This window comes from Streptomyces sp. NPDC054794 (assembly GCF_053611585.1).
The window spans coordinates 226,580-338,140 of record NZ_JBSHAQ010000001.1 but is presented as its reverse complement, the minus strand read 5'-3'; the positions used below and the strand labels follow the sequence as shown (position 1 = coordinate 338,140).

The following is a 111,561-nucleotide window of genomic DNA, read 5'->3' as shown; positions in this document are numbered from 1 at the left end:
GGCGCGCAGTCGAGCAGGTTGGTGACGAACAGCGGGACGACCTTCTCGGGGAACTGGTGCGGGCCGTAGTTGTTGGAGCAGCGGGTGACGCGGACGTCCAGGCCATGGGTGCGGTGGTAGGCCAGGGCGAGCAGGTCGGAGGAGGCCTTGGACGCGGAGTACGGGGAGTTGGGGGACAGCGGGTGGGTCTCGGGCCAGGAGCCGGACTCGATGGAGCCGTAGACCTCGTCGGTGGAGATGTGCACGAACGGGCCGACGCCGTAGCGCAGGGCCGCGTCCAGCAGGGTCTGGGTGCCCACTACATTGGTGAGCACGAACTCGCTCGCCCCGTCGATCGAGCGGTCCACATGGGACTCGGCGGCGAAGTGCACGACCTGGTCGGCCTCGGCCATCAGCTTGTCGACCAGGGCGGCGTCACGGATGTCGCCGCGCACGAACCGGAGTCGGGGGTGGTCGACGGGCAGGTTGTCGAGGGTGCCGGCGTAGGTGAGCTTGTCGAGCACCGTGATCCGGGGCGCGTCCGGGGCGTCGTCGGCGAGCAGCGTGCGGACGTACGTGGAGCCGATGAACCCGGCGGCGCCGGTGACGAGGAGATTCATGAACGGATCTGCACCTTGCTGTGGTCTCCGAGAACGAGGCGGTGGGCACTGGGCACGCCGGCCGCCGGGGTCACCTCCACGTGCCGGCCGATCAGCGAGGACTCGATCCGGCCCACCCCGTCGATGGAGGAGTCCCGCAGCACGATGGAGAACTCCAGCTCGCTGTCCGAGATCCGGCAGTTCTCCGCGACCGAGGTGTAGGGGCCGACGTAGGAGTCGCTGATCACGGTCCCCGATCCGATGGCGACGGGGCCGACGATCCGCGAGTTCACGATCCGCGCGCCCTCCTCGACGACGATCCGGCCGACGGTCTCGGACCGGTCGTCCACCTCGCCGTCGATGCGCCGCTCCATGTTCTCCAGGACGGTCCGGTTGACCTCCAGCATGTCGCCGACGTTGCCGGTGTCCTTCCAGTAGCCCTCGATGACCGTGGAGCGCACGTCGGCCCGGGTGTCGATGAGGTGCTGGAGGGCGTGGGTGATCTCCAACTCGCCGCGCCAGGACGGCCTGATGGCGCGTACGGCCTCGTGGATCACGGGGGTGAAGAGGTAGACGCCGACCAGGGCGAGGTCGCTCTTGGGGTGCTCCGGCTTCTCCTCCAGGCCGATCACCTGCCCGGCAGGGTCGAGTTCGGCGACGCCGAAGGAGCGGGGGTCGGGGACGTGGGTGAGCAGGATCTGGGCGTCGGGGCGGCTGACGCGGAACGCGTCGACGAGGGAGTTGATCCCGCCGACGACGAAGTTGTCGCCGAGATACATCACGAAGTCGTCGTCCGCGAGGAAGTCCCGTGCGATCAGCACCGCGTGGGCGAGGCCGAGCGGCCGCTCCTGGGGTATGTAGGTGACCTCCAGGCCGAACTTCGAACCGTCCCCGACCGCCTCCTCGATCTCGGCGGCGGTCTCCCCGACGACCATCCCGACCTCGGTGATCCCCGCCGCGGCGATGGCTTCCAGCCCGTAGAAGAGCACCGGTTTGTTGGCCACCGGGACGAGCTGTTTCGCCGACGTGTGGGTGATCGGCCGCAGCCGGGTACCGGCACCGCCGGAGAGCACCAGAGCCTTCATCTGCCACACCCTAGTGGGGATGGTCCGGATCGGACCTCTGTTTGGCTGTCCGGATTCTTACGACAGTACGTCTTCGGTTCGTCGAGCGCCTTGCCGACCGGTGTCGCGGACCGGCGTCGCGGACCGGCGTCGCGGACCGGGCGGGGTGCGGGCGTGGCGCGGGCGGGTCGCCGTGGCGCCGGAGTACCGTCACCGGCGATGACGGAACATACGGAACTGTCGGAAATTTCGGAATCCGAGGAGATCGCCGAGCGGTACGCCGCCACCGCGCCCCGGCCCGGCCGGACGCTGCTGCGCTGGGCCTCGACGACCGACCACAAGGTGATCGGCCGCCTCTACATGGTCACCGCGTTCTGCTTCTTCCTGCTGGCCGGGCTGCTGGCCCTCGCGATGCGCGCCGAACTGGCCCGCCCGGGGCTGCAGCTCCTGAACGAGCAGGGCTACGACCAGTTCTTCACGATCCACGGCACGATCATGATGCTGCTGTTCGCGACCCCGATGTTCGCCGGCTTCGCGAACGCCGTCATGCCGCTGCAGATCGGCTCCCCGGACGTGGCCTTCCCCCGGCTGAACGCCCTGTCGTACTGGATGTACCTGTTCGGCGGGCTGATGGTGGTCTCGGGGTTCCTGGTGCCGGGCGGCGCGGCCGCCTTCGGCTGGTTCGCGTACGCGCCGCTGAACAGCGCCTACTTCTCCCCCGGCGCGGGCGGTGACCTGTGGGTGATGGGGCTGGTGGTGACAGGTGTGTCGACGACGCTGGGGGCCGTCAACTTCATCGCCACGATCATGTGCCTGCGCGCGCCGGGCCTGACCATGTTCCGGATGCCGATCTTCACCTGGAACGTGCTGTTCACCTCGATCCTGGTACTGCCCGCGTTCCCGGTGTTCACCGCGGCGCTGCTGGCGCTGGAGTCGGACCGCAAGTTCGGCTCGCACGTCTTCGACGCGGCGAACGGCGGGGCGCTGCTGTGGCAGCACCTGTTCTGGTTCTTCGGGCATCCGGAGGTCTACATCGTGGCGCTGCCGTTCTTCGGCATCGTCTCCGAGATCCTGCCGGTGTTCTCCCGCAAGCCGCTGTTCGGCTATCTGCCGATGATCGGTGCCACGATCGCGATCACCATGCTGTCTGCGGTGGTGTGGGCCCACCACATGTTCGCGACCGGAGCGGTGCTGCTGCCGTTCTTCTCGATCATGTCGTTCCTGATCGCCGTGCCCACCGGGATCAAGTTCTTCGCGTGGATCGGGACGATGTGGCACGGCTCGATCTCGTTCGAGACGCCGATGCTGTGGTCGCTCGGCTTCCTGGTGACGTTCCTGCTCGGCGGGCTCAGCGGGGTGATGATCGCCTCGCCGCCGCTCGACTTCCACCTCACCGACTCGTACTTCATCGTGGCGCACCTGCACTACGTGCTGTTCGGCACGGTGGTGTTCGCGATGTTCGCCGGCTTCTACTTCTGGTGGCCCAAGTTCACCGGGAAGATGCTCGACGAGCGGCTGGGTGTCCTGCACTTCTGGCTGCTGTTCCCCGCCTTCCAGCTCACGTTCTTCGTCCAGCACTGGCTCGGCGAGGAGGGCATGCCGCGCCGGTACGCGGACTACCTGCCGGCCGACGGGTTCACCCTGCTCAACACCCTCTCGTCGGTGGGGGCGTTCCTGCTCGGCGTGTCCACCCTGCCGTTCCTCTACAACGTCTGGCACACGAGCCGGCACGGCGAACGGGTCGGGATCGACGACCCGTGGGGCTACGGGCGCGGCCTGGAGTGGGCGACGTCCTGCCCGCCGCCCCGCCACAACTTCGTCGCCCTGCCCCGGGTGCGGTCGGAATCGCCCGCGTTCGACCTGCACCACCCCGACGTCGTCCGGCGGGCCGAGGCGGAGGAACTGCGGTGAAGGTCGAGGCCATGCTGTTCGGCGGTGTCGGGCTGTTCTTCGCGGGCGCCGCGGTCCTCTACGGGGTGTGGTCGCGCGATCCGACCGGGACGGCCGCGCTGATCGTCGCCTTCGGGATGGCCGCCGTCATCTCGTTCTTCTGCACGATGCAGTACGTGCGCAAGGGGCGCCGACCGCAGGACCTCGCGGGGGCCGAAGTGGCCGACGGCGCGGGGCCGTTGGAGTTCTTCCCGCCGGAGAGCGGCTGGCCGCTGGTCACCGCGCTCGGCTTCGCGGTCACCGCGACCGGGGTGGTGTTCGGTCTGTGGCTGTTCCTCATCGGTCTCGGCGTGCTGGCGCGCGGCGTCCTCGGGCTGGTCTTCCAGTACGCGGACCGCTGATCGGCCGGCGGGGCGCGCCGGGCCGGAACGTCTCGGGCGGGTGGTGGTCGGTGTCGTAGCCGCCCGTCAGGCTCTGCCGTACCTCCCCGGTCGGTACCCCCGTCACCAGGCGCTCCCGCTCCTTCTCCACCAGGGCCAGGCAGAGCCAGCGGGTGACCAGGAAGGCGAGGACCGGCCCCAGCACGAGACCGACGCGCAGCACCCAGGTCAGGGTGTTGACCGAGATCCGGAAGGTCTGGGCGATGACGTCGTTGGCGCCCGCGATCAGCAGGACGGCGTAGAACACGGTGCCGGCGACGCCGAGGCCGGTGCGCACCGGGCGCTCGCGGGGCCGGTCGCACAGGTGCCGCTCCCGGATCCACTCCCCCGTCAGACGCTGCTCCACGAACGGGTACGCGTACAGGACGGTGAACAGCAGTCCGGGCAGGACGACGGCCGGGAGCAGGACGTTCCACATGATCGTGTGGCCGGCGACGTTCGTCTCCCAGGGCGGTACGAGCCGCAGGGCGCCCTCCAGGAAGCCGACGTACCAGTCGGGCTGGGAGCCGGTGGACACATGGTCGGGGCGGTAGGGGCCGTAGACCCACACGGGGTTGATCTGGGCGACGGCGGACATCAGGAACAGCACGCCGAAGACGGTGAACTGCAGTCCGAGGGAGCCGGCGGTGAACTGCGGGAAGAGCGGTCGGCCGACGGCGTTGCGGTTGGTGCGGCCCGGCCCGCGCCAGTGGGTGTGCTTGAGGTGGAACACCAGGATCAGATGGACCGTCACCAGGGCGATCAGCGCACCCGGCAGCAGCAGGATGTGCAGGCTGTACAGCCGGGTGATGAAGTCGTGGCCGGGGAACTGGCCGCCGAAGGCGAACATCGCCACGTACGTCCCCACCACCGGGATCGACTGCATGATGCCCTCGGCGATCCTGAGGCCCGTGCCGGAGAGCAGGTCGTCGGGGAGCGAGTAGCCGGCGAAGCCCTCGGCGAGGGCGAGCACGAACAGGGTGAGGCCGACGGCCCAGTTCACCTCGCGGGGTCTGCGGAAGGCGCCGGTGAAGAAGATCCGGAGCATGTGCAGGCCGATCGCGGCGACGAAGACGAGCGCGGCCCAGTGGTGGGCCTGGCGCACCAGCAGGCCGCCGCGGACGTCGAAGCTGATGCGCAGGGTGGAGTCGAAGGCGGTGGACATGCGGACGCCGCGCAGCGGTTCGTAGGAGCCGTCGTAGACGACCTCGCGCATCTCGGGCTGGAAGAACAGGGTCAGCCACACCCCGGTCAGCACCAGCAGGATCAGGCTGTACAGCGCCAGCTCGCCCAGCAGGAACGACCAGTGGTCGGGGAACGCCTTGCGCAGCAGACCCCCGCCGTCCATGACCGGCAGCCGGGCGTCGAGGGCGTCGGCGAGCCGCTCGCCGCGCCGACCGGGGCCGCGGTCGGGCTGACTCACGTGTCCTCAGTGGCCGCCGCGGCCTTCTCCACCTCCGCCTCCAGCTCGGGCCGTGCCCGGCCCGTGTCCCTCGCGTACGCGCTCATCGCGGTCTGTACGTCACGGGCCAGTTCGCGCCAGGCGCGCAGGGCCGTCTCGTAGGTCTCCTTCTGGGCGCCGGTCAGCTGCGCCTCGGCCGGCGGACCGTAGGCGTCCCGCAGTTCCAGGACCTGCGCGTGGGCCGCATCGGCCGCGCGCTGCTTCGCGACGAGTTCTTCGAAGGTGAATGACACGGCAAGGACCCTAGGCGGGGCGCACGCCGCAACCGCTCGCGACCTGCCGTGCGCGGTCCGTACCCACACCCGTGTGGCGGGTCATTCCGCCAGCGCGAGATCCGCCCACACCTGCTTGCCGCCGCTGACCGGCAGCGTCCCCCACGCGGTCGACATGGCCTCGACCAGGAGGATGCCGCGGCCGCCGGTGGCCTCCCAGCCGATGCTGGTGGGCTTGACCGGGGAGCGGGGCGAGGCGTCGGTGACGGCGACCCGGAAGCGGTGGTTGACCAGGGTGAGGTCCATGCGGACCTGGCCGTCGGTGTGCACCAGGGCGTTGGTGACCAGCTCGGAGACGACGAGGAGCACGGCGTCCATCTCCTCGGGAGCCACCTCCCAGGCGCGCAGCGTGCGCCGGGTGAAGCGGCGGGCGTGCCGGACGGCCTCGGGCACCCGCCACACCGTCCAGCTCTCCCGCAGCGGCCGCGACTCCATGCCGTCGTAGCGCATCAGGAGCAGCGCGACGTCATCGCTGCGGTGGGCGTTGCCGAGCAGGGCGTCGGCGACCAGACCGAGGTGGGCGGGGTCGGCTTGGGCGAGGCCGTGGGCGAGCCGGTCCATGCCCTCGTCGATGTCGGCCTCGGCGGACTCCACCAGGCCGTCCGTGGTCAGCGCGAGGAGCGTGCCGGGCTGGAGCCGCAGCTGGGTCATCGGGAAGTCGGCCTGGGTGACCACGCCGAGCGGCGGTCCGCCCTCCGCCTCCACGACCGTGGTGCTGCCGTCCGTGTGCCGCAGGATCGGCGGCAGGTGTCCGGCGCGCACGCACCAGGCGGTGCCCTCCTCCATGTCGACGTCGACGTAGCAGCAGGTGGCGAAGAGGTCGCTCTCCATGTCCATGAGGAGCCGGTTGGCGTGCGAGACGACCACGTCCGGCGTGTGTCCCTCGGCGGCGTAGGCGCGCAGCGCGGTGCGCATCTGGCCCATCAGGGTGGCGGCGGCCGCGCTGTGGCCCTGGACGTCGCCGATGACCAGGGCGACGCGGTTCTCGGGCAGCGGGATGACGTCGTACCAGTCGCCGCCCAGCTCCAGGCCGGCGGTGGTGGGCAGATAGCGGGCGACGGCGACCGCGCCGGGCAGTTTGGGCAGGCGGCGCGGCAGCAGGGCGCGCTGGAGCATGCCGACGAGTTCGTGCTCGGCGTCGAAGGCGTGGGCGCGCATCAGGGCCTGGCCGGCGAGGCCGGCGGAGGCGGTGAGCAGGGCGCGTTCGTCGGCGCCGAACTCGTGCGGGCTGTCCCAGCCGATCAGGCAGGCGCCGGCCATGCGGCCGCCGGCGGGCAGCGGCAGGACGGCGAGACCGCCGGGGCCGACGTCGGCGAGCGCCGGCTCCAGGGGCGTGCCGGCGGGCCAGATCTGGGCGCGGCCCTCGCGCAGGGCCGAGGCGAGGGTGGGCATGGCGCGGACGGGCGCGTCGGGCCACTCGCTGCGCCACTCGCTGCGCCACAGTTCCGGCCAGACCTCGGGCTCGGGCGGGTCGAGGACGGTGACCACGAGGCGGTCGTTCTCCAGTTCCGCGAGCGCGATGCGGTCGGCCTGCAGCGGCTTGCGCAGGGCGCTGACGACGGCCTGGCCGACGTCCTTGACGGTGCCCGCGGTGGCCAGGGCGGCGGCCAGCCGCTGGACGCGGGCCACGTCGGTGACGTCGGAGCGCAGCGTGGAGGCGTCCGCCACGGTGCCGACGAGGAGCGCCGACCGGCCCTCGCCGCCGGGCACCATCCGTCCGCTCAGCCGCAGCCACTTCGGCGGTCCGGAGGGCTGCACGACACGGAATTCCAGCTCACGGTCGCCGATGGACACACGGTCGCCGATCGACATGTGGTCGGACTCGACGACGGACATCAGCGCGGGCAGGTCCTCGGGCACCGTCATGCCGAGCAGCGTCTCGACCCGGCCGTCGAACTCGTCCCGGCCGATCCCGAACAGCTCCAGGACCGCGTCGCCGACCTCGACCCGGCCGGTCTCCATGACCAGGCTGAAGGCGTCGGGCGGGAGCTCGCCGGTGGCGGCCCGGGACGGGACGGGCAGGGCGACGGCGTTCGCGATCAGGGCGAGACAGCGGCGGTCCTCCGCGTCGAAGCCGTCGGGGTTCTCGCTCACGGCGAGCAGGCAGCCCCCACCGCTGTCCGGGCACACCGGCAGGGCGGCCAGCTGGAAGTGCCGCACGGTTCTGCCCGCCTCCGAAGCGGCGGCCGGTCCCTCCGGGTCGAGCCACACCGGCCGCCGGGCACGGTGGGCCTCGGCGAGCGGGGACTGTCCCGCGACGGGATAGCCGTCGCGCAGCCCGTACAGCGTGCGCGGCAGCCCCGCCGATTCGGCCAGGCAGAGCACAGCGCCGTCGTCGCCCGGGAGGTAGACGCCGGCGAAGGCCGCCCCGGCCAGAACCAGTGCCTGCTCGATGACGCGGTGCAGCCGATCGGGCGCACGGGGGTCGGCCATGACCGTTTCCAGGGCGACCTCGGCACGCTCCCTCCTCGTTCCGCGTACCGCAGCGCCCTCTCTCACCACGTCCGCCATTACAGCGCTAATGAGCTGCTTGCGCAGCCCCTGTGACCGTTCCGTGGAGCTCTCGCGGCCACAACGCTCGAAAGGCGCCGAACAATTCTTTACTCATGCGTTCCGCACGGGGATCTCGTGACAGGCGTGACTGTCCGCGACCGCCGGCCCCCTGGAATGGTCGTTGGCGGGCCACGGAGGGGGAGGCGCATGGAGAAGCGGTACGAGGTGTACGCGCTGGCCGACGGACACTTCTACGACACGCCCGACCGGCTCTCGGCGGGCGGGCCGGATGCCGCGCCCCTGTTCGACACGGCGCGGCGTCCGGTGCCGGAGGGCTGGCACTCGGGGCGTACGGCCGACTGGCTGACGCTGACCCCGCTCGGCGAGGACGGCGCACCGCTGCCCTCGCCGGCCCAGGGCTGGAAGATCCACGCCTCGGCCGTCCGGGCGAACGCGGACCGGATCGCGGCGACCGTGTGGGACTACTGCGTGCCGCGGCGCATCCCGTTCAAGTTCGTGCCCGCACCGCATCTGCTGCACCTGCGCAACGCCAAGTACGCGCGGCGCGACACGAGCGGCAAGTTCGTCACCGTCTACCCGGCCGACGAGGAGCAACTGCACCAGGTGCTACTGGAATTGGGCGCGCTCCTGGAGGGCTTCGAGGGGCCGTACGTCCTGACCGACCTGCGCTGGCACGACGGCCCGCTCTACGTCCGCTACGGCGCCTTCGCCCGTGCCTACGTGGTCGACGAGCGCGGCTCGCTGGTGCCGGCGGTGCGCGACGGCTCGGGCACGCTCGTGCCGGACCGGCGGGCGCCGTCCTTCCAGGTCCCGGAGTGGGTGTCGCTGCCGTCGTTCCTCCGGCCGCACCTCGCGGCCCGCAACACCACGACGGTGGGCGACCTGCCGTACCGCATCGAGAAGGCGCTGCACTTCTCCAACGGCGGCGGGGTCTACCAGGGCACCGACACCCGTGACGGGCGCCGGGTGGTCCTCAAGGAGGCGCGGCCGCACGCGGGGCTGGCCGCCGACGGCGCGGACGCGGTGGCGCGGCTGGAGCGCGAGAAGGAGGCCCTGGAGCGGGTCGCCGGGACCGGTGTCGTGCCCGAGGTACGGGGCTGGTTCACGCTGGGCGAGCACCGCTTCCTGGTCATGGACTTCCTGGAAGGGCGCCCGCTCAACTCCTGCTTCGCCGAGCGCCACCCGCTGCTGACTCCGGACCCTGATCCGCGGGCCGTCGCCGACTACACGGCGTGGGCACTGCGCATCCACCGGGCCGTCGAACAGGCGGTCGAGGCGGTGCACGCGCGCGGGACGGTCTTCAACGACCTGCACGTCTTCAACATCATGGTCGCGCCCGACGACGAGTCGGTCTTCCTCATCGACTTCGAGGCGGCGGCCCCCGCCGAGGACAACGGCCGCCAGGTCGTCGCCCACCCCGGCTTCTTCGCGCCGCCGGACCGCCGGGGCGCGGACGTCGACCGCTACGCCCTGGCCTGTCTGCGGCTGGCCCTGTTCCTGCCCGTCACCACGCTCTTCGTGGTCGACCGCGGCAAGGCCGCCCATCTGGCGGACGTCATCGCCGAGCAGTTCCCGGACGTACCGCGCGCCTTCCTGGACGAGGCGGTCGCGGAGATCACCCGGAGCACCCCGGACGCGGCGGGGGCCGGGAACGGCGCGCCCCTGCCGCGTCCGGCCCCCGCCGTCCAGCCGGTGCCGCCCGGCGACTGGCCGCACAGCCGGGACTCGATGGTCAAGGCGATCCTCGCCTCGGCGACCCCGGAGCGCGACGACCGGCTCTTCCCCGGTGACATCGCGCAGTTCTCCGACGGCGGCGGACTCGGGCTCGCGCACGGCGCGGCCGGGGTGCTCTACGCGCTCGCGGAGGCCGGCGCCGGACGGTACGAGGAGGGCGAGCGCTGGCTCCTCGACCGCGCCGCCGCGCCGCCGCCCGGCACACCGCTCGGTCTGTACGACGGCCTCGCGGGCGTCGCCCACGTCCTGGACCGGCTCGGGCACCGGCAGCCGGCCCTGGACCTGGTCGACGGCATCCTGCGCGAGCGGTGGCGGAACCTGTCCTCCGACCTGCACGGCGGCCTGGCCGGCTTGGGCCTGGTCCTCGCCTCGCTGGCCCGCACGACCGGCGAGCCGGAGCTGCGCGAGCGGGCCGCCGAGGCCGCCGACATCCTCGTACGGCGCCTGACCGAGCCCCTGCCCGAGGCGCCCCGACGGCGGGCCGGGCTGATGCGCGGCGCTACCGGGCCCGCGCTGTTCCTGGTGCGGCAGTACGAGGAGACCGGTGAGCCCCGCCTGCTGGCGGCCACGGCCGAGGCGCTCCGGCGCGACCTGGAGCGCTGTGTGGTGCAGCGGTCGGGCGGCGGCCTGGAGGTGGACGAGGGCTGGCGGACCCTGCCGTACCTCGGCGACGGGAGCGTCGGGCTCGGCCTGGTCCTCGACGACTACCTCGCGCACGCGGCGGGCACGACCGACGCGGCCGGCACGGGCGACGCCGACGACACCACCGGCGAGTTCGAGCGGGCCCGCTCCGGGATCCTGATCGCCGCCACGTCACGCTTCTACGCGCAGCCCGGGCTGTTCCAGGGCCGCGCCGGAATGGTCCTGCACCTGAGCCGCACGACCGCGCCCGGCGCCGGCCGGGCCCGGCTCGACGAACAGATCGCGGGGCTCGGCTGGCTCGCCATGGCCTACCAGGGCCAACTGGCCTTCCCCGGGCACCAGATGATGCGCCTCTCCATGGACCTCGCCACCGGAACGGCAGGGTGTCTGCTCGCGCTCGCGGCGGCCCTCGACGGTGCCGGCACCGCGCACCTGCCGTTCCTGCCGCCCCACCGGCGGCCCTCACCACGCGGCTCCGCAACCTGACGGAGTCGTGACACAACCCCGTCCCCATACACCAAGGGAAGGAAACCCCAATGGCTCTTCTCGACCTGCAGATCATGGAGTCCGACGAGCACAACGACCACGGCGGCGCGAGCACGGTCAGCCTGCTCTCCTGCGTCTCCGCCGCGAGCGTCCTGCTCTGTCTCTGACCGGCACAGTGCGTTGACGGCTCCGGGCGGCCCTCTCCTCGCGGGAGGGGCGTCCGGAGCCTTCTCGCCCGATCCGACGCGAGGCCCGCCGCCGATGACGACCCGTGCCGACGACGACCCGACCCGCGCGCTGCTGCGCGCGGCCCTCCGGCACAGCGGGGCCCGCTGTGCCGCCCTGTGCGCGGTGAGTACGGCGGCCACCGCGGCCGGTCTGCTGCTGCCCGCCGCCCTCGGCCGCACCCTGGACCTCCTGCTCACGCACGCCCCGGCCGCGGGCCGCTGGGTGTGGTGCAGCGCCGGGCTGATGCTGCTGCTCGCCGTCCTCGACGCGTGCGCGAGCGTGCTGGCCGGCACGGTCGACGCGCGGGCCACCGCGTGGCTGCGGCGCACGGTCACCGGACACCTGCTGGCGCTGGGCCCCCGGGCCGCCGACCGGCTCGATACCGGGGATCTCGTGGCCCGCCTGGTCGGCAACGCGGCCCAGGCCGGGACGGCGCCCGGCGCCCTCGCCGCGCTGCTCGCCGCGCTCGCCGGGCCCCTCGGGGGCATGGTGGCGCTCTTCCTGATCGACCCGTGGCTGGCGGCCGTCTTCCTGGCCGGCGCCCCGGTCCTGGCCCTGCTGCTGCGCGCGTTCGCGCGGGACACGTCGGAGTGCGTGGCCCGCTACCAGCGGGTGCAGGGGCGGATCGCGGCGGGCCTCGCGGAGGCGGTCGGCGGCTTCCGTACGATCCGGGCGGCGGGCGCGGAGGACCGCGAGGCGGCGCGGATCCTGCGGCCGCTGCCGGAGCTGTCCCGGGCCGGACACCGCATGTGGCGGGTGCAGGGGCGAGCCGCGGCGCGGGCCGTCGCGGTGGCGCCGCTGCTGCACCTGGGCGTGGTCGCGGTGGCCGGGTTCCTGCTCACCCGGCACCGGCTGTCGGTGGGCGAGGTGCTCGCGGCCTCCCGCTACGCCGTCCTGGCGACCGGAGTGGGCGTCCTGGTCGGCCAGGTCTCCGCACTGACGCGGGCCGGGGCGGCCGCCCGCCGCCTGGGCGAGGTACGGGCGCTGCCCGTCCCGCGGCACGGTACGCGAGCGCTGCCGCCCGGCCCGGGGCGGCTGGAGCTGCGGGGCGTGACCGCGCGCCGGGGCGGGCGCACGGTCCTGGACGGCGTCGACCTGGTGGTCCCCGGCGGCACGACGCTCGCCGTGGTCGGCCGCTCGGGCACGGGCAAGTCCCTGCTGGCGGCCCTGGCGGGCCGGCTGACCGACCCGGACGCCGGAGAGGTCCTGCTGGACGGCGTACCGCTGCCCGACCTCACCCACGACGACCTGCGCGACGCCGTCGCCTACGCCTTCGAACGGCCCGCCCTGCTCGGCCCGACGATCGAGGACACGATCGCCTTCGGCCGGGTGCCGCCTTCCCCCGCCCAGGTCCGCGAGGCGGCCCGCGCCGCCCACGCCGACGCGTTCGTCCGCCGCCTGCCCGACGGCTACGCCACCCCGTGCGCCGAGGCCCCACGCTCCGGCGGCGAGTCCCAGCGCCTCGGCCTCGCCCGTGCCTTCGCCCACGGCGGCCGGCTCCTGATCCTCGACGACGCGCTGTCCAGCCTGGACACGGTCACCGAGCACCAGATCACCAGGGCCCTCCTCACCCACTCCCCCCACCCCACCCGCATCCTCATGGCCCACCGCACGGCGACGGCCTCCCGGGCCGACGCGGTCGCCTGGCTGGACGACGGCCGGGTCCGCGCGGTGGGGACCCACGCGGAGCTTTGGCAGGACGACGCGTACCGGGCGGTGTTCGGGGACGAACCCGCCGAGGACGACGACGACCGCGCCACTGACGAGGTGATCGCCGTCGAACGGCCGTCGCCCGAGGCACCGGCGGAAGGGGCGCGGCGGTGAGGGGCGGGAAGAGCCGGGCGGGCCGAGAAGGGCCGCAGCGGGCGGAGGAGACCGCCGAGGGCGACCGTGGTGACACGCCGATGCTGCGCCGTGGGCTGCGGTACGTGCGGGCGCGGTGGTGGGTGTTCGTCCGGCTCGCCGTCTGGTCGGTGCTGGAGGCGGGCCAGACGTTTCTCGTCGGGTACGCCCTGGCGCGGGCCCTCGACGCGGGGTTCCTGACCGGGGACGCGGGCGTCGGGCTGCGGTGGCTCGGGCTGGCCGCGGGCGCGGTGGTCATCGGGGCCTACGGGACCGGGCGGGTCTACGGGGTCGTCGCCGCGCTGGCCGAACCGCTGCGGGACCGGCTGGTGGAGCGAGTCGTGGCGCGCGGGGTGCGGGAGGCCGACGGCGGGGCGCTGTCCGGGCTCACCCAGCAGGTGGAGATCGCCCGGGACACCCTCGCCGGTCTCGTCATGGTGTCCCGCTCCTTCGTGTTCACCGCCGCCGGAGCCCTCGTGGGCCTGTTCTCGCTCGACCCACGGCTCCTGCTGGTCGTGGGACCCCCGCTGCTCGCCGGGGTGTGCCTGTTCGCGGTGACGCTGCGCCCCCTGGCCCGTCGGCAGGAAGCCTTCCTGGTCGCCGACGAGTCACTCGCCCAGGACCTGGGCGCCGTCTGCCCCGGGCTGCGGGACGTCACGGCGGCGGGCGCCGAGCAGTTGGTCGCCGCCGGCCTGGGCGACCGTATCGACGCGGAACGGGACGCCGCCCGCTCCCTGGCCCGCTGGGCGGTGGCCCGGGTGGCCTCGCTCGCCATCGGCGGCCAGCTGCCCGTCGTCCTGCTGCTGGCCACCGCTCCCTGGCTCCTCGGCCACGGCGTCACCCCGGGCGCCCTGGTCGGCGCCCTCGCCTATGTCACCCAGTCGCTCCTCCCGGCCCTGCAGAACCTGGTCCACGGCCTGGGCACGAGCGGCTCCCGCCTCACGGTGGTGCTGCGCCGCCTGCTCCCGGCGACCACGTCGACTCCGGCCCCGGCGCCGACCCCGGTCGAGAACATCCCTGCCCCGGCCCCCGCCCTCGCCCTCACCTCAGTCACCTTCGCCTACGGCCCCGCGAGCGCCCCCGTCCTCGACCGGCTCGACCTCACCGTCCCGGAGGGCGGTCACCTCGCCGTCGTGGGCCCGAGCGGGATCGGGAAGTCCACGCTCACCGCCCTGGTGGCCGGGCTGCTGCGGCCCCAGGAGGGTGCGATACGGGTCCGTGGGCATGCCGTGCCCGGGACCGGGGCCGCCGCGCAGCGGGTGCTCATCCCGCAGGAGGCGTACGTGTTCGGCGGCACCCTGGCCGAGAACCTCGCGTTCTTCCGGGACGGCCCCGTGCCGGAGCCCGAGCTGCTGGCGGCGGCCGAGGCCGTCGGGCTCACGTCGCTGCTGGAGGCGCTGGGCGGGCCCACGGCGCCGGTCGAGCCCACGGCGCTGTCCGCGGGCGAGCGGCAGCTGATCGCGCTGACCCGGGCCTATCTGTCGTACGCGCCGCTCGCCCTGCTCGACGAGGCGACCTGCCACCTGGACCCGGAGGCGGAGGCACGCGCCGAGCGGGCCTTCGCCGAGCGTGCGGGCGGCACCCTGGTCGTCGTCGCCCACCGGATCAGCTCGGCGCGCCGCGCGGACCGGGTGCTGGTGATGGACGGTCCGCGCACGGCGTACGGCACGCACGCGGAACTGGCGCGCTCCTGCGCGGTGTACCGGGACCTGGTCGGCAGCTGGACGCCCGCGCCGGACGGCGTGTCGTCACAGCCACCCTTCCCCCTGTGAGATACGGATCGCGTCGATCCGGTTGCGGGCCCCGGTCTTACGGGTGATCGCCGCCATGTAGTTGCGCACCGTCCCGTTGGACAGGTGCAGGCTCCCGGCGATCTCCGCGATGGACGCTCCCCCGGCCGCCAGGGACAGCACGCTCAGCTCGCGTCGCGTCAGCGGGATCTGCGCGGCCCTGAGGAAGCCGAAGCCCAGCGAGTCGTCGACGAATCGTTCCCCCTGGGCGACCCGCCGGATGGCGCGCACCAGCCGCTCCGGCGAGCTCTCCTTGTCGACATAGCCGAGGGCCCCCGCCTCGGCGGCGCGCTTGAGCAGGCCCGGTCTGTGGGAGTCGGCGAGCACGACCAGCCGCGGGGGCGTCGTGGCGGTGCCCGCCGGCCGTAAGTCGCCGAGCGGCGGAACCCCGTGCGTGTCCGAGCAGTCGAGGTCGGCGGCCAACACGTCGGCCCCCAAGGACCGCACCCGCCCCGACGCGCCCCGCCACGGCGTGTCGTACACCCCCAGATCGGGCTCGCGGCGGAGCCACTCCGCCAGCACCGACCGCACCAGACACGCGTCGTGCACCAGAAGTACCCGGATCACTGCCGCCCCTTCAGCTCGCCGTCCTTCGTTCCCGGTGTGAACGCGTGCCCCATTCTTGGCGTTCTCGGCGTTTCCCGGGCGCGGATAACCGGCCAATGGGGTGCGCGGGGGCGCACATGCGATGCGTGCATGCCGCTTCGCGCTTCGATTGCGGGGGCATGGACGCGGGCCTACGGGGTAAACGGGCGCGGACCGACGCGCGGAGGCCGGCGCCGGGTGCGGGCACGGAGCCCGGGTGCCGCGCCGCCGGGCCCGGCCCCCTCGCCGTGCGCCGCGCGCCGCCAGGAGGGAGCCTTGTCCCCTGGGGTGCGACGCGCGGGGCGCGGCGTGCCGCCGGGCGAGGAGGTGGTCGGCGTGTCCGACGGGCGAACGCCCGCGCAGGCGCCGGCGGCCGTGAGGTCGCAGGTCGGCCGTCCGCTGCTCTCCCTGTCGCTGGCCGCGATGATGGACGAGGTCCACGCCCACTCCGGGGCGGTCTACCTGCTGGCGGCCGACGAGCCGGTGCTGGAGATGGCGGTGATGGCGGGCCTGCCCCGGCAGTTCGCGGCGCCCTGGGAGCGGGTGGGGCTCAGCGCGGCGGTCCCGGTCGCGGAGGCGGTGCGTGGACGGCGGCTGGTCTGGGTGGGCGGCGAGGAGGAGATGGCCCGCCGCTATCCGCGCATCGCGATGGCCCTGCCCTATCCCTTCGCGCTGGCCGCGCTGCCCGTGGCCACCGAGACCAAGGCCTACGGCGCGATCTTCGTGACCTGGCCGGGTTCGCATCCGCAGGTGCTGTCCGACCGGGAGCGGGAGCACCTGACGGCGGCCTGTCACCGGCTCGCCGCGCGGCTGGAGCGGGCCGCTGAGGACAGCCACCCCGTCCGCGCCGAACCGGATCTGCTGGCGGCGACCGTGTCGGGCGTGGCGGGTTCCCTGGGGTCGGTCGAGGCGGCGCGGATGGTGGCCCGGCTGCCGTACGGACTGCTGTCGATGGATCTGCACGGCCGGATCGGGTTCGCCAATCCGGCGGCCGCCGAGATGCTCGGCCGGCCGACGAGCGATCTGCTCGGCACCCAGCTGTGGGCCTCGGTGCCGTGGCTGAACGACCCGATGTACGAGGACCGCTACCGGGCCGCGCTGATCAGCCAGCAGGTGACCTCGTTCGTGGCGCTGCGCCCGCCGGGCGACTGGCTGTCCTTCCGCATGTATCCGAGCCGGACGGGGCTGAGCGTGCGGATCAGCAGGGCCCGCTCGGTGGCCGAGATGGCGCGCGCCCCGCAGCGGTCCGCCGAGGGACCCGCGCGCCTGGTCACCATCACCCAGGTGCTGAACCTGGCCGGTTCGCTGACCGAGGCGGTCGGGGTGCAGGACGTGGTGCAGCTCGTCGCGGACGAGGTCTGCCCCGCCGTGGGCAGCCAGGCCGTGGTGGTGCTGGGCTCGCAGGCCGGCCGGCTGCACGTGCTGGGGCACCACGGGTATCCCGACCCGCATGTCGTCGAGCGGTTCGACGGGCTGCCGCTGGCCGAGCGCACCCCGGGGACGCACGTCCTGACCAGCGGGGTGCCGGCCTTCTTCGACTCGCAGACGCAGTTGGAGCGTCTGTATCCGGGCGGGCACGAGAATCCGGACGGGTTCGCGGCCTGGGCGTATCTGCCGCTGATCGCCTCCGGGCGGCCGGTGGGCACGTGTGTACTCGCCTATGCCCAGCCGCACGCCTTCGCGGCGGACGAGCGGGCCGTCCTGACGAGCCTGGCCGGACTGATCGCGCAGGCGCTGGACCGGGCCCGGCTCTACGACACCAAGAACCAGCTGGCGCACGGGCTGCAGGCGGCCCTGCTGCCGCACTCGCTGGCCCGGGTGCCCGGCATCGACGCGGCCGCGCGCTATCTGCCGGCCACGCAGGGCATGGAGATCGGCGGCGACTTCTACGACCTGGTGCCGACGCGGCCGCTCGCGGCGGCGGTGATCGGGGACGTCCAGGGGCACAACGTGACCGCGGCCGGGCTGATGGGGCAGATCCGTACCGGGGTACGGGCGTTCACGACCGGCGGCCAGGCGCCGGAGGAGGTCATGCACAGCACCAACCGGCTGCTCATCGACCTCGGTGCCGACCTGTTCGCGAGCTGTCTGTACCTGCGCCTGGACCCGGAGCGGGGGCGGGCCGTGATGGCCCGGGCGGGGCATCCGCCGCCGCTGTTGCGCCGGGCGGACGGGCGGGTGCGGGTGCTGGACCTGGCCGGCGGTCCGCTGCTGGGCATCGACGCGGCGGCGACGTATCCGACCACCGAGGTCGATCTGGCGCCCGGTTCGGTCCTCGTGCTCTACACCGACGGGCTGGTCGAGTCCCCCGGCGTCGACATCGAGGACGCCGTGGCGGATCTGGGCGAACTCGTCGCCTCCTCGGGAGACAGGCCGCTGGAGCGGCTGGCCGACGAGATCGTCCTGCACGGCGAGGCGGCGCGGGAGCGGGTGGACGACGTGGCGGTGCTGTTGCTGCGGGCCTGTCCGGAGGCCGGGAGGGACTGAGCCGGCGGGACCGCGTCGCACGACGACGCGGTCCGGCCCTCCCGCCGGAGGGCCGGACCGTCCACCGTCGGCCGGAACCGCGGGTGAGGCCGATCAGTGGTTCTCGGTCGCGGCCGAGCCGTCGTCCGTGCCGGTGCCGGCACCGGACTGGTCCGCGCCCGTGCCCGTGCCCGCGCCCGACTGATCCGCGCCCGCGCCCGACTGGTCGGCGCCGGTGCCCGACTGGTCCGCGCCGGTGCCCGTGCCGGACGGGTCCGCACCGGCACCGGACTGGTCGCCGGCGCCGGCACCCGCGGACGGGTCGGCCGTGCCGGACGCGTCGCCGCCGCCCACCGCGTCGCCGCCACCGACCGCGTCGCCGCCACCGGCCTGGTCACCGCCGCCGGCCTGGTCGCCACCGCCCGCCTGGTCACCGGCGCCGTTGCCGCCCGCGCCGAGCGTCGCGCCCGTCGCCTGCAGGGCCTTGGTGACCGGCTGGAAGAAGGTCTCACCGCCGCTGGTGCAGTCGCCGCTGCCGCCGGAGGTGAGGCCGAGCGCGTTGCCGTCCTGGGTGAACAGGGAGCCACCGCTGTCGCCCGCCTCGGCGCAGACGTTGGTCTGGATGAGACCGGTCACGGTGTCGACGCCGTTCGGGTCGGTCTCGCTCTGGAAGTTGACCGTGGCGTCGAGACCGGTGACCTGACCGTTGTGCAGACCGGTGGTGGAGCCCATCCGGAAGACGGTCTCGCCGACGGTGGCGTCCGCGGCCTGGTTGATCTGGACGGTCTGGCCGTTGCCGACGTTGACCTCGCTCGGCGCCTGGGTCGTGGCGTCGTTGTACTTCACAAGTGAGAAGTCGCCCTCGCCCGGGAACGTGGCCTGGTCCACGGTGGCGATCGGCTGCCCGTTCTGGGAGTCGGACCAGTCCTTGGCCGCGACACCGCAGTGACCGGCCGTCAGGAATGCCGGGCTGCCGTCCGACGCGGTGACGTTGAAGCCGAGGGAGCAGCGGACGTTGCCGCCCTGCACCTGCGAGAAGATGGCGTCGCCGCCGGAGACGAGGGGCTTGAACTTTCCGGAGGACTTCTTGACGGTCGCCATGCCGGACCCGAGGTCCTGCACGGCCGACTCCACCCGGTCCCATGTGGCGCCGGTGACGGTGCTGTCGGCGGTGACCTGGATCTTGTTCGTCCGGGGGTCGACGGCCCAGGAGGTACCCGGGACGGTCGCCTTGGACTTCAGGGTCTGCGCGGCGGCCTTGAGCTCGGCCGTGCTGTTCTCGACCTTGCGGACGGCCGCGCCCGCCTTCTTCGCCTGGACGATCAGGTTGTTGTCGCCGCCGACCACGTTCACGACGAGCTGCTGCTTGCCGGAGTCGTAGTAGGAGCCGGCGAAGGTGTCACCGAGCAGGCCCTGGAGCTTCGCGGCGAGGTCCGAGGCGTCCGTCGCCTTCAGGGTCTTGGGGGCGGCGGCGTTCGCTCCGCCGTCCTGGGACGCGTTGGCGTTGGGCAGCAGGATGGCCGCCGCTCCGAGCGCCGCGACACCGCCCGCGGCTATCGCGGCCTTGCGCTTCGGCATGCGCTTGTGACTCAAACTTCTCAGCCTCCTGGGACGGGGGGTCTGCCTCTGTCGGGCAGTCGGTCGGCGGCGCCTGGATGGCTGTAGGTACGGGCGGGTCGCGCGGTGCGTTCAATTCCGTTTGCCAATTGCCTTTGCGCAACGGGGAATCGGCCAAGTCGCGCGTGTCGGCGGGGGCGGCCGGGAACAATCGCCCATATGACGATGACCACCGCCGAAGCCGACAAGATCCTCTCCGCCAAGTTCGCCCCCTGGGTCCTCGAACTGAACCTGTCGGTCGAGGCCTTGGGCGAGCACCGTGCCGTCCTGCGTCTGCCCTGGTCGGACCGGCTCTCCCGGGAGGGCGGCGGGCTGTCGGGGCAGGCCCTGATGGCGGCGGCCGACACCGCGACCGTCATCGCCGTCTCGGCGGCGCGCGGCGGCTTCGTGCCGATGACGACGGTGCAGCAGTCGACGTCCTTCCAGCGCGCGGTGACCGGTTCGGATGTCTTGATCGAAGCGGTACTGACGAAGCTGGGCCGCAGGATGGCGTTCGCCGACATCGCGCTGACCGACGAGAGTTCGGGCGAACTCGCGGCACGGGCGAGCACGGTCTACGCCCTGCTGGGCTGACACGATCGGCGACCGGTCGGTGACCGTCCGTTCCGATCGGTGAGCGGAATCCCCGCTTCAGGGAATCTGCACATCGAATACCCAAGCAAGTCACCGGCTCCCGGGGATCTGCACAAGCGCGCGCCCCCCTCCGCGCCTTTGGCGCGGTGTGCCGGAATCGCCGCGGCGGGGGCAAGCGCCGGGATGCGGCGAAGCCGTGCGCCGTGTGAAGGAGTCGGCGACAAGCCGTGCGCGCGCCTGCACGGATGGGGCCCGCCGGGGCGTAAGTGCCCAGGTGAGGCGGGTGATTGATTGGATGCGTGAGCCGCCCGCGTGCTTTGATCCATCGCATCGCGGGGGCCGCGAAGGGCTCTCGGAAACGGGGGCCCGGCGCCCGCGGTCGCGGCCGTCCGTCTGTCATCGGAGGGGGCCGCTCTCCCCCTTGTGAATACCCCATATGAAGGGAAGTTCCATCATGAACTCCACCCCCCAGGTCGAGACCGTCGAGATCTCCGACGCGGAGCTGGACAACGTCTCCGGCGGCCTTTCCGTCAACGCCCTGAACACCGTCACCGGTGCCGTCAACGGCGTTGCCCCGGTTTCCGGCCTGTCCGACACGGCCATCGGCACGGTCGAGGGTGTCACCGGCCTGAACACCCAGCCGGTCACCAGCCTGGTCGCCGGTCTCTGATCGCACCGCGCTGCCCGAAGTCCCGGAGCCGCTCCACGGCTCCGGGGCTCTCGGATGCCCCGACACCCGTCGTGACGACGTCTCTCCTCAGGTGAGGGAAGTTCCGTGCAGTTCCGCCAACAGGCCCTCGCCAAGCTCCAGTCGCCGGAGGAGCTCGACCTTCCGGTGCGGCTCGCCCGCCCGCAGGGCTGGCTCGCGCTGTCCGTCAGCGTCGTCGTGATGGCGGCCGCCTCCGTGTGGGCGGTGACGGGTTCGGTCGCCTCCACCGTCGGCGCGCCGGCCATCCTCACGCACGGTCAGGGCAGCTACATCCTGCAGAGCCCCGTGGCCGGCCAGGTCACCGCCGTCCTCGCCCGGCAGGGCGAGCGGCTCCCCGCCGACGCGCCCGTCCTGAAGGTCCGTACGAGCCAGGGCGATTCGGTCGTCCGCACGGTCGCCGCGGGCCGCGTCACCGCGCTCGCCGCCACCATCGGCCAGATCATCCGGACCGGCGCCGACATCGCCGCGGTGGAGAAGGTCGCCCACGCCTCGGACCCGCTGTACGCGACGGTCTACGTCCCCGCCGAGAACGCTGCCGCCGTCCCCGCGCACGCCCGCGTCGACCTGACCGTCTCCTCGGTGTCCACCCAGGAGTACGGCGTGCTGCGCGGCCATGTGATCTCGGTCGACCGCACCGCGCAGTCCGCCCAGTCGATCGCCGCGTTCCTCGGGGACACCCAGCTGGGCGAGCAGTTCACCCGGAAGGGACGGCCGGTCGCCGTCCGGGTGCGGCTGGACAAGTCCTCGCACACGAAGAGCGGTTACCGCTGGTCGTCCGCGGACGGCCCGCCGTACCGGCTCGACTCCATGACCCTGGCCACGGGTTCGATCCGGCTGGCCGACCAGCACCCCGTCGATTGGCTGCTCCCGTGACCACCGCCCAGCAGTCGCGCGGCGGGCGCCGGCGCGCCGCCCCGCCCAGGCGCCCGGTCCCCAAGAGCCGTGCGAAGACCGTCCGCACGCCCACCACCCTCCAGATGGAGGCGGTGGAGTGCGGTGCCGCCTCGCTCGCCATGGTGCTCGGTCACCACGGCCGGCATGTCCCGCTGGAGGAGCTGCGGATCGCCTGCGGCGTCTCCCGCGACGGCTCGCGCGCCTCCAATCTGCTGAAGGCGGCGCGTAGTTACGGTCTGACCGCCAAGGGCATGCAGATGGACCTGGCCGCGCTCGCCGAGGTGACGGCACCGGCCGTCCTCTTCTGGGAGTTCAACCACTACGTCGTCTACGACGGCATGGGCCGCCGCTTCGGACGGCGCGGCGTCCACATCAACGACCCCGCCAAGGGCCGGCGTTTCGTGCCCATCGAGGAGTTCGACGGAAGCTTCACCGGTGTCGTCCTCGTGATGGAGCCGGGCGAGGGCTTCGAGCGGGGCGGGCGCAAGCCGGGCGTCCTCGGCGCGATGCCGGCCCGGCTGCGCGGCACCGCGGGCACGATGCCCGCCGCGGTGCTGGCCAGCCTGCTGCTGGTGGCGGTCGGCGCCGCGCTGCCCGCGCTGAGCCGGACGTACATCGACATGTTCCTCATCGGCGGCCGGACCTCGCTGCTGGGCGTGCTGTTCGGGTCGATGGCCACCTGTGTGCTGCTCACGCTGGTGCTGACCTGGCTCCAGCAGGCCAATCTGCTGCACGGCCGCATCATCTCCTCCACCCTGTCCAGCGCCCGTTTCCTGCGTCATCTGCTGCGGCTGCCGGTCACGTTCTTCGCCCAGCGCAGCCCGGCCGACCTGGTGCAGCGGCTCCAGTCCAACGACCAGGTCGCCGAGACCCTGGCCCGCGACCTGGCGGCGGCGGGCGTGGACGCGGTCGTCGTCGTGCTCTACGCGGTGCTCCTCTACACCTACGACCCGCAACTGACCTTCGTCGGCGTCGGCGTGGCGCTGCTGAACGTCCTGGCGATGCGGTTCGTCGTACGGCTGCGCGCGACCCGGACGGCGAAACTGCGCGCGGACACCGCCCGGCTCACCAACACCGCCTACACCGGCCTGCAGCTGATCGAGACGATGAAGGCGACCGGCGGCGAGGACGGCTACTTCCGCAAGTGGGCGGGCCAGCACGCCACCACGCTGGAGGAGCAGCAGCGGCTCGGCGTGCCGAGCGCCTGGCTGGGCGTGGTCGCGCCGACGCTCGCCACCCTCAACAGCGCGCTCATCCTGTGGATCGGCGGCATGCGGGCGGTGGAGGGGCACATCTCGGTCGGCCTCCTGGTCGCCTTCCAGGCGCTGGTCACCCGCTTCACCGCCCCGCTCACCCGGCTCAACGGCGTCGCGGGCCGCATCCAGGACTTCGCGGCCGACGTGGCCCGCCTCAAGGACGTCGAGAACTTCCAGGCGGACCCGCTCTACGCCCGCCCCGGCACGGGCGAGTCCACGCGCCGGCTGCACGGCCATGTCGAGCTGGAGAACATCAGCTTCGGCTACAGCCCCCTCGACAAACCCCTGCTCACCGGCTTCGACCTGACCGTCGGCCCCGGCCGGCAGGTGGCCCTGGTCGGCGGCTCGGGCAGCGGCAAGTCGACGGTCTCCCGGCTGATCTCGGGCCTGTACGCGCCCTGGGACGGCGTGATCCGTATCGACGGGCAGCGCCTGGAGGACATTCCGCGCGGCGCGCTCGCCTCCTCCGTCTCCTTCGTCGACCAGGACGTGTTCCTCTTCGAGGGCTCGGTCCGCGACAACGTGGCGCTGTGGGACCCCTCGATCCCCGACGACGCCGTGGTGGAAGCGCTCAGGGACGCGGCCCTGTACGACGTCGTCATGCGCCGCCCCGGCGGCATCCACAGCAGGGTCGAGCAGGACGGCCGGAACTTCTCCGGCGGGCAGCGCCAACGCCTGGAGATCGCCCGGGCGTTGGTGCGCCGACCGAGCATCCTGGTGCTCGACGAGGTGACCAGCGCGCTGGACGCCGAGACCGAGCTGGTCGTGATGGACAACCTGCGCCGGCGCGGCTGCGCCTGCGTGGTGATCGCCCACCGGCTGAGCACGGTCCGCGACAGCGACGAGATCGTCGTCCTCCAGCACGGCACGATCGTGGAACGCGGTCGGCACGACGAACTGGTGGCGCGCGGCGGAGCGTACGCCGCGCTGGTCAGGGAGCGGTGAGATGACGTCCGTGCACGAAGGCGACCTCGTCCTGGGCGCGCTCGGTTCGCTGGGCACACCGCTGGACTGCAGCGGTTTCAACCGCCTCGACCTGGAAGGCCCGCAGGTGCTGTGGCTGGTCGCGGCGGGCGCCCTGGACCTGTTCGCGGTGGACGCCGCCCAGCAGGGCCACTGGCACCACCTCGGCCGGCTGGAGGCGGGCTCGCTGCTGCTCGGCCCGGTCGCCGGCCCCCAGCACGCCCTGATCGCCCGCCCGCTCAGGGACTGCGTGGTGCACCGCATCGGACTGCGCGAGCTGTACCAGCCCGCGAACACGCAGACCTGGTCGTACGACGAGTACGGCAACCCCCAGTACGTGCCGCCGACGTCGAGCCCGCTGGAGTACGCCCTGGCGCTGGGCGTGGGCCGCGGCCTGTCCGTCCTCTTCCAGGCGCCGATGGCGACCGAACGCGCGGCGGACGACGGGGGCGCCCCCGCGCGAGTTCGTTCGAGCGTGGGGGAGGATGACGACGTGTTCTGGATGCAGGTGCCGCCGGGCAGCGTGCAGTACGGGTCGCTGTACGGCGCGGAGGCCGCTGCCGACCTGCTGATGGACCCGGCCGTGTGGCAGAGCATGGTGGACCAGCAGTACCGGCTGCTCACCACCCTCGACCGGTGGATCGAGCAGCTGGAGCGCACCCACGAGTCCCGGACCGCCGCCGGGATCAAGGCCGGTGAGGCGGTCCGCGCCCAGGCCGACCGGACGCTGCTCGCCTCGATCGGCCGGGCGTCGGCGAAGCGGACGACGGCCGCGGACGCCGACGCCACCCACGCGGCCTGCAAGCTGGTCGCCCAGGCCGCGGGGATCACCCTCGCCGAGCCCGCGCAGAGCGGCACCGAGAGCGACCGCCTGGACCCGGTCGAGCGGGTGGCCCTCGCCTCCCGGGTGCGCACCCGGGCCGTACGCCTGGACGGCCGCTGGTGGCGGGACGACGTCGGCCCGCTGGTGGGTCATCGGGCGCTGTCGGGGGCGCCGGTCGCGCTGCTGTGGCGGCGCGGCGGTTATGTGGCGGTGCATCCGTCGACCGGACGGGAGACGCCGGTCGAGAAGGCCAACGCGGAGGAGTTCGAGCCGCGCGCGGTGATGTTCTACCGCCCGCTGCCCGAGCGCCGCCTCGGCCCTCTGGGTCTGCTGCGGTTCAGCATGCGCGGCACACGCGGTGATCTGCTCGGTCTCGTGCTGGGCGGGCTGGTGACGGTGGGGATCGGGGCCCTGGTGCCGATCGCCACCGGGAAGGTGCTCGGCGAGTACGTCCCGCGGGCGCAGCAGGGCCTGATCGCGCAGGTCTGCCTGGCGGTGATGATCAGCGGTGTGGTGGCCGCCGCGTTCATGCTCCTGGAGAACCTGACGATCCTGCGACTGGAGGGCCGTATCGAGGCGACGCTCCAACCGGCCGTCTGGGACCGGCTGTTGCGGCTGCCCACCCAGTTCTTCACGCAGCGCTCCACCGGTGAACTGGCCAGCGCGGCGATGGGCATCAGCGCGATCCGGCGGCTGCTCGCGGGCGTCGGCCCGGTGGTCGCCCAGTCGGTGACCGTCGGCGCGATGAACCTGGGCCTGCTCTTCTGGTACAGCGTGCCGATGGCCCTGGCGGCGATCGGCATGCTCGTGGTGATCGGCGCCGTGTTCCTGGGCCTCGGGCTGTGGCAGGTGCGCGGGCAGCGGCGGCTCGTGGTGCTCGGCAACAAGCTGAACAACCAGGCGTTCCAGACACTGCGCGGCCTGCCGAAGCTGCGGGTGGCGGCGGCCGAGAACTATGCGTACGCCGCCTGGGCGGGCGAGTTCGCGCGCAGCCGTGAGCTCCAGCAGAAGGTGGGCCGCGTCAAGAACCTCACCACGGTGCTGGGCTCGGTGTATCTGCCGGTGTGCACGCTGCTGATGTTCATGCTGCTGGCGGGCCCGGCCCGGGGCGCGATGTCGGCGGCGGCGTTCCTCACTTTCAACACGTCGGTGACGATGCTGCTCACCTCGGTCACCCAGCTGACCGGCTCGTTCGTCTCGGCGGTGGCGGCGCTGCCGCTGTTCGAGGAAATCAGGCCGGTGCTGGAGGCGACGCCCGAGGTGCGCACCGCGAGCACCCGGCCCGGACCGCTGTCCGGTGCGATCGAGGCCCGGCGGCTGTCCTTCCGGTACGCCGACGACGGTCCGCTGGTCCTCGACGACGTGTCGTTCGCGGTGCGCCCGGGCGAGTTCGTGGCGATCGTCGGCCCGAGCGGCTGCGGCAAGTCGACCCTGCTCAGGCTGCTGATCGGCTTCGACAGGCCGGTCTCGGGGAGTGTGCTGTACGACGGACAGGACCTCGCGGCCCTCGACCGGTCGGCGGTGCGGCGCCAGTGCGGGGTCGTGCTCCAGCACGCTCAGCCGTTCACCGGGTCGATCCTGGACGTCATCTGCGGCACCGAGCCGTACACGCCCGAGGAGGCGATGGCGGCGGCCGAGATGGCGGGGCTCGCCGAGGACATCAAGCGGATGCCGATGGGACTGCACACGATCGTCTCGGGCGGCGGCGCGGTCTCCGGCGGGCAGCGCCAGCGTCTGATGATCGCCCAGGCCCTGATCCGCCGCCCGCGCATCCTGTTCTTCGACGAGGCGACCAGCGCCCTGGACAACGACACCCAGCGCACGGTCATCGAGAGCACCCGCAAGCTGAACGCCACGCGCATCGTGATCGCCCACCGGCTGTCGACGGTGCTGGACGCCGACCGTGTCATCGTCATGGAGGACGGCAAGGTCGCCCAGCAGGGCCCGCCCGCCGAACTCCTCGCCGACACCGGCGGCCGACTGCACGAACTGGTGCGACGGCAGCTGGCGTGACGGGTCAGTCGAGGCCGGGGACCGGTGCGCCGGAGGGCACCCCGGCCTCGACGTAGGCCTCGTACAACTCCTTCCAGGGCACACTCGCCCCGGCGTGCGGCCCCTCGACCTGCTCGCCGCGCGCCTTCGCGTCCAGGGCGGCCAGACACACGTCCCAGCCCGCGCCGTTGCGCGCGGCGGTGTCCTTTGCGCTCAGTACGTTGGTGAGGGTGAAGCGGGTGCGCCCGCCCTCGGCCTCCTCCAGGTCGAAGCGGAGTTCGTCGCCGCCCCATTCGAAGGACAGGTGGCGCGGCGGGTCCACGGCGAGCACGCGGCCGGTCGACTCCGGCATGTTCGGGTCGCCGCTGAACCGGATCGTGCCGCCGGGGCGCAGCTCCATCTCGGCGCGGGACGGGAACCACTGGACGAGTTCACCGGGGTCGGTGACGAAGTGCCAGACGCGGTCGAGCGGGTGGTCGTAGACGCGGCTGAAGCGGACGGCGGGGCGGCCGTCGTCCAGGGTCACAAAGGTGCCGGTCGGTTCGGCGGACATGGCGGATCAGTCCTTCGGGGTGAGGGATTCCCTGCGGTCGTCGCTGTCGTCCGACGTCTCGTCGAGCCGCCGGCCCAGTGCGTCCAGGCTGCTGTTCCAGAGCCTGCGGTAAGGGGCCAGCCACGCGTCGAGCGCGGCGATCGGCGCCGGGTCGAGGGCGTAGACACGGCGCTGGGCGTCCTGTCGTACGCGCACCAGACCCGCCTCCCGGAGCACCTTCAGGTGCTTGGAGGTGCCCGGCTGACTCAGGCCGCATGCCTCCACGATCTCCCCGACGGGCCGGGGCCGCTCCAGGAGCAGCGCGACGATGGCCCGCCGGTGGGGATCGGCGAGGGCGCTCCAGAGCGCGGCGTCGGACATGAGGCCCAATATGCCTCTGAGGTTATATGCCCGTCAAGGAATGCACCCCTTCCCTCGAAGCTCCAGGACGCCCACCCCAGCGAAACGTTGCCGTTTCGCTGGAGCTGCCCTACTCGCCATGTGTACGAAACAGTTTCGTTTACGGGCTGCTCCGTACGGACTGCCGTGCCCTCCCTCACCGAACGACTTCCCTGGAGTGGTTCCGATGCCCCAGAACACCCTGACCAAGGGCGACCGCCCGGTCGCCGCGGCAGCGCCGCCCGCCGCCTCCGCCAAGCGCTGGTGGATCCTCGCGGTCGTGGCCGTGGCCCAGCTGATGGTCGTCCTCGATGCCACGATCGTGAACATCGCCCTGCCCTCGGCCCAGGCCGACCTCGGCTTCTCCGACGGCAACCGGCAGTGGATCGTCACCGCGTACGCCCTGGCCTTCGCCTCCCTGCTGCTGCTCGGCGGACGCATGGCGGACCTGTTCGGCCGCAAGCCCGCCTTCCTCGTCGGCGTCGTCGGCTTCGCGGCCGCCTCCGCACTCGGCGGGGCCGCCACCGGCTTCGGCATGCTGGTCACCGCGCGCGCCCTGCAGGGTGCCTTCGGCGCGCTGCTCGCGCCCGCCGCGCTGTCACTGCTGAACACGACGTTCACCGACGCCCGCGAACGGGCGCGCGCCTTCAGCGTGTACGGCGCGATCGCCGGTGCCGGCGGTGCCGTCGGCCTGCTGCTGGGCGGCATCCTGACCGACGCCTTCGACTGGCGCTGGACGCTGTACGTCAACGTGGCCATCGCGGTCGTCGCCTTCGCCGGCGGCTGGACCCTGCTCGGCAACCACCGCGACGCCGCGAACTCCAAGCTGGACATGCCGGGCACGATCCTCGTCGCCACCGGACTCTTCGCCCTGGTGTACGGCTTCTCCAACGCCGAGACCCACGACTGGGGCTCCCCGCTGACCTGGGGCTTCCTGCTCGCGGGCGGGGTGCTGCTGACGGCCTTCGCCTGGTGGCAGACCAAGGCAGAGCACCCGCTGCTGCCGCTGCGCATCCTGCTCGACCGCGACCGCGCCGCCTCCTTCCTCGCGCTGCTGATCACCGGCGCGGGCATGTTCGGCGTGTTCCTCTTCCTCACCTACTACCTGCAGCTCAACCTCGGCTTCAGCCCGACGAGGACCGGCGTGGCGTTCCTGCCGTTGGTCGGCGCGCTGATGGTGACCGCCCAGGTCGGCACCACGGCCCTGCTGCCCCGGATCGGTCCGAAGACGGTCATCCCGCTGGGCTTCGCCGTCGCCACGGCCGGCATGGCCTGGCTGACCGGCATCGGCGTCGCGTCCTCCTACACGAGCGCGGTGCTGCCGCAGCTGGTCGTGATCGGCGTGGGCCTCGGTCTGGTCATGCCGCCCGCGATGCAGCTGGCCACCGGCGGGGTCGCGGCCGAGGACGCGGGCGTCGCCTCGGCGACCGTCAACGCCATGCAGCAGGTGGGCGGTTCGATCGGTACGGCGCTGCTGAACACGCTCGCCGCGAGCGCCGCGACGGACTACCTGGCCGGCCGTGACGCGACCAGCAAGCCGGTCCGGGCGCAGGCGACCATCGAGAGCTACACCACCGCCTTCTGGTGGTCGGCGGGCTTCTTCGCCGCGGGCGCGCTGATCACGTTCCTGCTCTACCGGCGCGGAGTTGTGAGCCAGGACCCGGCCGCGCCCGTGGTCCACATGTGACGACCGCGAGGGCTCCGCAGGTCCGCCGACCGGAGCCCACCGGTCCGAGGGGCCGCCGTCCACAGGGAGACGGCGGCCCCTCCTCGATGTCCACCGGTGGTGTTCGTATACGGCGGCCGCGCCGTGGTGCCGGGTCGGTGGCCGCGGCGTAGGCCCTGGGACAGAAAGAACTACCGCATCGTCAAGCGAACCGACGCAAGTTCACTCGGTCGAGTGAACCCGATCTTGTCTCGCGTGTCGCGGGGATGGCCGCGGGCCGGCCGGGGTAACTACCGGCATCGAACGCGCCCCGGGCGAGGTGGAGCAGACATGGCACCGGATGCCGAGGACCGCGGCCCCCGGCCGCCGGATGCCGGTGCGGCACGCATCGGGATCGGACCGCCGGTGGCGAACTCCTGTGCCCGCACCCGGGTGAGCGGGCCGTTCACCGTCGTCGTGGCCCTGGGCGAGGTCGACATCGCGACCGCCGGCCTGCTCAGTGAACATCTGGACGCGGCGACCGCGGAGCCTCGCCCGGATGTCCTGGTCGACCTCAGGGACGTGGACTTCCTCGACTGCTCCGGGCTGCGCGTGCTGTGCCGGGCCGAGGCCCGGGCCCGCGAGCGCGGCGGCCGACTGCGCCTGGTGGGCGACGGGGCGCCGCTGCTGCGGCTGCTGCGCGGCTCGGGGCTGCTGGATCGCTTTCCACCGCTCCCCGGGATGCCCGGGGAGCGGACGTGATACCGGGGATCGGCGGGCGGCCCCACTCCGCCCGGCCGATCCCCGGTTCGGGATCTACGGTCTCCGCGACAGGGCTCGCACTCCCCATTCTGCGGGCCTGTTCCGGCATGTCCGGAGACCGGGGATCCCGGTCCCTCAGAACGTGAAGACGCTGGTCCCGTAGGAGTTCTTCACGCACTCGTTGCCGAAGGTGTGCTCATAGGAGACGCGCTTGCCGCGCCAGACACCATCGACCGTGACGACGACGGGGTTGTACTCCCTGGTGCACGGCTTGTCGCTGCCGCTCGTCAGGGCGTCGAAGTCGCCGCCGGCTCCGCGCAGTTCGGCGCATGCCTCGACCGCGGCCGGATGGGTTCCGGAGGGGGTCGGGGCACAGTTCAGCGTGACGGCGCGCTCCGGTGTGGCAGTGACCGCACTGTCGCCGTGGCCCACGGTGAGCACCAGGGCCGAGGGGGCGTAGAGCGCGGACGGGGCGGCGCCCGGTGCGGCGCCGGCAGCCCCGGTCAGGGGTCCGCAGACGGCGACGGCCGTGAGGCCGAGGGTCGCTGCCCAGCGCGCGGTGTTCCGCATTGTGTGCATCCTTCCGCTCGAATAGACGGTGCCGCCCCCGACTCCGGTCCGGTGCCGGAGCGGCGAGCGCCACTCTGCCGACTCCGCCGCCGAAACTCACATCCCACCCATCGATTTCAGTAACCTTGCGTATTGAATCAGTGGCGTGAAGTTACGGAGTTCGAACGTTACAACCCCGAAACTGAGCGGCTCTTGATCGCCCAAAGCGGCCAAGTGGCTGGATTTCACTGCCTCGTTAATAGTCCTGAAACATTCCGGTTCTGCCCTCGGCAGACCTCTCCGGGACCCCTTGCGTTCACCTTCGACCGGAGTAATCGTGATTACATGATTACGACAGAACACCGGGAGAAGCTGCGCGGCTGGTTCGCCGGCCGACTGCCCGAGGACCTCTTCGAGGCGCTGGTCGAGGTGACCGCCGACCGCGAGGAGATCACCGTGATCGGCCGCATCCCCGCACCCCGGCTCGCCGAGGACGTCTCGGACGCCGAGCGGGACGCGGCCGTCCAGGGCCGGATCCAGGAGTTCCGGGAGCGCACCCGGAACGCCCGGATCGCCGTGGCCCGCGATGCCGAGCACCGGTTCGAACGCAAGGTGTCGTGGGGCGTGGAGTGCGCCGGGCAGCGCGCCCTGTTCACCCATGTCGCGGCACCCGTGATGACCCGGCTGCGGCAGCCCGAGCGCCAGGTGCTCGACACGCTCATCGCCGGCGGCGTCGCCCGCAGCCGCAGCGACGCCCTCGCCTGGTGCGTACGACTGGTCCAGCGCCACACCGACGACTGGCTCACCGAACTGCGCGAATCCCTCGAACACGTCCAGCGGGTACGGGCGCAGGGACCGGACGCCGAGGAGGTGACCGATTCGCCCACGGATTCCCCCACCGCCGACACCCAGGAAGGGTGAGACACCCTGGAATCCCCGGTGGACGTACCTGCGGCTACCCGCGAGTATCGTCGGCGCGGCGCATGCTCGACGACGAGAGGCGGGACGTACGGATGGCGAAGCACTGGGCGGACTTCCAGTACGAGATCTATCTGAACGGGATGGCGGGCACCGTGCCCCGGCTCCCCACCGACCTGACCCGGCTGGAGAAACTGGCCGAACACCGGCTCGGGCCCGGTCCGGTGGGTTATGTGGCGGGCAGCGCGGGCGACGGCAGCACCGCGCGCGCCAACCGGTCCGCCCTCGCCCGGCGCCGGATCGTGCCCCGCATGCTCAGGGACGTGCACGAACGCGACCTGTCCGTCGAGGTGCTGGGCCGCGCCCTGCCGGCGCCGCTGGGCCTGGCTCCGGTGGGCACCATTTCGATCATGCATCCGGACGCCGAGTCCGCCGTGGCCCGAGCCGCCGCCGCACAGGGCGTGCCGTACATCCTCTCCTCCGCCTCCAGCACGCCGATGGAGCAGGTGGCGGAGGCGATGGGGGACGCCGAGCGGTGGTTCCAGCTGTACTGGGGCAAGGACCGTGAGGTGACCCGGAGTTTCCTCGGCCGGGCGAAGGCGTCCGGGTACACGGTGCTGGTCGTCACGCTCGACACGCCGATCCTGGCCTGGCGGCCGCGCGACCTCGACCAGGCGTACCTGCCGTTCCTGCACGGGGTCGGCACCGCCAACTACTTCTCCGACCCAGCCTTCCGGGCGGGCCTGAGCAAACCGGTGCACGAGGATCCGAACGCGGCCGTACTGCACTTCCTCGGCCTGTTCGGGGACGCGAGCCACACCTGGCCGGATCTGGCGTTCCTGCGCGAGCACTGGGACGGGCCGATCGTCCTCAAGGGCGTGCTGCACCCGGACGACGCGCGACTGGCCGCCGACGCCGGGGTGGACGGCGTGGTCGTGTCCAACCACGGCGGCCGTCAGGTGGCCGGTTCGGTCGCCGCGGCCGACGCGCTGCCGCGGATCGCCGAAGCGGTCGGCGATCGGCTGACGGTGCTGTTCGACAGCGGGATCCGCACCGGCGACGACGTCTTCAAGGCCCTCGCCCTCGGCGCACGGGCGGTCCTGCTCGGCCGGCCGTACGTCTACGGGCTCGGCCTCGACGGACAGGCGGGCGTCGAGCACGTGATCCGCTGCCTGCTCGCGGAGTTCGACCTCACCCTCGCCCTGTCGGGGCACGCCGTCCCGGCCACGGTCGGCGCGGCCGACCTCGTCGAGGAGTCCTCATGACCGCGCCGAAGAACGTCCTCGCCGTCGTCCCGCAGCATGTGGGCGGACGGGCGGCCGGAGCCGGACTGGGCACGCTGTTTCCCGAGAACGCCCACGTCACCGTCGTCGAGGCGACCGACGAGGACCCGGCCGCACTGCGCGACGCACACGTCGTGGTCACCGCCCTCGGCCCGGTGACCGCCGCGCACCTCGCCGCCGCGCCCGGCCTGGAGCTCGTGCAGTGCGCGAGCCACGGCTTCGACTACGTCGACGTGGCCGCGGCACGCGAACGCGGGGTGCCGGTGTGCACCATCGGTTCCAGCGGCGCCGAGGCACAGAACGTCGCCGAGCAGACGTTCGCGCTGATGCTGGCGCTGGCCAAACAGCTGGTGCCCGCGCACAACGCGCTCGCCCGGGGCGACTGGGCGCTGCCCCGCCTGCAGCGCTCGCTCACCGAGCTGTCCGGCAAGACGCTCGGCATCGTGGGGCTCGGGCAGATCGGACAGCAGGTCGCCCGGCGCGCCACGGCGTTCGACATGACCGTCCTGTACACCGGACGCCGCCGTCTCGCGCCGGGGGCCGAGGAGCGGTTCGGCGCGCGGTACGTCCCGCTGGACGAACTGCTGCGCTCCTCGGACTACGTGACGCTGCACGCGCCCCTCACCGACGAGACCCGGCATCTGCTCGACGCCCCTCGTCTCGCGCTGCTCAGGCCCACGGCCTTCGTGATCAACACGGCCCGGGGCGCACTGATCGACCAGGACGCGCTCGCGGACGCCCTGGAGAAGGGCGCGCTCGCCGGAGCGGGCCTCGACGTCTTCGACCCCGAGCCGCCCACTGCGGCCCTGCGCCTGCTCGGCGCCCCGAACGTGGTCCTCTCCCCGCACGTCGGCGGGGTCACCCGCGAGACCCTCGTGCGGATCGCGCTGGCCGCGGTCGAGAACGTCAACGCGTACCTGGCGGGCGCCCCACCACGGGACGTGGTCGACGAGCCCTGACGCGAGACCTCATGACCTAGCCGTCCCCCGGCAGCCGGACCGGCTGTGCCGACCGGCCGCCGGTGCCGGCGATCGACAGGGAGCCGGGGGTGGCCGACGGCGGGTCGGTCAGCCAGCGCTGGCCGGCCGAGCGGTCGCGGACCTTGACGACGACGGGCGCACCGGGGCTCTCGCCGGTGCCGGCGAGCGCGAGGGTCTCGTCCCAGCGGGGCAGCAACTCGCCCTGGACGGTGAGGTCGTAGCGCACGTCGTCGCCGCGCTCGCCCCTGTCGTCCGCGCAGGTGCCGAGGATGACGACTCCGGCGTCGGCGTGGGAGTCCAGACACAGGCCGTCGTCGGCGCCGCTGCGCAGCAGCCCGTCGTTCTCGTACGTCCACTGCTGGGTCGGCGCCGCGGAGCACGCCGCCAGGACCGCTTCCGCCCCGGCCTGCGGCGTGCCGTCGATGTCGAGGCACAGGTCGGCGGCCGCGTTGCGCAGCCGGGTCCGCTGGGTTCCGGTGGCGGCGGGCGGGGACTGGGAGTCGGTGCCCGGCACGCCGTGGGCGCCGGAGGCGCTGGTGGAGGAGACCGGGTCGGTGCCGTCGTCGCCGTCCGGCCAGACGCTGACGGCGAGGACGGTGGCGAGCAGCCCGGCACCGGCGATACCGACCCCGGTGAGCAGGGCCCTCGACGGCCGGGCCACGTCCTCGGCGCGGAGCGTGGGCACCGGGATCCGCGCGAGCAGCCGGGACCGCGGGCCCCCGCGCCGGCGTCCGCCGCCGTGCCGGGAGGCCGTGCGGGTGCGCGGCTGCGCGGTGCCGCTGCGGCCCGGGCGCGAGTCGAGGTAGCGGCGGGCTCCCCAGCCGAGGACCGCCTCGGCGAGCAGCATGCCCAGACGGGCCTCGACATGGCTCAGTTGCTCGGCGGCGTGCCGGCAGTACGGGCACTGGGACAAGTGCTGCTGGACGTCCGGCAGCAGGGCGCCGCCGCGCCGGATCGGCACGTCCAGGAGGCGGTTGTAGAAGCGGCAGTCCTTGGTCGGCGCGAGTTCCCGGTGGGCGCTTGCACAGCCCTCGCGGAATTTGTCCCGCGCCTCTTGGAGTGCGGCCGTCGCGGTCTCGGCATCCATGCCCAGCAGGCCGGCGGGTATGTTTATCGACTCCGCCTCGACCTCGATGTGCCAGAGCAGGCACTGGGCGAGCCGCGGAAGGCCCAGGAATGACCGCTCGGCGAGAAGGCGGTTTTCGGGGGTCATGGACTTCGAGGCGCGGATGCCGCGGCCTCCGGCGGGTTTCCCGAGATCGGGCAGAACCTCTGCTATTCGGTCTTCGGCCGACCAGTTCCCGACCGTGTCGCGGACGGTGACGAGCAGTCGGGGCCGCAGCGCCTCGGCCGGTTCGCCGAGCGCCAGCCGGTCGAAGACCTGGTGGAAGGCGGCGGCCGTGACCATGTGGGCGAGCGTGCCCGCGGTGGCCAGGCAGATGACCGCGTACTCGTGGACGGGCCGCCAGTGCCGGGCCATCAGCAGGGCGGCGGACCGGGAGGCCTCGGCGTCGGAGCCCGCGCGCAGCGGGGCGGCGAGGGACTCGTCCGATTCTCCACGAACCGCGCCGGGCGGCGGATAGGGGGGACGCGGGGGGTGGGGGGTGGACACGGAGCGGATTCCTTCGATGGTGCCTACGGTACGTACCTATTCGATACGCGTACGGGAGTCGGAATTCACCGACCTGGTCTCGGCCCGGGTTCCTCAACGGTCGAATGGGACCCGGATTTTCCCCCGCACAGATGACTCACCCTTGCACAACTTCCTCACGGCCAACAAGGCACTCGTGGGACATCGACAGCTTTGAAAGAAAGTCAGAAACCGAGCTCACGCACGATATTCGCACCGGCATTCGAGAATGCGAGCGCCCCGTGTGAAGCGCGCGCACGCGTCGGCCCGGCGCGCACGCTCCCGGCCCGCGCGCCGGGGTAGTCCACTGGGAACCGGCCCTTCTCCAAGGCCCCGCGCGGGACGGCGGCTCTTCCGTGCGAGAACCGGCCGCCGACCCCGTTCCTCCCGCCCTCGGTCGGCGGCCCCGGGGGCGGGGCGACTTCCCCATACGGCCCCGGCCCCGGGCGGAGACCGGGGCCGCGTGGGGTCAGATCTGCCAGGAGCGGAGCCGGTCGGCCGCGCCGTACACGTCCGTCTTGCCGGACATCAGGTCGCGGGCCAGGTCCACCAGGGCGCCGTAGGGCGGGTCGATGCCGACGCCGCTGACGAACATGTAGGCCACGGCGGTCGCGCAGGCGAACCGGGCATTGGCCGCGGGCAGCGGCTTGAGCAGGGTGAGGGTGTGCAGCAGGGCGGCGGCCCGCCAGGCCGGGTCGGAGTTCACGCCGAGGCGGGGCGGGTCGACGCGGTGCCGGGCGACGGCGGCGACGAGCGCGGAGAAGTCGTCGACGGTGGGCTGGTCCGGCAGCACTTCCTCGTGGCGCTGGAGCAGCCAGGGCACGTCGATGTGAAGGACGGGCGGCATCACTCAGGCTGCCTCGCCCTTCGAGGGCGGTTCGTCGTCCGGGAACGCGGCCGCGAACTCGTCGGCGTGCGCCGTGAAGAAGCGGCGGAAGGCCTCCGCCCCCTCCTGCAGTGCCCGGTGCCGGGCGATGTCCGCCGCGGCGGCCTCGCGCACGAGGGCCTTCATCGACGTACCGCGCTCCTTGGCGATCTGTCGCAGGTCCTCTAGCTCACGCTCACTGAACTCCACATTGAGAGCTGGCATGCCCCACACGGTACCGCGCGGGTACTCACGCGTAAATACCCGCAGGTCAACCCTTACTCGCCGCGGTACCCCCTGCGGCCCAGCACCATGTCCGATTCCCGCCGGTGACGCGGCCGGCCGGGCAGCAGACTCGTAGACACGCAAGCGGAAGGAACCTCCGATGACCGTGTACACCCGTCACGACAGCCCGCTCGGCGAACTCCTCCTGACCGGCGAGGAGTCGGCCGACGGCGTCACCCTCACCTCCCTGTCCGTGCCGGGGCAGCGCGGAGCCCCCGCCGTCCTGCCGCACTGGCGGCGCGACGACCGGGCGTTCGCCGGACCGGTCCGGCAGCTGGACGCCTACTTCGCGGGGCGGCTCACCCGGTTCGAACTGCCGCTCGCCGCCGCGGGCACCGACTTCCAGCGGCGGGTGTGGCAGGCGTTGGACGAGATCCCGTACGGCACCACGACCACGTACGGCGCGCTGGCCGAACGGCTGGGCGTGCCGCGGGCCGAGGTCCGGGCCGTCGGCGCGGCGGTGGGCGCCAACCCCCTGCTGCTGGTCCGCCCCTGCCACCGGGTGATCGGCGCGGACGGCTCGATGCGCGGCTACGCGGGCGGCGTCGAGCGCAAGGTGCGGCTGCTCACGCACGAGGGCGCGCTGCAGCCGGCCCTCCTGTGACGGAGGGAGCCGCCATGACGCTCACCCCCGCCCTGGCCGGCCGGCGTGCCGCCGCCACCTACTGGGCCGCGCCGGCCGAGGAAGTGGACGTGCACGGCAGCGCCCCGACGGCGCCGCTGCTGACACCCGCCGAGTGCCCGAGCTGGCCGCCCTGTACGAGAAGCCAGAGCTGTTCCGCACCACGGTCGATCTGGCCCGGCACCGGTTCGGCTCCGGCGAGTACCGCTACTTCACCCACGACCTGCCCGCCCCGGTGGCCGCGCTGCGCGCCGCGCTCTACCCGCGGCTGCTGCCCATCGCCCGCGACTGGGCGGCCCGCCTGGGCCGCCCGGCCCCCTGGCCTGACACCCTCGACGACTGGCTGACCCGCTGTCACGCGGCCGGCCAGGACCGCTCGGCGCAGATCCTGCTGAGCCACGGCCCCGGCGACTGGAACGCCCTGCACCGCGACGTGTTCGGCGACCTCGTCTTCCCGCTTCAGGTGGTCGTCGCCCTCGACGCGTACGGCACCGACTACACGGGCGGCGAGTTCCTGATGGTGGAGCAGCGGCCGCGGGCCCAGTCCCGGGGCGCCGCGACCGCCCTGGGGCAGGGCCACGGCCTGGTCTTCACGACCCGCGACCGCCCGGTCGGCACCCGGCGAGGCTGGTCCGCCGGAGCGATGCGGCACGGCGTGAGCACCGTACGCTCCGGCCGGCGCCGGACGTTGGGCCTGGTGTTCCACGACGCGTCCTAGCCCCGGCGCAACGCCCTAGCGTTGGGAGAGGACCGCGAAGTCGATCTTCTCGTCCACGTCGGCGCGGAACTCGATGCGGAAGCGCCGGCCGGCTTCCATCGGGTCGAGGACCGTTTTCCACTGGGAGTAGACCAGTCGCGTCCATTCCCCGTCGCACGGCGGATGGCCGCCGTCGTCGGTCTCGCCGCACACCCGCGCCTCCACGGGCGAGGAGGCGTCGCTGGTCTGCTCGATCGCCTCGTAGTCGCAGGTGGGGCTGCCGTAATAGGGCCCGATCGCGTTGACGCCCCCGCCGGGGATCTCGATCGAGGCGACCTCGATGTGCCGGAAGCAGGGGGACGGCCCCTGCGCCCGGGGCGACGGAGTGCGCGTCGGCGCGGGCGTGGACGGCGCGGGCACCGGCGCGCGGGACGACGGAGTCGACCTCGGTTCGTCGGCTGCTCTGGTGGGAGCGGCCGTGGGTGTGGGGGTGGGTGTCGGTGGGGACGTGGGCGGGGGTGTGGGAGCCGGCCGGGTGTCGCCCGTGCACGGCGTTCCGCCCTTGAGGAGGGTCGCGATCCCCGGACCGGAGACGATCGAGATCTTCAGGACGCGGTCCCCCATGTGACTGATGTCGGTGTCCACCACCCTCGCGTCCTTGACGCACACATGCGGCCGGTCCCGGTCCGAGACGGTGTAGATGTCCCAGACCCGCTCCCCTGCCCGTGGGTGCTGGACCGCGACGGTGAGGCCGTGCGGCCCGTCCTTCGTCTCCTTTCTGTGCTTGGTCAGTCCGATGTCGAGCGAGAACTCCCCGACCGTGGTGACGATCGACGACTTCCGGGACACGGTGAAGTTCCCCTGGTCGTCGATCGAGAACGACACGGGCAGCCCGAGCGGCTGCCAGGAGACCTTGGCGCCGACGCCGACGCCGCTGCCGCAGGACGTCACCGTCACCCACGCCAGCAGCGCCGCGCCCAGCACCACCCAGAAACGGATACTCACGGTTCCCCCCAACCGCCACCCCCCGGTGGCTGTCAGCCCGCCCCACCGAACCAACCCACCAGGCTGGACGCCCATCCCGACCGAAAAGTTCCACCAAGACCGCTTTGGTAGCCAATCGATCGGGATCGGAAAGAATGCGGCTAACCCTGATCCGCCACGAACGACGCCATCCAGGCGAGGGCCGCGTTCCAGTTGACGGCCGTCTCGTTCGTCGACCAGGACTGGATGTCGTCGATGTAGCAGAACTGGCCGACACAGCCGCGCAGTTTGGCCTGTGCGTAGGGGTCCTGAATGCTGGAGTTGGCACCCCCGGCGAGGGTTCCCGCGGGTGGGTTCGGCAGGTTCGGGTCGAGTTCGTGGGCGTACCAGCGGCTGTGCTGGTTGTGGGAGGCCACCTCGCCGTAGCCGGTGACGTACGAGATGTTCAGGGCGTTGCGGCCGAGGAGGTAGTCCATGCTCTGGACCGCGCCGTCGCGGTACTCGGCGGCGCCGGTGAGGTCGTAGGCGGCGGCGATGACGTGCGCGTTGTTCAGGATCTGGGCGTTGGAGCCCCAGTCGTAGAGGTGGTCGGGGGGCGCGTACGGCATGCCGTAGGGCTGTGACCGCAGCGTGGACAGGTAGGTGTCGGCGGCCTCGATCACCGACCGGCGGACCTCGTCCCGGCCGGGCAGCCGGTTCGGGACCAGGGCCAGGTCCAGCCGGCCGGCCGCCGCCGTGCGGCCCCAGTCGAAGCCGAGCGGGCCGAAGATGTCGGCCTTGTGCACCGGGGAGGCGAGGACGCTGTCGGCGAACTGCCGCTCCCCCGTGGTGAGATACAGCTCGGCCGCCGCCCAGTAGAACTCGTCCGTCGCGTCGGTGTCGGGGTAGGCACCGCCGCCGGTGCCGTCGGCCGGGTCCGGGTACATCGCGGGGTGGGTGCGGGCCGCCGCCCAGGCCTTGCGGGCGGCCGTGAGGGCCCGGTCCGCGAAGGCGCGGTCGTAGGGGCGGTAGAGGCGGGCCGCCTGCGCGGCCGCGGCCGCGAGGTTCAAGGTGGCCTGGGTGGTCGGGGCATGCAGTTCACGCTGCTGCGGGTCGTCACTGGGCAGCAGCGGCAGGCCGGTCCACTGCGCGTCATGGATCTTGGCGTGCGCCATGCCGGCCAGCGGCCGCCCGTCCGGGACCTGCATCTTCAGCAGGAACTCCAGCTCCCAGCGGGCCTCGTCCAGGATGTCGGGCACCTTGTTGCCGCTCTCGGGGAGGGCGAGGGTGCGGTCGCCCAGCCGGGCCGGCCGCCCGGTGCGGGCCGGCAGGGAGCGTTCGTAGGTGCTCAGCAACTCCCAGGTGGAGATACCCCCGTTGACCACGTACTTGCCGTGGTCGCCGGCGTCGTACCAGCCGCCGGTGACGTCGAGGGTGTAGTCGCACACGCCCGGCCGGCAGGGCACCTGCGTGTCGCCCTTGTTGGGAGCCACGCCCACGTGACCGGCGGGCCTGCCGTAGCCGGGCCGGAGCGCGTCGCGGATCTCGATGCCGCTGCGCTGTGTGTAGTAGTACTTCAGCGAGTCGAGGCGCAGCCGTTCGTAGGCGCGGGTTCCGATGGCGAAGGGGTGGCTCGTCTCGCCGTCGGCGACCAGCGTGAAGGCCTCGCCGCGCCCGCGGTACGCGCCGAAGTCGATGGAGTGGACGTTCTGCCCGGAGGAGGCGTCGGTGCCGCGCGGGACCGTCCAGCCCTGGGCGACCGTCGTGCCGTCGGCGTCCCTCAGCCGCCAGGGCAGCCTGGTCGTGGCGCCGGTGACCAGGGTGGCGTTCTTCGGCCCGGACGGCAGGTAGGCGACCTGGTTCACCCTGACCCGCGGCCCGGTGTCCGGCTCGTACACGTCCGGCGGCACCCCGCCGAGCAACGACACGTCGTCCAGGCAGAACCGCCAGGCGTCGGCGCCGCCCCCGACCTGGAAGGCGACCTGGGCCTGCGCGGTGTCGACGGGCGAGGTGAAGGTGGCCGAGTAGTGGTCACCCGCGGCGCTCAACTGCGGGCTGACCTCGTGCCAGGTGTCGTACGGCGACACCTGCAGCCCGACGATCGCCCGCAGCACATGCCCCTCGGGCGCGCCGGACGCCGTGAACGCGAACTTGTACGACTCCCCCTTGACCAGCGTGATGTCGTTCTGCCCGACGGCGGCGTCCCAGCGGTTCGTCGTGCCGCCCGGTACGTCGGCGCACAGCCGTCCGTCGCTCGGGCCCGCGGTGACGTTGCTCGTCGTCCACCAGGGGGCGGTGCCGGTGTCGAAGGTGCCGTTCTTGATCTGCTCGACCTCGTCGGCGCCGGCCGGGGCGGCAGGCAGGGCGGCCAACGCCGCCGCGAGGAGGGCCGTCACGGCGAGCAGGGCGGTTCTGGGTCGGTGCATGTCGGTGCTCCTCGGAAGTCGGGCTCCCGGATCGGTGGGAGCGCTCCCACGCTCGGTCCAGATCATGGTGTTCGAGACATGACATCCCGTCAACGGTCCGAACGGGACGGAATCGAGGAGCACCGCGTTCCCGTCCGGACCGCTGACTCAATCCTGTCGGACCGCCGGCGCATTCCCGCCGGAGCGCCGACGCGCTCCCGCGCCCTGATCCGCCGGGCGGCCCTTAGACCTCCAACCTGCTGATCCGCACCGCCCCTTGGGCCTCACCCGGGTGCGCGCTCGTCAGGGTCAGCCGGATCCGGGAGCCGCTCGCCGGGGCGAAGGTGATCAGCGTCGGGGCGTCCGAGTCCGTGGCCCAGTCCACGCTCGCGCCCCGCACCGGCACGTAGGTGTGCCCGTCCCCCACCGCGACCTCGACCGACGCGGGCAGCGTGTGTGTCGCGTCCACCGTGAAGGAGACCGCCGCCCGGTCGAAGGAGCGGGTACGGCCGAAGTCGACCGAGACCCAGTCCTTCGGGCGGGCTCCGTCGAAGGCGGGCAGCAGGGCCGTCGCCGACTTGGCGAAGGCGTTGGACCAGCCGGTCGCCGCGTCGCCGTCCAGCATGGCGGCGGGCAGGGTGTCGGGGCGGCCGGAATAACTCGCGTCCGCGGACGGGTGGTTCGGGGGCGCGGGAGGGTCGGGCCGGAAGTCGGGGGCGGGGGTGCGGGCGACCGAGTGGGCCGGCGTGGTGCGCACGGTGACCGTGCCCCTGCGCAGGCCCTCCACGCGCCCCGTCACCTTGAGCGCGCCGGGCTCGGTGCCGGAGCGGACGATCGCGAGGGCCTTGCCGTGGAAGGCGGTGCGGGTGCTCGCCTGGTAGCGCTCGGCGCTCTCCTCGCGGCCGTTGTCGACTCCGGCCAGGGAGCCGCCGGTCACCTCGAAGGCGATGAGGTGCTCGGCGTCCGGGACCACGACCCCGTGGGCGTCGACGATGTCGGCGGTCACGAAGACCAGCGAACGGCCGTCGGCGGCGAGGGAGGAACGGTCGGCGGTCAGGCGCACGGCGTGCGGGGCTCCGGCGGTGCGCAGCACGTCCGTCGCGACCACCGTGCCGCCCCGCCGTGCCACCGCCTTCAGCTCACCGGGTTCGTAAGGCACGTTCCAGGTGAGGTGTAGTTTGCCCGCGCTGCCGTTGGGGCTTGTGTAACTGCCCGGGTAGGGGCCGCCGGTGACCGTCCTGTCGTCGCCGGTGGCCTCGGTGGTCTCCAGATAGGCGCGGTCGTCGGTGGTGTGCTTGGTGTCGAACTCCCTGGTGCCCAGGGACCGTCCGTTGAGGAACAGCTCGACGGAGGCGACGTTCGCGTACGCCCACACCTGGACCGTGTCCCCCGGCTCGTGGTTCCAGGTCATCGGCACCAGGTGCACCATCGGCTCGGTCGTCCACCGGCTGCGGAAGAGGTGATACATGTCCTTGGGGAAGCCGGCCGTGTCGACCGCGCCGAAGAAGGACGCCTTGACCGGGAAGACGTCGTACGGCGTGGGCTCGCCGATGTAGTCGATGCCCGACCACAGGAACTGTCCCGCGAACCACTTCCGGTCCCGGTCCTTCTTGTGCCCGTATTCGCCGCTCATCGTCCAGGAGGCGAGGTTGTTGTCGTAGGAGGAGGTGGCGCGCCGGCCCGGCGTGTGGTTCTCGCCGGTGTTCAGGTGCTCCGGCTCCTGGTACGCGCCCCGGGTCGAGGTCTCCGACGAGGACTCGGACTCGAAGAGGAACAGGTGCGGGTAGGCCGCGTGCAGGGCGTCCACCGACCGGGCGGTGTTGTAGTTCAGGCCGAGGCCGTCGAGCTTGGCGAGCATCAGGTCGGCCGCCGAGCCCTTGGCCGGGACCGAGTGGTACTTGTTCGAGCCGATCACGACGGGGCGGGTGTCGTCGGCGGCCCTGATCGCGCCGATGATCCGGTCGGCCATCGTGAGCCCGGCCGTCCTGTTGGAGTCCGGGATCTCGTTGCCGATGGACCACAGCACGACGGCGGGCGAGTTGCGGGCGGCGAGGACCATCTCGGTGGCGTCCCGCTCGCACCACTCGTCGAAGAACCGCCCGTAGTCGTAGGTGGTCTTGCCGGTCCGCCAGCAGTCGAAGGCCTCCACCATCAGCACGATGCCCAGTTCCTCGCAGGCCTGGATCATCTGCGGCGAGGGCGGGTTGTGCGAGGTGCGCAGGGCGTTGACGCCCATCGACTTCATGAGGGTCATCTGCCGGCGCACCGCGTCGATGCTGATCGCCGCGCCCAGCGCGCCCAGGTCGTGGTGGAGGTCGACGCCCTTCACCTTGGCGGGGACTCCGTTGAGCGAGAAACCCTCGTCGGGGTCGAAGCGGTAGGTGCGGATCCCGAACGTGGTGCGGCAGGTGTCGGTGAGTGTGCCGCCGACGCGGAGTTCGGTCTCCAGGGTGTAGCGGTGCGGGGCCTCGAAGTCCCACAACGCGGGTTTCGCGACGGTGAGTTCATGGGTCGCCTCGGCCCGGTCCGCGACCGTGACGGTGGAGGACGTACGGGCGGCGGTACGTCCGTCGGGGCCGACGATCCGGGAGCGGATCTCGACGTCGGCGCCGGCGCCTGACTCGTCGACCACCGAGGTGCGCACCCGCACCACGGCCCGCTCGGCGGTGATGTCCGGCGTGCTGACCCGAGTGCCCCACCGAGCCACGTGCACGGGCTCGGTGACCAGCAGGCGGGCCTCGCGGTAGATGCCGCTGCCAGAGTACCAGCGGCTGCTGGGCAGCCGGTTGCGGACCCGGACCGCGAGGACGTTCTCGGTGCGGCCGTCGGCGTGCAGCAGACCGGTGAGGTCGAGGGCGAAGCCGGTGTAGCCGTAGGGGTGATGGCCGACCTCGGTGCCGTTGCAGTAGACGTACGCGTCCATGTAGACGCCGTCGAATTCCGCCGAGACCCGCTTGCCGGCGTAGTCGGGCGGCAGCGTGAAGGCGATCCGGTACCAGCCGAGGCCGCCCGGCAGGAACCCGGTGCCGCTCGTCGTTCCGTGCTCCGTGGTGGGCGTCCGCTCGATGCTCCAGTCGTGGGGCACCGCCACCCGGCGCCAGGCCGAGTCGTCGTACCCGGGGTCGGCACAGGCGTCGGTCGGGTCGGCGCTCCCGTCCGGGTCGACCAACGCGAAGCGCCAGCCGTCCCGCAGCGGGATCGTGCGGCGCCCGCCGGCACCTCCTCCTCCACCTCCTCCACCGCCCTCCCCCGACGCCCCGCCCTCCCACGCGCCCGGAACTCCTGGCAGCGCTCCGGCCGCCGACGCTGCGGTGGCGGCGACCACAACCGATCTGCGAGTGACCGTCATGACGGCTCTCCCTCATCAGGGCCCAGAAGTACTCACAACTCATCGCGAGCAAACAGATTCTGACGGAGTACCACACCGGGCCGTCAAGAGTGCCATCACCTGCCCCTGACCCGTGCTCGACAACGGCCGAATCGGCCTCTTGACCAGCCGGGCGGGTCGCTCGGGTCGCTCGTAGTTGCCCTCCGCGCGCGGGCCGGACGGACTAGGCTGGAACACAAGTGACTCGCATGTTCACTGTGAGTGTGCGCTCGGGAGTGGCGACGATGAGCCCGGTCTATCCGTTCGACGATGCGGCTACGGCCCGGGCTGTCATCGACGACGACGGTGTCCTGGTCGCGTGGAACGAGGGGGCTCGTCGGCTGCTCGGTCACACGGCCGCCGAGACCGTGGGCCGCCCCGCCACGGAACTGCTGGCCGGCGGCGGCCACCCGGCGGTGCCCGCCGGACCGCGCTGGACCGGGACGGTCGATTTGCGCCACCGCGACGGTCACACGGTGTCGGTGTGGGTGCTCGCCCACCACCGCCCGCCGCACGACGACCGCCCCGCCGACTGGCTCGTCGTCACGCCGCTGGAGGCCGGCACCGCCCCCGCCCCGGACGACCCGCTGTCCAACGCCGCCCTGATCCAGGCGCCGTGCGCGGTCGCGCTCTACGACGACAGGCTGCGGCTGCGCACCATGAACGAGGCAATGGAAGCGGTGATCGATCTCTCCGCGGAGCGCACCCGGGGGCTGCGGGCGTCGGAGATCGGCGGCAAGCCGCAGAGCGAGGCCCTCGAACGGGCCCTGCTCCGGGTGCTCACCACCGGCTGCCCCGTCGACGTCCAGGCGCACCTGCCCGCCGCCGGCGAGGAGCGGCCGCACTCCTGGCTGGCCCGGATGGCCCCGATCACCGACGCCGACGGCCGGGTGCGCGGCGTGTGCCTGGCGGCCCACGACTTCACCGACAACTACCGGGCCCGGGAGCGGCTGCAACTGGTCAACACGGCGAGCGTGCGGATCGGCAGCACCCTCGACGTCACCCGGACCGCCCAGGAGCTGGCGGAGGTGTGCGTGCCGGTGCTCGCCGACTTCGTCCGGGTCGACCTGCTGGATCCGCAGGAGAACGGCGCCGAGCCGCCGGCACGGATCACCGCGCCGGTCTCGCTGCGCCGGGCCGCGCACCAGTCGGTGCTCCAAGACACTCCCGAGGCGGTGATCAAGCCGGGGCACATCGCGGTCTACCCCGCCACGTCCCCGCAGGCCGCCTCGCTCATGGCGGGCCGCACGATCGTCGCCTCCGTACCCTCCGACCTGGAGCAGTGGCTGGCCGCGGACACCGCGCGGGGCGAGCGGGTGCGCGAGTTCGGCATCCACTCCGTGATGTCCGTGCCGATCCGGGCCCGCGGCCTGACCCTCGGGGTCGCGGTACTCGCCCGCCACCGACGTCTCGAAGCCTTCACCGAGGACGACGTGCTGCTGGCCGAGGAGATCACCGCCCGCGCCGCGGTCTGCGTCGACAACGCCCGCCGCTACTCCCGCGAGCGCGAGACCGCCCTGGCCCTCCAGCGCAGCCTGCTGCCCCGCACGCTGCCGCGCACGGCCGCCGTGCGGGCCGCCTCCCGCTATCTGCCGGCGGCGCGCGCCGGGGTGGGCGGCGACTGGTTCGACGTGATCCCGCTGTCCGGACTGCGGGTCGCCATGATCGTCGGGGACGTCGTCGGCCACGGCATCGAGGCCTCGGCCACCATGGGCCGGCTGCGCACGGCGGTGCGCACCCTCGCCGACATCGACCTGGCCCCGGACGAGCTGCTCACCCATCTCGACGACCTGGTGGTCCGGCTGTCCGAGGAGGCGGGCGGCACCGGCAGCCCGGGCGAGGTGGGCGCGACCTGCCTGTACGCCGTGTACGACCCGGTCTCGCGCCGCTGCACCCTGGCCCGCGCCGGGCATCCCGCGCCGGTGCTGGTGCCGCCCGGCGAACCGCCCCGACAGCTCGACCTGCCGCCGGGACCCCCGCTCGGGCTGGGCGGGCTGCCCTTCGAGAGCACCGAGGTCGAGCTGCCCGAGGGCACCGTGCTCTCGCTGTACACCGACGGTCTGATCGAGACCCGGGAACGGGACGTCGAGGCCAGTCAGCGGCTGCTGTTCGGGGCGCTCGCCGCGTACACGGAGTCGCTGGAGGAGACCTGCGACCGGGTGCTTGCGGCCCTGCTCCCGCCGGGCGGCGCCCAGGACGACGTGGCCCTGCTGCTGGCCCGTACCCAGGGGCTGCCCGCCTCCCAGGTGGCCACCTGGGACATCCCGGCCGATCCGGCGCTGGTCGCCCCGATCCGCAAGCAGGTCGTGGAGCAGCTGGACACCTGGTCGCTGAGCGAGGCCGCGTTCACCACGGAGCTGGTGGTGAGCGAGCTGGTCACCAACGCCATCCGGTACGGCTCGCACCCCATCCGGCTGCGGCTGATCCACGACGCGGCCACGCTGATCTGTGAGGTGTCCGACACCAGCCACACGGCCCCGCACCTGCGCCGGGCCAAGACCTGGGACGAGGGCGGCCGCGGGCTGCTCCTGGTCGCCCAGCTCACCCAGCGCTGGGGCAGCCGGCACACGGCGGAGGGCAAGACGATCTGGGCGGAGGTGACCCTGGTCGAGGAGGAGTAGGCACGACAAGCCGGGTGAAAGGCCGGGTCAGCCGGCCGTCAGCCAGGACCGGACCTGCTTGCGCGCCTCGTGCAGCCGCGACTTCAGCGTGCCGAGCGGAATGCCGACCCGCTCGGCGACCTCGGCGTACTCCAGTTGGCAGATGTCGCGGTAGACCAGCGGCGCGACCAGGTGCGGGTGCTCCCGCTCCAGCCGGTCCAGCGCCTCCAGCAGGTCCACCCGGGAGCCGGCGATCACGCTGGTGGTGCGCGGATCGACGTACGCGGACGGCTCGATGGCGGTGGGCTGCTCGGCGGCGCGCCGCTTGAGCTCGCGGTACTTCTGCCGGGCGCAGTTCGCGACGACCGTGTACAGCCAGGTGCTGAAGCGGCTGCGGCCCTCGAAGGTGGATATCTTCCGGGCGACCTGGAGCAGCACGTCCTGGGCGGCCTCCTCGGCGTCCTCCCGGCAGGGCAGAAAGCGCCCGCAGCGCCGCACGACCTCGGGCCGGACCTCGGAGAGCAGCCGGTCCAGGGCCGCCGGGTCGCCCGCGGCGGCCCGCCGGGCGAGGTCTTCGGTCAGCGCCGCGTCGTGCACGCCAGGTCCCCCTCGGAGTCGATCTCAGGCCAGGCATGATAGTCGCATGCACTCCCCGGAGCGGATCGGCCGCTACCGTCTCGAACGGCCTCTGGGCACCGGCGCCTTCGGTACCGTCTGGCTCGCCCACGACGACGTACTGCAGGCCCCGGTGGCCGTCAAGGTGCTCGCCGACAACTGGTCCCACCGGCTCGACATCCGGGACCGGTTCCTGTCCGAGGCGCGGCTGCTGCGCAAGGCCGACTCCAAGCGGGTCGTGCAGGTCTACGACATCGGTGAACTGCCGGACGGCAGGCCGTACTTCGTGATGGAGTACGCCGACGCCGGCACCCTCGCCGACCGGCTGAACGCGGGCCCGCTCCCGGTCCCCGAGGCGCTGCGGCTGACGGCGCAGGCCGCCCGGAGCGCGGCGGCGCTGCACGAGGCGGGCATCGTCCACCGGGACATCAAGCCGAGCAACATCCTGCTGCGTACGGGGCCGGGCGGCACCGACCGCGTCCTGCTGGCCGACCTGGGGCTGGCCAAGAGCCTGGCTCAGGCCTCGGGGCTCACCCTGGCCGCCGGCTCGGCCGGCTACCAGCCGCCGGAGCAGGCCGAGCCCGGCGAGGGCATCGACGCGCGGGCCGACGTGTACAGCCTGGGCGCGGTCGGCTACGAGCTGGTCACCGGGACGGTGCCGGCCGCGCCGGGCCAGGTCGTACGCCCGCAGCGGCTGCGTCCGGAGCTCGGTGACGATGTGCAGCGCGCCCTGATGCGGGCGCTGGAGCCGGACCGCGAGCGGCGCTGGCCGGCCGCCCGGGACCTCGCGGACGAGCTGGACCGGCTGGCCGCCCGTGCCCCGGCACGCCGGACGCGCCGGACGCGCCGCAGGCTCGACGGCGTCAGAAGGAGACTCAACGTCGTCACCCTCACCGTCGCGGCGGTCCTCGCGGCCGGCGGCACGGCCGTGGCGGTGACCCTGATGCACCACGACGCCCCGGCCGACTCGGTCCGGGTGTCGGACGCGACCGGCCGGATCGCGGCCGTGGTGCCCGCAGGCTGGGGCCGTCAGCTGCGCGACTCCGGATGGAATCCGCGGGCCCTGGGCCTGGGCTCCGGGCACGAGCCCGGGCTGGAGGTCGCCGACGACCTGGCGAAGTGGCCGGATCTGACGGCTCCGGTGAACGGCGTCTTCATCGGTCTGAGCGAGCACGGCGATGTCACCGCCCGGGTGAACGCCCTCGCCCACTCCGGCTGCCACTACGCCGGAAACCGCGCCTTCACCAGTACCGACTGGCACGGCCGGGTCCGCACCTGGAGCGGCTGCGCGGACGGCGGCTCGATAGCGGAGGCCGCGCTCGCCCCGGCGTCCGGCGCGAAGCAGCCCCAGGTGTACGTACAGGTGCGCCGGCACGGTCACGACGACGCAACCGACGGAATACTGCGCTCGCTCCGGGTCACCTGAGGGCAAAAGACGGTAGAAAAAACCGAGCGGGCCGCGAACCTTTCCGGTGGCCCGTGCATCGGAGTCCCATGACGGCGCACACGGCGCCGCGGGCGCGCGCCACACGCGTGCCCTGAAGATCCAGGAGTGTTGACAGACATGGTGCACACACCCCGGTCCTTGCAGCGCGGGGCCCTGCTCGCGGGTTCGGTCGCCGTACTGGGCCTCCTGACCGCCTGCGGCAGTGCCACGAACCAGACCCAGCCCTCGAAGACGGCGTCGGGCACGGCGGCACCGGCGACCGAGAAGCCGGAATCCTCCGCCGCACCCGCGTCCGACACCGGCTCGACCCCGACCGGTGGGACCGCGTCCGCCGCCCCCACGACGACCGGCTCCACGCACAGCGGTACGGCCGGCGCGGCCCTGAGCACGCGCTGCCACACCTCCGAGCTGAGCGCGTCCGTGGGCCGCAACAACCCGGGCGCGGGTCAGGAGAACTTCCCGATCGTGCTCACCAACAAGTCGTCGCGCAGCTGCACGCTGCGCGGCTATCCCGGCGCCGCCTTCGTCAGCGCGTCGGGCAGTCAGCTCGGCCCGGACCCCAAGCGGTCCTCGGGCACCCCCGTGACGGTCACGCTGAAGCCCGGGAAGAGCGCCTGGGCGGGGCTGACCTTCTCCAACCCCGAGATCAGCGGCGCGAAGACGGCGACGCCCGCCTCGTTGCTGGTCACCCCGCCGGACGAGCGGGACCACCTCACGGTCAAGTGGACGGCGGGCGAGGTGCCGGTCTCCGGCAACGCCTCCTCCGTCTTCCTCATGGTGTTCGGCCCCGGCACGGGCGCCTGAACCACCGGTCCCGGACCCCGCTGCCCTCTCCCCCGGGCAGCGGGGTTCGTCATGTCGCCGTCCAGGTCCCCGGCCCGAGTGTCACAGGACGGCAACAGCCCCCGATCGCTCCGATCTTTCCTGCGGATCCGCCCATCGAATCCCTCGACCGCACGGCACAAAGGCTCCGCACGGGGCCGCGACGAGGAAATCGGGGACGAACATGAGCGGCATCTCACGCAGGCGTCTGCTGACCGCGGGGGCGACGGCGGGCGCGCTCGGTGCCCTTTCGGCCTGCTCGGCCGGAGGCTTGTCCGTGGGCGGCGAGAGCCCCGAGGAGGGCGGGCACACCACGCAGGCCGCCCCGCCGGTGAAGCTCATCGGCGACGGCTCCACCGCGGACACCGGCGCCCAGCCCAAGCAGCCGAAGGCCGTGCGGATGAAGCCGGGGACGCGGCCGCCGCAGTTCGTGGTGTTCTCCTGGGACGGCGCGGGCGAGATCAGCAACCAGCTCTTCTCGCGGTTCCGCAAGGTGGCCGCCGACCACGGCGCGGCGATGACCTTCTTCCTGAGCGGCATCTACACGCTCCCCGAGTCCAAGAAGACCCTGTACCACCCGCCGCGGCACGCCGTCGGCGCCTCCGCGATCGGCTATCTCGCCGACCGGCACATCCATGCCACGATCCAGCAGGTCCGTTCGGCCTGGCTGGAGGGCCACGAGATCGGCACGCACTTCAACGGGCACTTCTGCGGCGCGGACGGGGTGCGCAACTGGACCGGCGCCGAGTGGAAGAGCGAGATCGACCAGGCCGTCCGCTTCGTCACCGAGTGGAAGACCAACACCGGCTTCACCGACCTCGAACCGCTGCCGTTCGACTACCGCAAGGAGCTGATCGGCGGCCGCACCCCGTGCCTGGAGGGCCAGACCGCGCTGCTGCCCACGGCGGCGGCGCTGGGCTGGAAGTACGACGCCAGCTCCCCGGGCGGACTGCAGGTCTGGCCCGGCAAGGTGCAGGGCGGCCGGATCTGGGACTTCCCGCTGCAGTCCATACCCTTCTCCGGCCACTCCTTCCAGGTCCTGTCGATGGACTACAACATGATGTACAACCAGTCCGCCGGTAACCCGCTGGGCGACCGCTCCCAGTACGACGCCTGGCGCACCCAGGCCCGCGACACCTACCTGGCCGGCTTCCGCCGCGCGTACGAGAGCAACCGCGCGCCCTTCTTCATCGGCAATCACTTCGAGCGCTGGAACGGCGGCATATACATGGACGCCGTCGAGGAGGCCATCGGCCGGATGGCCGAGTACGACGAGGTGCGGTTCGTGTCCTTCAAGCAGCTGGTGGCCTGGCTGGAGGCCCAGGACCCGGCGGTCCTGCGCAAGCTGCGCACGCTCTCGCCGGGCCAGGCACCGCAGGGCGACTGGGCGCAGTTCCTGGGCGCGGCGGGGACCGCGTGAGTCCTCGCGCGCCGTTCCTCAACGGCCGCCGCGGCCACCGCCCGAGCCGTAGTCGTGGTGGTGGTCCCAGCCCCCGTCCCGGCCGTCCGGGTAGCAGGAGTAGGGGGATCGGTCGCAGGGGTCGGCCGAGCCGGATCGCGACGGTGCCGGTCGCGCGGTCGGCCCGGTCGCCGAGGGGGTCGGCGACGGGGTGCGCGTCGCCCCGGGGGCGGAGCCGGTGCCGGCGGTGGGCGACGGGGTGCTCTCCGCGTCCCAGTTGACCGCCAGCATCTGCGGGTCGGGCTTGGACGTGTCGATCGTCCAGTACTGGACGGGGGTGTCGGCGCGGGTCTTCAGGACGAGGGCGCCCGCGCCGTCGGTGGCGGCGGGGGTGAGGGCCAGGTCGCGGTTCCAGAGCGGTACGAGCGCGCCCTTGGCGGTGAACTCGTAGCGGACGTTCTTCGCGCTGGGCTGGGTCGGGCCCGTGCACGGGGCGAGCCGGACCGAGTAGCCGAGGTGGGAGTCCAGGCAGAGTTCGGGGGCGGCGGCGCTGCGCAGCAGTCCGCTGGTCTCGTACGTCCACTGCCGGCTCGCCGCCGAGGAACACTTGACGAGCTCGGTCTCCGCGCCCTGGACGGCCTTGCCGCTGACGATGCCGACGCACAGCCCGGACGCGACGTTGCGCAGCCGGCCGCGCACGATGCTCTGGGAGGTCGCGCTCGTCCCGATCCAGGAGGCCCCCGGCGTCGGCGAGCCGGAGCCCGCCCCCTCGCCGGGTTTCCTCCCGGAGGCCGTGGCGCCCTCCCCCGAGGACAGTACGGACCACAGCACCAGCGGCAGCACCACGAAGCCGCTCACGGTCGCCACGGCCAGCGCGAGGTTACGTCGACGAGCACGCCGGGCGGCCCGCTGCGCGGAGCGGGGCGATCCGGGGGTCGGGTGACGCGAGCCGGTGCGGGGTCCCGGAGCCGAGCGACGGGAGCGGGAGCCAGGGGCCGTGCGGCGGGAACGGAAGCCTGGGGCTGTGCGGTCCGGCTTGTCGCCCGGCGTGGCAGCGGCGGCTCCCGTGGGGCCGAAGGCGTCGGCTGCGTCCGGTCCGGCTGACGTGAACGCGGAGAAGTCCCCCTGCGCCGAGTCTGCCGCCGTCATGGACGCGAAGACATCAGCCACCGCCGATCCGGCCGCGGTGGACGCGAAGAAGTCACCGTCCGCCGATGCTTCGAAGGGCTCGCCCCCGATGGGTGCCGTGGCCGTCGGGTGTGAATGTTCCGGTGCGCCGGCCCGCTCGGTGCCCTCGGCGTCCTCGGGGCCCTCGGTCCGTCGCGCTCGCGCCTCCACATAGGCCTGTGCGCCCCAGCCGAGTACCGCCTCGGCGAGGGCGACGCCGAGGACGCCGTTGAACCGGTCGAGCTGGTCGGCGGTGTGACTGCAGTGCGTGCAGCCGCTGAGGTGCCGCTGGAGGTCCGGGTCGAGGCCGACGCCGCGCCGGAAGGTCACGTCGAGCATCCGGATGTAGCGCAGGCACTCGTCCTGCGGGGCGAGTTCGCGGTGGACCTGCAGGCATTCCTCACGCAGCCGGTCCCGGGCCCGGCCGAGTTCGACGTGGGCGCCCTCCTCGTCCAGACCGAGGAGTCCGGCCGGTATGGCGAGCGGTTCGGTCTCGACCTCGCTGTGCCACAGCAGGGCGCGAGCGGACTGCGGCAGCCGCTGGAACGCGCGGGACAGCAGGCGCCGGTTCGCGGGCGGCAGCAGCCGGGCCGCCGCACGGTCCCCGGCGCCGGTGCCGGAGCGCAGGTCGGGGTGGAGGAGTTCGCGGCGGCCGTCGGTGTCCCACTCCGCCGCGATGCGCCGGACGGTGACCAGCAGTTGGGGCCGCCAGGCGGAGGTCGGGCCGTTCTGCCGCAGCGATTCCCCGAAGAGCCGGGTGAATGTGGCGGTGGTGAGCATCCCGGCGGCGCGCGGTCCGTCGGTGCACAGCCGTGCGTAGGCGAAGGCCGCTTCCCAGTGCCGGTCGAGGAGTTCGCCGACGGGGTGCAGCGCGGGCGTCGTTCCCGTCCACTTCTTGAGTTCGGCACTCAGCTGCTCGTCCGTGACGTCGTACGGCCGGACAGGGGTGGGGGAATTCGAGGGGCCTGCCTCATTCACGGCTGCATTCCTCCGAGACGCAACACAGTATCTAGTCCATACCAATAAACAGAGGGCCGGATCGATCCGGCCCGTACATGGTTCGGCAGCTCGAACGTCCCCTTCGGCAGCTCTTTTGAAGCCCGAGAGGTTCATCGGAGCGGCCGCGTGCGCGCAGGAAAAAGTAATGGTCCGCGCGCCGACAGCGCACACCTTCGCACAATCCGGCACGCCGGAACAAGAGATCACAACCGGTTTTGCTATTACTCGGCCACCCTGTGCTATTGACGAAATGTCAGTCGATCCCCACCGGACCCTGCCACCGCCGCAAAACGCTTGGCCATTTGCGCGATCGATACGCCCCCGGCGGCAGCCCGGACCGTTCACGGAACACCCGGTGGAAGTGGAAGGGGCTGGGAAATCCGGAGGCCGCGGCCACCCGTTCGACGGTCAGGTCGCAGCCCTCCAGCAGCCGGGCGGCATGAAGCAGCCGGGCCTCGCGCAGCGCGCGCATCGGCGACCGGCCGGTCTGCTCGGTGAACAGGTGCGCGAACAGGGAAGGCGACAGCGCGACGTCCTCGGCGAGCGAGCGGACGGTGTGCGGGGCGCCCGGGGGCGGCGGCGATCAACTCCTGCGCGCGGAGCACCCGCCCGTCGACGCCGGGCGCCGGTGTCGGCTCCCGGGCGCCGGCGGCCGGGAGCAGTACGACCTCCTCCAGCGCGCACAGGGCCGGCTCGCGTGCCGCTCCGCCGTGCGCGACGGCGACCGGGTCGTCACCCGGAGGCTCGGGGGCGGGCGGCGCGCCGCTACCGGTCCAGCGCGCGTCGGCGAGCATCCGCCGTCATGGACGTCTTCTACCCCGAGGAGGCCGACGCTGAGCTGTCGTTCGCCCGGGAGTACATCCCGCCGCCGCCCGGTCTGAGCGCGCCGTACCGGTGGACATGGCACCGGGCGACGTCCTGTCAACGGCAGCCTGGTGCACGGTTCGGAGCCCAACCGTACGGCCGACCGCTTCCGCCGCTCGTTCATCGGCCACTACGTCGGCCACCGCCCGTTCCACGCAGCGCATCGGCGGCCACTGCCGGACGCTGTCCATGGCGGGCGAGCGGGTTCCGCTGCCGAGGAGCGAGGGCGCCGGTCCGTGCGGCACCGAGTTCGCGCCGCACGGACCCCACTGACCGTCAGTGGCCGCTGATCTCGCGCGGGGTGTAGGGCTGCTCCAGCTCCTCGATCTCCTTCTCGCTCAGCTCCAGTTCGACGGCGGCCACCGCGTCCTCGATGTGCTGCGGCCGGGCCGCGCCGACGATGGGGGCCGCCACGGTGTCCTGGTGCAGCAGCCAGGCGAGGGCGACCCGGGCCCGCGGGACGCCCCGGTCGCCGGCGATCCGGGTCACGGCCTCGACGATCGAACGGTCGCTCTCCAGGTACAGGCGGTTGCCGAAGTTGTCGCTGGAGCTGCGCTCGGTGACGGTGCCCCAGTCGCGGGTGAGCCGGCCGCGGGCGAGCGGGCTCCAGGGCAGCACGCCGACGCCCTGGTCCGCGCAGAGCGGCAGCATCTCCCGCTCCTCCTCGCGGTAGAGGAGGTTGTAGTGGTTCTGCATGGAGACGAACCTGGTCCAGCCGTTCAGGTCGGCGGTGTACTGCGCCTTGGAGAACTCCCAGGCATACATCGAACTCGCCCCGATGTAGCGCACCTTGCCCGCCCGGACCAGGTCGTGCAGCGCCTCCATCGTCTCCTCGACCGGGGTGGCGTGGTCGTAGCGGTGGATCTGGTAGAGGTCGACGTAGTCGGTGCCGAGGCGGCGCAGGCTGTGGTCGATCTCTGTCATGATCACCTTGCGCGACAGGCCGCCCCCGTTGGGCCCGGGCCGCATCCGGCCGTGCACCTTGGTGGCGAGCACGATCTCGTCGCGGTCGGCGAAGTCGCGCAGCGCCTTGCCGACGATCTCCTCGCTGGTCCCGTCGGAGTAGACGTTGGCGGTGTCGAAGAAGTTGATGCCCGCGTCCAGCGCCTGTTGGATCAGCGGACGTGACGCCTCCTCGTCGAGGGTCCACTCGTGGACGCCGCGGTCGGGCACGCCGTAGGTCATGCAGCCCAGACAGATCCGCGACACGTCCAGGCCCGTCGAACCGAGCTTCACGTACTGCATCGTTGCTGCTCCTGCCTTCGGGTCGGTTACCACTGGGGAGCGTACGACGCCGTACGGCCCGACTTGACGGTGACGGTGCGCGGGCGCTTGGATCTTTCGGAGTGCCGGCGCGCACCGCGCGGCGACCAGAGGTGCGCCCAGCCGGTACGGACACCGTCTCAGCCCGGCCCGAGTCGCCAGGACCACCGTGTCGGTCCGAGGCGGGGTCGTACCCGCGATCGATGGAGCGGACATGCCCACCAGGGGTGTTACCCGCGTCGGAAGTCCCGGGACGGCCGCGGGCACCGTCCTGCTCGCCCTCGCGCTGGCCGCGGGGTCGGCCGGGTGCGGGACCGACGACGACAAGAACACGGCCTCGCCGCGGCCGTCCCGGTCCGCGGCCGCCGCGCCCCCGGCGAGCGTTCGGCTGCCACCGCCGCACGCCGGTTTCGACTACCAGATCGGCGGCGCCTATCCCCCGCCGGCCGGCGTCCGTGTCGTCAGCCGCGACCGGTCCTCTTCCCCGGCGCCCGGCCTGTACAACATCTGCTACGTGAACGCCTTCCAGGCCCAGCCGGAGGAGCGCCGTTCCTGGCCCGCCGACCTGCTGCTGCGGGACGCCGACGGCAAGGTGGTCATCGACGAGGACTGGGACGAACCGCTGCTCGACATCGGCACCCCGGCCAAGCGGGAGCGCGTCGCGCGGCGGGTCGACCGCTGGATCGACGGCTGCGCGGACAAGGGCTACGACGCCGTCGAGCCGGACAACTACGACAGTTACAGCCGCTCGCACGACCTGCTGACCGCCGACGACGCGGTGGCCTTCATGGCCCTGCTCTCCCGGCGCGCCCACGCCCGGCACCTGGCGATCGGTCAGAAGAACACCGCGGAGCTGATCGGGCGGCGCGGGCGGGCCGGGCTCGACTTCGCGGTGGCCGAGGAGTGCGCGGAGTTCGACGAGTGCGGCGCGTACGCGAAGGCGTTCGACGACCGGGTCGTCGTCGTCGAGTACACGGACAAGGGGCTGCGCAAGGCCGTCGACGGCTTCGGCGGCCGACTGAGCATCGTGCGCCGGGACCGCGCGGTGTCGACCCCGGGCAGCAGCGGCTACGTGCGCAAGGCGCGGTGAGGGGGCCGGCCGGACCGCCGGACCGCCGTCACCGCGCCTCGTCCAGCAGGTCCAGGGCGTGCTCCCAGGGGAACTCCGGCCGTCGGCCCGACGCGTCGGGCTCGCCCGAGTAGGGCGCGCCGAACCGGACGCCCATCCCGCGCAGGCGCAGCAGGCTGCCCTGGTAGGCGGGATGGGCGGCCAGCGCGTCCGCCACACAGGGCAGGACGGCGATCGGCACGCCCAGCCCCGCGGCCTCGCACAGGGTGCCGAGGGCGAGGGTGTCGGCGATGCCGGCCGCCCACTTGTTGACGGTGTTGAAGGTGGCGGGCGCGACGACCACGGCGTCCGGCGCCGGGAAGGGACGCGGTTCGGCGGGGGTGCGCCAGGCCGAGCGGACGGGGCGGCCGGTCTGCGCCTCGACCGCGGCCGTGTCGAAGAACCCGCCGAGGGAGACCGGTGTGGCCAGGACCCCGACCTCCCAGTCCCGTTCCTGGGCCGCGGTGATCAGCTTGCTGACGCCCGCGGCGACACCGGCCGCGCAGACGACGACGTAGAGGAAGGGCTTCCCGGCCTGTTCGGTCATCCGGGCACCCTACTCAAGCGGGAAGGTCGGTCCGCGCTCGGCCTCGGGGCGCGGTTCTCTCGTCATGGACGAGGTCCGTGGCGCGTCCGGGGTCTCGCTCAAGCGGCTCTGTCAGCTGTTCCCGTCGAGGGCCACGAGGACCCGGGGGAGCGGATCCCGGCCGTCTTCGACCGTGTGGTGGCCCGACCCAAGTACGCGCGCGCAAGTGGGCGTTCCGGGACCACCTCGCGGCCGACGCCGGGCTGCCCCCCGCGCCGGCCGGGCAGCTGTTCCTGCCGGCAGCCTCCGGCTGAGGTCAGCGGGCCGCTTCGATGACCGTGATCGCGCTGACCGGGCAGGCGCGGGCCGCCTGCCGCACCATCGGGTCGCCGCCGCCGTCCTCACGGCCGGGCAGCAGCATGCTGAAGCCGTCGTCGTCCTGGGTGAAGACGCGCGGGGCGGTCAGGGCGCACTGGCCCGCCCCGATGCAGACGTCCCGGTCGATGTCGATGCGCAGGGCGGGAGCCTCTTCGATGTGCATGGCAGGAGCCTCTTACCAGCTCACGGGGAGTTCCAGCATCCCCTGGATCGTGTCGCCCGGTTTGAAGGGAATCTCCTCCGGCGGGGCGGCGAGGCGCAGTCCGGGCAGCCGGTCGAAGAGGGTGCCCAGGGCGATCTCCATCTCGGCGCGGGCCAGGTTCTGGCCCAGGCACTGGTGGATACCGAAGCCGAACGCGACGTGATGGCGCGCCGGACGGTGCCAGTCCAGCACGTCGGGCTCGGGGTAGACGGACGCGTCGCGGTTGATCACCGAGGTGGCGAAGAGGACGCCTTCGCCCGCGCGGATCGTGGTGCCGTCCACCTCGATGTCCTCGGTGGCCATCCGCAGCAGTCCGTCCGCGATCGACAGCATCCGCATCAGCTCCTCGACGGCGGCGGGCAGCAGCGTGGGATCGGCGCGCAGCTCGGCCAGCCGCTCGGGGTGCCGGAGCAGCGTGTAGGTACCGAGGGAGATCATGTTGGCGGTCGTCTCATGGCCAGCGACCAGCAGGATCACCGCCAGCGAGACCAGTTCGGCGCGGTCCGTCTCGCCCTCGCGCCAGCGCTGGTGGACGAGTTCGTCGAGGATCCCGTCGCCGGGCTCGCGTTCCGCCCGCTTGCGGTCGAGCAGCCCGCCCAGATACGTCTCCAGCCGCTCGCGTGCCTCCAGCGAGTCGGCCGGCTCCGGGCCGCGCAGCAGCCGGCGCGACTGAGCCTCGAAGAACTCGTGATCGGCGTACGGCACGCCGAGCAGCGCGCAGATCACCCTGGACGGCACGGGCAGCGCGAAGGCGCTCACCAGCTCGGCGGGCGACCCCTGCGCGATCATCGCGTCGAGCCGTCCGTCGACGATCCCCTGGATGGCGGGCCGCAGTTCGGCGGCGCGCTTGAGGGTGAAGGAGGGGACCATCATCCGGCGCTGGGTGCGGTGCCGCGGGTCGTCGACGCCCAGCAGGGCGATCCGGCGGTCGCGGACCGCCGCGAACCGGGCCGTGGGCGCGGGGAAGCCCGGGCGGGTGCGGTCGGTCGACAGGCGTGCGTCGGACAGCAGCGCCCGGGCGGCGGCATGGCCGGTGACCAGCCAGGCGGGGCTGCCGTCGAAGAGGGTGATCGGGGCCAGCGGGCGCCGTTCGCGCAGCGCGTCGTAGGCGGTGGGCGGGTGGTAGGGGCAGCTGCGGTCCTGGGGGAAGGCGACGGGCTCGCCCGTACGCGCCCGATCGGTGGATTCCGTCAGTTCCGTCATGGAGCACCTCGCAGACGGGGAATGCGTCGTGGCGATCTTCATTAGATGCCCCAGGCATCTATACGGCCACGACAAGTTCGGCCACATCGGTGACGGGGTGGATCTGGCCGGACCGCACGCTTCCAGCGTAGTTTCCGCGCCGAAATTCGCTTGCCGGAGCCGGGGCGGGGACCGCAGGATCTGCGCATGTTCACGACTGATGCCTTCCTGCCGCCGACCTCCGCCACCGTCCTGCCGGTGCGGGTCCAGCAGCAGCCCGGCCGTCCCCGGAGGCCCGAGCCCGCGCGCTCGTGAGCGCCGCGCTCGTCGCGGGCCTGCTCGCCGGCTTCGGCATCGCCGTACCGGTCGGCGCGGTCGCGACCTATCTGGTCTCCCTCACCGCTCGTACCTCCCTGCGCACCGGCGCCTGCGCCGCGCTCGGCGTGGCCACCGCCGACGGGCTCTACGCCCTGCTCGCCACGGTCGGCGGCGCCGCCGTCGCGGCGGCGCTGCGCCCGGTCCTCGGTCCGCTGCGCTGGGCCTCGGCCCTGGTGCTCGCCGCGCTCGCGGTGCGCGGTGCGGCCGTGGCGCTGCGGCACCACCGCGAGCACCGGCTCGCCACCCGGCTCGAGCGGCCGGTTCCCGACGCGACACGGGCGTATCTCGGCCTGCTCGGGATCACCCTGCTCAACCCCGCGACCGTGATCTATTTCGCCGCGCTGGTCCTCGGCACCCGTACGGCGGACGCCGTACGCCCCCTGGAGCAGGGCGTCTTCGTCCTGGCGGCGTTCGCGGCCTCCGCGAGCTGGCAGTTGCTGCTCGCCACGGGCGGCGCGCTGCTCGGCCGCGCGCTGACGGGGCACCGGGGGCGGCTGCTGACGGCACTGCTGTCGAGTGGCGTGATCATGGCTCTGGCGGTACGGATGGCGGTGTGGCACGCGTGACCGGACAGACCTCGGGGTGGAAGATCCGGGCAGCGGCCGGTGTTGAAGCAGGCTGCCAGCAATCCGTAGGACCGATGAGGGGACGAGCCTGATGCCTCTTGAGGGCGAGTACGAGCCGAGCCCGACGCAGTGGGTGCGCGAACAGGTCGAGTTGTACGAGAGCTCCGGCGGCACCAAGGGGACGACGCTGATGGACACGGGGATGCCCGTGATCCTGCTGACGACCCTGGGTGCCAGGAGCGGCAAGATCCGCAAGACACCCCTGATGCGGGTGGAGCACGACGGACGCTACGCCGCGGTCGCCTCGCTCGGCGGTGCGCCCAAGCATCCCGTCTGGTACTTCAACGTCAGGTCCCACCCCCGTGTGGAGCTGCAGGACGGGACGGTCAAGCGGGAGATGACGGCCCGTGAGGTCACGGGCGAGGAGAAGGCCCAGTGGTGGGAGCGGGCGGTGGCCGCGTTCCCGCCGTACGCGGACTACCAGAAGAAGACCTCCCGGGAGATCCCGGTCTTCGTCCTCGAACCGGCCGACTGAGCAACCCCTTGCCGTCGGCTGATCGGCCGGGGGCACTGGTGGCCCAAGGCGACTGTTTCCGGCCCCGGTACGCCGTCTTTTAGAAAAATCTGTTTCGGGGAGGCATGAACCGGCTCCGCCCGGGGCACCCGTGCGTCAGGCCCCGCCGCGTTCCCCCGTCGCGGCGGGGCTCTCGCATGCCTCGCCCGCCGGGCGGTCGGTGACGTCGAGGAAGATCTGGTCGACCTCGGGGACGGTCCGGGCGATGTGCCGCTTGATGCGTACGGCAACCTCCTCGACCCGCTCGCTGTCCAGGCCGGGTACGAGATCGATCCGGGCCACCACCAGTGTGGAGTCGAGCCCCATCTTCATCGTGAACAGCTCCTCCACGCTGTCGATCTCGGGCTGCGCCGCCAGCAGATCACGGATCCGGTCGCTGAGCTCGGGGTCGGCGGCCTCCCCGATGAGCTGGTCACGGGCGTCGCGTCCCAGGCGGTAGGCGACGAAGACGAGCAGCATCCCGATCGCCAGCGAGGCCGAGGCCTCCCACGCGACCTGCCCCGTGACCATGTGCAGCGCCATGCCGACGATCGCCAGGGTCACGCCGAGCACCGCCGTGCCGTCCTCGGCTACCACGGTGCGCAGCGCCGGGTCGCGCAGCCCGGTCCAGCCGCCCTGCCGGCGCACCTGGTACAGCGCCCGCAGCAGGGAAGCGCCCTCGGCGAGCAGCGCGACGCCCAGAACGATCAGGCCCGCCACATAGCCGCTGAACTTCTCCTCCGCGCCGTGGCGCAAGGCCTCGAAGCCCTGGAAGAAAGAGAAGCAGCCGCCCATGACGAAGATGCCGACGGCCGCGAGCAGGGCCCAGAAGAAGCGCTCCTTGCCGTAGCCGAAGGGGTGCCGGCGGTCGGCGGGGCGGCGGCTGCGGCGCAGCGCGGCCAGCAGGAAGATCTCGTTCAGGCTGTCGGCCACCGAGTGGGCCGCCTCCGACAGCAGCGCGGGCGAGGACGCGAGGAGACCGCCGATCGCCTTGGCCACGGCGATCACCAGATTGGCAGCGAGCGCCACCAGCACGGTGACGCGGGTCCTGCGGTCGGCTCCGCGATCGGAGGATGTCTCGCCCACGCTCGCCGACTGCCCCGGGCCGGGCCCCTCACACCGTGCGGTCGGCGGAATTCGGGGAACGCGTCTGACACGGTTCCCCGACAGCCGAAGGAGAGACACGTGAGCAGGAAGAAACAGAAGCTCCCGCTCGTCTACCAGCCCGTGGGCTTCGTGCTGAGCTGGTCCGGCGGCGCGCTGGCCGGGCTCGCCTTCCGCCGGGCCTGGACGGCACTGCGCCACGAGGAGGACGCGCCCGACGCCCTGGACCGCGACCGCGGCTGGGGCGAGATCCTGCTGGCCGCGGCGGTCCAGGGCGCCCTCTTCGCCGTGGTACGCAGCGCCGTGGACCGCACCGGTGCCAAGGCCATCGAACGCTCGACGGGGGTATGGCCGGCGACGGCCCGGGGCGGCCGGGACTGACCGGACCGCGGGGTCCACGGGCTGGCCGCCCGACACCGCCACTCGAAAGGGCCGCGGAGCCTGCCGCCCGGCAGGGTCCGCACGCGGCCGCCCGGCACCGCCCGCAAAAGCCCGCGGGTCCTCCGTCCGGCACGGCCGCCCGGGAAGGCCGGCGGGTCAGCCGCCCGGCACTGCCACCCACGAGAGCCCGCGGGGCCAACCGCCTGCAAAGACCCGCGGGTCAGCCGCCCGCAAGGCCCCCGGTCACTCCTCAGGCACCGCCCTCCTGATCGTGTCGAGGCGGGCCGCCGCCGCGGTCAGGAGGAGGTCCAGGGCCGCCGGGTAGGAGCTCGTCCGCATGGAGGTGACGAGGTGGCGGGAGGTCGCCGCGATGTGGGGGTGGGTGTCCGCGGGCAGCCGGGCGTAGGTCGCCCGCCACACCTCGTCCTCCGCCTCGCGCGCGGTCCTCGGCAGGGAGGCGTTGGCGGAGTCGAGGCCGCCGTAGGCGAGCGCCTGGTCGACGAAGGCGTGGTAGATCCGTACCGCGTCGGCGTCCGGGAAGCCCGCCCCGCGCAGCACCCCGAGCATGGTCTCGACGGCCTGGATCTCGTGCGCCCGCCCGGTCACGCGGTGGAAGCTGAGCACCGCGGCCCGGGGGTGCGCGAGGGCTCCCGCGTGGATGCGCAGGCCCAGGTCGCGCAGGTCGGCGCGCCAGTCACCGGTGGGCCGCCAGGCGCGCATCGTACGGCCGATGAGCTCGTCGGCGATGGCCAGCAGCAGATCGTCGGTGTGCCGGAAGTAGCGGTACAGGCTGCTGGGATCGGCGCCCAGCGCCCGTCCGAGGCGCCGCACGGAGAGGGCGTCACCGCCGTGCTCCTCGATCAGCCGCAGCGCGGTCTCGACGATGAGTTCCTCGGAGAGGACCACGCCCTGTTTGGTGGGCCGCTTGCGCACGCGGGCCGCCGGCGGAACGACACGTTCGGTCATGGGACCCCTCCCCGGAGTGTGCGGGAACCTTACGACAACAGCGTTGACCTGTGAAGTGCACGGGCAGTTTCATGTGCGGTCACCGGGGCCGACCAGGCCCCCCGGTGCGAGCGGAGAGCTGGCCATGACCGACAAGCCCTACGGTGTCGACCCGCCCCTGAAGCAGGAGCTGCGCAAGTCCCTCGGTGTCCTGGACGGCGTCGCCGTCGCCGCGTCCAGCACGGCCGCGACCACCAGCATCGGCATCGGCCTCGGCGTCACGGCCGCGGTGGTCGGGCTGCACCTGCCGGCCATCATGTTGCTGGCGTTCCTGCCGATCCTCGGGATCGCGGGCGCCTTCTCCCGGCTGAACAAGGTGGAGCCCAACGCCGGCAACGGGTACGTGTGGGTGGGACGTTCGCTCAACCCGTGGCTCGGCTTCATGGTCGGCTGGGTGAACCTCACGGCGTCCATCGCGTTCCTCGCGTACACCACGGCGGTCACCGGGTCGTCGATCCTGCAGCTGGCCGGCGAGGCCGGACTCCACCGACTGGCCGGGCTCACGCTGGATCCGGGGTCGACCGCGCAGTCGACGGCGGTGGGCATCGGGATCCTGATCGCCGTCACGCTGACCGCCGTGACCGGCATCCGCACCGCGGCGCGGCTGCAGAGCGGCCTGCTGATCTTCGAGTACGTCGTGCTGCTCGGGTTCTGCGGCTACGGCATCGTCGCCGGCCCGCACGAATTCAGCCTCTCCTGGTTCGACCCCTTCGCCATCCCGTCGGTGTCGGCGCTCGCGCAGGGGATGCTGCTGTCGGTGTTCTGCTACTGGGGCTTCGAGGTCGCGTTCAGCGTCAACGAGGAGGTCCGCGACCCGCGGGACGCCTCCCGCGCCGGAATGATCACCCTGGTGACGATGCTGGGACTGTTCCTGCTCGGCTCGGTCGCCTTCCAGCGGGTGCTGTCCGAGCAGGAGCTGGCCGGGCACGGCGCCGAGGGGCTCGCGTACTTCGGCGACCGGCTGGCCGCGCAGCCGCTGGCCGCGCTGCCGCTGGTGGCCCTGATGTTCTCGGCCGTGGCCTCACTGCAGGCCGGGGTGATTCCCACGGCGCGCGGCATGTTCGCGATGAGCCGGGACCGTACCGTCGGCCCGGTGTGGTCCAGGATCAGCGCCCGGTACGGGACACCGGCGGCCGGCACGCTGCTGATCGGGGCGATCGCCACCGCGGTGGCCGCGCTCGCCCTGGTGATTGCGCGGCTCGCCGACATGATCCTGGCGACCGTGAACGCCGTCGGCATCGTCGTCGCGCTCTCCTACGCGCTCACCGCGCTCGCCGCCGCCGTACGCTTCCGCTCCCTGCTGCGCACCGACCTGTGGCAGGGCGTGCGGGCGGTGGTGCTGCCCGCCCTGAGCGCCGCCGCGCTGCTCGGCCTCGGCGGCTACCTCAGCTGGTCCTTCTACGACTCCGCCGACCGTCTCGAACTCCGCGCGGACAACGGCTGGTTCCTGCTGCTCATGCCCCTGGCGATGATCGGGTCCGGCTTCGTCGTCGCCGCGTACGCCAAGTGGGTGCGCCGCTCCCCGTACTTCCGCACCGGCGACGGCACGGACGCCGACGCGCCGCAGCTGATCGCCACCCCCAACTGATACCGAGGAAAGAGAACATGCACGCTGATCTCCTCTTCACCGGCGGCCCCGTCCTCACCCCCGAGGGCCGCACGGCGAGTGCCGTCGCCGTCACCGGTGACCGGATCACCGCCGTCGGGCACGACGAGGTGCGCGAACTCGCCGGGCCCCGGACCGAGGTGGTGGACCTCGCCGGACGGCTGCTGCTGCCCGGCTTCCAGGACGCGCACATCCACCCCGTGCCGGCCGGACTCGAACTCACCCAGTGCGACCTGACCGGTGCGAAGACCGCCGCGGAGACCCTGGCCGCCGTTCGCGTGTACGCCGCCGCCCACCCCGAGCGGGAGTGGATCCTCGGCGGCGGCTGGTCGATGGAGGCCTTCGAGGGCGGTACGCCGACACGGGAGCTGCTGGACGCGGCCGTCCCCGACCGGCCGGTCTATCTGCCCAACCGCGACCACCACGGCGCCTGGGTCAACAGCCGCGCCCTGGAGCTCGCCGGCATCACCCGGGGCACCCCCGACCCGGCCGACGGCCGGATCGACCGGGACGCCTCCGGCGAGCCGAGCGGCACGCTCCAGGAGGGTGCGATGCAGCTGGTCGGCCGCCTCACGCCGGGGGCCACCGCGGCCGACCGGCTGGCCGCGCTGCTGCACGCCCAGCGCCATCTGCACGCGCTCGGCATCACGGCCTGGCAGGACGCCCTCGTCGGCGACTTCCTCGGCATGGACAACCCGGCCGACGCGTATCTCGCGGCCGCCCGGGACGGCTCGCTGACCGCGCGGGTGGTGGGCGCGCTGTGGTGGGACCGGGAGCGCGGGGCCGAGCAGATCCCCGAACTCGTCGAGCGCCGGGCCGCGTTCAGCCATGGCCGGTTCCGCGCGGGCAGCGTGAAACTGATGCTTGACGGGGTCGCGGAGACCGGGACGGCGGCACTGCTGGAGCCCTACCTCGACAAGTGCGGCTGCGCCACCGCCAATCGCGGGACCAGCTTCATCGACGCCGGTCAACTGCCCAAGTATGTGACCGAATTGGACGCGCTCGGTTTCCAGTGCCACTTCCACGCGCTGGGCGACCGGGCCGTACGCGACGCCCTGGACGCGATCGAGGCGGCCCGCACCGTGAACGGGCCGAGCGACACCCGGCCGCATCTGGCGCACCTCCAGGTCGTCCACCCGGACGACGTGCCGCGCTTCGCCCGGTTCGGCGCCACCGCCAACATCCAGCCGCTGTGGGCCGCGCACGAGCCGCAGATGGACGAGCTGACGATCCCCTTCCTCGGGCCCGAACGGGCCGCGTGGCAGTACCCGTTCGGGGCGCTGCTGCGCTCCGGGGCGCGGCTCGCGGCGGGCAGCGACTGGCCGGTGAGCAGCGCGGATCCGATCCAGGGCATTCATGTCGCGGTCAACCGCGTCGAACCGGGCGGCGACGGCCCGGTGTTCCTGGCCGGCGAGCGCCTCGGGCTCGCGGAGGCCCTCACGGCGTACACGGCGGGTACGGCGTACGTGAACCATCTGGACGACGGCGGGCGGGTGAGCGTCGGGGCGCTGGCCGATCTGGTGGTGCTGGACCGTGACCCGTTCGCCGGTCCCCCCGAGGCGATCGCGGAGACGAAGGTGGCGCTCACCTATGTGGGGGGCGCGCGAGTGTACGCGGCTCAGGAGGCATGAGCAGTAACACACGTCACGGCCGTGTCACGGTGTAGATCATTTACGCTCTGGGCAGCCTCGTATCGCTTCTCGGTCAACTTTCGTACCACGAAGCTCAGTTCGAGTGCGCGGGCGGCCGTCTGGCCGCCCGTTTGCAGGGGCGGGGGGCTCTGCGTTCCGTCTCCGAAAGGACTCGCATGCCTCAGGACGTCAGGTTCGACGTGCCCTTCGACCCACCCGTGCTCCAGCCCGCGGAGGCGGGGGACGCCCTGGCCCGTCTCTTGATGGAACGCGTCGACGGGAGCACGGAGGAGCACCAAAGGTGCCAGAACGCCGCTCAACAGCGGCTGGACGCGCTCGGCTCCGCCCACTCCGGCACCACGCTGCATGTGGAGGGAGCTCTCCGGACAGCGCCGCGCGCGTTCCTCCCACCTGACGAGGAGGGCGACGCCAGGTTGCGTCGACTCGACACCAGCCTGCGCCTGATCGGAGAAGCCTTCCCTCAAGTCAGCACCGATATTGAGCTCTGCCGACTGACCAGCACGATGCTGGAGGGGGCCTGGCGGAGCCGGGCACTCACCCCGCCGCGCGAGAAGGAGCGAATAACCGCCTGCGCCTGTCCTCTGTGCCGTCGGCTGCCCGCGCCCCCCGCACGCACGCTGGGCGACTACGGTTGGCGGAAGAGCGCCGGTCGTCCCCTCACCGTCAAGGCCTGGCCGTACCGCCAGGAGCTCGACAGCGTCCTGACCGCTGGATGGATCTGGGTCCGGCAGATAAACGATCTTGAGCGAGGCTCTGGCCTCCGTCACCGCTTCGAGGACGACATACTCGTCTTCCACGAATACAAGCGCGTGATCGACACCATCGACACCACGTCCCTCACCCAACTCGTCGAAGGCCGCCTGGCCGAGAGTTTCAGCACCAACAGCGCACGGGCCCTGGTCTGCGGACTCTACGCAGCCCACAAGCGATCCGTCGACGAGTACTGGCTCCAGCAGCATCACGCGGGCAACGTCGTGCTCCCCCAGACCAACCCACTCGGCGAAAGCACCTACGCGGCCCTGCAGATGCTGGACTGCCTGTTCTGGCACGTCTCACCCGACACCGAACTCTGGCAGCAGGAGCACCTCGCCTCGCTGCTGCTGTGCCGCGTCATCGACGACATGACCGACGTACGGGCCGACGCCCTCACCGGCGAGATCAGCAACATCTGGCTCGCCGACATGCCCACCCACACCAAGGCTCTCTACGCCGCCTGCGCCATCGCCCTCGTCAAGTACGGCTGCATGCCCGAGGCGCACACGCCGATGTGGAACACCTGGCTGATGACCAGCACCGTCGTCTGGTTGGGGCTCACGGGCCGCCACGCCCTGTGGTTCGACGGCATCACCCAGGGCCTCCCCCCGGCCGAGGAGTGCCCGCTCTGCGACCTGCAGCCCAACGCCTGCAGCGGCATCCTCACCGACGGCACCACCCTCACCATCGCCCCGCGGCCCACCGCACCGGCGCTGAGCCCCCGGACAGCCGAGCTGTCCGCACGCTGCCGAGACCAATACCCCCGGACATGGCCCCTCTTCGACGCCGAACTCCATGCCTTCGAGGCACTGCACGGCCCCTGGCACGGCAACACCGACACCGCATGGGAGATCCTGCGCCGCACCTACGTCGCCGCCGTGGAGGCAGCCGGCGCCGCACCGTCCCCGGACCGCGCTCGTGAAGTCCAGCAAGACGCCGGCGCGGTCGGAAGTGAACAGTTCTACACCCTGTACGACCCTGAGACCGGGAGGGAGGACACCGCGCTGATCGCCTACATGTTCGGCTGCGCCCACCCGCATTTCCTCTGGAACGCCACGGGGTACCGTCCCACGGAGCTCGCGGGCGACTGGCTCGACGGCTGACGCCTCGGGCCTGTTCCGGAGTTCCAGTACGACCCAGTACGACCCATGACTCGAACCGCGCTGCCCGGCCGGGTTTCCGACCGGGCAGCGGCGTGCTCACACCGGGAACTCGACCGGCAGCCTGTCCAGCCGGGAATCCCAGGTGGAGGCGGTCGTCGTGAGCTCGTCCGCCGGCACGGCCAGCCGCAGGCCCGGCAGCCGGTGCAGCAGGACGTCCACCGCAACCTCGATCATGGACTGACCGATGCTCTGCCCGGGGCACTCGTGCGGGCCCGCGCCGAACGCCAGATGCGCCTGGTTGCCCTGCACCGAGACACCCGGGTCGGGCCGGACCTCGGGGTCGAGGTTGCCCGGGGCGAGACCGAGAACGAGCAGGTCGCCCTCCTCGATGCGGTGCCCGCCCAGTTCGACGTCGCTGGCGGCGAAGCGCCCGGGCAGGACGGCCAGCGGCGGAGCGTTCCACATGACCTCCTCCACCACCGCCGAGATGTTCAGCTGACCGCTGATCAGCCCGGAGAGCCGGGAGGCGTCGGTCAGGACCAGTTGCAGCACCCGGGCCAGCAGGTTGGTCGTGACGTGCGCGGCGATCAGCACCACGCGCAGGTGGTGGACGACCTCGTCGTGGTCGAGACCCGCGTGATGCTCCAGCAGGCCGGTGGCGAGGTCGGAGCCGGGTTCGGACCGCCTGCGCTCGGCGAGTTCACCGAAGATCTCCCTGATCCTGCCGTCGTGCATCACGGCGTCCTCGCCGCCCTTGAGCACCTGGGCGCACGACTCGACCAGCCGGCGCCCCTCCGCCTCGCCGAGCCCCAGAATGCGGGACATCACGAGCATCGGCAGATAGTCGGAGTAGTCCGCCACCAGATCGGCGCGGCCGCTGTCCGCGAACCCGTCGATCATCTTGTTCGCGAAGTGCGTGACGTGGCGCCGGATACCGCGGCCGACGGCAGCCTGCAGCACATCGTTGACGGCGCCGCGCAGCCTGCGGTGCGGCTCGCCGTCCTGGGACACGCAGTCGGGACGCCAGCCGAGCATCGGGATCAGCGCGGAGGTCTCCGCGACCCGTCCTTCCCGCCAGTCCCGCCAGGTCCGCCCGTCCCGGGCGAACTGGCGGGGATTGTCGAGCACCCGCCGGCTCTCCCGGTAGCCCAGCACCAGCCAGGCGCGGATGTCGCCCTCCAGCAGCACCGGCGCGACGGCGCCGTGCTCCTTGCGCAACCGCTCGTAGATGCCGAACGGGTCGGTCGCCGCCTCGGGCCCGTACAGCCGGGCCAACTCGGCCGAACCGTGCGCGACCGGGCAGCCGCGGGGGGCGTCGGGACTGTCGAGGTTCTGGTCGTTCATCGGGGCTCCAGTGCGATGGCGGACCGTTCCTTCAAATGACGTATCAGGGCGATCAGTACGTCACGGCTGGAGGCCCGGTCGCGGGCGTCGCACGCCACGACGGGGATGTCCGGCGAGATGTCCAGGGCGTCCCGGATCTCCTCGATCGGGTGCTGCTTGGAGTCCGGGAAGATGTTCAGCGCGATGACGAACGGCACGTCCTGCCGCTCCATCTCCTCGATCGCCCGGAAGCTGGAGGCGAGGCGGCGGGTGTCCACCAGGACGATCGCGCCGAGCGCGCCCTTGAACAGACCGTTCCACAGGAACCAGAACCGCTCCTGGCCCGGGGTGCCGAACAGGTACAGCATCAGGCTGTCGTTGAGGCTGATCTTGCCGAAGTCCAGGCTGACGGTGGTCTCGGTCTTGTCCGCGACCCCGATGAGGTGATCGTCGCCGACGCTGGCCTGGGTGAGGGTCTCCTCGGTGGTGAGCGGCTTGATGTCGCTGACGGAGCGGACCAGGGTGGTCTTCCCGGTGCCGAACCCGCCGGCGATCATCACCTTGACCGAGCGAGTGCCCCCGGCGGCGGGCCGGCCGGGACGGTCAAAGCCTTTCAAGTCCACTGAGTACCTCCTGAAGGAGCGCGAGGTCGGGCCCGCGTCCGGCGTGGTGCGCCGGAATGGGATCACGGGCTTCAATACGGCCTGCCTCCAGCAGATCCGCCAACAGCACCGCGAGAATGTTGAAGGGCAATCCGAGGTGGGCGCCGAGCTCGGCCACCGACAACGGATCACGGCAGCGCCGGAGAATGTCCTCGTGCTCGTGCTGCATACCCGGATGGGGAGCGGTGAGGGAGACGATGAGGGTCGCCACGTCGAGGCTCGACGCCGCCCCGCCCGGTCCGCTGCGCCCTCCCGTGAGGACGTAGTAGCGCTCGAGACCGGACGGGTCCGTGGGCCGGCGGGGAGCACTCATCCAGAGTGCTCCTCCAGGCGCGGAGTGGTGCCGAGAAGCTCACCCATCCGACGAGCCAGGTCCCTCATCTGGTGTCCGAGCAGGCCCTGGTCGAGTCCCTCGCGGGCGAGGACGCCCAGATACGTCTCGACACCGGCACGCACGACGAACAGATGACCTCCGTCGACCTCGATCATCGCGAGCCGCAGCTGGCCCGCGTACTTGGGGAACTGCTCGGCCACCGGCTGGGCCAGCGCCTGCAGTCCGGCCACCACGGCCGCGAAGCGGTCCACGTCATCGGGGTCTTCGGCGCCGAACGAGGTGATGGCCTTGCCGTCGCTGGAGGCCACGAGGGCGAAGCGGATCTCGGGGATGCTCTCCACCAGATCGCGGAGCGCCCAGCTCACGTCGGTTCCCTGCTGCGTCATATGGACTTGTCACTCTCTTCAGTGCGGTGCTCGGTGGACTCGCGGCCGGGCGCCTGCGTCCGGGGCTCGCCGAACTCCGTTTCGGCGGGCCTCGGCCCGACCCCGGCGGCATCGCGGCCCGCGGTCGCGAAGGCGGCCAGGCCGGCGAAGGACTCGTCCGGCGGAACAGGGGCGACGGTGGCGGACTCGGTCCGGGCGGGCTGCTCGGCCGGCTCCGTCTCGCGGCGCCTGCTCCTGCGCCGGGGCAGTCCGCCCGGCGTCGTCTCCGTGGTGTCCACCGCGTCCGAGATGCCTGCCGCCGACGCCTCCGTGGTGAAGGGGCCCTGGACCGTCGTCGTCTCGGGGGCGGAGACGGCGGAGGTCCCGGCGACCGGGGTTCCGGCGGCGGGGGTGGTGCCCGGGGCGACCGTCGGCAGGGGGCTGAAGTACTTGTGCGGGACCACCACGACCACCGAGGTGCCGAGCCACGGCGAGTCCGCGAAGGTGACGCGGATGCCGTAGCGGCGGGCAAGGATACCGACGACGCGCAGACCGATGTTGGCGTCCTCGGAGATGCCACCGAGACCGGGTCCGGCCGCGGTGCCCGCGAGGGCGTGCTCGGCCTCGCGCTTCTTCTCCTCGCTCAGCCCCTTGCCCGAGTCCTGGATCTCGATGCCGACGCCGTTCGGCACCTCCTTGCCGGAGACGAGCACCGGCTCGGTGGGCGGCGAGTAGCGGGCCGCGTTGTCCAGGAGGTGGGAGAAGATCAGCGTGAGGTGGTCCACCAGGCCGCCGTCGACGCCGAGTTCGGGCAGATGACGGACCTCGACCCGGTGGAAGTCCTTGATCCGGCCGATGCCGCCGCGCACCACGCTGAGCAGCCGCTGCGGCTCCTGCCACTGCCGTCCCGGCCGGTCCGAGCCGCCGAGCACGCCGACGCTCGCGGCGAGGGAGTCGGCGGGACCGAGCTGCTGGTCCAGCTCCATCAGGCCCCGGGCCACGGCGGGCAGCCGGCCGTGCTCGCCCTGCATCTCGTGCAGGCGGCCGCGCAGCTTGCTGGTCAGCACGTGGATACGGTTGCCGAGGCTGATCACGGCCTGTTCGGCGGAGGTCGAGCGGTTGAACTCCTCCTCGACACCGATCAGGGAGGTCCGCAGGATCCGGCGGAGATCCGCCTGGAGTTCCTTGTCGACCTGCGCGCTCTGCTCGGTCGACGGCAGCAGGTCGTCGATGCCCTCACCGGCACGCAGTCGCCGCAGCGCGTCGGGCAGCTGCTCGCCGGCGAGCCGGGCGACGGCGGTCCGCTGGTGGGCGACCTGGTCCTGCCAGACCTCGGCCCGGTCGATGAGCTGCGCCTCGTAGGACGCGGCCTGGTCGGCCAGCCGCTCCTCGTACGCCCGGGAGGTGTCGGCGAGTTGCGCCTCGTAGAGCGCCGTCCGCTCGCCGAGCTGGGCCTCGTGGGCGGAGGCCTGCTCGCCGAGCTGGCTCTCCAGGGCGGCGCGCTCGACGGCGAACTTCCGCTCCAGACCCGCGACATGCTGCTGCCACTGCTGCGAGTGCTCGGCCTGCGAGGTGCGGAAGTTGCCTTCCGCACCTCGCAGTTGTTTCTGTGCGCGAATCAGCAGCCGCACGCACACGGAGCCGGCGGCCGTGGCGGCAGCACCGGCCACGGCGGCGGTTATTCGCTCCGAGCTCATGAACGTGGCGGCAACCGTTCCACCTCCTAAGGCCAGTGGCATCAGCCACCAGCTGTACCAGGCGACAGGGGCCCGCGCCGCCGGGGGCGGAGTGGCGAGTTCCATCTGCATCCTTCGAAAGCACACGATCGAAAACGGGGGGATGTGCAAAGGCCGCACTCATGAGTACGCACTACGGGTCGACCCATCGCGGTCACGTCAACTCGCAGCGCCGGACTGGAGCTTATCGGGTTTGAACCCCAAAGGATCAACCGCACGGGTTCGCGGACGTGAGGGTTCCGTCACTCTCCGGCAGACCCCCCGGATCGACAAAACCCCTTACGGACCAGGGGACTTGTCGCCTCGCCCTTTGTCGCCGGGTGACAATCCGCACGCGGGCAACTGTCCGGAACCGATGAGCCCGCGCTGGTTACCCGCCGGTATCGTCACCGCCGTGCCGAAGAGAACAACGGGGGGACAAGTCGACACGAGCGGCCCGTTCAAGGCGTTGCCGTCCGGTCTGCACGACCGACTGCGCCCCTATTTCGCCGATATCACCGAGGAGGTCGTCCGGGCGATCAGGACGGAGATCCCCGAGTACGCCCGCCCGATGGACGACACGTACATGCAGGGGGTGCACCGGGGAGTCGACCACGCGCTGCGCGGGCTGCTGGAGCGGATGGCCGAGCCGGACACCGACTGGGCGCCGGTGAAGGCCACGTACCAGCGCATCGGCCGCGGGGAGGCGGAGGAGGGGCGCAGCCTCGACTCGTTCCAGTGGGCGCTCCGGCTGGGCGCCCGGGTCACCTGGCGCCGGGTGAACGCGCTGGTCGACGAAGGCGTACTGCCCCGTCATGTGCTGGGCGCGTTCGGCGAGGCGCTGTTCCTGCACCTCGACGAGATGGCGGCCGCGACGACGGCGGGCTACACCGAGGCCCGGCTGCACGCGGCGGGAGAGCTGCGGCAGCGGCGGGCCCGGCTGGTCGACCTGCTCACCGCCGATCCGCCGGCCTCGGCCGAGGCGATCGCCGAACTGGCGCACGCCGCGCGCTGGACGCCGCCGCGGGCGCTCGCGGTGGTGGCGGTCGAGCACCGGCCGCCGACCGAGGTGGAGCCGATCGTGCCGCCGGAGTTCCTGACCCGGTTCGACCTGCAGCCCGCCGTGCTTGTGGTGCCCGACCCGGAGGGGCCGGGCCGGGCCCGGGCGGTGGCCGGGGCGCTGCACGGGCTGCGCGCCGCGATGGGTCCCACGGTCGCGCTGCACGAGGGCGCGCGGTCGCTGCGCTGGGCGACCGAGGCGTTGGAGCTGGTACGGCGGGGGGTCCTCGCCGACACCGGGGCGGACAGCGGGATCGTGCGCTGCCAGGACCACCTGTCCACACTGCTGCTGTCCCGGGACGACGCGCTGGTGGACGCCATGGCCGAGCGCCGGCTGCGCCCGCTGGAGCAGGTGCGTCCGCCGCAGCGCGAGCGGCTGGCCGAGACCCTGCTGGGCTGGCTCCAGTCCGGGCGGGGTGTCGCCGAGGTCGCCGCGCGCCTCGCGGTGCACCCGCAGACGGTCCGCTACCGGATGCGGCAGCTCGACGAGTTGTTCGGCGACCTGCTGCACGATCCGGCGGCCCGGTTCGAGATGCAGCTCGCCCTGCGCGCCCGGGAGCTGCGCGGGGGCTTCGGTCACCGGGAGGAACCCGCCGGGTGACTTCCTGGACAGCCGTCCAGCTATATTGGACACCTGTCCAAGACATGGAGGGGTCCACCGATCATGGAAATCGTGGCGAACGTACTGGTCGGCCTGGTGGCCGCGCTGCACGCGTACATCCTGGTGCTGGAGATGTTCCTGTGGCAGAAGAAGCCGGGCCGCTCCCTGCACGGTTTCGACGCCGAGATGGCGCGGGCGACCGCGCCGCTGGCCGCCAACCAGGGGCTCTACAACGGTTTTCTGGCGGCGGGCCTGGTGTGGGGCCTGATCGCCGCGGATCCGACCGGGTTCGGCGCGCGGGTCTTCTTCACCTCGTGCGTCGTGGTCGCGGGCGTGTACGGCGCGGCCACCGCCAACCGCCGCATCCTGGTCGTACAGGCGCTGCCCGGCGCGCTCGCCCTGGCCGCCGTCCTCGCCGCCCGGTGACCGGGGACGTGCCCGAGGACCCGCGCGCCGCCCGCACCCGGGCACGGCTGCGGGCCGCCCTGCTCCAGGAGTGCGCCGAACGGCCGCTGGAGGAGGTGGGCGTCGCCGCGCTGGCCCGCCGGGCCGGGGTCGGCCGCGCCACGTTCTACGTGCACTACGACGGCCTTCAGGCGCTGGCCGTGGACGCCTGCGCGGACGTGGTGCGGGAGGCGGTGGACGCACTGCACGCCTGGCGCGGGCGGCCCGACCCGGTGCACGCCCCGCCCGCGCTGCTGGAGTTCTTCGCGGGCCTCGCCCCGCACGCGGCCCTGTACCGGACGCTGCTCACGCCGGGCGGCGGCGGTCCGCTCGGCCGGGTGCTGCACCGGGACCTGCGGGCCCGCAGCCTGGCCGAGCGGGAGCTGGCGGGCGCGGCGGACGCCCCGCTGGTCGCCTCGGCGGTGGCCGCCACGTTCGCCGGGGTGCTGGCCGACTGGCTGCATGGGCTCCTGGACGCCACCTCGGAGGAAGTGGCCCACCAGGTCTGGCAGTTGCTGGTCGCGCTGCACCGGAGCCGATGAGGGGTTCCCGCGGCGGGCGCCGCGACCGGCGGACACGCGCCAAACTCGAAGACATATGTCAATCGAACATGCTCAAATTCCCTCCATCGAGGGTAACTTGACGGCGGGGACGGATTTCCGGGAGCGGGTGGGAGGTGACGCCGTCGTGCGACAGGAGCCCGCACCGCTCACCCGGCACCTGCGCATCCATCAGGACCGCGGACACACGGTGCTGGAGTTCCACGGCGAGATCGACATCGCGGCGGCCACGGAGATCACTCCGCACCTGGACCGCGCGACCGACCGCCCCGGCGCCCGCGTCGTGATCGATCTGCGGCACGTCGAGTTCTTCGACTGCTCGGGGCTGCGCCTGCTGTACCGGGCCCGCAGCCGGGTGCTGGAGCGCGGCGGGCAGTTGCACCTGGTGTGCACCCACCCGCTGACCCTGCGCGTCTTCCGGGTCACCGGCCTCACGCGGCTGCTGCCCGCGCGACCGACGCTGGACGCGGCCCTGGGACAGCCCGAGACCGCGTCCGGATCGCTGTGACGGTATTGGCTGCAACGCCGGCCGCCGCGACGGCTGTTCGCCGTGACGGCTACCTGATGATCCGGGTGACCTGACCGGCGCCCACCGTCCGTCCGCCCTCCCGGATGGCGAACTTCAGCCCCTCCTCCATGGCGATGGGCTGGATCAACTCGACGTGCATGGTGGTGTTGTCGCCCGGCATGACCATCTCGGTGCCCCTGGGCAGGGTGACGACGCCCGTCACGTCCGTGGTGCGGAAGTAGAACTGGGGACGGTAGTTCTGGAAGAAGGGCGTGTGCCGGCCGCCCTCGTCCTTGGACAGGATGTAGGCGCGTGCCTCGAACTCCGTGTGCGGGGTGACGGATCCGGGCTTGATGACGACCTGCCCGCGCTCGACCTCCTCGCGTTTGACGCCCCGCAGCAGCAGACCGACGTTCTCGCCCGCCCGGCCCTCGTCGAGCAGCTTGCGGAACATCTCCACGCCGGTGACCGTGGTCCTGGTCTTCTGCTCGTGGATGCCGATGATCTCGACCTCGCTGTGGACCCGCAGCGTGCCGCGCTCGATCCGGCCGGTGACGACCGTGCCCCGGCCGGTGATGGTGAACACGTCCTCGATCGGCATCAGGAACGGCCGGTCCACGTCACGCACGGGCTCCGGCACGAACCGGTCGACGGCGTCGAGGAGTTCGAGCACCGACGCGGCCCAGTGCGGGTCGCCCGCCAGCGCCCTGAGCGCGGAGACCCGCACCACCGGCACGTCGTCGCCGGGGAACTCGTACTCGGTGAGCAGTTCGCGCACCTCCAGCTCGACGAGCTCCAGGATCTCCTCGTCGTCCACCATGTCCGTCTTGTTGAGGGCGACGACGACGTAGGGCACGCCCACCTGCCGGGCCAGCAGCACGTGTTCCTTGGTCTGCGGCATCGGGCCGTCGGTGGCCGCGACGACGAGGATGGCGCCGTCCATCTGGGCGGCGCCCGTGATCATGTTCTTGATGTAGTCCGCGTGCCCGGGGCAGTCGACGTGCGCGTAGTGCCGCCGCTCGGTCTGGTACTCGACGTGCGCGATCGAGATGGTGATGCCGCGCTGCCGTTCCTCGGGCGCCTTGTCGATCTGGTCGAACGGCGTGAAGGGGTTGAGATCGGGGAACTTGTCGTGCAGCACCTTCGTGATGGCCGCCGTGAGAGTGGTCTTGCCGTGGTCGATGTGACCGATGGTGCCGATGTTCACGTGCGGTTTGGTCCGCTCGTACTTCGCCTTCGCCACTGCGAGCCCTCCTGGTCAGGTGGGTGATGTCAAGCGCGGCTCCACTGTTGCCCGTTCTTCATGTCTATTCGCTGCGGGGCGCGTCGAACAGGGCGCTGACGGACTCACCGTTGTGAATCCGGCGGACGGCCTCGGCGAGCGCCGGGGCGATGGACAGGATGCGCAGTTTGGCCTTGTACGCCTTGTGGTCCTCCACGGGCACCGGCACGGTGTTGGTGCAGACGATCTCCAGCACGTCGGGCTGCTCGCTCAGCCGCTTGAGCGCACCCGCCGAGAACAACCCGTGCGTACAGGCCACCCGGATCGAGCGCGGACCCAACTCGCGCAGGCGCTCCAGGAGTTCCAGCACCGTGCTGCCCTTGGCGATCTCGTCGTCCAGCACGATGACGTCCCGCCCGGTCACCTCGCCGATCACCGAGTTGATGCTCACCCGGTCGTCCGCGAACCGCTGCTTGGCGCCGGCGGCGACCTGCGCGCCGATGAGCCGGGCGAAGGCGGCCGCCTCCTTGGCGTTGCCGAGGTCCGGGGAGACGACGGTGGTGCGTGAGAGGTCGTACCTCTGGAAGTGCGCGGCGAGTTCGCGCAGCGCGTGCAGATGGTCCACCGGCACCGAGAAGAAGCCGTGCACCTGCGGGGCGTGCAGGGTCATGGCGAGGACCCGGCTCGCGCCGGCCGCCACCAGCAGGTCCGCGACCAGCCGGCCGCCCAGCGAGATGCGCGGCGCGTCCTTCTTGTCGGAGCGCGCGTAGGAGTAGTGCGGCATGACGACCGTGATACGGCCCGCGGAGGCGCCGCGCGCCGCGTCGCACATCATCAGCAGCTCCACCAGGTGCTCCTGCACCGGTCTGACCAGCGGCTGGACCAGGAAGACGTCGCGCTCGCGGCAATTGGCCTGAAGCTGCAACTCCAGACAGTCGTTGGCGAACCGGCTGACCCGGGTGGGACTGAGGGGTACGCCGAGGTGCGCGCAGACCTCCTGGGCCAGGTCGGGATGGGCACTGCCACTGAAGACGGCGATGTCTCGCACGATCCGCTCCTCGCATGATCATCAAGGTCCGCGGCTCATGCTACGCAGGCCGGCCCCGAGCGGCTTGCCTATAGACTTTAGGCAACTGCGTAATCGTTCACGTCGAAGGAAGGGATGGTTATGGCACGCGCGGGACTGACCACCGAACGCCTGGTCCGGGCGGGGGCCGAGCTGGCCGACGAGGTCGGCTTCGAGCAGGTGACCGTCTCGGCGCTGGCCCGGCGGTTCGACGTCAAGGTCGCGAGCCTGTACTCGCACCTGAAGAACTCCCAGGACCTCAAGACCGGGATCGCCCTGCTCGCCTTGGAGGAACTCGCCGACCGGGCCGCCCACGCCCTCGCGGGCCGGGCCGGCAAGGACGCCCTGGCCGCCTTCGCGAACGTCTACCGCGACTACGCCCGGGAGCATCCCGGCCGCTATGCGGCGGCCCAGCTGCGACTCGACCCGCAGACGGCCGCCGCGAGCGCCGGTGTCCGACACGCGCAGATGACCCGGGCGATCCTGCGGGGCTACGACCTGGCGGAACCGGACCAGACCCATGCCGTCCGGCTGCTGGGCAGCGTCTTCCACGGCTACGTGAGCCTGGAGCTGGGGGGCGGGTTCAGCCACAGCGCCCCCGACACCGAGGAGACCTGGACCCGGATCGTGGACGCCCTCGACGCGCTGCTGCGCAACTGGCCCGCGCCCTGACCCGCAACCGTCCGGTACACCCCTCCTCGCAGGCCCGCGACACTCCACCCCACAGGCCCGCGCACACCCCGACCCACAGGCATGAGGCCATGCACACCACCCGGCACGACTGGATCACCACGCCCATCACCGCGGACCTCCTGCGCGGCGCCCTCGACCTGGAGCGCACCGAGCGGGGCGTCCTGCCGCACCGGCTGCCCGCCCGGGCCCGCGCCCAGTGCGCCGATCCGCAGCTCGCCCTCGCGGAGGCCCAGCCGTCCGGCGTCCGGCTGGTCTTCCGCACCGGGGCCACCGCCGTGGAACTGGACACCGTGCCCACCAAACGGGTCTACGTGGGCGCCCCACCGCGCCCGGACGGCGTGTACGACCTGCTCGTCGACGGCCGCGCGGCCGGGCGGGCCGGGGTGAGCGGCGGCGACACGCTGACCGTCGACATGACCACCGGGACCGCCGAGCACCGGCCCGGCCCGGCCGGCACCCTCCGCTTCACCGGCCTGCCCGACCGGGTCAAGGACGTGGAGATCTGGCTGCCCCACAACGAGACCACCGAACTCGTCGCGCTGCGCACCGATGCCCCCGTCGAGCCCGTACCGGACCGGGGCCGCAAGGTGTGGCTGCACCACGGCAGTTCGATCAGTCACGGCTCCGACGCCGCGAGCCCCACCGGCACCTGGCCCGCGCTCGCCGCCTCGCTCGGCGGGGTGGACCTGGTCAACCTGGGCCTGGGCGGCAGCGCCCTGCTCGACCCGTTCACCGCCCGCGCGATGCGGGACACTCCCGCGGACCTGATCAGCGTCAAGCTCGGCATCAACCTGGTCAACACCGACCTCATGCGCCTGCGCGCCTTCACGCCCGCCGTCCACGGTTTCCTCGACACCCTCCGCGAGGGCCACCCGAGCGCGCCGCTGCTGGTCGTCTCCCCCATCCTGTGCCCGATCCACGAGGACACCCCCGGGCCCAGCGCCCCGGACCTCTCCGCGCTCGCCGACGGGCGGCTGCGGTTCGTGGCCGCGGGCGATCCGGCGGAGCGCGCGAACGGAAAGCTCACCTTGGGCGTGATCCGGGACGAGCTGGCCCGGATCGTGGCGCAACGCACGACCGAGGACCCGCACCTTCACTACCTGGACGGCCGCGACCTCTACGGCCCGGCCGACTCCGCCGAACTCCCGCTGCCCGACCGGCTCCACCCGGACGCCGCCACCCACCACCGCATCGGCGAACGCTTCGCCGCCCACGCCTTCGCCGAGGACGGGCCGTTCGCCTAGGTCGCCGCCCCTGTCACGGTCCATGCCCCTCCCCTCCCTCCGCCAGCGATGCCGATCGGCCAACTCGGCGGTCTGACGGGCAGTTTGGCGGGCATCCGAACAGGAGGAAGGAGGGCCATCGACATGTCGACTTCCATCAAGGCGCTGCCCGCCCGGATGCCCCTGTGGGCGAAGCTGGTGACCGCTCTCGTCCTGGTGCTCGCGGTGTTCTTCGCCGGGATCCGGCTGGCCGTACTCCCGGGTCTGAAGGACCTGTTCGGCACCGAGACGCACGACCGGTCGGGACCCGCACTCCTCAAGTCGATCAAGGACATCAGCCGTTACGACGCCGCCTCCGGCGCCTTCCAGGTCGTCGTGGACCTGGAGAAGGACGCCAAGTACCTGCCCGACGCGATCCGCGGCACCCGCACCCTGTACGTCGGGGCGGGCTCCGTGGACGCCTACGTCGACCTCGGCCGGCTCGGCGAGCGGGACGTGACGGTGGGCGGCGACCGCACGTCGGCCACGCTCCGGCTGCCGCACGCCCGGCTCGGCAAGCCCGCCCTGGACGCCGACCACTCCTACACCGTCTCCAAGCAGCGCGGCCTGATCGACCGGCTCGGTGACCTCTTCTCGGACAACCCCAACAGTGAACACGCCGTCCAACAGCTCGCGGTACGCCACATCGGCGAGGCGGCCAAGGACAGCGGACTGACCGCGCGGGCCGAGACGAACACCACGAACATGCTGGAGGGCCTGCTGCGCTCCCTCGGCTTCACGGAGGTGAGGGTGACGTACGGGGCCTGATCAGGCGCCCAGTACCCCGGGCAGGGCCAGGACCCCGAGCAGTGTCGTGCCCACCAGCAGCCATGCCACGTAGTCGCCGACGTGTCCCGACTGCAGGCGCCGCAGCGACAGCGCCCGCTCGGGGGCGGCGAGCAGCGCCGGGCGGGTGACCGCCACGGCCGTGAGCCCCACCGCGAGGAGGGCCGAGGCGAGGCCGAGCAGGACGCCCGGCACGGTCCAGTGGACGGAGGTGACGACGACTCCCCCGGAACCGGCCTCGTTGACCGCGTCCGCGACGAGGCCACCGAAGCCGGGGACCGTGCCGACGGCCAGCGCTCCCGCGAGCAGCAGCGCCGGCACCGCGGTCATGGTGTCGGGCACCCGGGACAGTCGTCGCGGGGTCTCCGGCCGCTCGCCGGAGCCGGTGGTCTCGAACTCCCCCTCGGACTTAGGCCGGGGCCCCAGACCGAGGAACACCCGCGCGCCGACCCGCAGCACCGCTCCCCCGGTGACGGCGGACGCGGCGACGTAGACGACGGCGAGGGCGCCGCCCACCGCCTCCTCGGTGACGGCCTTGCCCAGCGCCGTCCCGAACGGCGGCAGCCCGGCCAGGCCCAGGGCGCCGACGCCCCACAGCACGGCGACCGTGCGCAGTTGCCGCGCCTTTCCGAACAGCGCGAGTTCGTCGACGCTCCCGTACCGGTCGAGGAGGATGCCCGCGCAGGCGAACAGCGCGGCCTTCACTCCGGCGTGGGCGATGAGGTAGAGGGCGACCCCGTCGTCGGCCTCGGGGGTGAGGACGCCGATGCCGATGAGGAAGAGGCCGGTGTGGGCGACCGTCGAGTACGCCAGCAGCCGCTTGATGTGCCGCTGGTACCAGCACATCACAGCGCCGACGACCGCGGTCAGCACCCCGAGCACGACGAGGACCCGCCGCAGGTCGGCGGGCGGGATGCCGCCGGGTCCGGCGAAGACGGTGCCGTACACCCGCCAGACGCCGTACGTGCCGAGTTCGACCATGACGCCGGACAGCACCATGCACACCGGCGTGGGCGCGACGGCGTGCGCGTCCGGCAGCCAGAAATGGAAGGGCACGGCGGCGGCCTTGACCAGCAGCCCGGTCAGGACGAGGACGAAGCTCGCGAGGACGAGCGCGTCGGGTCCGCCGTGCACGGCCGTACGGTCGAGAGCTCGCCCGATCTGCGCCATCGCGAGTTCGCCGGTACGGGCGTACAACAGGGCGATGCCCATCAGCAGGGCGTAGGCGCCCAGCGAGGTGACGATCGCGAAGGTCAGCGCGCCCTGCACGGCCTTCGCCTCGTCGATCCGGTAGCCGGTCAGCGCGTAGGCGACGACACTCATCAGCTCGAAGAAGACGAACGCGTTGAACAGGTCGCCCGCGATGGCGAATCCGCACATGCCCGCCTGGAAGACCAGCATCAGGGCGGGGAAGGAGCCCGCGTGCCGGTGCGGCGGTTCGTCGAAGTAGCGCCAGGAGTACGCCAGTGCCGCCGAGGTCAGCAGGGAGGCGAGCGTGGCCATGCCGAGCGCGGGGCCGTCCCCGATCAGCATGATCCCCACGCTCTCGCCGTTCACGGGCACCCAGCCGCCGGCCCACTCGACCAGCGGCGGGGAGGAGTTGAGCAGCAGCGTGATCGCGAGGGCGGCGGTGGCGCCCGAGCCCGCGCAGCCGATCGTCTCGGCGGCGCGGCGGGGCAGTCGGCGGCCGCCGGCGACGAGCAGGGCGGCGCCGAGCAGCGGGAGGGCGACGAGCAGCGGCAGGAGGTGGTGCATCAGCCGCGCAGCTCCGAGAGTTCGTCGGGGTCGATGGTGCCGTGCCGCTTGGCGACCTGTAGGACGAGCGCGAGCAGCAGCGCGGTGACGGTGGCTCCGACGACGACGTCGGTGAGGGCGAGGGCCTGCACGACGGGGTCGACCAGGGGCCGTGAACCCGGCGCGATGTCCGAGAAGACGGGCGCCGTGGCGCCGTCGCGGTAGCCGACGGCGAGCAGCAGGACGTAGGTGGCGGACTGGCACACGGCCAGGCAGCCGACGGCGTGGATCAGGTTGCGGCTGGTGGCGAGGCCGTAGCAGCCGACCAGGAAGACCCAGACGGCGACCAGGTACGGCAGCACGTGCGGCACGGCGGTCATGGTGTCCTCACGCCCCGTTCTCCTTCCCGTTCTCCTTCTCGTTCGCCCTCTCGCTTCCCTTGTCGTCCCTGCCGTCGTTGCCGTCCTTGCCGTCCTTGCCGTCGCCCTGCTCGATCTCGACGGCCTGGTCCAGGAAGCGGGCGAGCAGCACGACGACCGCGCAGGCGACCTCCATGCCGATGGCCGCGTTCAGCAGGGGGACGCTGCCGCCGGAGGACAGCGTGTTGAACGTGCCGTACGGCAGCAGCGTGTTGGCGAGGAACGCGGTCCCGGCGAGGACGCCCGCGAGGCCCAGGACCAGGTAGGCGGAGACGGCGAGGGAGTCGGCGACCTCGAACAGGCCGACCGGGCGGACGCGTTCCAGGGCGCGGTAGTCGGCGCCGAGGTAGAGCAGGTGCAGGGCGGTCGCCGCGACGACGCCGCCCTGGAAGCCGCCGCCGGGGCTGAGCTGGCCGTGGGCGATGACGTAGAGGCCGCCGACCACGGCGACCGGCAGCACGATCAGGGCGTAGCGGCGGACCGGCAGGTCCACCTCGGCGGGTTCGGGCCGGGCCCGGTGCTCGTCGCGGGCCTGCCGCAGCAGCACCACGCAGCCGAGCACGGCGGCGAACAGGATGGACATCTCGCCGAGCGTGTCGTAGGCCCGCTGGTCGAAGTTGACGGAGGCGATGGTGTTCGCGGTGCGCCGGGCCAGCGCGGCGCGGACGGCGCGCTCGCCGTACGGGTGCGAGGAGCCACCGAAGGGCGGGAGTTCCAGGCAGGCCGCGACCAGGAGGGCGGCCAGGCCCGTGCCGGAGACGGCCACGAGCCACAGCCGGGTGCGCCGGCTCACCGCCCGCCGTCCTTCGGCTGCCCGCGCCGTTTCACCCTGCGCACCGACAGCATGATCAGCAGCGGGGTGAGGGCCGAGCCGACGGCCAGCTGCGAGAGGCCGACGTCGGGGGCCTGGAGGACGGTGAACAGGACGGCGAGCACCAGGCCGAGGACGGAGAGGACCAGGGCCTGGCGGGCGGGGTCGCGGTTGGCCACGGCGGCGGTCGCGGTGACGGCCACCAGCAGCAGGGAGACGACGATCACCGTGTCAGCCACCGCGCACCCCCCGGAACCCGCCGGACAGCGCCCGGGAGGCGACCACGTTGCCGCCGATCAGCAGCGCGCCGATGACCAGCAGCTTGACCATCGCGCGGCTCGGTCCCACGGCCGCGCACAGCACGACCACGGTGACCGCGCCGAGTCCCGCGGCCGCCCAGGTCAGTCCCCAGGCGCGGGGCGGATCGTCCGTCAGTTGGTCGCTGAGCAGCCGGGCGAAGACGAGCGTGCCGACCGGGCCGAGGAGCGCGAGGAGCAGAGCCAGGTCGACGTAGGACGGGCGGTCGTACCCCTGGGCGAGGAGCAGCAGGCTCGGGCAGACGGCGGAGGTGGACAGGTTCTGGGCCACCACCCGGCGCCGCAGCGGGCCGGTGGACACGCCCCACACGGCGGCCCCGGCGCCCCCGGCCAGCAGCAGCGTCGCCGCGAGGATCCAGTCGTTCACCGCCAGGTCACCGCCCGGCGCGCGGCCCGTGCCGCGAGGGCGCCCACGGCGGCGACGCCCGCGCCGACCGCGCACTCCAGGGGGTCGACCGTGCTGATGAGCACCAGCCAGAGCAGGGCGAGGCCGGTCCACCAGGCCAGGAGTTCGCCCGCGGCGACGAGCGCCGTACGCCGGTTCATGCGCCACCTCCTCGGCCGTGATCACCGTTTCTGGCATCCAAGCACCGCCCGGGCCCCGGGGAGCGGCGACGCGCGGGCCACAGCGCGGGGTGCCCCGGGAGCGCGAACGGAAACCGGCGGCGCGCCTCCGACGCTGCGCGGAGGGCGGTGTTCCCCGCCCCATCCGGGGTAACCGGCTTGTCACTCAGGGAAGTTGAAGACTGGAGGACCACATGGCCCGTACGGCTATGCGCCTGCGCACCATCTGGGGCGAACGCGCCGCCAAGAGCGGGCGTGCCGGCAAAGACGCCGATCGCACCGGCAAGACCGGGCGCACCACCAAGTCCGAACGCGCCGGCAAGACCGGGCGCACCACCAAGTCAGGGCGTACCGGCAAGCGCGGGCGCGCCGCCAGGAACCGGCGCGCACCCGAGGCGCGCGCCGAACACCACACGCTCGCCCTCCCCCTCCGCCTGCTGGCGATGCTCTGCGCCTTCGCGTTCATGGTGGCGTTCGCCGTCGTGCTGGCGCGGCTCACCTTGCAGCCGTCGCCGGCGTCGGCGGCGCTCGCGCACAGCAATCTGCGTCCGGGGCGGTCGGTGGAGGCCTATCTGAACCAGCCGGCCCTGCGCGACGCCGTCAAGCAGATCGGCGGGAACCTGCTGCTGGGGGTGCCGTTCGGGGTGCTGGTGCCGGTGCTCGCGCCGCGGGCCCGGGGGATCGTACGGGTGCTGCTGCTCACCGCGTCCGTGATGCTGCTGGTGGAGTTGGCACAGGGCGCGCTGGTCACCGGGCGCGCCTTCGACGTGGACGACGTCATCCTCAACACCACGGGGGCGCTGGTCGGTTATCTGCTCCTGGGCCGACGGCTGGGGCGGGCGGTGCACGCGCGCGCACCGAAGAAGTGACCTGACGTCGAGGGGACGCCGCCCGAACGCCACCCGAACCCGGCCCGGACACCGGCGCCGGGAACACTGGTCCGTACCAACCTCTTGACGCCCTTCTTATCTCACTTCTTAAATCAAGTGGCGACACATCCATCCCCCCCACGGAAGGAGAGCCGTGGCCTCCCCACGCCTGCTCCGCAGATGTCTGTTCGCCGCCCTGTCCGCCGCCCTCGTCGCGACCGCCGCGATCGGGTCCACGCAGGCGGACGCCTCCCCCGCCGTCGCCGCCGCCGTGACCTTCTCCGACAGCTTCGACGGGCCCGCCGGCTCGGCGCCCGACGCCGCCAAGTGGCAGATCGAGACCGGCGACAACGTCAACAACCACGAGCGGCAGTACTACACGTCGGGCAACAAGAACGCGGCCCTGGACGGCCAGGGCCACCTGGTGATCACCGCCAGGCGCGAGAACCCGGCGGGCTACCAGTGCTGGTACGGCACCTGCCAGTACACCTCGGCCCGGCTGAACACCTCCGGGAAGTTCACCGCGCAGTACGGGCACGTCGAGGCGCGGATGAAGATCCCGCGCGGGCAGGGCATGTGGCCGGCGTTCTGGATGCTCGGTACGCCGGTCAACTGGCCGGACTCGGGCGAGATCGACGTCATGGAGAACGTCGGCTTCGAGCCCTCGACCGTGCACGGCACCATCCACGGGCCGGGCTACTCGGGCTCGGGCGGCATAGGCGCCGCCTACAGCCTGCCGAACGGCCAGGCCTTCGCCGACGCGTTCCACACCTTCGCCGTCGACTGGGCGCCCGACTCGATCACCTGGTCCGTGGACGGCACCGTCTACCAGCGGCGCACCCCCGCCGACCTGGGCGGCCGGACCTGGGTCTTCAACAAGCCGTTCTTCCTGATCCTGAACCTGGCCGTGGGCGGCTACTGGCCGGGCGACCCGGACGGCTCCACCGTTTTCCCGCAACAGCTGGTGGTGGACTCGGTCTCGGTGACGACGGGCGACTCGGCGGCCGGTGTCGCCATCAAGGGGCTGGCCGGCAAGTGCGTGGACGTGGCCGGCGCGAACTCGGCCAACGGCACCCCCGTCCAGCTCTACGGCTGCAACGGCACCGGCGCCCAGCAGTGGACGGTCGGCTCGGACGGCACGATCCGGGCGCTCGGCAAGTGTCTGGACGTCACCGGGAACGGCACGGCGAACGGATCCACGGTCCAGCTGTGGGACTGCACCGGCGGCCCCAACCAGAAGTGGGCCGTCTCCGCGGCGCACGACATCGTCAACCCACAGGCGGACAAGTGCCTGGACGTCACCGGCAACAATCCGGCCGACGGCACCCGGCTGCAGATCTGGACCTGCACGGGCGGCGCCAATCAGAAGTGGACGGTCGGCTGAACACGACCCTTCTAGCGGGGCACCCAGGTGAACTTGTCGCCGCCGACCCAGCGGACCACGTCCGGATCGTCCAGGTCGTGGACGGTGATGCCGAAGGCGGCGGCGGTCTCCAGGACGTCGGTGACGGCCCTCGCCTCACCGACGACCTCACCGTCGATCTCGACGATGCGGAAGGGCGCGGTACCGGGCTTGCCCGTCATCACCCCGTGCACCAGGATCCGCGGATTGGAGATGTGGGGGCTCGCTATTTCGGTCATGAATAGAGCGTAGAACGCAAATGGCCATATGGAGTGATGTGCGTAGCTGATCGGACGGCCCCGGGGAACACTGCAGGTGGAGGTGGCGATGGATCCCGTCGAGGCACTGGACCGGATCGCCTTCCTGCTGGAGCGGTCCCTGGCGCCGACCTATCGCGTACGGGCTTTCCGTACCGCCGCGCAGGTGCTCGCGGCGCTGCCCGCGGGCCAGGTCGCCGAGCGTGCGGCGGCCGGGACGCTTCAGTCGCTGCGGGGCATCGGCCCGAAGACCGCCCAGGTGGTGCGCGAGGCCCTGGCCGGCGAGGTGCCCGGCTACCTGCGGACGCTGGAGGAGCAGGCCGGGGCGCCGCTCGCCCAGGGCGGCGAGCGGCTGCGGGCGCTGCTGCGCGGGGACTGCCATCTGCACTCCGACTGGTCCGACGGCGGCAGCCCGATCGAGGAGATGGGCCGTACCGCGGCGCGCCTCGGCCACGCGTGGGCGGCGCTGACCGACCACTCGCCCCGGCTGACGGTGGCCCGCGGCCTGTCTCCCGAGCGGCTGCGCGAGCAGCTGGACGTGATGGCGGAGCTGAACACCACCTGGGCGCCGTTCCGGCTGCTCACCGGCATCGAGTGCGACATCCTGGACGACGGCTCGCTGGACCAGGAGCCGGAGCTGCTGGAGCGGCTCGACGTGGTCGTGGTGTCCGTGCACTCCAAGCTGCGGATGGACGCCCGCTCGATGACCCGCCGGATGGTGGCCGCCGTACGCGATCCGCACGCCGACATCCTCGGGCACTGCACCGGGCGGCTGGTCACCGGGCGCGGGCGGCCGGAGTCCGAGTTCGACGCGGACGCGGTGTTCGCGGCGTGCGCCGAGTCGGGCACGGCCGTGGAGATCAACAGTCGTCCGGAGCGGCTCGACCCGCCCCGGCGGCTGCTGCGCCGGGCCGTCGACGCGGGCGTGCTGTTCTCGATCGACACCGACGCGCACGCGCCGGGCCAGCTGGACTGGCAGATCCACGGCTGCGCCCGCGCCGAGGAGTGCGGGGTGCCCGCCGAGCGCGTGGTGACCACGTGGTCCGTCGAGGAGTTGCTGGCCTGGACCCGGCAGGGCCGTACGCCGTCGCGCGTGGCGGGCGCGTGACAGCAGAAGGCCCCGACCGCGACGGGGGAATCACGGTCGGGGCGGCCGAGCGGTGGGCGCGGACGGCGGTCGCCTCTCGGCGAAATGCTCCACAGGGCTTCAGCCGAACGATCGTCCCTGTGGGCGAAAGGTGAGGCCCGGGGACACTGTCCCGTCCACACCCACGGTCCGTTCAACGGGCAACCACCTCCGGCTGTTCCGGTCGCGCGCCCAGCACGGCGGTGATCCGCGTCACCCCGGTGTTCCGCTTGACTTCGAGCGCGCTCCAATTCGTAGCGTCTCGGGCATGAGCACTACGGCACAGCACAAGATCGGTTCCGGCTTCGACGCCCGGAGCACCGCCGACGACGTCCTGCGGGGCATCGACCTGACCGGGCGGCTCGCGATCGTCACCGGTGGCTATTCGGGCCTCGGGCTTGAGACCACCCGCGCGCTGGTCCGCGCGGGCGCCCGGGTGGTCGTCCCCGCGCGGCGCCCGGACACCGCCCGGGAGGCACTGGCCGGCCTCGGCGGCGTCGAGGTGGACGCGCTCGACCTCGGCGACCTGGAGAGCGTGCGCGGCTTCGCCGAGCGCTTCCTGGCCTCCGGCCGGACCGTCGACTTCGTGATCAACAACGCGGGGATCATGGCCTGTCCGGAGACCCGGGTCGGGCCCGGCTGGGAGGCGCAGTTCGCCACGAACCACCTCGGGCACTACGCGCTGGTCAACCGCCTGTGGCCGGCGATCGCGCCCGGCGGCGCCCGGGTCGTCTCCGTCTCCTCGCGCGGCCACCACTACTCGGGCATCCGGTGGGACGACGTCCAGTGGCGCGAGGGCTACGACAAGTGGCCGGCGTACGGGCAGGCGAAGACGGCCAACGTGCTGTTCGCCATGCACCTCGACAAGCTGGGCCGGGACGCCGGTGTCCGCGCCTTCTCCCTGCACCCGGGCGGCATCCTCACCCCGCTGCAGCGGCACCTGTCCCGCGCGGAGATGGTCGAGGCCGGCTGGATCGACGAGAACGGCGACCTCGTGGACCCCGAGGCCTTCAAGACCCCGGAGCAGGGCGCGGCCACCCAGGTGTGGGCGGCCACCTCGCCCCAACTGGAGGGCAAGGGCGGGGTGTATCTGGAGGACTGCGACATCGCCGAGCCCGCCCCCGCGGACGGGGCACGGGCGGGCGTGAAGGACTGGGCGACGGACCCGGAGCAGGCGGCCCGGCTCTGGGAACTCTCGGCGGAGCTGACCGGGGTGGACGCGTTCCGGCGCTAGCTCGGGTCGGTTGTGCGTCCGGCGGACAGGAAGTCCCGCAGGTCCGCGGTGATTTCGGCGCCGTGGGTGGCGAACATGCCGTGGCCCGCGTTCTCGTACACCTTCAGGGTGCAGTCGGACGCGAGCCGGGCCACGCGGGCGCCGGTCAGCTCCAGCGGCGCCGACGTGTCGTGCGTGCCGTGCAGCACCAGCACCGGCAGATCGAGTTTGGGCACCTCGGCGGTGACGTCCAGGGTGGTGACCAGGTCCATGAGCGCGCTCGTCGCGCGGGCGGTGGCGACCAGGCAGCGGCCGCTGAGGTAGTGGACGTAGGCGGGCGACACCTCGTTGCCGGGCAGGTGGAGCGCGAAGAACTCCCGGATCGCCTCGGGGTCGTTGAAGAACGCCGGCCGGTCCCGCAGCCAGGTCTCGTTGGCGGCGCGCATGGCCGCCGGGTCCCAGCCGTCCGGGTTGTCGGCGGAGCGGGCAAGGCCGGGGGCGACGCCCGCGACGAGGGCGACCCGGGCCACGCGCGCCGTGCCGTGCCGGGTCAGGCACCGGACGATCTCCGCGCAGCCCACCGAGTGCCCGACCAGGGTCACGCCGCCCAGGTCCAGGTGGTCGAGGAGTCCGTGCAGATCGTCGGCGAGGGTGTCGAGGTCGTAGCCGCCCCAGACGTCGTCGGAGCGGCCGTGCCCGCGCCGGTCGAGTCCGACACAGCGGTATCCCTCCCCCGCCAGCGGCGGCATCTGGTACTCCCACATCTCGGTGCCGAGGTACGAGCTGTTGACGAACACGGCGACGGGGCCGTCGGCCGGGCCGTAGTCGACGTAGTGCAGTCGCGTGCCGTCGGCCGGGCTGTCGAAGTACGGCATGGGGGATCCTCCTGAATCCGCTGGGGAACGCCGAGTGGTACGTCCTTCGTGCTGCTGCGTCGTGACGTCCTCCATGCTTCCGGGGGCGGCGGCGGGCGTCGATTACCTGCCGGGTCATGGCACGTACCTGCCAGGCACGGCACCGGGGGCGGCACGCCGTCGTCAAGGCCCGGTGGCGACGCGTGCGGTGCGGTGGTGTGCTGGAACTGTCCCCTGGAGGGCCCATGCACCATCCTTGGCTCGCATCCCTCATCCGTCCGTCGTCGGCCGCGCCGCCCGGACCGACCGGGGGTCTGCTCCCGCGGCGCGGGCTCGCGCCGACCTGGTTTCTGATCGCGCTGATCACGGTGATCGCCTGGGTGCTGACCGTCGGACAGGCCGAGGGCATGGGCACCGGTCCGGGCACCATGGGGCTGGCGCTGCCGCTGTTCCTGCTGCTGTGGCTGACGATGACGGCCGGCATGATGCTGCCGTCGGCGACGCCGGTGGCCCTCACCTGGGCGCGGGCGATCGGCCGTTGCTGCGGCGACTGGGCGCGAACGGCGCGGACCCTGGTGTTCGTATGCGGCTATCTGCTGGCCTGGACGGCGTTCGGGCTGCTCGCCTACGTCGGCCTGGCCCTCACCGATTCCCTGCTGGACTACCGTCCGGACGCGGCCCGCTGGATCGCGTCCGCCGTCTATCTGCTCGCCGGCCTCTATCAGCTCGCCCCGCTCAAGACCCTCTGCCTGCGGCACTGCCGCGCCCCGATGGGCCACCTGATCCGCCGCGAACGCTCGCGTCCGCCGGTGCGCGACCTGCGGGTGGGAGTGCGCCACGGGACGTACTGCGTGGGCTGCTGCGCCGGTCTGATGGCGGTCCTGATCCCGCTGGGTGTGATGAACCTGGGCGCGATGGCCGGCCTGACGGTGGTGATCTTCCTGGAGAAACTGGCGCCGTGGGGTCCCCTGCTCGCCCGGGCCGTGGGCGTGCTGTTCCTCGTGCTCGCCGCGCTGGCACCGTTCCACCCGGTGCTGTTGCCGGGACTGCAGAGCCCGATGCCGGCCATGACCGGCATGTGACCACCGCCGAGAGGAGCGCGAGGTGAGCAGCGCGATGGGCAGCGCCCGCGTCGTCGTCACGGGTGCCACCGGCCATGTGGGGACGAGCCTGCTGCGGCTGCTCTCCGAGGATCCGCGGACCGGGTCGGTGCTGGGGCTGGCCCGCCGGGTTCCCGAGGAGGCGCCGCCGAAGACCGAGTGGGCCTCGGTCAACCTGGCCTCGGAAGGGGTCGACCCGGCCCGGGAGTTCACGGGCGCGGCCGCCGTGGTGCATCTGGCCTGGGCGTTCCAGCCGACACACGATCCGGCGGCGACCTGGCGGACCAACGTCCTCGGCAGCATCCGGGTGTTCGAGGCGGCGGCGCGGGCGCGCGTGCCCCTCCTGGTGCACGCGTCGTCGGTCGGCGCGTACTCGCCGGGGCCGAAGGATCACGCGGTGGACGAGTCGTGGCCGACGCACGGCTGGCCGGACGCCGCGTACTGCCGGGAGAAGGCCTATCTGGAGCGGGCCCTCGACAGCTTCGAGCGCGATCACCCCGCGATGCGGGTGGTGCGCATGCGTCCGGCCTTCCTCTTCAAACGGGAGTCGGCGAGCGAGCAGCGCCGGATCTTCGGCGGCCGCTTCCTGCCGGGCACGCTGACCCGCCCCGAGCTGCTGCCCTTCCTGCCGGACATCCCCGGTCTGCGGGTCCAGGCGCTGCACACCGACGACGCGGCCAAGGCGTACTTCCTCGCCCTGCACGCGCCGGTGCGCGGGGCCTTCAACCTGGCGGCCGAACCGCCGGTCGACGCCGGGCTGCTGGGCGAGATGCTGGGCAGCCGCCCGGTGCGGCTGCCGCGCACGGCGGCGCGCTCGGCGATCGCGGCCGCCTGGGGACTCCATCTGCTGCCCGCCTCACCGCACCTGTTCGACGCGGTCCTGCGCCTGCCCCTGATGAACTGCACCCGCGCCCACACGGAACTGGGCTGGTGGCCGGAGCACCTCGCGCCGGACGTGCTGCGGGAGTTCCTGGGCGGAACGCACGAGGGGGCGGGAGCGGAGACGGTCACCCTGCGCGGGCACGGGGTGGGCTGAGAACACGGGTCGCCGGGCCGGCTGTCGCGGACGGTCGGGCGGTCAGGGCGTCAGGGCGTCAGGGCGTCAGGGCGTCAGGGCGTCAGGCGGAGGGTTCGTCCGGCACCGGATGCTCCGGGTGTACCGCCCCCGAGTGTGGTGCGCCCCGCCGCCCCGTCCCCGCCTCGTCGGTGTCCGGGACGTCGTCACCGCCGACGCTCGCGGCGTCCGGGGAAACCTCCCACGGGTCCTCGCCGGCGTCGGCCTGCTGGTCCGGCAGGTCCCGCGGTACGGGCCCACCGTCCTCGGCGGACTCGTGCCCGCGCTGATCGGCCACGGCGTACTCCCCTCGCGTCGGTTCGAAGAGGACGAGTACCTCGGGAAGGGGACGCCGAAACGGCATTCCCTACTGGTACGGCGCGCGTTCCTCAAGTGCCGTCCGCCAGGCCGGGAGCCGGTCCTCGGCCGTCGGCTCGGCGCGACGGCCGCCGCGGGCGAAGAAGTCCGCGAGGGGCAGGATCGCGGCGCCGACGGTGACCGCGTCGGGACCGAGTCTGCCGAGGTCGATGGTGACCTTCTCGGCGGGGTGGCGCAGCGCGTACGAGGTCGCGTGGCGACGTACGGCGGGCAGGAAGCGGGCGCCGAGCTGGAGTCCGGCCCAGCCGCCGATCAGGATCCGCTCGGGCTGGAAGAGGTTGATCAGGTCGGAGAGGCCGGCGCCGAGGTATTCGGCGGTCTCCTCCAGGACGGACAGCGCGACCGGGTCGGCGGCGGTGTCCCCGGCCGGGTAGGCGGCGGCCAGCATCGCGGTGAGCGCGGTCTCCTCGTCCGTGCCCTGAGGCGGGCGCCCGCCCTCCTCGGCCCAGCGGGCGAGCAGGGACTCCGCGCCCGCGTAGGCCTCCAGACAGCCGAGCGCGCCGCAGCGGCAGCGCCGCCCCCGGACCCGTACCGTCAGATGACCCCACTCGACGGCGCGCCCGTGCTCCACCTCGGGGGTGACGAGACAGGCGCCGACGCCGGAGCCGAACAGCACCACGACCGCGTTGCGGGCGCCACGGCCCGCGCCGAACCACATCTCCGCCTGGCCCAGCGTCTTGGCGCCGTTGTCGATGAAGTACGGGACGGAGTCGGGCAGTTGAGAGCCGGAGCGGAGCCGGGCCTCCAGCGGGACCGCGTCCCAGCCGATCGTCTGCCCGTGCACCACGGCACCCCGGTCCTCGGTGTGCTCGACGATGCCGGGGACGCCGACCCCGACGCCGAGCAGCCGCCCGGGGTCGGTCCCGGCGGCCGCGAGGACCTCGGCGATACCGTCCCGGATGTGGCCGACGATGACCTCGACGTCGTACCCCTGCTGGCTCAGGGCGTGTTCGGCGCGGGCCAGTTCGGTGAGGGTGAGGTCGAACAGCTCGACGCGGACCCGGGTCTCACCGACATCGACGCCGATCATGTGCCCGCTGTGCGGGGCGACCCGCAGCAGCGTGCGCGGGCGGCCGCCGTCGGAGTCGACGCTGCCGGCCTCCTCGACCAGTCCGTCGGCGATCAGGTCCGCGACGACGTTGCTGACCGAGCCGGAGCTCAGGCCGGTCGCCGGGCCGAGTTCGAAGCGGCTGAGCGGCCCGTCGAAGTACAGCCTCTGCAGCACGGCCATGCGGTTGCCTCGCCTGAGGTCGCGTACCGTGCGCCCGTTCCGCCCCGCCATGTGGCTCCTTTCGAACCCTGCCCGACCTGCAACATACCTCCGCGGGCGGGCTTGGCGCGACATTCCTCCAACCCTTAGTTCACGTTATGAGCTAAGCGACGGCACCCCGCACGGCCCTGCGGGGCACCCGGAAAACCGGTGGAGCGCTCCCCTGAGGCTCTCTACGCTGGGCAAAAAGCCAGTAGGCAATTAGCTAGTCCCCCTAGGTTTTCGCTCCCCGGAAAGACGTGACACCCCATGAGACCACTCACCGAGCAGGCCGTCCGTGACTCGTTCGTCAACTGTTCCAAGGGCGAGGCCAAGCGCCTGGCGGTCCCCCGCGACCTCGCCGAACGCCCGTGGGACGACCTGGACTTCCTCGGCTGGCGAGATCTCGGCGCTCCTGACCGAAGCTATCTGGTCACCGAGCGGGAGGGCCGGCCGGTCGGCGTGTCGCTGCGCTTCCCGTCCTCCCAGCGGGGCTTTCTGCACCGCAGCATGTGCTCGGTGTGCCTGACGACCCACCCCGGCGGCGGCGTCTCGCTGATGACCGCCCGCAAGGCCGGCGCGGCCGGCCGCGAGGGCAACTCGGTCGGCCTGTACATGTGCACCGACCTGGCCTGTTCCCTCTACGTACGAGGCAGGAAGGTGCCCCGGTCCGGCATGCGCTTCGAGGAGAGCCTCACGACCGAGGAGCAGACAGCCCGGACGGCGGGCAATCTGGCCGCGTTCCTGGACAAGCTGTACGCCTGACGACACCGGCGTGTCCGAAAGGCATCCCTCTTGCGGACACACCCCGTCCTCAATGAAGGTACGTTCGACCCGTCCGAGGAATGGGAACAGGCCAAGGGATGCCAGACGTACGAAAGTGGGCCACGGTGCCCACGCGGTTCCTGAAGCGCTATCGAGACCCGATCGTCGTCCAGACGCTGCGGTCGGCCACCGCGGCGACGATCGCCTACGTCCTCGCGCTGCGCCTGAGTCCGGAACCCGCGCCGCTGACCGCGCCCCTGACCGCCCTGCTGGTCGTCCAGGTCACGCTGTACGCGACGCTCACCAACGGCATCCGCCGGGTGAACTCGGTGGTGGCCGGGGTCCTGGTCGCCATCGCGTTCAGCCTGCTGGTGGGGCTGACCTGGTGGAGCCTCGCGCTGCTGATCGTGGCCTCGCTGGCCGTGGGGCACCTGGTGCGCGTCGACGAGTACGTACCCGAGGTGGCGATCAGCGCCATGCTGGTGCTCGGGGTCACCACGGTCGGCGACACGGCCTGGGCCCGGGTGGTGGAGACGCTGATCGGCGCGGTGGTCGGCCTGGCCTGCAACGTGCTGCTGCCTCCCCCGGTGTGGGTGGACGAGGCCGGTGAGTCGATCGAGGGGCTGGCCCGCCGGGTACGGCAGTTGATGCTGCGCATGGGTGAGGAGGCCGCGGGCCGCACCCCGTGGCAGCAGGCGGCGGCGCGACTGCACGAGGCGCGCCGGCTCGACCACGACATCGTCGAGGTGGACGCGGCCCTGCGGCAGGCCGAGGACAGCCTGCGGCTCAACCCGCGCGTCAAGGAGGGCCTGCTGCACCGGGTGGTGCTGCGGACCGGGCTGGACACGCTGGAGATCTGCACGGTCGTCCTGCGGGTGCTGGCCCGCTCCTTCACCGACCTGGCCAAGGCCCGCGACCCCGATCCGCTCTTCCCGCCGGAGGCGGGCGCCGTCGTCGAGGAGTTGCTGTCCCAGATCGCCGACGCCGTGGTCAGCTTCGCCGTGCTGGTGACCACCGACCTCAGCCTCAGCGCCGAGTCCGCCGAGGCCCGGCTCACCGCCGAGCTGCACACGGCGGCCGGCACCCGCGACAAGCTGGCGCTGGCGCTGCGCGACGAGGTCGAGCGCGACGCCCGGCACTGGCAGTTGTACGGCGCCGTCGTCACCGAGGTGAACCGGCTCCTCGACGAGCTCGACACCGAACACCGCTCGCGTCGCCTGCTGGAGGAGCTGGACCGGGTCTCGGGCGAGCAGCGCGCCAAGCTGCCGCGCCTGAGCCGGCTGCGCGAGCGTCTGGGCGTACCGGAGCGGCTGCGCCGGAACCGCCCCGGTGCCGACGGGCGTTCTCTGTGAGGGGGGACCGGTAGGCACGGCCCCGGGACGGAAGGGAGCGGGCGGATGACCGACACGGCCGTACGGATCGACGGGAACACGCTGCGACTGCCGGGCGGGGTGGTGGTGCGGTTCGTGCGCACGCTGCGGCTGCCCGAGACGGGCACGCACGCGCTGCCGCCGGGTCTGGGCGAGTTCCCGGTCCGGCGGGTGGCCGACTACCCGGACACCGTCCCCGACGAGTGGCGGGCGCGCGGCGGCGTGCTGCTGCCGGTATATCTGCGCGAGGCGATGTGGCTGAGCTTCGCGGGCACCACGGAACCGGCCGCTTTGCAGGTCGGGGTGGGCAAGGTGTGCGCGGTCTCCGGCAAGCGCTGGACGGGCCGGCTGTCCCACAAGCCGCAGAACTACGTCGTACTGCCCCGGCAGCCCTGGCTCGACGGCATCAACTCGGGCAAGGGCACGGTCCGCCAGTTCGTGGCCGTGCCGCTGGGGCTGGGCGCCACGGTGGAGGGGCAGGTCACGGGCGAGGAGGTGTGGGGCGGCGTACAGCTCCAGTCGTTCCCGCTGCGGGACGAGCCGCTGGCCGCCTGGCGCCGGGAGCAGGAGGCCCAGCGGGAGCGGACGCGGTCGGCCGGAGGGTTCGGGGCCGCGCTCCCGGCCATGGCCCCGCAGGCGGCCCCGGCGGCGCCGCCCATGGCTCCGGGAGCGGCCCCGATGCCCGCGGCCCCGGCGCGCCGGGCGATGTCCGCGGCGATGGGGCTCGGCGTCGGCGGTTCCATGCGCCAGGAGGTCTACCGCGACGACCGGCGGCTGAAGGACTGGGCCGAGGAGCCGGCCGGGCGGGTGTTCGTGCACCTGGTGACGCCTCCGGAGTGGCGGCGCATCACGGGCGAGGAGCCGCCGCCGTCGCCGGTGGACCGGGCGGCGTACACCCGGGCGGGCCTGCCCTGGTACGACTACTACGACCAGGACGCCGAGGACCTGGCCCCCACCGACACCCTCGGGGCGGTCGAGCCGGTCGGCGACTGGCTCGGGGACGACCTGGAACCCTGGCAGGAGCCCTCTGCCGGGCAGGTGAAGCCGCTGAAGGACGCTCCGGGCAAGCCGGTCGAGGACGGTGACTGGTAGACCGGTCGGCCCGCGCCCCGCCGATTGCACCCTGCGCAACACTCATTGCCGTTCTTGCCTCCATCGGTTAGCCACGTCATGGTGGCTGTCACGAACCGAGGCAACCGACGACCTGAGGTGCGGGCATGGACAGTGGTACGGACGCGGGGCGCGGCGGTATGAGCAGGCGCCGCTTCGTCGGAGCCCTGGCCGGGACCGTCGCCCTGCTGACGGTCCCGGCCCCGGCGGCGCCGCTCGGCGAACCGGAACCACCGGCCGGGCGTCGGCGCGGGCCCCGGCCCGAGGCCGCCGCGAAGACCCGGGCCCCGACCGGGGCCTCCCGTCCCCGCCCTCTCTACCTGGGCACGTACACCTCCGCCGAGGGCGGCGGCACCGGCATCGGCCTGGCCACGTACGACCCGGCGACGGGCCGGATCACCGGCGCGGGAACGCTCAAGGGCGTGGCCGACCCGTCGTATCTCGCCGTGCATCCGGACGGCCGCACGCTGTACGCGGTGGACGAGCGCGCGGACGGCGGGGTGACCGCTGTCCGCCTGGCCGACCGGCGGATCCTCGGCACCCGGAGCACCGGCGGCGCCGGCCCCTGCCATCTGTCGGTCCATCCCACCGGGCGCTGGCTGCTCAGCGCCAACTACGGGTCCGGCAGCGTGGCCGTGCACCCGATCGACGCCTCGGGCGCCCTCGGCGAACGCACCGACCTGGTCACGCATTCCAGTCCGCCGCCCGGTCCCGGCCAACAGGGCCCGCATGCACATCAGTTCGTCACCGGCCCGGACGGCGGTCACGTCCTCGCCGTCGACCTGGGCACCGACACCGTGTACACCTACCGCCTCGACCCGGCGAAGGGCACGCTGACCGAGGTCGCCCGGGCCGCGACCCGGCCGGGGGCGGGACCGCGGCACCTCACCTTCCACCCGGGCGGCCGGTACGCCTACCTGGCCAACGAGGTCGACAACACGGTCGCGGTCTGCGCCTACGACCCGTCGACGGGCCGGCTGACGGTGGGCGAGCCGCAGTCCACGGGTACCGGCTCGGGCACCAGTTACCCGGCCCAGATCCTGGTGACCGCGAACGGCTCGTACGCCTATCTCGCCAACCGCGGCCACAACAGCCTCACGCGCTACGCCGTCGAGGCGGACGGCGCCCGGCTGCGGCTGCTCGACACCGTGCCGGTGGCCGGGGACTTCCCGCGGCAGATCGCCTTCTCGCCCGACGGCCGGTTGCTGTTCGCGGCGAACCAGCGTTCCGGCACGGTCAGCGTCTTCCAGGTGGGCGCCGGCACCGGTGAACTGCGGCTCGCGGGCGAGCCGTTCGCCTCACCGGTCGCCGTCTGCGCGCTGCCGTTGTAGCGCCCGGGGGCAGCCGGCGGCGCTCGCCTGGGTCAGCAGGACGTACATGCGCTCGGTGAGCTGCGCGACGGTGTCGGCCGGCGCGTGGAAGGGCAGGCGTACGTCGCCGTGGGCACGGGCGCGCTCGATGCGCAGTGTCAGTCCGTGCCGGTCCACCGCCAGGGGCTGGACGCGGGTCACCGCGTGCAGGCTGTCGGGGTCGACCAGGCGGGTGAGGCGCTCGACGGCGTCCGGGTGGGCGTCGGCGAGGTGGGTCAGCAGCCCGGCCTCGGCCAGGGCCAGCGGGTCGGGTGCGGCGGCGGTGAACTCGTCGCGGTCGACGAGCTCGGCGCCGGAGGGCCGGCGCAGCACGACACGGGTGGCCCGGAAGGCGAGCAGGCCGTCCTCGACGGCGAACCAGCCGGTGATCCGGAGCCGGGCGCGGACCCGCTGCCGCACGGGGACGGGCGCGACGTCGGCGAACTCCAGCACGGCGGACGGCTCCCCGCGTGGCGCGCAGATCGCCGCCGCGAGCAGCACGCTGTCCTCGGGCACGCGCAGCAGCACCCGGCCGTCGTCGGTCACGGTGTGCGCACCGACGAACTCCTCCCGCCCACCGACGGACTCCTCCCGCCCACCGACGGACTCCTCCCGCCCACCGCCCGCGGTTACCGTGCACGACCACGCGGCGGCGAGCACGGACCGCGCGCGCTCCGCGACCCCGGGCACGGCAGCCCAGTCCTGGCTGTCAGCCATCCCCAACCTCCTTAGGCAAGCCTCACCTAACCTATCGAAGATCGGGGTGTGCGCCAACCACGGGGCGGGTCGCGCGTCAGGGGTGGGGTGAGCGTGTCGCTCAGGAGATCACTCCGAGCAGGGCCCGCGCGCACAGGTCCCGGACCTGCTCCGGCGTCAGGTCCGAGTCGCGCAGCCACTCCAGGCACACGGCCGTGGTGAAGGCCAGCCAGCCCCTGACCGCGAGCCGCACCTCGGGGCGGCTCTCCAGCGTCGGGCCGAACTCCGGGTCCGCGGCCAGGGCCGCCAGGATCTGCTGCTCCTGGGCGGCCAGGGCGCGCTGGTAGACGCGGCGCACGACCTGGTCGCCCGCCGCGTCGGCGCGGTGGAAGGCGCGATAGCCGTGGGCGTGGGCGCGGACGTGCGCCAGATAGGTGTCGAGGCCGGCGGCGAGCTGCTCGCGGACCGGTACGCCGGGCACGGCCGCCGTCATCCGGAGCATCCGCTCGCTCTCCTGCTCGACGACCGCCGCGAAGAAGTCCCGTTTCGTCGGGAAGTAGTGGTACAGCAGCCCTCGGGAGACTCCGGCGATCTCGGCGACCTGCTCGATCCACACGTCGTCGTACGGACTCTCCGAGAACAGCTTGGCCCCGACCGACAGGAGCTGCTCCCGGCGCTCCTGCGTACTGAGTCTGCGGCGGGTGCGCTCGCCCGGATTCGCGGCCATGTCGGCACTTTACTTGACGCGGGTTCAACAACGGGACCAGACTGAGCCGCGTTATTGAACCCACGTACAACACGCTCAACCTGCCGGTGCATCAAGGGAGATCGCGTCATGGCGGAGACGGAGACCACGGGGGCGGGCGGCGACGAGCTGCCCAGGGGCTTCCGCAGCGCCGAGCGGGGCTGGCCCGAACTGCACCGCATCCCGCATCCGCCTCACCGGATCCCCCTGCTCGGCGACGTGCTAGGCGTCGACCGGCGCACGCCCGTGCAGGACTCGCTGCGCTTCGCCCGCATGCTCGGCCCCGTCTTCCGGCGCAAGGCGTTCGGGAACGAGTTCGTGTTCGTGTGGGGCGCCCGGCTCGCGGCCGACCTGGCGGACGAGTCCCGGTTCGCCAAGCACGTCGGTCTCGGGATCGCCAACCTCCGCCCGGTCGCCGGGGACGGGCTGTTCACGGCGTACAACCACGAGCCCAACTGGCAGCTGGCGCACGACGTTCTGGCGCCGGCCTTCAGCCGCGACGCCATGGCCGGCTACCACCCGATGATGCTGGCCGTGGCCGGACGGCTGACCGACCACTGGGACCGGCAAGGGGCGGCCGGGCGTGCCGTGGACGTGCCCGGCGACATGACCAAGCTGACCCTGGAGACGATCGCCCGCACCGGGTTCGGGCACGACTTCGGGTCGTTCGAGCGGGATCGGCTGCATCCCTTCGTGACGGCGATGGTGGGCACCCTCACCTACGCGCAGCGCCTCAACACCGTGCCCGCGCCACTGGCCCCGCTGCTGTTGCGCCGGGCCTCGCGGCGCAACGACGCCGATATCGCCCACCTCAACCGCACGGTCGACGACCTCGTGCGCGCCCGGCGCCACTCCGGCGGCGGGGAGGGGGACCTGCTCGACCGGATGCTGGAGACGGCCCATCCCGAGACCGGGGAGCGGCTGTCGCCGGAGAACGTCCGGCGCCAGGTGATCACCTTCCTGGTCGCCGGTCACGAGACCACCTCCGGCGCGCTGTCCTTCGCGCTGCACTACCTGTCCCAGCACCCGGAGACGGCGGCGCGGGCCCGCGCCGAGGTGGACCGGGTCTGGGGCGACACACCGGAGCCGGACTACGACCAGGTCGCCAAACTGCGCTACGTGCGCCGGGTGCTGGACGAGTCGCTGCGGCTGTGGCCGACCGCGCCCGCCTTCGCCCGCGAGGCACGGCAGGACACGGTGCTGGCCGGGGACCACCCGATGCGGCGCGGCGCGTGGACGCTGGTGCTGACGCCGATGCTGCACCGCGACCCCGAGGTGTGGGGGGCGGACGCCGAGCGGTTCGATCCGGACCGGTTCGACGCCAAGGCCGTACGGGGGCGGGCCCCGCACACCTTCAAGCCGTTCGGTACGGGGGCCAGGGCCTGCATCGGCCGGCAGTTCGCGCTGCACGAGGCGACGCTGGTGCTGGGTCTGCTGCTGCGGCGCTACGAGCTGCGGGCCGACCCAGGTTACCGGTTGCGGGTGACCGAGCGGCTGACGCTGATGCCGGAGGGGCTGCGTCTGCACCTGGAACGGCGGACCGCGCCGACGCCGGCCGTGTCCGCCGACCCCGGCGCTCCGGTGACCGTCCCGGACGCCCCCGCCTCAGCGCCGCGCTGCCCAGTGCACGGGACGGGTGACTGAGTCCGGCAGCCGGGTACCGTCGCTGCCCCGGGCCGCGGCGAGCTGCGGCTGGGTCAGGAAGAACGCGCCGGTCAGGTCCGCGTCGGTGAGGTCGGCGTCGCGCAGGTCGGCGCCGATCAGATCCGCGCCGCGCAGATCCGCCCCGGTCAGGTCGGCCGCGATGAGATAGGCGCCGCGCAGGCTGACACCCCGCAGGTCGGCACCTCTGAGGCGGGCGCCCATGAGATCGGCGCCGCGGCGGTCCTTCTTCTTCCCCCGCACCCCGGCCCGCGCCAGCTCGCTGGTGCGCAGCAGAAGGACGTTGACCTCCTGACGGTGGGCGGCCACGTCCAGCGCGGCCAGTTCCTGCGGGGTCTGCCGGGTGAGCCGTTCCGTCTTCTCCGCCGCGGCGCGCAGGTCGGCGTGGACCGGGCGGGCGGCGGGCAGGCCGAGCGCCTCGGTGAGGTACCAGAGCACTTCGTGGAGCTGTCGTACCACCGGGAACACCTCGAACACGCGCCGCGCGTGCTCCGCGGAGCCGGTGCGCCAGTCCTGCCCCTCGAAGGTGACCTGGGAGACCTTCTGCCCGGCGCCGAAGCAGTCGTAGACCGTGCAGCCGGTGAACCCCTTCTGCCGCAGCTCGGCGTGGATGCCGCAGCGGTGGTCGCCCCGAAGGTTGGGGCAGGGCTTTCCGGCGGGCTTGTCGAGCGCGAAGTCGGCCGAGGCGGCGAACGGCAGGGCCACGCAGCACAGCCCGAAGCAGCTCGCGCAGTCACCCCGCAGTTCCGGCCGGCCGGCTATCTGATCTGGCATGCCGTCCAGCCTACTGACCTGCGGAACCCTCTCGACTTCCCGTACGACCTCAACGGAGACCCCACCCACGAGCGGCCGGTGTCAGTGCTCCAGGGCGGGTAGTTCGAGGCGGGCCAGGCGCTCGGGGTCGGCCAGGATGTACATTCCGGTGATCCTTCCGTCGGCGACGGTGACGGCGGTGACCGACAGGGGCCGGTCGTCGGGAGCGGTGACCAGGCCGATCGAGCCGTTGACCAGGACGAGCCGCGCGGAACCCGCGAACTGCGCGAACATGGCTGCCTGTTCGGCCACCGCCTTGGCCCCGTGCACGAGCTTGGACGCGGCCGCCCCGCGCACCAGGGCGCCCGCGTCGGCGCGCAGCACGACGTCCGGGTGGAGCAGGGCGACCAGTGCCTCGAAGTCGCCGCCCCGGGAGGCGGCCAGGAAGGCGTCGACCACCTCGCGCTGGCGGCCCAGGTCGCGGTCGGCGGACGGGGTGGCTCCCTGCACCCGGCGGCGGGCGCGGCTGGCCAGCTGCCGGGTGGCGGCCGAGGTGCGCTCCACGATCGGGGCGATGTCGTCGAAGGGCACGGCGAACATGTCGTGCAGGACGAACGCCAGCCGCTCGGCGGGCTCCAGCGTCTCCAGCACCACGAGCAGGGCCAGACCGACCGAGTCGGCTTCGAGGACCTCCTGTTCGGGGTCGATCCGCGACAGGGGCCGGACCACCGGGTCGGGGACGAACGTGTCGTCCATCGGCTCCTCGCGGCGCGCGGTGCGCGAGCGCAGTATGTCGAGGCAGACCCGCCCCACGGCGGTGGTCAGCCAGCCGCCGAGGTTCTGGATCTCGTCGGCGTCGGTACGGCTCAGCTTCAGCCAGGCCTCCTGCACGGCGTCGTCCGCCTCGGCGAGGGAGCCGAGCATGCGGTAGGCCACCGCGCGCAGATGTCCGCGGTGTTCCTCGAAGCGGTCCGCGAGGATGTCCGGGTTGGTCATGGGCGCAGACTATGTCGCCGCGCCCCCGCCGCGATCCCTTTTCCGCCATCCTCGGTACGTCGTCACCACGCCGTCCCCGAGCCCTCCCCCGCGTCGTCCCCGCGTCATCACCGCGTCATCACCGCGTCATCTCGGCGCTGTCACACCTCGTTGCGGGTGAGCGCCAGCAGGCGGTCCAGGACGCGGGGCGCGCCGACCCGCAGGCCGTCGTGCTCGAACTCGTCGGTGACCCAGGTGCGCAGGCCCCGGATCGCGTGGGCGGTCCGCAGCGAGTGGGCCGTGTCGACGTACATGTCGTCGTGGTAGACGGCGGCGGCCACCGGGACCTCGTTGGCGGCGAGGCGGGCCGGGTCGTACAGGGGCCGCCAGTCGGTGCGGGCGGCGAGCAGGTCGGCGGTCTCGCGCAGGGGCCGCAGCGCGGGGTCGCAGTCGAACATCCAGGGGTGGATGGTCTCGCCGGTGAACAGCACCGGCGCGTCGCCCGCAATGGCCTTGGCCGCGTCGAACTGCGGGAACTCGGCGCGGACCCGGTCGGCCGCCCAGGCGGTGGGGCGGGCGTCCTGGCCGTAGATCGACTCGTGGACGAGGGCGAACAGCGGGCGCGAGGCGTGCGAGAGCAGGCCCTGGACCTCCTCCTGGAACGCGTCGGACAGTTCCGTGCCCGCCGAGGTGCGGACGAACGCGTCCTCCAGGAGGTAGTGCAGGCGGTGGCTGCCGTCGCCGTAGCCCAGCATGAGCCCGAGGGACTGGAAGGCCTCGACGGTGAGGCGGTAGCCGTTCGGCAGGACCACGTCGTGGCTCAGGAGGTGGTCGGCGACGCGGCGGACCCGCTCGACGTCCTGCGGGTAGCGCAGGTAGTGCGCGGCGACCTTGCGTTCGATGCGCGGGTAGGCGGCGCGGTAGATGTCCTCGGCATGGGCGTCCAGGGAGGGCAGGCCGCCGGTGATCACGGCGGTGCTCAGGCCCTCCGGGGCCAGGGACAGATAGGTCACCGTGCAGTAGCCGCCGAAGCTCTGGCCGAGAACGGTCCAGGGGGCGCCGTCGGTCAGCCGGGCGCGGATCAGCTCGCAGTCGCGGACGATCGAGTCGGCGCGGAAGTGCGTGAGGTAGTCGGCCTGCTCGGCGGGGCCGCCGCGCAGCGCGAGCGTCTGCCGGTTGGCGGGCGTGGAGTGGCCGGTGCCGCGCTGGTCGAGGAGCAGGACGCGGTACTCCCGCAGGGCGCGGTCGAGCCAGGCCTGCCTGCCGATGAAACGGTTCGCCCCGTAGCCGGGGCCGCCCTGCAGGTACACCAGCCACGGCAGGTCCTGGTGCGCCTTGTCACCGGCGACGACCTCGCGTGCGTACAGCTCGATCGTCTCACCGCCGGGGTCGGCGTGGTCCAGGGGCACGGTGAAGTGGCGGTCGGTGAGGACGACGCCGGGCTGGCGGTAGCTGAGGCTCAACGATTCTCCCGGGACGGACGGATGGTCGCGTCCCAGTTCAGCACATGTCCGTCCGCGGTCCGAGACCCGGGATCATGGATTCTTACTGAATACCGGATCAGCGCAGGCCCACCGGGCGGGCGCGGGGCGCGCATCGGCGCACGCCGGGAGACACGAACGGTGGGAGAGGCGCACGGCGGTTCGGCGAGTGGCGCGGCCGGGGTGTCAGCGCGCGGCGAGGCTGGAGCGGCGGACCACCAACTCCGGTTGGAGCACCACCCGCCGGTGCTCGTGCGTCCCGGATCCGTTCTGCGCCTCGGTCTCCTCCAGCAGCAGCTCGGCGGCGAGGGCGCCCATCGTGACGGCGGGCTGCCGTACGGAGGTGAGCGGGACGGCGGCGGCGGCCGCGAACTCGATGTCGTCGTAGCCGACGATGGCGAGGTCCTCGGGGACGTTCACGCCGGCCGCGTACATCGCCTGGAGCAGGCCGAGGGCGAGCAGGTCGTTGGCGCAGAAGACGGCGGTGGGCCGGTCGGCGAGACCGAGCAGGCGGGCGCCGGCGTCCCGCCCCGCGGCCACGTCGAGACGTTCCGTGGGCAGCTCGCGCAGGGCGTCGGGGCCGAGTCCGGCCTCGGCTAGGGCGTTCAGCGCGCCGGTGCGGCGGTCCCGGACCTGGTTGAAGCCGGGCGGACCGCTCACATAGGCGAGGGAGCGGTGCCCGGCGTCCACCAGGTGTCGCACGGCCAGGGCGCCGCCCGCGACGTCGTCGACGGAGACCGAGCACTCGCTGGTGCCCTCGGCGACGCGGTCGACCAGTACGAAGGGGATGCCGTGCCGGCGGAACGCCTCGATGTTGCGCCCGGTGGCGTCGGCCGGGGTGACCAGCACGCCGCGCACCCGCTGCTCGGCGAAGAGCGACAGGTACTCCGCCTCCTCACCGGCGCTCTGCGCGCTGTTGCAGACCATCACGCCGAGCCCGGCCTCCCGGGCGGCCCGCTCGGCGCCGCGCGCCACGTCGACGAAGAAGGGGTTGCCCATGTCGAGGACGAGCAGGCCCACGATCCGGCTGCGGCCCGCCCGCAGCTGCCGGGCCGACTCGCTGCGGACGTAGCCGAGCCGGTCGATGGCGGACTGCACGCGGGCGCGGGTCTCGGAGGCCACCGAGTCCGGACGGTTGATGACGTTCGACACGGTGCCCACCGAGACTCCGGCGGCACGGGCGACGTCCTTGATACCCACCGACTGGGCCATCGGGCAGAGACCTCCAGGTGAACGAGGGCGGCGGGACGGCCTTCACATTACCGCCATCCCGTCGCACAACAGACGGGTCGGTCGACCGGCGCGAAGCCCACGACACACGGCGCCGACGGAGACGTACCGGTCCAGGATCGGCTTGGTGCGCCGGCTGGAGTTCAGCGGCAGCGGGATCTGGAGGAAGCCGCCGGTCAGAAGTTGTACCGGTCGATGTTCTTGGCGTCGAAGACGGTCGGCCTGCCGAGGTTGATCACGCCGTCCTTGCCGAGGGTGTACGTGGTGGAGCCTGCCGTGAACGTCTCGCCCTCCTTGCCGGTGATCCGCCCGGAGACCAGGGCGACGGCGGCGCGGGCGGCCAGGTCGCCGAGCTTGGCCGGGTCCCACAGCTCGAAGGCGTCGACGGTGCCGTTCTTGACGTACTTGCGCATGTCGTTGGGGGTGCCGAGGCCCGTCAGCCGGACCTTGCCCTTGTACTTGGAGCCTGACAGGTACTGGGCGGCCGCCTTGATGCCGACGGTGGTCGGGGAGATGATCCCCTTCAGGTTGGGGTACTCCTGGAGCAGGCCCTGGGTCTGCTGGAAGGACTGCTGGGCGTCGTCGTTGCCGTACGCGACCTCGACCAGCTTGACGTCCTTGTACTTCGGGTCCTTCAACTCCTCCTTCATGAAACCGATCCAGGTGTTCTGGTTGGTCGCGGTCTGCGCGGCGGACAGGATCGCGATCTCGCCCTTGTAGCCGATCTGTTCGGCCAGCAGCCGCACCTCGGTACGGCCCAGGTCCTCGGCGCTCGCCTGCGAGACGAAGGCGTTGCGGCAGCCGGCGGTGGTGTCGGAGTCGTAGGTGACGACCTTGATGCCGTTCTTCATGGCCTGCTTGAGCGCCGTGCACAGGGCGCCGGGGTCCTGCGCGGACACGGCCATCGCGTCGACCTGCTGCTGGGTGAGGGTATTGACGTAACTCACCTGGCCGGCGGTGTCGGTGGCGCTGGACGGGCCCACCTCCTTGTACTTCGAGCCCAGTTCGGTCAGGGCCTGCTCGCCGCCCTTGTCGGCGGAGGTGAAGTACGGGTTGTTGACCTGCTTGGGCAGGAAACCGACGGTCAGGCCCTTTTTGAGGGCCGCGTCCGGGTTCGCCTTGCCGGCCGAGGAGGCGGCGGCGCCGTCGTCCTTGACGTCGTTCTTGGTGGTGCCGCCGCAGGCGGTGGCGGCGAGCGCGAGAGAGGTGACGGCGACGAGGGCCCCGCAGGTACGGCGGAGGGATGACGTGCGCATCTTCGGATCCTTTGCGGGGAGGTGAAGGGCTGTGAAGGGAGGCGAGTGGACGCGCCCTTGGGGGGCGCGGGGCTGTCGTACGGCCTAGCCGGCGGAGCGTGCCGCCCTCGCCACGGCGATCTGCCGCGCGACCCTGGGGCCGAGCACGGAGACGACGAGCAGCACGCCGGTGACGACGATCTGCGACTGCGCGGAGACGTTCGACAGGCTCATCACGTTCTGCGCCGCGCCGAGCAGGAACACCCCGGCGACGGCGCCGCCCAGCGTGCCCCGGCCGCCGTCGAAGTCGATGCCGCCGAGCAACACGGCCGCGACGACGGAGAGTTCGAGGCCGGTGGCGTTGTCGTAGCGGGCGCTGGCGTAGTGCAGGGCCCAGAAGACGCCGGTGAGGGAGGCCAGCAGGCCGGTCACCGTGAACAGGATCAGCTTGTGCCGTTTGACGCGGATCCCGGCGAAGCGCGCGGCCTCCTCGTTGGCGCCGATGGCGAACAGCGAGCGCCCGAACGGGGTGGCGTGCAGGGCGACGACGGCGATCGCGAGCAGCACGAGGAAGGGCAGGAAGGCCTGCGGAAGGAAGGTGTCGCCGAGGCGTCCGGCGGCGAAGTCCAGGTACTGGGCGGGGAAGTCGGTCACCGCGTTCGAGCCGAGGACGATCTGGGCGATGCCCCGGTAGGCGGCGAGGGTGCCGATGGTGACGGCGAGGGACGGCAGCCCGAGCCGGGTCACCAGCAGACCGTTGACCAGCCCGCACACCACTCCGAGCAGCAGGCACAGCGGGATGATCGTCTCGATGGCCATTCCCTCGTTCCACAGCCGGCCCATCACCGCGCCGGACAGTCCGGCCGTGGAGGCCACCGACAGGTCGATCTCACCGGCGACGACGAGCAGGGTCATCGGCAGGGCGATCAGCGCGATGGGCAGGGTGTTGCCGATCAGGAACGACAGGTTGAGGGCGTTGCCGAAGCCGTCGACGAAGGAGAAGGACAGCAGGAGCAGGACGATCAGCAGCGCGCCGACCACCGTGTCCCAGCGGACGGCACGGCTCAGCGACTCGGACATGGCGGGTGTCCCCCTTCTCAGGGCTTCTCAGGGCTTCTCAGTGCTTCTCAGGGCTTCTTCGGGGCGGACTCGACGGAGGCCGCTGCGGCGGTGGCCGGCCGTACGGTGGCCGACTTCTTCTTCAGGGCGGTCGCCACCCTGAGCGCGACGATCCGGTCGACCGCGATGGCGAGCAGGAGCAGCACCCCGTTGATGGCGAGCACCCACACGGAACTGACGCCGAGGGCGGGCAGCACGCTGTTGACCGACGTCAGCAGCAGGGCACCGAGGGCGGCGCCGTAGACGCTGCCGGACCCGCCGGTGAAGACGACGCCGCCGACCACCACCGCGCTGACGACGGTGAGTTCGTAGCCGCTGCCGGTGCCGGAGTCCACGTTGCCGAACCGGGCCAGGTACAGGGCGCCCGCGAGACCGGCGAGGCCGCCGCAGAACGTGTACGCGAGCAGGATCCGCCGGCGGACCGGGATTCCGGCGAGCCGGGCGGCCTCCGGGTTGGAGCCGAGCGCGTACAACTCACGCCCGCCGGCGTAGTGCTTGAGGTAGTACGCCGTCGCCACCAGGACGGCGAGGGCGATCAGGGCGAGCCACGGCACCGCGAGGATCCCGCCGGAGCCGAAGTCGACGAATCCGCCCGGGAGATCGGCCGCCGTGATCTGCCGGGAGCCGACCCAGATCGAGTCGACGCCCCGGACGATGTAGAGGGTACCGAGCGTGACGACGAGGGCGGGCACCTGGCCGAGACTGACCAGCAGCCCGTTGAGCAGCCCGAAGCCGACGCCGAGCAGGACCGCCAGGGCGAGCGCCACGACCGCGTTGCCGCCGCCCTGCAGACAGGTCCCCGCGGCGAAGGCGCTGATGCCGAGCGTCGAGCCGACCGACAGGTCGACGTTGCGGGTGATCACGACCAGGGACTGGCCGGTGGCGACCAGTACCAGGATGGTCGCGTTGAGCAGCAGGTCCTTGATGCCCTGCTCGGACAGGAACTCGCTGTTGCCGGCCTGGGTGACGGCGATCATCACCAGGAGGACGGCCAGGATGGCGAGTTCGCGCATCCGGAACACGCGGTCGACCAGCCGGGTGCCGCTGGACTTCGGTGCGTCGACGAGGGGGGTCCGGCTCGGGGTCGTCACCGTCATGCGGCGGCCCTCCCCGTGGCTGCGGCCATCACGGTTTCCTCGGTGGCTTCGGAGCGGGGGATCTCGGCGCTGAGCCGGCCCTCGTGCATCACGAGCACGCGGTCGGCCATGCCGAGGATCTCGGGCAGGTCGGAGGAGATCATCAGGACGGCCACACCGTCGGCCGCCAGTTCGGACAGCAGCCGGTGGACCTCGGCCTTGGTCCCGACGTCGATGCCCCGGGTGGGCTCGTCGACGATCAGCACCTTCGGGCCGGTGGCCAGCCACTTGGCGAGGACGACCTTCTGCTGGTTGCCGCCGGAGAGGGTGGAGACGGCGTCGGCGATCCGCGCGTACTTCACCCGGAGCCGTACGGCCCAGTCGAGGGACCGGCTGCGCTCGGCGCCGCGGTCCACGAACCCGGCCTTCACGGTCGTACGGAGTCCGGTCAGGCCGATGTTGCGCTCGATGGACATGTCCATCACCAGGCCCTGGGCGCGGCGGTCCTCGGGCACGAGGGCCAGCCCGGCGGCCATGGCGACGGAGGGCGCCCCGTTGGTCAGCCCGCGGCCCTCGACCTCGACCTCGCCGGCGTCCCACCGGTCGATGCCGAAGACGGCGCGTGCCACCTCGGTGCGGCCCGCGCCCACCAGCCCGGCGAGGCCGACGATCTCGCCGCGCCGCACCTCGAAGGAGACGTCGGTGAAGACGCCCTCGCGGGTCAGCCGCCGCACGCTCAGGGCGACTTCGCCGGGCGTCACGTCCTGCTTGGGGTAGAGCTCGTCGAGGTCGCGGCCGACCATGCGGCGCACGAGGTCGTCCTCGGTCATGCCGTCCAGCGGTTCGGTGGCGATCCAGGCCCCGTCGCGCAGGGTGGTGACCCGCCCGCAGATCGCGAAGAGCTCCTCCAGGCGGTGCGAGATGAACAGCACCGCCGCGCCCTGGTCACGCAGGGTCCGTACGACGCCGAAGAGGCGGGCCACCTCGCTGCCGGTCAGCGCGGCGGTCGGCTCGTCCATGATCAGGACGCGGGCGTCGAAGGAGAGCGCCTTGGCGATCTCGACGATCTGCTGGTCGGCGATGGACAGGCCGCGCGCGGGCCGGTCGGGATCGAGGGCGACGCCGAGCCGTCGCATCAGGTCGGCCGTGGCCTCGCGGGTGGCCCTGTGGTCGATGCGGCCGAAGGTCCGCCGAGGCCGGCGCCCCATGAAGATGTTCTCGGCGATCGACAGGTCGGGAAAGAGAGTGGGCTCCTGGTAGATGACGGCGATTCCGGCGTCGCGGGCGTCGCCGGGACCGTGGAAGGCGACCGGCTCGCCGTCGAGCAGCACCTGGCCGGCGTCCGGCCGGTGGACTCCGGCGAGGGTCTTGATCAGCGTCGACTTGCCCGCGCCGTTCTCCCCGGCGAGGGCGTGCACCTCGCCGGGGAACAGCTCCAGACGGACGCCGCGCAGGGCGCGCACGGCGCCGAAGGACTTGGTGACGTCCCGCAGCGCCAGCACCGGGGCCGGTCCCGTGTCGGACGGGTGGGTCATGGAGGGCTCCTCGACGACGCCGGCGGATCGGACCTCACGGCGTCATGAAAGGTTTCAACCGGATGGCCGGGACGGTAGGCACCCCGGACAGGTCGCGTCAATGGGTCCCGCTCGAAAATCTTCGAGACCGTAAGGTCGC

General features: G+C 72.5%; 98 protein-coding genes and 3 pseudogenes (1 of these 101 running past the window's edge). 49 read left to right on the top strand and 52 right to left on the bottom strand.

Features of this window, described 5'->3' with window-relative positions; translation table 11 throughout:
* A protein-coding gene (gene rfbB / locus ACWGKT_RS01505; RefSeq protein ID WP_453271991.1) for a dTDP-glucose 4,6-dehydratase crosses the window boundary here: on the bottom strand, positions 1-599 show its 5' portion. It extends 382 nt beyond the left edge of the window; the window shows 599 of its 981 coding nt (coding positions 1-599); it begins with the start codon at positions 597-599; its stop codon lies beyond the left edge, outside the window.
* Positions 596-1,663, bottom strand: a complete 1,068-nt coding sequence (locus tag ACWGKT_RS01500; protein ID WP_453271990.1) for a glucose-1-phosphate thymidylyltransferase — start codon at positions 1,661-1,663, stop codon at positions 596-598. The genes rfbB and ACWGKT_RS01500 overlap by 4 nt, the downstream gene beginning before the upstream one ends.
* A gap of 198 nt (positions 1,664-1,861) precedes the next feature.
* Here ACWGKT_RS01500 and ctaD point away from each other — a divergent pair, with 198 nt between their 5' ends.
* Together ctaD and ctaF are read left to right on the top strand one after the other, a co-directional pair.
* Positions 1,862-3,553 (top strand): aa3-type cytochrome oxidase subunit I, encoded by a 1,692-nt coding sequence (ctaD, locus tag ACWGKT_RS01495; RefSeq protein ID WP_453271989.1) that lies wholly within the window; start codon positions 1,862-1,864, stop codon positions 3,551-3,553.
* Positions 3,550-3,933: an aa3-type cytochrome oxidase subunit IV gene (gene ctaF / locus ACWGKT_RS01490; protein WP_453271988.1), complete on the top strand. Its 384-nt coding sequence runs from the start codon at positions 3,550-3,552 to the stop codon at positions 3,931-3,933. The genes ctaD and ctaF overlap by 4 nt, the downstream gene beginning before the upstream one ends.
* On the opposite strand, the gene qcrB is transcribed toward ctaF, so the two are convergent.
* From qcrB to ACWGKT_RS01475, 3 genes are all read right to left on the bottom strand, one after another.
* On the bottom strand, positions 3,869-5,299 hold the full coding sequence (gene qcrB, locus ACWGKT_RS01485; RefSeq protein WP_453272092.1) for a cytochrome bc1 complex cytochrome b subunit: 1,431 nt from the start codon (positions 5,297-5,299) through the stop codon (positions 3,869-3,871). The genes ctaF and qcrB overlap by 65 nt on opposite strands.
* A 71-nt stretch (positions 5,300-5,370) precedes the next feature.
* Complete coding sequence (locus ACWGKT_RS01480; RefSeq protein WP_356147900.1) at positions 5,371-5,646, bottom strand: hypothetical protein; 276 nt, start codon at positions 5,644-5,646, stop codon at positions 5,371-5,373.
* An 81-nt stretch (positions 5,647-5,727) separates the two neighbouring features.
* Positions 5,728-8,196 (bottom strand): SpoIIE family protein phosphatase, encoded by a 2,469-nt coding sequence (locus tag ACWGKT_RS01475; protein WP_453271987.1) that lies wholly within the window; start codon positions 8,194-8,196, stop codon positions 5,728-5,730.
* A 189-nt stretch (positions 8,197-8,385) separates the two neighbouring features.
* Between ACWGKT_RS01475 and lanKC the strand changes: the two genes are divergently transcribed.
* From lanKC to ACWGKT_RS01455, 4 genes are all read left to right on the top strand, one after another.
* Positions 8,386-11,061: a class III lanthionine synthetase LanKC gene (gene lanKC / locus ACWGKT_RS01470; protein WP_453271986.1), complete on the top strand. Its 2,676-nt coding sequence runs from the start codon at positions 8,386-8,388 to the stop codon at positions 11,059-11,061.
* Positions 11,062-11,111: 50 nt separating this feature from the next.
* Positions 11,112-11,228, top strand: coding sequence for a SapB/AmfS family lanthipeptide (locus tag ACWGKT_RS01465; protein WP_356147908.1), 117 nt, complete (start codon positions 11,112-11,114; stop codon positions 11,226-11,228).
* 94 nt (positions 11,229-11,322) lie between these two features.
* Entirely contained in the window at positions 11,323-13,113 is a 1,791-nt protein-coding gene (locus ACWGKT_RS01460; RefSeq protein ID WP_453271985.1) for an ABC transporter ATP-binding protein, read from the top strand.
* Positions 13,110-14,903, top strand: coding sequence for an ATP-binding cassette domain-containing protein (locus ACWGKT_RS01455; RefSeq protein ID WP_453271984.1), 1,794 nt, complete (start codon positions 13,110-13,112; stop codon positions 14,901-14,903). Before ACWGKT_RS01460 ends, ACWGKT_RS01455 begins: the two co-directional genes overlap by 4 nt.
* On the opposite strand, the gene ACWGKT_RS01450 is transcribed toward ACWGKT_RS01455, so the two are convergent.
* Entirely contained in the window at positions 14,880-15,488 is a 609-nt protein-coding gene (locus ACWGKT_RS01450; RefSeq protein ID WP_453271983.1) for a LuxR C-terminal-related transcriptional regulator, read from the bottom strand. The genes ACWGKT_RS01455 and ACWGKT_RS01450 overlap by 24 nt on opposite strands.
* 345 nt (positions 15,489-15,833) lie before the next feature.
* Between ACWGKT_RS01450 and ACWGKT_RS01445 the strand changes: the two genes are divergently transcribed.
* Complete coding sequence (locus tag ACWGKT_RS01445; protein ID WP_453272091.1) at positions 15,834-17,993, top strand: SpoIIE family protein phosphatase; 2,160 nt, start codon at positions 15,834-15,836, stop codon at positions 17,991-17,993.
* 93 nt (positions 17,994-18,086) lie between these two features.
* On the opposite strand, the gene ACWGKT_RS01440 is transcribed toward ACWGKT_RS01445, so the two are convergent.
* Entirely contained in the window at positions 18,087-19,550 is a 1,464-nt protein-coding gene (locus tag ACWGKT_RS01440; protein ID WP_453271982.1) for a S1 family peptidase, read from the bottom strand.
* A 198-nt stretch (positions 19,551-19,748) separates the two neighbouring features.
* Here ACWGKT_RS01440 and ACWGKT_RS01435 point away from each other — a divergent pair, with 198 nt between their 5' ends.
* The 5 genes from ACWGKT_RS01435 to ACWGKT_RS01415 all read left to right on the top strand — a co-directional run bounded on the left by ACWGKT_RS01435 (position 19,749) and on the right by ACWGKT_RS01415 (position 26,820).
* A complete protein-coding gene (locus ACWGKT_RS01435) occupies positions 19,749-20,162 on the top strand; it encodes a PaaI family thioesterase (protein ID WP_453271981.1) in 414 nt (137 codons plus the stop codon).
* 454 nt (positions 20,163-20,616) lie between these two features.
* Complete coding sequence (locus ACWGKT_RS01430) at positions 20,617-20,832, top strand: type A2 lantipeptide (RefSeq protein WP_356147923.1); 216 nt, start codon at positions 20,617-20,619, stop codon at positions 20,830-20,832.
* A gap of 105 nt (positions 20,833-20,937) precedes the next feature.
* On the top strand, positions 20,938-21,744 hold the full coding sequence (locus tag ACWGKT_RS01425; RefSeq protein ID WP_453271980.1) for an HlyD family efflux transporter periplasmic adaptor subunit: 807 nt from the start codon (positions 20,938-20,940) through the stop codon (positions 21,742-21,744).
* Positions 21,741-23,966: an NHLP family bacteriocin export ABC transporter peptidase/permease/ATPase subunit gene (locus ACWGKT_RS01420; RefSeq protein WP_453271979.1), complete on the top strand. Its 2,226-nt coding sequence runs from the start codon at positions 21,741-21,743 to the stop codon at positions 23,964-23,966. The genes ACWGKT_RS01425 and ACWGKT_RS01420 overlap by 4 nt, the downstream gene beginning before the upstream one ends.
* A 1-nt stretch (position 23,967) precedes the next feature.
* Positions 23,968-26,820 (top strand): NHLP bacteriocin export ABC transporter permease/ATPase subunit, encoded by a 2,853-nt coding sequence (locus ACWGKT_RS01415; RefSeq protein ID WP_453271978.1) that lies wholly within the window; start codon positions 23,968-23,970, stop codon positions 26,818-26,820.
* 4 nt (positions 26,821-26,824) lie between these two features.
* Here the strand turns inward: ACWGKT_RS01415 and ACWGKT_RS01410 are convergent, their stop codons facing one another.
* Both ACWGKT_RS01410 and ACWGKT_RS01405 read right to left on the bottom strand, forming a co-directional pair.
* Positions 26,825-27,352, bottom strand: a complete 528-nt coding sequence (locus ACWGKT_RS01410) for an SRPBCC family protein (protein WP_453271977.1) — start codon at positions 27,350-27,352, stop codon at positions 26,825-26,827.
* Between the two features lie 6 nt (positions 27,353-27,358).
* Entirely contained in the window at positions 27,359-27,712 is a 354-nt protein-coding gene (locus tag ACWGKT_RS01405) for an ArsR/SmtB family transcription factor (protein ID WP_235453098.1), read from the bottom strand.
* 205 nt (positions 27,713-27,917) lie between these two features.
* On the opposite strand from ACWGKT_RS01405, the gene ACWGKT_RS01400 reads away from it, so the two are divergent.
* Positions 27,918-29,417 (top strand): MFS transporter, encoded by a 1,500-nt coding sequence (locus ACWGKT_RS01400; RefSeq protein ID WP_453271976.1) that lies wholly within the window; start codon positions 27,918-27,920, stop codon positions 29,415-29,417.
* A gap of 309 nt (positions 29,418-29,726) precedes the next feature.
* Complete coding sequence (locus tag ACWGKT_RS01395; protein ID WP_453271975.1) at positions 29,727-30,137, top strand: STAS domain-containing protein; 411 nt, start codon at positions 29,727-29,729, stop codon at positions 30,135-30,137.
* Between the two features lie 135 nt (positions 30,138-30,272).
* On the opposite strand, the gene ACWGKT_RS01390 is transcribed toward ACWGKT_RS01395, so the two are convergent.
* A complete protein-coding gene (locus ACWGKT_RS01390; RefSeq protein WP_453271974.1) occupies positions 30,273-30,707 on the bottom strand; it encodes a protease inhibitor in 435 nt (144 codons plus the stop codon).
* 324 nt (positions 30,708-31,031) lie between these two features.
* Here ACWGKT_RS01390 and ACWGKT_RS01385 point away from each other — a divergent pair, with 324 nt between their 5' ends.
* The 3 genes from ACWGKT_RS01385 (at position 31,032) to ACWGKT_RS01375 (ending at position 33,846) form a co-directional block, all read left to right on the top strand.
* Complete coding sequence (locus ACWGKT_RS01385) at positions 31,032-31,607, top strand: hypothetical protein (RefSeq protein WP_453271973.1); 576 nt, start codon at positions 31,032-31,034, stop codon at positions 31,605-31,607.
* Between the two features lie 92 nt (positions 31,608-31,699).
* Positions 31,700-32,869: a lactate 2-monooxygenase gene (locus tag ACWGKT_RS01380; RefSeq protein WP_453272090.1), complete on the top strand. Its 1,170-nt coding sequence runs from the start codon at positions 31,700-31,702 to the stop codon at positions 32,867-32,869.
* Positions 32,866-33,846 (top strand): 2-hydroxyacid dehydrogenase, encoded by a 981-nt coding sequence (locus ACWGKT_RS01375; protein ID WP_453271972.1) that lies wholly within the window; start codon positions 32,866-32,868, stop codon positions 33,844-33,846. Before ACWGKT_RS01380 ends, ACWGKT_RS01375 begins: the two co-directional genes overlap by 4 nt.
* Before the next feature lie 16 nt (positions 33,847-33,862).
* On the opposite strand, the gene ACWGKT_RS01370 is transcribed toward ACWGKT_RS01375, so the two are convergent.
* The 3 genes from ACWGKT_RS01370 to ACWGKT_RS01360 form a co-directional block, all read right to left on the bottom strand.
* Entirely contained in the window at positions 33,863-35,479 is a 1,617-nt protein-coding gene (locus ACWGKT_RS01370) for an RICIN domain-containing protein (protein ID WP_453271971.1), read from the bottom strand.
* A 487-nt stretch (positions 35,480-35,966) separates the two neighbouring features.
* Positions 35,967-36,344 carry a toxin Doc gene (locus tag ACWGKT_RS01365; RefSeq protein ID WP_235460908.1) on the bottom strand — a complete coding sequence of 126 codons (378 nt, stop codon included), beginning with the start codon at positions 36,342-36,344 and terminating at the stop codon, positions 35,967-35,969.
* A 3-nt stretch (positions 36,345-36,347) separates the two neighbouring features.
* Positions 36,348-36,587, bottom strand: coding sequence for a hypothetical protein (locus ACWGKT_RS01360; RefSeq protein WP_356147956.1), 240 nt, complete (start codon positions 36,585-36,587; stop codon positions 36,348-36,350).
* A gap of 160 nt (positions 36,588-36,747) precedes the next feature.
* Between ACWGKT_RS01360 and ACWGKT_RS01355 the strand changes: the two genes are divergently transcribed.
* Positions 36,748-37,251: a methylated-DNA--[protein]-cysteine S-methyltransferase gene (locus ACWGKT_RS01355; protein WP_453271970.1), complete on the top strand. Its 504-nt coding sequence runs from the start codon at positions 36,748-36,750 to the stop codon at positions 37,249-37,251.
* 14 nt (positions 37,252-37,265) lie between these two features.
* Positions 37,266-37,987, top strand: a pseudogene (locus ACWGKT_RS01350) (2OG-Fe(II) oxygenase).
* A 15-nt stretch (positions 37,988-38,002) separates the two neighbouring features.
* Here the strand turns inward: ACWGKT_RS01350 and ACWGKT_RS01345 are convergent.
* From ACWGKT_RS01345 to ACWGKT_RS01335, 3 genes are all read right to left on the bottom strand, one after another.
* The gene (locus tag ACWGKT_RS01345; protein ID WP_453271969.1) at positions 38,003-38,971 is read right to left on the bottom strand and encodes a hypothetical protein; all 969 of its coding nucleotides are present in this window, start codon (positions 38,969-38,971) and stop codon (positions 38,003-38,005) included.
* Positions 38,972-39,111: 140 nt separating this feature from the next.
* Positions 39,112-41,355 (bottom strand): glycoside hydrolase family 9 protein, encoded by a 2,244-nt coding sequence (locus tag ACWGKT_RS01340; RefSeq protein WP_453271968.1) that lies wholly within the window; start codon positions 41,353-41,355, stop codon positions 39,112-39,114.
* A 223-nt stretch (positions 41,356-41,578) separates the two neighbouring features.
* Positions 41,579-44,683 carry a glycoside hydrolase family 2 TIM barrel-domain containing protein gene (locus ACWGKT_RS01335; protein WP_453271967.1) on the bottom strand — a complete coding sequence of 1,035 codons (3,105 nt, stop codon included), beginning with the start codon at positions 44,681-44,683 and terminating at the stop codon, positions 41,579-41,581.
* Positions 44,684-44,946: 263 nt separating this feature from the next.
* Here ACWGKT_RS01335 and ACWGKT_RS01330 point away from each other — a divergent pair, with 263 nt between their 5' ends.
* The gene (locus tag ACWGKT_RS01330) at positions 44,947-47,322 is read left to right on the top strand and encodes a SpoIIE family protein phosphatase (protein ID WP_453272089.1); all 2,376 of its coding nucleotides are present in this window, start codon (positions 44,947-44,949) and stop codon (positions 47,320-47,322) included.
* A 27-nt stretch (positions 47,323-47,349) separates the two neighbouring features.
* Here ACWGKT_RS01330 and ACWGKT_RS01325 read toward each other — a convergent pair whose 3' ends face one another.
* A complete protein-coding gene (locus tag ACWGKT_RS01325) occupies positions 47,350-47,898 on the bottom strand; it encodes an RNA polymerase sigma factor (protein WP_453271966.1) in 549 nt (182 codons plus the stop codon).
* Positions 47,899-47,944: 46 nt separating this feature from the next.
* Between ACWGKT_RS01325 and ACWGKT_RS01320 the strand changes: the two genes are divergently transcribed.
* The 3 genes from ACWGKT_RS01320 (at position 47,945) to ACWGKT_RS01310 (ending at position 51,605) form a co-directional block, all read left to right on the top strand.
* On the top strand, positions 47,945-49,342 hold the full coding sequence (locus tag ACWGKT_RS01320) for a serine/threonine-protein kinase (RefSeq protein WP_453271965.1): 1,398 nt from the start codon (positions 47,945-47,947) through the stop codon (positions 49,340-49,342).
* A 138-nt stretch (positions 49,343-49,480) separates the two neighbouring features.
* Positions 49,481-50,167, top strand: a complete 687-nt coding sequence (locus ACWGKT_RS01315; protein WP_356147981.1) for a DUF4232 domain-containing protein — start codon at positions 49,481-49,483, stop codon at positions 50,165-50,167.
* A 202-nt stretch (positions 50,168-50,369) separates the two neighbouring features.
* A complete protein-coding gene (locus ACWGKT_RS01310; RefSeq protein WP_356147984.1) occupies positions 50,370-51,605 on the top strand; it encodes a polysaccharide deacetylase family protein in 1,236 nt (411 codons plus the stop codon).
* Positions 51,606-51,623: 18 nt separating this feature from the next.
* Here the strand turns inward: ACWGKT_RS01310 and ACWGKT_RS01305 are convergent, their stop codons facing one another.
* Both ACWGKT_RS01305 and ACWGKT_RS01300 read right to left on the bottom strand, forming a co-directional pair.
* Positions 51,624-53,729, bottom strand: coding sequence for a ricin-type beta-trefoil lectin domain protein (locus ACWGKT_RS01305; protein WP_453271964.1), 2,106 nt, complete (start codon positions 53,727-53,729; stop codon positions 51,624-51,626).
* 274 nt (positions 53,730-54,003) lie between these two features.
* A pseudogene (locus ACWGKT_RS01300) lies at positions 54,004-54,550 on the bottom strand (helix-turn-helix domain-containing protein); the annotation flags it as partial.
* A gap of 2 nt (positions 54,551-54,552) precedes the next feature.
* Between ACWGKT_RS01300 and ACWGKT_RS01295 the strand changes: the two are divergent.
* Positions 54,553-54,887, top strand: a pseudogene (locus tag ACWGKT_RS01295) (phytanoyl-CoA dioxygenase family protein); the annotation flags it as partial.
* Positions 54,888-54,890: 3 nt separating this feature from the next.
* Here the strand turns inward: ACWGKT_RS01295 and ACWGKT_RS01290 are convergent.
* Positions 54,891-55,859, bottom strand: coding sequence for an aldo/keto reductase (locus ACWGKT_RS01290; RefSeq protein ID WP_453271963.1), 969 nt, complete (start codon positions 55,857-55,859; stop codon positions 54,891-54,893).
* 232 nt (positions 55,860-56,091) lie between these two features.
* Here ACWGKT_RS01290 and ACWGKT_RS01285 point away from each other — a divergent pair, with 232 nt between their 5' ends.
* Positions 56,092-56,967 (top strand): endo alpha-1,4 polygalactosaminidase, encoded by an 876-nt coding sequence (locus tag ACWGKT_RS01285; protein WP_453271962.1) that lies wholly within the window; start codon positions 56,092-56,094, stop codon positions 56,965-56,967.
* Positions 56,968-56,995: 28 nt separating this feature from the next.
* Here the strand turns inward: ACWGKT_RS01285 and ACWGKT_RS01280 are convergent, their stop codons facing one another.
* From ACWGKT_RS01280 to ACWGKT_RS01270, 3 genes are all read right to left on the bottom strand, one after another.
* Complete coding sequence (locus ACWGKT_RS01280; protein ID WP_356147995.1) at positions 56,996-57,532, bottom strand: flavoprotein; 537 nt, start codon at positions 57,530-57,532, stop codon at positions 56,996-56,998.
* A 295-nt stretch (positions 57,533-57,827) separates the two neighbouring features.
* Positions 57,828-58,028, bottom strand: a complete 201-nt coding sequence (locus ACWGKT_RS01275; RefSeq protein WP_453272088.1) for a ferredoxin — start codon at positions 58,026-58,028, stop codon at positions 57,828-57,830.
* A 36-nt stretch (positions 58,029-58,064) separates the two neighbouring features.
* Positions 58,065-59,294: a cytochrome P450 gene (locus tag ACWGKT_RS01270; RefSeq protein ID WP_453271961.1), complete on the bottom strand. Its 1,230-nt coding sequence runs from the start codon at positions 59,292-59,294 to the stop codon at positions 58,065-58,067.
* A 290-nt stretch (positions 59,295-59,584) separates the two neighbouring features.
* On the opposite strand from ACWGKT_RS01270, the gene ACWGKT_RS01265 reads away from it, so the two are divergent.
* A complete protein-coding gene (locus ACWGKT_RS01265; protein WP_453271960.1) occupies positions 59,585-60,217 on the top strand; it encodes a LysE family transporter in 633 nt (210 codons plus the stop codon).
* A gap of 91 nt (positions 60,218-60,308) precedes the next feature.
* Complete coding sequence (locus ACWGKT_RS01260; RefSeq protein WP_356148004.1) at positions 60,309-60,752, top strand: nitroreductase family deazaflavin-dependent oxidoreductase; 444 nt, start codon at positions 60,309-60,311, stop codon at positions 60,750-60,752.
* 135 nt (positions 60,753-60,887) lie between these two features.
* Here ACWGKT_RS01260 and ACWGKT_RS01255 read toward each other — a convergent pair whose 3' ends face one another.
* Positions 60,888-61,856 (bottom strand): cation diffusion facilitator family transporter, encoded by a 969-nt coding sequence (locus ACWGKT_RS01255; protein ID WP_453271959.1) that lies wholly within the window; start codon positions 61,854-61,856, stop codon positions 60,888-60,890.
* A 99-nt stretch (positions 61,857-61,955) separates the two neighbouring features.
* Here ACWGKT_RS01255 and ACWGKT_RS01250 point away from each other — a divergent pair, with 99 nt between their 5' ends.
* A complete protein-coding gene (locus ACWGKT_RS01250; RefSeq protein ID WP_453271958.1) occupies positions 61,956-62,255 on the top strand; it encodes a DUF4235 domain-containing protein in 300 nt (99 codons plus the stop codon).
* Positions 62,256-62,498: 243 nt separating this feature from the next.
* Here the strand turns inward: ACWGKT_RS01250 and ACWGKT_RS01245 are convergent, their stop codons facing one another.
* Complete coding sequence (locus tag ACWGKT_RS01245; RefSeq protein WP_356144831.1) at positions 62,499-63,221, bottom strand: TetR/AcrR family transcriptional regulator; 723 nt, start codon at positions 63,219-63,221, stop codon at positions 62,499-62,501.
* A 124-nt stretch (positions 63,222-63,345) separates the two neighbouring features.
* Between ACWGKT_RS01245 and ACWGKT_RS01240 the strand changes: the two genes are divergently transcribed.
* The 3 genes from ACWGKT_RS01240 to ACWGKT_RS01230 all read left to right on the top strand — a co-directional run bounded on the left by ACWGKT_RS01240 (position 63,346) and on the right by ACWGKT_RS01230 (position 68,374).
* On the top strand, positions 63,346-64,848 hold the full coding sequence (locus ACWGKT_RS01240) for an APC family permease (RefSeq protein WP_453271957.1): 1,503 nt from the start codon (positions 63,346-63,348) through the stop codon (positions 64,846-64,848).
* Positions 64,849-64,865: 17 nt separating this feature from the next.
* The gene (locus ACWGKT_RS01235) at positions 64,866-66,497 is read left to right on the top strand and encodes an amidohydrolase (protein WP_453271956.1); all 1,632 of its coding nucleotides are present in this window, start codon (positions 64,866-64,868) and stop codon (positions 66,495-66,497) included.
* A gap of 176 nt (positions 66,498-66,673) precedes the next feature.
* Positions 66,674-68,374: a hypothetical protein gene (locus ACWGKT_RS01230; RefSeq protein WP_453271955.1), complete on the top strand. Its 1,701-nt coding sequence runs from the start codon at positions 66,674-66,676 to the stop codon at positions 68,372-68,374.
* Positions 68,375-68,470: 96 nt separating this feature from the next.
* On the opposite strand, the gene ACWGKT_RS01225 is transcribed toward ACWGKT_RS01230, so the two are convergent.
* Genes ACWGKT_RS01225 through ACWGKT_RS01205 form a run of 5 tightly spaced genes read right to left on the bottom strand, consistent with a single transcriptional unit; the run spans position 68,471 to position 72,860 of the window.
* Positions 68,471-69,718 carry a cytochrome P450 gene (locus tag ACWGKT_RS01225; RefSeq protein WP_356144823.1) on the bottom strand — a complete coding sequence of 416 codons (1,248 nt, stop codon included), beginning with the start codon at positions 69,716-69,718 and terminating at the stop codon, positions 68,471-68,473.
* On the bottom strand, positions 69,715-70,320 hold the full coding sequence (locus tag ACWGKT_RS01220) for a GTP-binding protein (protein WP_235452506.1): 606 nt from the start codon (positions 70,318-70,320) through the stop codon (positions 69,715-69,717). The genes ACWGKT_RS01225 and ACWGKT_RS01220 overlap by 4 nt, the downstream gene beginning before the upstream one ends.
* On the bottom strand, positions 70,301-70,672 hold the full coding sequence (locus ACWGKT_RS01215) for a DUF742 domain-containing protein (protein WP_235452504.1): 372 nt from the start codon (positions 70,670-70,672) through the stop codon (positions 70,301-70,303). Before ACWGKT_RS01215 ends, ACWGKT_RS01220 begins: the two co-directional genes overlap by 20 nt.
* Positions 70,669-71,079, bottom strand: coding sequence for a roadblock/LC7 domain-containing protein (locus tag ACWGKT_RS01210; RefSeq protein WP_030043913.1), 411 nt, complete (start codon positions 71,077-71,079; stop codon positions 70,669-70,671). Before ACWGKT_RS01210 ends, ACWGKT_RS01215 begins: the two co-directional genes overlap by 4 nt.
* Positions 71,076-72,860, bottom strand: coding sequence for an ATP-binding protein (locus tag ACWGKT_RS01205; protein WP_453271954.1), 1,785 nt, complete (start codon positions 72,858-72,860; stop codon positions 71,076-71,078). Before ACWGKT_RS01205 ends, ACWGKT_RS01210 begins: the two co-directional genes overlap by 4 nt.
* 328 nt (positions 72,861-73,188) lie before the next feature.
* Between ACWGKT_RS01205 and ACWGKT_RS01200 the strand changes: the two genes are divergently transcribed.
* The 4 genes from ACWGKT_RS01200 (at position 73,189) to ACWGKT_RS01185 (ending at position 75,945) form a co-directional block, all read left to right on the top strand.
* Positions 73,189-74,433 carry a PucR family transcriptional regulator gene (locus tag ACWGKT_RS01200; protein WP_453271953.1) on the top strand — a complete coding sequence of 415 codons (1,245 nt, stop codon included), beginning with the start codon at positions 73,189-73,191 and terminating at the stop codon, positions 74,431-74,433.
* Positions 74,434-74,496: 63 nt separating this feature from the next.
* Positions 74,497-74,859: a DUF1304 domain-containing protein gene (locus ACWGKT_RS01195; RefSeq protein ID WP_356144816.1), complete on the top strand. Its 363-nt coding sequence runs from the start codon at positions 74,497-74,499 to the stop codon at positions 74,857-74,859.
* Positions 74,856-75,419 carry a TetR/AcrR family transcriptional regulator gene (locus tag ACWGKT_RS01190; RefSeq protein ID WP_356144814.1) on the top strand — a complete coding sequence of 188 codons (564 nt, stop codon included), beginning with the start codon at positions 74,856-74,858 and terminating at the stop codon, positions 75,417-75,419. The genes ACWGKT_RS01195 and ACWGKT_RS01190 overlap by 4 nt, the downstream gene beginning before the upstream one ends.
* Before the next feature lie 145 nt (positions 75,420-75,564).
* A complete protein-coding gene (locus ACWGKT_RS01185; RefSeq protein WP_356144812.1) occupies positions 75,565-75,945 on the top strand; it encodes an anti-sigma factor antagonist in 381 nt (126 codons plus the stop codon).
* 49 nt (positions 75,946-75,994) lie between these two features.
* Here ACWGKT_RS01185 and tuf read toward each other — a convergent pair whose 3' ends face one another.
* Together tuf and ACWGKT_RS01175 are read right to left on the bottom strand one after the other, a co-directional pair.
* Positions 75,995-77,188 carry an elongation factor Tu gene (tuf, locus tag ACWGKT_RS01180; protein ID WP_453271952.1) on the bottom strand — a complete coding sequence of 398 codons (1,194 nt, stop codon included), beginning with the start codon at positions 77,186-77,188 and terminating at the stop codon, positions 75,995-75,997.
* Positions 77,189-77,252: 64 nt separating this feature from the next.
* Positions 77,253-78,215 (bottom strand): ribose-phosphate diphosphokinase, encoded by a 963-nt coding sequence (locus tag ACWGKT_RS01175; RefSeq protein WP_453271951.1) that lies wholly within the window; start codon positions 78,213-78,215, stop codon positions 77,253-77,255.
* A gap of 120 nt (positions 78,216-78,335) precedes the next feature.
* Here ACWGKT_RS01175 and ACWGKT_RS01170 point away from each other — a divergent pair, with 120 nt between their 5' ends.
* The 3 genes from ACWGKT_RS01170 to ACWGKT_RS01160 all read left to right on the top strand — a co-directional run bounded on the left by ACWGKT_RS01170 (position 78,336) and on the right by ACWGKT_RS01160 (position 80,956).
* Positions 78,336-78,905, top strand: coding sequence for a TetR/AcrR family transcriptional regulator (locus ACWGKT_RS01170; RefSeq protein WP_453271950.1), 570 nt, complete (start codon positions 78,336-78,338; stop codon positions 78,903-78,905).
* A gap of 89 nt (positions 78,906-78,994) precedes the next feature.
* Positions 78,995-80,170 carry a GDSL-type esterase/lipase family protein gene (locus ACWGKT_RS01165; protein WP_453271949.1) on the top strand — a complete coding sequence of 392 codons (1,176 nt, stop codon included), beginning with the start codon at positions 78,995-78,997 and terminating at the stop codon, positions 80,168-80,170.
* A gap of 123 nt (positions 80,171-80,293) precedes the next feature.
* Positions 80,294-80,956 carry a DUF4230 domain-containing protein gene (locus ACWGKT_RS01160; protein WP_453271948.1) on the top strand — a complete coding sequence of 221 codons (663 nt, stop codon included), beginning with the start codon at positions 80,294-80,296 and terminating at the stop codon, positions 80,954-80,956.
* Here the strand turns inward: ACWGKT_RS01160 and ACWGKT_RS01155 are convergent, their stop codons facing one another.
* From ACWGKT_RS01155 to ACWGKT_RS01130, 6 genes are read right to left on the bottom strand one after another with little or no spacing between them, the layout of a single operon-like run.
* On the bottom strand, positions 80,957-82,729 hold the full coding sequence (locus tag ACWGKT_RS01155) for a complex I subunit 5 family protein (protein WP_453271947.1): 1,773 nt from the start codon (positions 82,727-82,729) through the stop codon (positions 80,957-80,959).
* The gene (locus ACWGKT_RS01150; RefSeq protein WP_453271946.1) at positions 82,729-83,088 is read right to left on the bottom strand and encodes an NADH-quinone oxidoreductase subunit K; all 360 of its coding nucleotides are present in this window, start codon (positions 83,086-83,088) and stop codon (positions 82,729-82,731) included. Before ACWGKT_RS01150 ends, ACWGKT_RS01155 begins: the two co-directional genes overlap by 1 nt.
* 7 nt (positions 83,089-83,095) lie before the next feature.
* Positions 83,096-83,920, bottom strand: coding sequence for an MnhB domain-containing protein (locus ACWGKT_RS01145; protein WP_453271945.1), 825 nt, complete (start codon positions 83,918-83,920; stop codon positions 83,096-83,098).
* Positions 83,917-84,177: a Na(+)/H(+) antiporter subunit B gene (locus ACWGKT_RS01140; RefSeq protein WP_356144797.1), complete on the bottom strand. Its 261-nt coding sequence runs from the start codon at positions 84,175-84,177 to the stop codon at positions 83,917-83,919. Before ACWGKT_RS01140 ends, ACWGKT_RS01145 begins: the two co-directional genes overlap by 4 nt.
* Entirely contained in the window at positions 84,170-84,622 is a 453-nt protein-coding gene (locus ACWGKT_RS01135) for an MrpF/PhaF family protein (protein ID WP_453271944.1), read from the bottom strand. Before ACWGKT_RS01135 ends, ACWGKT_RS01140 begins: the two co-directional genes overlap by 8 nt.
* Positions 84,619-84,801: a hypothetical protein gene (locus tag ACWGKT_RS01130; RefSeq protein ID WP_453271943.1), complete on the bottom strand. Its 183-nt coding sequence runs from the start codon at positions 84,799-84,801 to the stop codon at positions 84,619-84,621. Before ACWGKT_RS01130 ends, ACWGKT_RS01135 begins: the two co-directional genes overlap by 4 nt.
* A gap of 212 nt (positions 84,802-85,013) precedes the next feature.
* Between ACWGKT_RS01130 and ACWGKT_RS01125 the strand changes: the two genes are divergently transcribed.
* Positions 85,014-85,688: a VanZ family protein gene (locus ACWGKT_RS01125; protein ID WP_453271942.1), complete on the top strand. Its 675-nt coding sequence runs from the start codon at positions 85,014-85,016 to the stop codon at positions 85,686-85,688.
* A 154-nt stretch (positions 85,689-85,842) separates the two neighbouring features.
* On the top strand, positions 85,843-87,072 hold the full coding sequence (locus ACWGKT_RS01120; protein WP_453271941.1) for a ricin-type beta-trefoil lectin domain protein: 1,230 nt from the start codon (positions 85,843-85,845) through the stop codon (positions 87,070-87,072).
* Between the two features lie 11 nt (positions 87,073-87,083).
* Here ACWGKT_RS01120 and ACWGKT_RS01115 read toward each other — a convergent pair whose 3' ends face one another.
* A complete protein-coding gene (locus ACWGKT_RS01115) occupies positions 87,084-87,329 on the bottom strand; it encodes a hypothetical protein (RefSeq protein WP_356144789.1) in 246 nt (81 codons plus the stop codon).
* An 88-nt stretch (positions 87,330-87,417) separates the two neighbouring features.
* Here ACWGKT_RS01115 and ACWGKT_RS01110 point away from each other — a divergent pair, with 88 nt between their 5' ends.
* Complete coding sequence (locus ACWGKT_RS01110) at positions 87,418-88,455, top strand: PHP domain-containing protein (protein ID WP_453271940.1); 1,038 nt, start codon at positions 87,418-87,420, stop codon at positions 88,453-88,455.
* A gap of 286 nt (positions 88,456-88,741) precedes the next feature.
* Complete coding sequence (locus ACWGKT_RS01105) at positions 88,742-89,707, top strand: SDR family NAD(P)-dependent oxidoreductase (protein ID WP_453271939.1); 966 nt, start codon at positions 88,742-88,744, stop codon at positions 89,705-89,707.
* Here the strand turns inward: ACWGKT_RS01105 and ACWGKT_RS01100 are convergent.
* Positions 89,704-90,561 (bottom strand): alpha/beta fold hydrolase, encoded by an 858-nt coding sequence (locus ACWGKT_RS01100; protein ID WP_453271938.1) that lies wholly within the window; start codon positions 90,559-90,561, stop codon positions 89,704-89,706. The genes ACWGKT_RS01105 and ACWGKT_RS01100 overlap by 4 nt on opposite strands.
* A 224-nt stretch (positions 90,562-90,785) precedes the next feature.
* Here ACWGKT_RS01100 and ACWGKT_RS01095 point away from each other — a divergent pair, with 224 nt between their 5' ends.
* Both ACWGKT_RS01095 and ACWGKT_RS01090 read left to right on the top strand, forming a co-directional pair.
* Positions 90,786-91,622 carry a DUF2182 domain-containing protein gene (locus tag ACWGKT_RS01095; RefSeq protein ID WP_453271937.1) on the top strand — a complete coding sequence of 279 codons (837 nt, stop codon included), beginning with the start codon at positions 90,786-90,788 and terminating at the stop codon, positions 91,620-91,622.
* 34 nt (positions 91,623-91,656) lie between these two features.
* Positions 91,657-92,676 carry an SDR family oxidoreductase gene (locus ACWGKT_RS01090; protein ID WP_453272087.1) on the top strand — a complete coding sequence of 340 codons (1,020 nt, stop codon included), beginning with the start codon at positions 91,657-91,659 and terminating at the stop codon, positions 92,674-92,676.
* 82 nt (positions 92,677-92,758) lie between these two features.
* Here ACWGKT_RS01090 and ACWGKT_RS01085 read toward each other — a convergent pair whose 3' ends face one another.
* The gene (locus ACWGKT_RS01085) at positions 92,759-92,992 is read right to left on the bottom strand and encodes a hypothetical protein (protein WP_453271936.1); all 234 of its coding nucleotides are present in this window, start codon (positions 92,990-92,992) and stop codon (positions 92,759-92,761) included.
* A gap of 69 nt (positions 92,993-93,061) precedes the next feature.
* A complete protein-coding gene (locus ACWGKT_RS01080) occupies positions 93,062-94,354 on the bottom strand; it encodes an ROK family protein (protein WP_453271935.1) in 1,293 nt (430 codons plus the stop codon).
* 237 nt (positions 94,355-94,591) lie between these two features.
* Here ACWGKT_RS01080 and ACWGKT_RS01075 point away from each other — a divergent pair, with 237 nt between their 5' ends.
* The 4 genes from ACWGKT_RS01075 to ACWGKT_RS01060 all read left to right on the top strand — a co-directional run bounded on the left by ACWGKT_RS01075 (position 94,592) and on the right by ACWGKT_RS01060 (position 98,897).
* A complete protein-coding gene (locus ACWGKT_RS01075; protein ID WP_453271934.1) occupies positions 94,592-95,086 on the top strand; it encodes an FBP domain-containing protein in 495 nt (164 codons plus the stop codon).
* Between the two features lie 98 nt (positions 95,087-95,184).
* Positions 95,185-96,438, top strand: a complete 1,254-nt coding sequence (locus ACWGKT_RS01070) for an FUSC family protein (protein ID WP_453271933.1) — start codon at positions 95,185-95,187, stop codon at positions 96,436-96,438.
* A gap of 45 nt (positions 96,439-96,483) precedes the next feature.
* Entirely contained in the window at positions 96,484-97,548 is a 1,065-nt protein-coding gene (locus ACWGKT_RS01065; RefSeq protein ID WP_453271932.1) for a hypothetical protein, read from the top strand.
* Positions 97,549-97,673: 125 nt separating this feature from the next.
* Positions 97,674-98,897 (top strand): lactonase family protein, encoded by a 1,224-nt coding sequence (locus tag ACWGKT_RS01060; protein ID WP_453271931.1) that lies wholly within the window; start codon positions 97,674-97,676, stop codon positions 98,895-98,897.
* On the opposite strand, the gene ACWGKT_RS01055 is transcribed toward ACWGKT_RS01060, so the two are convergent.
* Both ACWGKT_RS01055 and ACWGKT_RS01050 read right to left on the bottom strand, forming a co-directional pair.
* Positions 98,865-99,632 carry a DUF2470 domain-containing protein gene (locus ACWGKT_RS01055; RefSeq protein WP_453271930.1) on the bottom strand — a complete coding sequence of 256 codons (768 nt, stop codon included), beginning with the start codon at positions 99,630-99,632 and terminating at the stop codon, positions 98,865-98,867. The genes ACWGKT_RS01060 and ACWGKT_RS01055 overlap by 33 nt on opposite strands.
* Positions 99,633-99,732: 100 nt before the next feature.
* Positions 99,733-100,338 carry a TetR/AcrR family transcriptional regulator gene (locus ACWGKT_RS01050; protein ID WP_453271929.1) on the bottom strand — a complete coding sequence of 202 codons (606 nt, stop codon included), beginning with the start codon at positions 100,336-100,338 and terminating at the stop codon, positions 99,733-99,735.
* Positions 100,339-100,446: 108 nt separating this feature from the next.
* On the opposite strand from ACWGKT_RS01050, the gene ACWGKT_RS01045 reads away from it, so the two are divergent.
* A complete protein-coding gene (locus ACWGKT_RS01045; protein ID WP_453271928.1) occupies positions 100,447-102,000 on the top strand; it encodes a cytochrome P450 in 1,554 nt (517 codons plus the stop codon).
* Here ACWGKT_RS01045 and ACWGKT_RS01040 read toward each other — a convergent pair.
* From ACWGKT_RS01040 to ACWGKT_RS01005, 8 genes are all read right to left on the bottom strand, one after another.
* Positions 101,962-102,792, bottom strand: a complete 831-nt coding sequence (locus ACWGKT_RS01040) for a pentapeptide repeat-containing protein (protein ID WP_453271927.1) — start codon at positions 102,790-102,792, stop codon at positions 101,962-101,964. The genes ACWGKT_RS01045 and ACWGKT_RS01040 overlap by 39 nt on opposite strands.
* A gap of 81 nt (positions 102,793-102,873) precedes the next feature.
* On the bottom strand, positions 102,874-103,767 hold the full coding sequence (sigJ, locus tag ACWGKT_RS01035) for an RNA polymerase sigma factor SigJ (protein WP_356144759.1): 894 nt from the start codon (positions 103,765-103,767) through the stop codon (positions 102,874-102,876).
* 140 nt (positions 103,768-103,907) lie between these two features.
* Positions 103,908-105,209 carry an alpha/beta fold hydrolase gene (locus tag ACWGKT_RS01030; protein WP_453271926.1) on the bottom strand — a complete coding sequence of 434 codons (1,302 nt, stop codon included), beginning with the start codon at positions 105,207-105,209 and terminating at the stop codon, positions 103,908-103,910.
* A 204-nt stretch (positions 105,210-105,413) separates the two neighbouring features.
* The gene (locus tag ACWGKT_RS01025) at positions 105,414-106,439 is read right to left on the bottom strand and encodes a LacI family DNA-binding transcriptional regulator (RefSeq protein WP_453271925.1); all 1,026 of its coding nucleotides are present in this window, start codon (positions 106,437-106,439) and stop codon (positions 105,414-105,416) included.
* Positions 106,440-106,633: 194 nt separating this feature from the next.
* Positions 106,634-107,713 (bottom strand): rhamnose ABC transporter substrate-binding protein, encoded by a 1,080-nt coding sequence (rhaS, locus tag ACWGKT_RS01020; protein ID WP_453271924.1) that lies wholly within the window; start codon positions 107,711-107,713, stop codon positions 106,634-106,636.
* Between the two features lie 84 nt (positions 107,714-107,797).
* Positions 107,798-108,772 carry an ABC transporter permease gene (locus tag ACWGKT_RS01015; protein ID WP_453271923.1) on the bottom strand — a complete coding sequence of 325 codons (975 nt, stop codon included), beginning with the start codon at positions 108,770-108,772 and terminating at the stop codon, positions 107,798-107,800.
* Positions 108,773-108,819: 47 nt separating this feature from the next.
* Positions 108,820-109,908 carry an ABC transporter permease gene (locus ACWGKT_RS01010; RefSeq protein WP_356144750.1) on the bottom strand — a complete coding sequence of 363 codons (1,089 nt, stop codon included), beginning with the start codon at positions 109,906-109,908 and terminating at the stop codon, positions 108,820-108,822.
* Positions 109,905-111,422: a sugar ABC transporter ATP-binding protein gene (locus ACWGKT_RS01005; protein ID WP_453271922.1), complete on the bottom strand. Its 1,518-nt coding sequence runs from the start codon at positions 111,420-111,422 to the stop codon at positions 109,905-109,907. The genes ACWGKT_RS01010 and ACWGKT_RS01005 overlap by 4 nt, the downstream gene beginning before the upstream one ends.
* Positions 111,423-111,561: the final 139 nt, after the last annotated feature.

What these genes read in the sequence shown, in the direction of transcription:
- ACWGKT_RS01500 (WP_453271990.1), bottom strand. Translation starts at nt 1,663, where the DNA reads ATGAAGGCTCTGGTGCTCTCCGGCGGTGCCGGTACCCGGCTGCGGCCG.
- ctaD (WP_453271989.1), top strand. Translation starts at nt 1,862, where the DNA reads ATGACGGAACATACGGAACTGTCGGAAATTTCGGAATCCGAGGAGATC.
- qcrB (WP_453272092.1), bottom strand. Translation starts at nt 5,299, where the DNA reads ATGGACGGCGGGGGTCTGCTGCGCAAGGCGTTCCCCGACCACTGGTCG.
- ACWGKT_RS01475 (WP_453271987.1), bottom strand. Translation starts at nt 8,196, where the DNA reads ATGGCGGACGTGGTGAGAGAGGGCGCTGCGGTACGCGGAACGAGGAGG.
- lanKC (WP_453271986.1), top strand. Translation starts at nt 8,386, where the DNA reads ATGGAGAAGCGGTACGAGGTGTACGCGCTGGCCGACGGACACTTCTAC.
- ACWGKT_RS01465 (WP_356147908.1), top strand. Translation starts at nt 11,112, where the DNA reads ATGGCTCTTCTCGACCTGCAGATCATGGAGTCCGACGAGCACAACGAC.
- ACWGKT_RS01460 (WP_453271985.1), top strand. Translation starts at nt 11,323, where the DNA reads ATGACGACCCGTGCCGACGACGACCCGACCCGCGCGCTGCTGCGCGCG.
- ACWGKT_RS01440 (WP_453271982.1), bottom strand. Translation starts at nt 19,550, where the DNA reads ATGCCGAAGCGCAAGGCCGCGATAGCCGCGGGCGGTGTCGCGGCGCTC.
- ACWGKT_RS01435 (WP_453271981.1), top strand. Translation starts at nt 19,749, where the DNA reads ATGACGATGACCACCGCCGAAGCCGACAAGATCCTCTCCGCCAAGTTC.
- ACWGKT_RS01430 (WP_356147923.1), top strand. Translation starts at nt 20,617, where the DNA reads ATGAACTCCACCCCCCAGGTCGAGACCGTCGAGATCTCCGACGCGGAG.
- ACWGKT_RS01415 (WP_453271978.1), top strand. Translation starts at nt 23,968, where the DNA reads ATGACGTCCGTGCACGAAGGCGACCTCGTCCTGGGCGCGCTCGGTTCG.
- ACWGKT_RS01410 (WP_453271977.1), bottom strand. Translation starts at nt 27,352, where the DNA reads ATGTCCGCCGAACCGACCGGCACCTTTGTGACCCTGGACGACGGCCGC.
- ACWGKT_RS01405 (WP_235453098.1), bottom strand. Translation starts at nt 27,712, where the DNA reads ATGTCCGACGCCGCGCTCTGGAGCGCCCTCGCCGATCCCCACCGGCGG.
- ACWGKT_RS01400 (WP_453271976.1), top strand. Translation starts at nt 27,918, where the DNA reads ATGCCCCAGAACACCCTGACCAAGGGCGACCGCCCGGTCGCCGCGGCA.
- ACWGKT_RS01395 (WP_453271975.1), top strand. Translation starts at nt 29,727, where the DNA reads ATGGCACCGGATGCCGAGGACCGCGGCCCCCGGCCGCCGGATGCCGGT.
- ACWGKT_RS01390 (WP_453271974.1), bottom strand. Translation starts at nt 30,707, where the DNA reads ATGCGGAACACCGCGCGCTGGGCAGCGACCCTCGGCCTCACGGCCGTC.
- ACWGKT_RS01385 (WP_453271973.1), top strand. Translation starts at nt 31,032, where the DNA reads ATGATTACGACAGAACACCGGGAGAAGCTGCGCGGCTGGTTCGCCGGC.
- ACWGKT_RS01380 (WP_453272090.1), top strand. Translation starts at nt 31,700, where the DNA reads ATGGCGAAGCACTGGGCGGACTTCCAGTACGAGATCTATCTGAACGGG.
- ACWGKT_RS01375 (WP_453271972.1), top strand. Translation starts at nt 32,866, where the DNA reads ATGACCGCGCCGAAGAACGTCCTCGCCGTCGTCCCGCAGCATGTGGGC.
- ACWGKT_RS01365 (WP_235460908.1), bottom strand. Translation starts at nt 36,344, where the DNA reads ATGCCGCCCGTCCTTCACATCGACGTGCCCTGGCTGCTCCAGCGCCAC.
- ACWGKT_RS01360 (WP_356147956.1), bottom strand. Translation starts at nt 36,587, where the DNA reads ATGCCAGCTCTCAATGTGGAGTTCAGTGAGCGTGAGCTAGAGGACCTG.
- ACWGKT_RS01355 (WP_453271970.1), top strand. Translation starts at nt 36,748, where the DNA reads ATGACCGTGTACACCCGTCACGACAGCCCGCTCGGCGAACTCCTCCTG.
- ACWGKT_RS01340 (WP_453271968.1), bottom strand. Translation starts at nt 41,355, where the DNA reads ATGCACCGACCCAGAACCGCCCTGCTCGCCGTGACGGCCCTCCTCGCG.
- ACWGKT_RS01335 (WP_453271967.1), bottom strand. Translation starts at nt 44,683, where the DNA reads ATGACGGTCACTCGCAGATCGGTTGTGGTCGCCGCCACCGCAGCGTCG.
- ACWGKT_RS01330 (WP_453272089.1), top strand. Translation starts at nt 44,947, where the DNA reads ATGAGCCCGGTCTATCCGTTCGACGATGCGGCTACGGCCCGGGCTGTC.
- ACWGKT_RS01320 (WP_453271965.1), top strand. Translation starts at nt 47,945, where the DNA reads ATGCACTCCCCGGAGCGGATCGGCCGCTACCGTCTCGAACGGCCTCTG.
- ACWGKT_RS01315 (WP_356147981.1), top strand. Translation starts at nt 49,481, where the DNA reads ATGGTGCACACACCCCGGTCCTTGCAGCGCGGGGCCCTGCTCGCGGGT.
- ACWGKT_RS01310 (WP_356147984.1), top strand. Translation starts at nt 50,370, where the DNA reads ATGAGCGGCATCTCACGCAGGCGTCTGCTGACCGCGGGGGCGACGGCG.
- ACWGKT_RS01290 (WP_453271963.1), bottom strand. Translation starts at nt 55,859, where the DNA reads ATGCAGTACGTGAAGCTCGGTTCGACGGGCCTGGACGTGTCGCGGATC.
- ACWGKT_RS01285 (WP_453271962.1), top strand. Translation starts at nt 56,092, where the DNA reads ATGCCCACCAGGGGTGTTACCCGCGTCGGAAGTCCCGGGACGGCCGCG.
- ACWGKT_RS01280 (WP_356147995.1), bottom strand. Translation starts at nt 57,532, where the DNA reads ATGACCGAACAGGCCGGGAAGCCCTTCCTCTACGTCGTCGTCTGCGCG.
- ACWGKT_RS01270 (WP_453271961.1), bottom strand. Translation starts at nt 59,294, where the DNA reads ATGACGGAACTGACGGAATCCACCGATCGGGCGCGTACGGGCGAGCCC.
- ACWGKT_RS01260 (WP_356148004.1), top strand. Translation starts at nt 60,309, where the DNA reads ATGCCTCTTGAGGGCGAGTACGAGCCGAGCCCGACGCAGTGGGTGCGC.
- ACWGKT_RS01245 (WP_356144831.1), bottom strand. Translation starts at nt 63,221, where the DNA reads ATGACCGAACGTGTCGTTCCGCCGGCGGCCCGCGTGCGCAAGCGGCCC.
- ACWGKT_RS01240 (WP_453271957.1), top strand. Translation starts at nt 63,346, where the DNA reads ATGACCGACAAGCCCTACGGTGTCGACCCGCCCCTGAAGCAGGAGCTG.
- ACWGKT_RS01235 (WP_453271956.1), top strand. Translation starts at nt 64,866, where the DNA reads ATGCACGCTGATCTCCTCTTCACCGGCGGCCCCGTCCTCACCCCCGAG.
- ACWGKT_RS01230 (WP_453271955.1), top strand. Translation starts at nt 66,674, where the DNA reads ATGCCTCAGGACGTCAGGTTCGACGTGCCCTTCGACCCACCCGTGCTC.
- ACWGKT_RS01225 (WP_356144823.1), bottom strand. Translation starts at nt 69,718, where the DNA reads ATGAACGACCAGAACCTCGACAGTCCCGACGCCCCCCGCGGCTGCCCG.
- ACWGKT_RS01215 (WP_235452504.1), bottom strand. Translation starts at nt 70,672, where the DNA reads ATGAGTGCTCCCCGCCGGCCCACGGACCCGTCCGGTCTCGAGCGCTAC.
- ACWGKT_RS01210 (WP_030043913.1), bottom strand. Translation starts at nt 71,079, where the DNA reads ATGACGCAGCAGGGAACCGACGTGAGCTGGGCGCTCCGCGATCTGGTG.
- ACWGKT_RS01205 (WP_453271954.1), bottom strand. Translation starts at nt 72,860, where the DNA reads ATGGAACTCGCCACTCCGCCCCCGGCGGCGCGGGCCCCTGTCGCCTGG.
- ACWGKT_RS01195 (WP_356144816.1), top strand. Translation starts at nt 74,497, where the DNA reads ATGGAAATCGTGGCGAACGTACTGGTCGGCCTGGTGGCCGCGCTGCAC.
- ACWGKT_RS01170 (WP_453271950.1), top strand. Translation starts at nt 78,336, where the DNA reads ATGGCACGCGCGGGACTGACCACCGAACGCCTGGTCCGGGCGGGGGCC.
- ACWGKT_RS01165 (WP_453271949.1), top strand. Translation starts at nt 78,995, where the DNA reads ATGCACACCACCCGGCACGACTGGATCACCACGCCCATCACCGCGGAC.
- ACWGKT_RS01160 (WP_453271948.1), top strand. Translation starts at nt 80,294, where the DNA reads ATGTCGACTTCCATCAAGGCGCTGCCCGCCCGGATGCCCCTGTGGGCG.
- ACWGKT_RS01155 (WP_453271947.1), bottom strand. Translation starts at nt 82,729, where the DNA reads ATGCACCACCTCCTGCCGCTGCTCGTCGCCCTCCCGCTGCTCGGCGCC.
- ACWGKT_RS01150 (WP_453271946.1), bottom strand. Translation starts at nt 83,088, where the DNA reads ATGACCGCCGTGCCGCACGTGCTGCCGTACCTGGTCGCCGTCTGGGTC.
- ACWGKT_RS01130 (WP_453271943.1), bottom strand. Translation starts at nt 84,801, where the DNA reads ATGAACCGGCGTACGGCGCTCGTCGCCGCGGGCGAACTCCTGGCCTGG.
- ACWGKT_RS01125 (WP_453271942.1), top strand. Translation starts at nt 85,014, where the DNA reads ATGGCCCGTACGGCTATGCGCCTGCGCACCATCTGGGGCGAACGCGCC.
- ACWGKT_RS01115 (WP_356144789.1), bottom strand. Translation starts at nt 87,329, where the DNA reads ATGACCGAAATAGCGAGCCCCCACATCTCCAATCCGCGGATCCTGGTG.
- ACWGKT_RS01110 (WP_453271940.1), top strand. Translation starts at nt 87,418, where the DNA reads ATGGATCCCGTCGAGGCACTGGACCGGATCGCCTTCCTGCTGGAGCGG.
- ACWGKT_RS01105 (WP_453271939.1), top strand. Translation starts at nt 88,742, where the DNA reads ATGAGCACTACGGCACAGCACAAGATCGGTTCCGGCTTCGACGCCCGG.
- ACWGKT_RS01100 (WP_453271938.1), bottom strand. Translation starts at nt 90,561, where the DNA reads ATGCCGTACTTCGACAGCCCGGCCGACGGCACGCGACTGCACTACGTC.
- ACWGKT_RS01095 (WP_453271937.1), top strand. Translation starts at nt 90,786, where the DNA reads ATGCACCATCCTTGGCTCGCATCCCTCATCCGTCCGTCGTCGGCCGCG.
- ACWGKT_RS01090 (WP_453272087.1), top strand. Translation starts at nt 91,657, where the DNA reads ATGGGCAGCGCCCGCGTCGTCGTCACGGGTGCCACCGGCCATGTGGGG.
- ACWGKT_RS01080 (WP_453271935.1), bottom strand. Translation starts at nt 94,354, where the DNA reads ATGGCGGGGCGGAACGGGCGCACGGTACGCGACCTCAGGCGAGGCAAC.
- ACWGKT_RS01075 (WP_453271934.1), top strand. Translation starts at nt 94,592, where the DNA reads ATGAGACCACTCACCGAGCAGGCCGTCCGTGACTCGTTCGTCAACTGT.
- ACWGKT_RS01070 (WP_453271933.1), top strand. Translation starts at nt 95,185, where the DNA reads ATGCCAGACGTACGAAAGTGGGCCACGGTGCCCACGCGGTTCCTGAAG.
- ACWGKT_RS01065 (WP_453271932.1), top strand. Translation starts at nt 96,484, where the DNA reads ATGACCGACACGGCCGTACGGATCGACGGGAACACGCTGCGACTGCCG.
- ACWGKT_RS01060 (WP_453271931.1), top strand. Translation starts at nt 97,674, where the DNA reads ATGGACAGTGGTACGGACGCGGGGCGCGGCGGTATGAGCAGGCGCCGC.
- ACWGKT_RS01055 (WP_453271930.1), bottom strand. Translation starts at nt 99,632, where the DNA reads ATGGCTGACAGCCAGGACTGGGCTGCCGTGCCCGGGGTCGCGGAGCGC.
- ACWGKT_RS01050 (WP_453271929.1), bottom strand. Translation starts at nt 100,338, where the DNA reads ATGGCCGCGAATCCGGGCGAGCGCACCCGCCGCAGACTCAGTACGCAG.
- ACWGKT_RS01045 (WP_453271928.1), top strand. Translation starts at nt 100,447, where the DNA reads ATGGCGGAGACGGAGACCACGGGGGCGGGCGGCGACGAGCTGCCCAGG.
- ACWGKT_RS01040 (WP_453271927.1), bottom strand. Translation starts at nt 102,792, where the DNA reads ATGCCAGATCAGATAGCCGGCCGGCCGGAACTGCGGGGTGACTGCGCG.
- sigJ (WP_356144759.1), bottom strand. Translation starts at nt 103,767, where the DNA reads ATGACCAACCCGGACATCCTCGCGGACCGCTTCGAGGAACACCGCGGA.
- ACWGKT_RS01025 (WP_453271925.1), bottom strand. Translation starts at nt 106,439, where the DNA reads ATGGCCCAGTCGGTGGGTATCAAGGACGTCGCCCGTGCCGCCGGAGTC.
- rhaS (WP_453271924.1), bottom strand. Translation starts at nt 107,713, where the DNA reads ATGCGCACGTCATCCCTCCGCCGTACCTGCGGGGCCCTCGTCGCCGTC.
- ACWGKT_RS01015 (WP_453271923.1), bottom strand. Translation starts at nt 108,772, where the DNA reads ATGTCCGAGTCGCTGAGCCGTGCCGTCCGCTGGGACACGGTGGTCGGC.
- ACWGKT_RS01010 (WP_356144750.1), bottom strand. Translation starts at nt 109,908, where the DNA reads ATGACGGTGACGACCCCGAGCCGGACCCCCCTCGTCGACGCACCGAAG.
- ACWGKT_RS01005 (WP_453271922.1), bottom strand. Translation starts at nt 111,422, where the DNA reads ATGACCCACCCGTCCGACACGGGACCGGCCCCGGTGCTGGCGCTGCGG.